The organism is Massilia aerilata (assembly GCF_042656905.1).
GTDB lineage: Bacteria > Pseudomonadota > Gammaproteobacteria > Burkholderiales > Burkholderiaceae_D > Telluria > Telluria aerilata.
Genome location: NZ_JBHSMZ010000024.1, coordinates 278213 through 372127 on the forward strand (window position 1 = coordinate 278213; position 93915 = coordinate 372127).

Here is a 93915-nt window from a genome sequence, read left to right on the forward strand (position 1 = left end):
GGCATGCGCATCCACCGTGCGCGCGTTCACGAACAGGAAGTTCTTGAAGTGCCCCGGGAACATGCGCAGCACCCACAGCAGCGCATGCAGGCCGCCGCCGCGCGAGGTGCCGACGATGAACACCGCCGTCTGCGCCTCCGGCGCCGGATCGACCGACTCCTTGACCGGGCCGAAGGACTGGTCCTCGAACACCTGGTCCACCGACTGGATGGCGCGCTTGGTCTCGCGGTAGTGGTTGCGGATAAAGATGCACAGGCCGGCAATCGCCGCGATGATCAGGGCGGTGGCCCAGCCCCCTTGCGTGAAGCGCTCGACCAGCAGGATCGCCAGGATGCCAGCGCAGATCACGAAGCCGATCAAGGAAAGCAGGAAGCGCCGCACCCAGCGCTCGTCCTTGCGGTGGCGCCACCAGTACAGGCACAGGCCGAACAGGGAGATGGCAAAGGTCAGGAACACCGAAATCGAATACAGCACCACCAGCAGCGTGACCTGGCCGCCGGTCCAGAACAGGATCGCCAGCGCGGCCACGCCCATCACCAGGATGCCGTTCTGCGTCACCAGGCGCGTCGACAGGTAGCGGAACTGGTGCGGCACCCAGGAATCGGACGCCATGTTCGACAGCACCGACGGACCGCCCAGGAAGCCGGTATTCGCGGCCACGAACAGCAGGCCGGCCTCGAAGGCCAGCACCACGGCCAGCAGCACCTGGTTCAGCACCTCGCCCTGGAATCCCATGCTGGCGATGATGCTGCGGAAGGTGGTGGCGTTCAGGGTCTCGCCGGCCACCGGCTGCGCATTCCACAGCAGGTACAGGAGGATGATGCCGCCGGCGGTGATCGCCAGCGACAGCGCCATGTAGAACATCGTCATCTTCCCGGTCCGCACGCGCGGCTCGGCCAGCAGGTTGACGTTGTTCGACACCGCCTCCAGGCCGGTATAGGTGCCTCCGCCCTGCGAATACGCCAGCAGCAGCATCCCGGCCACGCCGGTCCAGCCGATGTGCTGCGCCAGCTCTTTGGTTTCGGTGACGGTGCTCGGCACCAGTTCCGGCAGGTGCGAGGCATGGGCGACGATGCCGTACACGATCAGCACCAGGTGGGTGGCGACGAAGCCGAGGAAGATCGGCAGCAGGATCTGGATCGCCTCCTTCAGCCCGCGCAAATTCATCACGATCAGCAGCGCGATGAAGAAGGCCTCGGCCCCTAATTTATAGGGCTGGAAGCCGAGCGGCAGGAAGGACGCCAGCGCGTCGACCCCGGACGCGATCGAGATCGCGATGGTCAGCACGTAGTCGAGGATCAGGGCGCAGCCCGAGACCAGCCCCAGATAAGGCCCCACCAGCTGGGTGGCGACGCGGTAGCCCCCGCCCCCGGTCGGGAACAGCTCGATCACCTGGTTGTAGGCAAGCGCGATGATGAAGACGGTGACCGCGGTGGCGAGCGCCATGTACAGGCCGAGGTGGGTATGCGCGCCCAGCGCACGGAAGGTCTCTTCGGGGCCGTAGGCCGACGAGGACAGCCCGTCCGCGCCCAGCCCGACCCAGGCCAGGAATGCGACCAGCGCCATCGAATGGCGGGTCTCGTTCTGCATCGGATCGAGCGCTTTGCCCAGGATGATTTCGCGTATCTTCTTGTTCTTCATCGTGCACGCCGCCCTGCCGGCGGCCGGTTCTCGAGGTAGGCGAGATCATACGCTGGAACGGGGGCGCACACGCACTGGTCTTTTTGGCATCGCATGTGCTAAGATGCGCGCCTGCGCTTGCAGCCTCTGTGGCGGAATTGGTAGACGCACTTGACTCAAAATCAAGCGCCGAAAGGCGTGCCGGTTCGATTCCGGCCGGAGGCACCAACAGCTTGCAACGCACGGCATCACATATTCCCGCTTTCTAAGTAGAATCAAACACTTAGACTGCGCGGCAGGCCGAAAGGCTCTATACACTTTCCCGCTTTCTACCGCTTTATCTCGTCACTCATTCCCCACGTTTTACGCAATAATTACGCACGGGATTACTCAGCAGGAGTTTAGAGCGTGGCTTCATATGCAAAGCGGAAGAACGGCTGGCGCGCACAGATCGCGATTCAGGGCGTCCGAGAATCGAGAGTACTGTCAACCAAGGCCGAGGCGGTCGCTTGGGCGACAGCGCGCGAGGCTGAAATCCGAGCCGGCAAGGCAACCGGAGTTCAGGCCGGCCGCACAGTCGGCGACGCGTTCGATCGCTACGAAAAGGAGGTATCGATCACGAAGCGCGGGCATCGTTTCGAGGCACTCCGGCTCGCGGCGATCGGCAGCTGGGAGACTAATGGGAAGCCGTTCCGCGACATGAGGCTCGTCGACGCAACCTCCGAGGTGCTCGGGAAATGGCGCGACCACCGCCTCAACATCAACAAGATGAGTGGGTCGACCGTCAATCGCGAGCTGAACCTGCTGTCGAATGTCTTTGCGATCGCTGCCAAAGAATGGAAGTGGATCGCTGCCAGCCCGACTACCGACGTCCGGCGACCGAAGGAATCGGAGCCGCGTGATCGCCTGTACACGAACGACGAGATCGAGCGCATTTGCTTTGCGCTGGGCTTTGACCAAGGTAGCGAGGAACGCGCAGAAACGGTCAGCCAGCGGATCGCCGTGGCGTTCCTGTTCGCCATCGAGACCGCCATGCGCGCTGGCGAGATCTGCGGCTTGATGCCGCGCGATGTCGTCGGCCGGGTAGCCACGCTCACCGAAACAAAAAACGGCACGAAGCGCAGGGTACCACTGTCGACGCGAGCAGCGGCGCTGCTCGAGCTGCTGCCGGAGCCCGAGGATGGCGGAACCGTCTTCGGCGTAACAGCAAAGTCGCTCGACGCGCTGTTCCGCAAGGCCAGAACTAGGGCTGGCATCGACGATGCCACCTTCCACGACACCCGTCACCTTGCCATTACCAGGCTGGCGAAAAAGCTGGGCGTACTCGACCTGGCGCGCATGGTCGGTCACCGCGACCTCAAGCAGCTGCAGGTGTACTACAACGAGACCGCCGAGGCGATGGCAACGAAATTAGACTGATGATGCATGGGCGTATTCACCTAGGGAAGCCCTTGGCGAGCTAGAGAAGTTACGCCAAAAGTTACGCCTTATAAATTGTGTTTTGATAAACAAAAAGGCCAGCATGAGCTGGCCTTTTTGTTTTACCTGCAGTGTTACGCTGCAGCGCGCTCTTCCGTGATCTCGTTCAGCTTCGATCTGAACGCCAATGGCGCCGAGATATTGGGAATCGGCGCCTGCGGGCCGCCAGCACCCGAAACAACGATGCTGCCGAAATTCAGGATACGCCCCATGATCGACTGATCGACCTGGACACTCTCTACGCGGCTGTTCTTCAGCTCGACCGTTTTGCGACTGATGAGCCCGAACTTGGCGATCACGCGCTTGTTGGTGATTACAAGCTCAGTGGTCAGCACATTAATAACAGCGGCCGCCAGAAAAATCAGTCCAATCCCCATCAACATGATTGTTGCGATCCCAAGAAGGATCAGTAGCCATTGCGACGCCCAAGATACCTGGGCTTCGTACACGACCTGCTCATCGGCAGCCAAGTTGCGGTTCACATACGATCCCATTCCACCCCCTAATAGTTGTAATGAGGGAAATGATACAAGTATTCTCCTATGGCAACAATGGAAGAATGGGTTAAGTAGCGGTTGTATGAGCAGGGCTACCAAATCCTGCAGGTCGCCCTCATGTCTGGGCATCGCGATCGGAAGATGCTGGCCATGTTCACATAGATCCGTACAAAAGATCTGCATCGGAACAAGCCTACTCCAGCCGTGGGAACTCAAGGACGCACGGCTCGGTGGCCAGCAAGTACCGAAGTGACTCGAGCACTTGCCCTTGCGGACCGGGCAGCGAGGTTACAAGTCGCTGTAAGTGGTCTGCATGCAGCACAACACTGCGCAGCCGGGCGACCTCCCAAAGAAGTACCCTGACATCGGCAGCGTCTTTATTTCTGTTCTGAATTGCCTGCAGGTCGTCCTTAGTGAGCGGAAGCTTCCAACGCATATAAACCTTAAATTACTGTATATTTATACAGTACATTATAATAAGGTGAAGTTAATGATCAACACGTACGAATGGGATGAGTTGACGGCAGCGGACGAGGCAGCAAATTGTGCGGTGTCGCAAATTGTTATGCGCCACAGACATTTAGGTGTTTTGACCTGGGCACTACTACATCAAATCGAGGCCGAGGTTTTGGTCGAGCTTAGAGCGAGTGGAGAACACTCGACATCAACTCTCAACATGATCCGGGCGTCGCCGCTGCTCTGCTACCCGAAAGATGATAGCCCCGTCTCCTTTGGGAATGCCTCCATCGTGCCAGTTATCTTCGGGCAAATCGAAGAAGCGTGGAACCTCGTACATTGAGGCAAAAAAATGCCTTATGGGCGGATCGTGCAGACGTCCGCACGATCGGCCATCGAGTTAGAACAAGCCTGCAGGCTCGTTGGCTCGGTCCCAGCTATAAATGATGACCTCCGACCGATCAACCGATCGACCGCCTCCGCCGACGTTATAAGTGATGGGCACGGTGTCCATCTGGAAGCGGCCGAAGATTCGTCGGATCTCCGGATGGTCATTCAAGCTGACGATTGCTTTGCCCTTTAGCCGCCCGAGCAGCTCGGCCATCTTCTCGTACTCCTGCAGCGGGAAGTCCACACCATATCCCTCTGTCTCCCAATACGGTGGGTCCAGGTAGAACAGCGTATGCGGACGGTCGTAGCGCTCCATCAGCTTAAACCAGTCCATGTTCTCGATGAAGGCGCCCGACAGCCGCAGGTGCGCCGCCGACAGGTTCTCCTCGATGCGCAGCAGATTAACCGGCGGCGCCGTAGTCGCAGTGCCCCAGGTCTGCCCGTCAACCTTGCCGCCGAAAGCGTGCTGCTGCAGGTAGAAAAAGCGCACCGCGCGCTGGATGTCGGTTAGGGTCTTCGGCGGCGTCTCTTGGTGCCACTTGAACACCTCGCGGCTCGACAACGCATACTTGAAATGCCGCACGAACTCCTCGAGATGGTTCTGCACCACCCTATAAAGCCTCACCAGCTCGCCGTTGATGTCGTTGATCACCTCGACCTCCGCCGGCGGCCGCATGAAGTAGAGCGCGGCGCCGCCTGCGAACACCTCGACGTAGCATTTATGTCGGGGAAATTGCGGGATGATGTGGTCTGCCAGACGGCGCTTACCGCCGATCCAGGGAATGATTGGGCTTGCCATAAACCTATTTTTACCTTTTAGTAATTTATGCTAGACTCCGTCCGCCTACCGGTAGGTGGCAGAGCCTTCGCTCGGTTCACTGGCTCGATCAGTGGATTAAGGCCGGCATCGGTTGTTCGCGCAACTGGTGCCGGCGCTCTGTCTTATTTCTTCGAGGCCTCGAGCACGCCCGCGCGCTCAGCCCATACCCCCGCCTTCCCGTTGATCGCTACCTGCTGCCCAGCGTAGAACTGCCGCCAGCCGAAGACTTGCTTGCGCCAGGCGCGGCAGCTGGTGGCGTTGTCGACTTCATTCGCGGCGACGACGCTGGCCGGAACGTCGGCGGGTTCTCCGTCAGAATCGGTGGCGGATCCGACAAGCTGACCTGTCCAGCCGGCGTCGAGGATGCGCACGAAGCCAGCAGGCAAAGGCAGGCGCCGATCGACATCAGGCGTGACGATCTCGGGAATACTTTCTTCAATTTGCTTTCCTTCCTTGTAGATGATCTGGATGCGGTCGCGGTACTGGATCTCGACCTTGGTAACGACTTGGGCCTGCGCCTTCGCGATGCGCACTGTCTGCGTGGCCTGCTTCCCGACATAGTCGACCATCGCGTCAACACCGCGGCGAGCCTCCTGCAGGCGCCCTACCCCGTATGCCGCGGCGGCAAGCGCGGCGATGGCGAATACCTTGCTCCAGCCGGGTAGCACAACGCCCTGCAGGCGCGCCAGGACCGCGCTCATGCCAGCACCCGCTTGGCCATGTTGGCACCCATCAGGCGCGCGCTGAATCCGATGGCATCGCCGTACTTCGGCGTCGCGCGGCCCAGGTTGATCTTGTCCGAGATGCCGTCCACATCATCGCGGTCGGCCAGCTCGCTAAGGTTGTTCAGCTGCCAGAACCACGCAGCACCCAGGGCGGCGCCGGTCGGCGTGCACAACCAAGTTGCTACGGTCTCGCGCGGGATGTCAAAAAAATCGGCGCAGGCGTTCAGGTTGTCTGCCCCGGTCAACTGGATCCAGCCAGCGCCGCGGTTACGCCAGCCGTCGCCGCTGGCCACGTCGCCGTTGCCCATCCTGTTCGCGTAGGCGATGTTGGCGATCATCTCCTGGTTCGCCGAATGCGCTGGTGTGCGGCCGTACATCTCAGCCTGTTCAGACGTGAAGCGCTTGACCTTGACCGTGTTGAAGGTCTCGAGGATCGCGTATGGCCTGTAGTTGAAGTTCTCGCGCTTAGCAGTGAAGTCGCAGCTTTCGTGCGCCAACTGGCCCAGGAAGTGGGCGGCACGCAGCTTGGTAGTGATGCCAAAGCGCTCCATGGCCGGGTTGAGTGCCGCAACGATGGCGGCCGCATTGGCGCGCGCGCCTGGCGCGATGGCGCACAGGCTCGGGATGGTCAGGTTCATGGTAGAGACTCCGGAGTACAGCGGGGAAGATGTCCGGCCGGTCGAGCGAGCAGGCCAGTGTTTGCGCCCATGTGTGGACTAAACGGCGTCCTTGATGGCCTTGACGGCTTTGGCGCCATCGGCGACCAGTTCATCGATGCCGGCGTCCTTGCGCTTCTCGATATAGCGGAAGAGCGCGCGGATAATCAGCCACGCCGGCAGCCCGCAAGTGAGCATGACGCCGCCTTGCCCCATAAGGCCGATGATGTCCTTCGACCAGTGCTCGATGCCGAAGTACTTGATCGCCGCCGCGCCGCCGAGTAGTGAGCCGGCGATGGTACTGGCCATCGATACACGGAATTCCTTGTCGTCCTTCGGCTTCGTCATCGTCATTACGATGTACGACGCAAAGCCGGCACCGATGCCGGCAGCACCGGCCAGGCCGCCGAGTGCCTTCCAACCTACGGCAGCACCGGCAGCCGCGGCGCCTGAAATCGGTTCGCTCATTGATTCGTCTTTCATGGTCAGTAATCGCCAGACGGAACTCGTCTCTCTTACATCGGTAGGCGGGAGCGAACAGTGTCTCGCTGCGGCGGTCTCATTTCTAGGGAGAAATGAGACTATTTCCGCGCTTATGCCGCCTTCACGCTCATGAGTGCGGTCTTCGGGTAGTCGCACATCTGCAGGTCGATCGGCCGCACTCGCTTCATGGCGTCCGGATCAAACAGGCGCGTGCCGCCGGCCAGGACGATCGCGAAGACCAGCTCGGAACACCACCATCTGCTCGTGTCTGCCCAGTCTTCGGAATAGGTCAGCGGGATGCCGATGGCGCCGGCCCAGTCGTACCGTTTGGGCGCGGCCGGCGGATCCGGATCGCACTGCGCTTCGGCGAACTCGATGGCCGCGTCAAGGTCTGGCACCAGGACTTGCATGTCGCGGTAGATGACGACGCCTTCCATCAGCTCGGCCACCGTGCCGGCGCGGCATCCGTGCGTCATCGATGCCTCGTAGGCGCGGTTGCCGATGATGGCGATGGCGTGGCTGAACTGGCGAGAACCGGACAGCATCCCGACCGCCAGACTGATCGGGTTGAACGGCCAGCGGCTCGTCAGGCGAACGGTCACGTAACCAGGGCGGCGCATTTACACCCCCAGCGCCGCACGCACGCCGGCGATGAAATCGTTCCAGGCCTCGGCGGCCGCGGCCAGCGCCCCCGGCGTCTCGGCGGCGCGCATTGCAGCCTGACTGGCGAAGCGCTGGGCGCGCATCGCCTTTTGCGCAGACCGGAAGGCATCGGCCCGGGCAATGATCTGGTCAGCGGCCCACTGGTTCGTTTGCGCCTCGCCTGTCGGATTGTATTGCGCATAGCTCGAGACAACCACGTCGACCTCACCCTCGTAACCGGCCGCGGCAAAGACGCGCGCGGTTACCTCGGCGTCACGGTATTCTTCGACACGGTTTCCGACTGCTGCAGCGGTTACGGCATCTACATCGGAATAAGTCGAGCTTATGGCCTCGCTTTTCAGCGCGTCCAAGTCGACTATTGATACGGCCGCCGGCGCCAATTCGATCCCCTCGCGCGCTTCGTTGGCGCGGTAGTTGACCCAGGCCGGCGCCAGCTCCTCGTCGATGACGATCATGCGATCAACGTGTTCTTCCGGCGGCACTTGAAGATAGCAGCCGTCGAGGGTGCCGTCTTCGTTGTAGGTGACGTAGCGAGCCGCCTCATGCGGCTGCGGTTCAGTGAGATCTTCCATCAGGCTACCTTCCTAAATGCGAGTTCAGAGTACAGCTCGTTCTGGCCGTTGTTCAAGGCAATGCCACCGCTCGACCCGGTGCCGACGCAGGCCTGAACCAAGGAAAACTGCTTGTTCCCAGTTGCCCAGGTCAGGCGGAATCCGCGCACGGATGAGCGCCCATTGATTGACTCCGTCGTGCCGACCGCTATCGGAGTGCTGTCGGTAATGTTGCGCACGTACACGCGATGATTTGACGCGCCGCTCCACGCGTTTCCGTCGAAATCATACGTGCCGGCCGGCAGCGTAAGTACGCCGCCGCTAAGCGATGCGCCCGGAATGGTGTTGATTGCTACGGTGTTCAGTGCCCGAATTTGACCGTTCGTGTACGCGGGTGCGTTCGCGCCACTCGCGTATTCTTCGCGCACGTAGATCGTCGGTGCAATCAGGTCCCCAGCAGCACCCTTGTCGCCGGTGCGCTGGAAATGCAATATGACGGCATCGCCGTTGGCGAATGGGCTGGCCGAACTACTGTCGCGTGGCGTCAAGGTCAGTAACTTGTACCCATTCACGGCAGAGACGTTCGTGATGTCAAAAACCAACCACTTTGACGTGTCGCCAACCTTGGTCAAACGCAGCGAGCCTTTTACAGCGCTTGTCGAATCACCGAACCCATTCAGCAAGCCCGAGACGGCAGCACCAGAGGCGCTGGTCAGATTGATTGCCGCATAAACCGAAGCATTTTGAGCGGGGTTGCCGAGCCGCAGCTTGCCGGCGCCAGGGTCAGCCATTACGCTCGAACTGTCGAACGTGTACGGAATCGCATACGCTCCGCCAGCTGCGAGACTGTTCAAGCTAGCGATAAACGCATTCAGTTCGGTGACAAAATTGATCAGCCAGGCGATGAAAGCGTCGACCATTTTTGCAAAGGTCTTGCGGTCACCCCGCTGCGGCTTGCTAGGCGGTGGTGTTAGTGGCACTAATAACTCCTTTTACGTTGAAAGAAAGCTGGCAATCCTGGGGAAAGTCGTACGAGATCTCGAGGCTGCCCAAGCCGTAGCAGCGCAGCGCGAAATCTTCCGGGTTACTACTGGCGATCCAGACGGCCGGAACGTCGAGCAGACGCTGGCCGATTTGATTGACGTAACTTGCCTCAGACCGATCGAGCCAAGCAGTGCCGGCCAGATCGGTGCTCTTCTTGCGGGAGCGGATGGTCGTATTGCCGTACTCATCCTCACCGACATAGCTGTAACTCTTCGGCTTGACCTTGACCCCATATTGGGTGGCGCCGAGCTGCCACTGAGTACCCAAGACCAGCCCCGCGCACCCGACCTTGCCACTGGCCTTCGACAGGGTCACCGTCACAAAGCACTCGTAGTAGGGATCCAGCCCTGTGATTAGAAAGTCCGGCAAGGGCTTGAACGGGTCCCAGAAATACTCGTCCCAGTCGCTCGGCGCCGATGCCTCAAGCTCGATCGTGTTTTGATAGATGATGTTGCCGCCAGGGGCATCATGAACGCATACCTGGGCCAAATCGGCGTCGACCACGCCATAGATGGAGTCAATCGCAACTCCTGGCCGGAGCACGACCGTGAGTGTTTCATCGGCCTCGGACGAGGTACCGATCGAGCCGTCAAACATCGCCCAGCGATTGGTCGGACGCACTCTGGTCCATTTCGCGGCGCTGCCGTCCGAATTCTGCTCGGGAGTGTTGCCCAAGTTGTTTGCGACGGCGCTCTCGTACACCTGGTGCGTCTCGGCACGGCGCACACGGTCGCCGGCCGCGTAGGTTTTAGTCGCGATGTACAGCGGCGCGTCGTCATCGTCGTTCTCGCTCAAGGTCGAGAAGATCAGGCCGTAATCAGGAGCGATGCTGTCAGCAGCGCGAGTGACGGCCGCTGCGGCTGTCGGAATGTAGCTGGTGGCCTTGCGGCCTTGCTCAAGCTGCGCTCCCCAAAACAGATGACCCTCGCCGACAGCGTACGCAGGCGCAAGGATAAGCTGCCCTGTGGAGCTGCCCAGGCCGATCATGGTGACTGCGTTTCCCGCGGGGAGCGTGCCCGAAATTGCGATGCGAACGAGTCCGGCCGCTTCTTCGAGAAATTCACATGTAATTGTTCCGGCCGGTAAGGCAACGGCAAAATATTCACGGGTGTCGAGGTTGATGCACACCCTAAACCCGGTGGCGAGCTGCAAGAGCACGTAAGGCGATGCTGCAAGCTTGCCGACGAATACCGAGAGCGTCCAGTCGCCCGCAGTCAGCACTTGGGACTGGTATCGGTAGCCGCAAACCGTTGATGCGCCATTCAGCTGCGCGGCGATCAGGTTTGCCGACATTTGCCCATCCGGCGCCAGGGCAAAATTTTCCGTTGCGGAGCCGGCATTCGGGTCGGTCGACCACAAGGTCGCAAACCGCTCGCTGTACTTGAGCAGATTCGTTGCCGCCGGCTCTACCAGCGCATATGGTGCCTTCGTCAAATCACTCGGGTCATACGTCACCGCCAGGGTATCTACCGGCACCTGTACCAGCGTGCCGGTTCGGTCGTAGACGTATTTGGGCGACGCGCGCGTGATCGGCGTAGCCTCGCTCAGCGCGATCGGCTCAATATTGCTAAGTGTTTTCTCCGCGTTCACTGTGCCTGCTCCATAAACATCGCGTTACCACCAGCCGTCACCTGGTCGAACTGGTCGGCGAGTTGTTTCATGCTCGAGGCGATCCGGTCCAGCGCGTCCTGCTGGCGCGCGACGGTGCGGCGCAGCTCGCGGATCTCGGCCGCCTGGGCATCGTTGTTGTTCGAAGGGGTACGCAGCGCGTCGATGATCGACTGCGTGCTGTGAATCCTCGACGCACCAGTGGCCTCGATCTCTACGCCGACCTCGCCGACCGCGCGGATGCCGCCGCCGAAATCGCCGCCCTTGGCAAAGCCCGGGATCTTGTGCAGCTTCTTGTACTCGTCCGACTGCATCATCTGGTCGCGGATCGTGTCGATCGACGAGCCGGTATCGAGCCAGTAGTCCAGGCCGGCGGCATCGGCGGTGCGGCCGAGCAGGTCCTGGTACAGCTTACGAACCTGCGCCTCCGCCGAGTTGGCGATGCTCTCCTTGATCGCGTCCAGCGACGTGCCGCCGGCGGCGACTTCCTGCCAGTACTCCAGGCCCGCCGCATCCGGTGCGCGCCCCAGGTAGCCTTGGTAGGCTGAGTTAATTCCTTGCGTGGCCGCGACAATCGGGTTGGCCAGCGCCGACTGGATCTGCAGTTGGAAAGCACGTAGCGCATCGTCGATCGAGAGCAGCGTGGTCGACTGCCCTTTCAGCTCGTCCAGCTCGGCCTGGGCCTTGGTCAGGATGCCGTCCAGCTGGTCGGCCTGTCCCTGCAGCGCGGCGAGTGTCTGCTCTTCGGCCGACAGGGAGTCATCGGACAGCTTGGCCAGCTCCGAGATATCGCTCTGCGTCGACCTGGTCGCCAGGAGGTAATCCTCGTAGCTCGCATACTTCGTCGTGTCCTGGCTGACGATGCCCAGGGCGCGCTTCAGACTGTCCGTGTTCGAAACCTTGCCGCTCGCGCGCGCGATCGCCAACGATGCCTGGATCTCGGCCCTGGCTGCGGCAACGTCGGCGGCACCCTGGCCAGCCAGCTGCATGCTGTCGAGGGCGCCGTGCAGGCTACCCGAGAGCGCGCGTGCCGCGTCGACCAGCTTGTTCTCGGCATCGATGCGCACCTGCAGCGCGGCCTTCTCGCGTGCGACAACCTGCTGCAGGACCGAGTAAGCGCTGTCCACTCCGCCCAACAAGCTGCCGGCAGAATCCTTCATGGCCTGCAAAGCCGTCGCCGCGGCGTCGATGGATTCTGCCGCAGCGTCCGCTGCAGGGTACAGTTGCGCAAACGCTTCAGCATTGCCAAGCAACACAGCAACGGCCGCCGAGCCGGCCTCGCCCAGCGTCATCTGAGCCTCGACCTGGGCGCGGTACTCTGCGCGCGTCGCGGGCATCTGCAGCCCGACATTCTTCAGAGCCGCGGTGACCTGGTCGGTGACGGCTGCAGCTTTCTCGCCTTCGGTGTAGAACGCGTCGTAATACGCAGCGGCGCCACTGGCCAGCGCGTCGATCCCGCCCGACGCCTTCATCAACGCCGATACCGCCGCGTCGCTCAAGTCCGAAAAGCCGACGAGCCGCTCGCTCATCACCGTAAGCGCCTCCTGCGTTGAATTGATGGTGTCGGCGAATTCCACCGCCGCATCCGCTGCCGGATACAGTTGCGCGAATGCTTGAGCATTACCGAGCAACACCGCAACGGCGGCCGCGCCGGCCTCGCCGAGCTTCATCTCGGCTTCGACCTGGGCGCGGTACTCGGCGCGCGTCGCGGGCATCTGCAGGCCGACATTTTTCAGGGCCTCCGTGACCTGGTCGGTGACGGCCGCAGTCTTCTCGCCTTCGGTGTAGAACGCGTCGTAATAGGCGCTTGCGCCGCTGGCCAGGGCGTCGATCCCGCCCGACGTCTTCATCAATGCCGAAACTGCTGCGTCGCTCAAGTCGGAAAAGCCGACCAGCCGCTCGCCCATCACCGTCAGCGCCTGCTGGGTCGCATTGATGGTATCGACCGCCTTCGCCAGGTCTTCGAGCGCCGGCGCATCGCCGAGCCCGTCCAGCATGTCATTCGCCCAGCCAGGCAGGCCGATGTCGTCCAGGGCCGTGCGCACAGACCCTGTCAGCGCAGCCAGGTATTGGGCCTGGCCTTCAGCGCCGTCGCCGAATTCCTTGGGCGCCCAGCGGCTGGTGCGGGTGTCCTGCCAGTCGAGGATTTTTTCGCCGAGCCTGGAGATCACCAGTCCGCCCCATGCGCCGTCCTTGGACGAATCATCGGCAAAGGCGGTGGCGACCGCATAGCCGGCCTTCTGGCCGAACGACACCGCGGTGCTGTCCAGGATCCCGGCCACGCTCGCGGCGAGGCCGGAGACGAAGTCTTCGGTACCTGCCGAGGTTGCGGTTTTCTCGAAGTGCAAGGACTCGGCCCGGACGACCGTCGTGACACCGCCGGTGGAAGATGCCGCGCCGCCGGTATGAGGCGTTCCTGAATGGTCGAGGGACTTGGCCAGCGCGACAACTGCACCGACGCCGAGGGCGATGGGCCCGAGGGCGCCGGCGAGCATGCCGATGCCGGACATGGCGCCGGCCAGCGTGCCGGTACCAACCAGGGAAGCACCGGCCGCAAGCGAGCCGGTCAGCGTGGTCGCGCCCGTCAACCAGCCGGCGCCCGCCATCAACGAGCCAGCCATGCCGCCGGCACCGAACAGACTGCCGGCCATGCCGCCAACCATGCTACCGACACCGCTACCACCGCCAGTCGCGGCATTGGCCGGGCTGGCAGTACCAAGCAACCCTGAGATTGCGCCACTGAGGGGCGCCATTACGCCTTGGATGGTCGGCTTCAGGACCAGAGTGGCAAACATGTTTTTAACGGAATCGCGCAGGTTCTCGGCATAGCCCTTCCCTGCTTCGAAGCCACGCCACAGCGCATCGGTCAACGACTGCTCGATTACCTGGCTGGCGCGCTTGCTTTCCTCCTGCAGCGCCTTCGTGGCCTCGTCAATCGCATCGTGTGCCGCGGATACGACTTGGGCATCCTTGAGTCGTTTGAGCGCATTGATCTTCCGCTGAATATCCGCAACTCCCTGGTCAGTCAGCACGAGCGACTGCTTCGACGCCTCGAGCTCGGCGATCTGCGCCTCCGTGATCGCCTCTGGCAGCATGCCGTACGTGCGGACCTTCAGCTCCAGTGTCTCGACCTGCTTCAGGATCGCATCGATCTCGCCCTCTGTCGCAGCGCGCGCAGCGTCGTAGACCTTCTTTTCATCTTCGGCAGCTTTGATGGCGGCATCGCTGGCGGCCTTGATACCGGGCTGCTTGGCCAGCAGCGCAGCCTGCGCGGCGGTCAGCTGCTCGATCGACAGCGTGCCCTTCCCGTAAAGCTTGCTCAGCCTGTCCCAGTCCTGGGCGAAGGAGCCGGTCAGGCCAGACAATTCGGCCAGCAGCTTGGCCTGCTCCTGCTGTTCCTTGTTTGCCTTTTCGGTCGCGGCGGCAATCTCGGCGTTGCTCTTGCCGACCACCGTCCCATGCTTGGCGATCCCGGCCATGGCGTCGACGGCTGCGTTACTGCTGCCTTCCCAGGCGGCTGCGATCGAGCGCGCGGTGGCGGCCCAACTGTCACCGATGTCGGTCTTCCACTGGCGTCCGATGTCGCGGGCCAAGCTGAAGTCGCCGTGCAGCAGGGCGACGACCTGGGCGCCGGCGGCGCCGATGGTCTTGCCGACCGTCGAGAACACTTCCACGATGCCCACGCCAACCGTGTACAGAAGCTTGAGTCCAGAAGCCAGGAACTGTGCCGTGTTCTTGAGCCGGTCGCCGCTGGTCATCGTGGTAAGGAACTGGCCAGCCAAGTTGCTGAGCGTCGGCAGCAGCTCGGCCGCGATCCCGCGCGCCACGCCTTGCGTGCCCAGCGCCAGGAAGTCCAGCGTGTCGTTGAAGTCGCCCGCCTTCTCGACGGCATCTTCGCTCAGCGACAGTCCGAGCTTGTGCGCCATCTCGTCCATCTCGCGCAGGCCTTCCGATCCTTCGTTCAGCATCGGGATCATGTCGGCGCCGCTCTTGCCAAAGGCGGCGATGGCCAGCGCGGTCTTCTGCACGCCATCGGGCATACCCGCAAACTTGTCCGCCAGCTCGTACAGCACCTGCTTGTTGCTCTTGAAGCTGCCGTCCAGGTTTTTCGAGCTGACGTGGAGCCTTTCCAGCGTTTCATTACCGTCAGCCATCCCCTTCGACAGCTTGCTCATTGCACCGAGCAGCGCATCGCTCTCCATGCCGCCTTTCTGGAAGGCCAGCTCGAGGCCTGCGAGATCCTCGACGGCGACGCCGATCTTTTGCGACAGGTCGCTCGCTGCATCGGTGGCGTCGATCGCGCCCTTGATCCAGCCAGTGAAGGCGGCCACCGACAAGGTCACGCCAACGGCGCCGAGTACTTTGTTGATGACACCGCCAGCTTTCGATACGTGCTCTAGCGAACCCGTTGCCGCAGCACGGAAGCGCTCGAATTCGGCGATCGCCTTGATGGCATCGGCTGTGATGACTACCCGGGAAGTACCTGTCATTTCTTACGTTCTCTCCACGCAGCGAGGGTCGCGCGCTCCATTACCTGCAATTCCGAAAACAACCTTGACCAGTCCTTGCGGCGAATACCCCAGGCATCGCGAACCACCTCGACGCCCGGGTAGCTAAGGCCGATCGCGCCGCCCGGGCCGACTGTCCACTGGGTCGATACCGCCTGGAAGAAATTCCAGGACCGGACGTTTTCCGGCCACAGGTACAGTGGCTCGACCTTCTCTTCCTGGTAGACAGGCGCCAGGCCGAAGGCTGCGGCGGCCTCATCGACGGCGGTTCGGTCCTCCTGCAGCTGCTCCTCGCTGACGATCTGGCCGAGGGCAGCGCAGCGCGCGACCTGCGCTAGTTTTTTGCGTGTGCGCTCGTTTCCTTGGCGAAGGCGTTGAAGCAGACAAGGGCCATGCCGCCGATGTCCAGCAGCGCATCGAAGGCTTCCGGGCAGAACTCTGCCGGCTGGCCGGTCTCCTCGTCGTTGACCAGGCGCTGGCCCTTCCAGTCGGAGGTGACTTCCTTCAGCACCTCCTTCATGTCGAAGCCGCCGCCGTTGATGCGCTGCTTCAGGTCCTCGGCTTCGAGCCGCGAACAGGTCAGCGAGAACTTGAACGGGACGGGCTTGCCGTTGGCGTCCTTGATGGAGCCCTGGACGGGCACCAGGACGGTCGGGCTGATAACGGTGGTGAAACGCTTGCTCATGGTGTTCCTTGTATGGTTGCGGGGCCGGAGCCCCAAATGGTTTAGGCGAAGCTGGTCGCGATGCGGAATTCGTCGTTGCCGGTCACCGGCAGCGCACGCAGCTTGTAGCCGATCAGGCGCTCGCCGTTCAGCTCTTCCTTCGTTGGCTCCTTGAACTGGGCGGCCGACATGAACACCAGTACCTTGTCGTTGGCCACGGTACCGTGCGTCAGGCCGATACTCGACTTGGCGGCGCTCTTGACCATGGCCATGAACGCAACCTCCTGCGCCGCCGTCTGTTTCAGCTTGACCGCACCGGTAATCTCGCGGTCAGTGATCGCGATCGACTTCCCGCCCAGCAGCTTCTGGAACGTCGCTGCAATGCCCAGGTCGATGGTCAGGCCTTGGCTCGGGTAGTTGGTCCCGCCGACGAACGCCGGCGCAGTTGCCGTCGCATGGGTGGCGCCGATGACGATGTCGCCTGAATTGTCATCCGTGACGATTTGCGGCACCCGCCATGCGGTCAGCGTCGTGCTCGGATTGACGGCTTCCGCAATGCCGCCGTCGACGCCCATCAGCTTGTAGCTGATGACCGGCTTCTCGCCGACCGTCAGGTTCAGCGTGGCCGTACCGCGTACGCCCAGCAGTTTGTGCAGCACGCCGTCGTCGTAGTAGTAGACCGTCGACGATTCGAAGCTGCCCGAGATCGGGGTGTAATCGACCCGTACGCCCGCGGTGATCGTCTCGGCGAAGCCGATGGAGCGCATCAGCGTGCCCCACGCCGGCGCGGTGCCGGCGGTGCCGGAGCCGACCAGCTCGATGTCGAAGTCGCAGGTTACGTAGCTCGCGCCAGGCAGCTCTTCGGATGCGCCGAGGTAGTCGCGGATGATGCCGCGCTTGACGTACTCCGCATTCAGCGGATTGATCGACATGTTGCTGACCACCAGCGCATTGGCGGCGCCGGTCGGCAGCGAGTCGGTGCCGTAGATCGTCTCGAGCTTGGCCAGGATGACGGTCTTGCGAATCAGACGTTCAGTTTGTCCAGGCATGCTTACTCCTGCTCGGTTTGTTCTGGCACCGGTTCATGCTTCACCAGCGCACCGGTTTCGGGGATGCGGGTGTAGCTGCCACCCGTGGAGGGGTTCTGCTGCACCTCAGCGACGGGCTGTGCAGACGTCTGCACTTGGCCGCCCACGGTGGTCTCCGGCGAATCGCCGGTGTCGATCAGATCGTTCATAACTTCAGGGTTCTCCCATTGGTTTGGTGTTTCACTACGAAGCGCGCCGTCACGCAGGCAACGCTGTTGTCTAGTTGGTCGAAGTCCCAGGCCAGGGTGTCGCCGGCCAGCGGCTCGATGTCCATGACGCCGTAGCCGAGATCCGGCCCTGCAGCGAGCGCGTCGAAGACCTGCTCGAGTACTAGGTCGGCGACGGCGCCCGGCACATCGTTGGCGCCGTCGCGGCCGTAGCACTCGATGTCGATCAGCGTGCTCCAGCTGGTGCGCCCGCCGAGCATGCTGGCCTCCTGAGACGCTGCGCGTGCAAGGCGCACGACGACTGCGGAATCCTTATTGCTGCTGAGCGACCGTACCCGGTTCATGTCCACCCGGCCGCCGGCGATCGCCAAGGCCTTCAGGTGGTCGCCGAGGGCCATCGCAATGGCCATGTGCCGGGTAGTCATGCTTTCTCCAGGAAGACCATGCTGAGGCCCGAGGGCAGCTCACTGTCGGCCTGGCAGTCGGCAACCTTCCAGGCAGCACCGTTGACGGTGATCGTCATGTCGTCGAAGTCCGCCGGCATCCGTTCGTTGGCGATCACCATCTGCGGCGCTGCTGCACCCATGCCGACGCCAACCATGCCCGCCTTGTACTCGGCGTCGAAGATGACCGGCACGCCCTCGCCATCGATGACGGCGAGCGCGTTGGCCAGGCGCTCCATCGCCAGCCGGTTCAGTCGGGCCTCGAGCTGGTCGAACATGATCAGGCGTTGATCTTGATGCGGACGGTCGCGGCGCCGGCGCCGGCCGGTGCGGTTGCGTAGCCGGCCACGACGTTCGGTGCGGTCGCCGTGGTGGTCAGACGGAAGTCGTCCGCGTCCCAATACAGCACGTCGCCCTGTGCGACCACGTCGGTGGCCAGCTTGTTGACGGTCCACACGCCGGTGACCGCTACCGAGCCGGTGGTGAGGGCGGGGATATCGCCCAGGGCGATACCGACGCGCTTGCCCATCGCGACCATGGCGCCCGACAGGACAGCGACGCCGCCAGCGGTGTAATCGAGCACGTCGCCTTCTTGTACGTAGTTCCTTGCCATTACTGGCTCCTTTTGAATTCAGGGAGCGCCGCCCGCGCGGCGCTTTGGATGGATGGTCGGGCTTATGCGCCCACGTTCACTGCCAGGGTGCGGAAGTCCAGCGCCTTCACGCCGGCATCCATGCGCACCTTGAATTCGACGCCGTCGCGGGTCCAGCCGTCCTGCTGCTCGAGCGTCGGCGCCTGGTTGCCGTCCAGGTACTGGACCTCGACGGTGTCATGGACGTTCTGGTCGGCAGCGCCGTACCAGCCTTTGGCCGAGGCGGCATCCAGGCGGGCGTCGCTGATGACCTCGAAGGTGCCGCGCACGGAGTTCGGCACGGTATTGTTCTTGGCGCCGGCGCCGACTTCGAATTCGCTGTCCTTCACGACTTTGGCCGTGCCTTCCAGAGCTACCGGCACCAGCAGCTTCGCCAGGCGAATGTTCAATGCGGTAGCAGTGCCTTCGGTCTGCTTGGCCATTGCCACACGCATGGCATCGACGGATGCCGTATTGATGCCGGCGCCGGCCAGCAGATTGCCGCGGTCTGCATGGAACAGCTCGCCACCATCGGCCATCAACGGATTGCCAGTCAAGATCGCGTACACCAGGTCACCGATGGTGCGGATCGCGGCACGGCCCATCCGGCGCGGGATCTTGGTGAAGGCGTCCAGCTCGTCGTTGATGATGGTCTGGCGGGTCAGCGAGAACATCTTGCCGTAGGTGGCCAGCTGCACCGTCTCGCCGCGCTCGCCGATATCCGCGTAGCGGTACTCGCCACCGTCCTGGATCTTGTCCAGCGACGGGAAGGTGTTCAGGTCGAGGCGCTTGCCCGGCTTGAAGTCGCCCAGGGTGCCGATCGAGGTCCACAGCTGGAAGGTCTCGTCGGCTTCCTCATAGCCCTTCATCATTGCCTTGCCGGCGACGTTGGCCAGCAGCAGCGGGAAGTCCGAACTGGTATGCGTGAACGCGGCCGCAACCATGTCCATCTTGCCCATGCCGCGCGCGCTCACGCCGGCATGCGCCAGGCATTCGCGCGCCAGGTCCATCAGCGAGAAGCCGCGGTAATTGTTGGCGGCGTCGTCCTTGGCGATGCTGCCGCGAGCCAGCAGAGAGGCTTGGGCGCCGGTGCGGAACTTGTCGCGCTCGTCTTCCATCGTGACGATGTAATTGCCGGCGACGGGCTTGGCACCGCTGCCCAGGTGGGCCAGCAGCTTGGTGTTGGCCTGCTCGACGGTGCAGTCGTGATCGTCCGCGCAGGCAGCCTGCAGGGTCGGCACGCCTTCGACGCTGGTGAACTTGGCGAATGCAGCAGCGATACTTGCGCGGCGAGCCTTGTCGGCATCCAGTGCAGCTTTCGCGGCAGCCTGGGCAGCTGCCTTCTTCTCTTCTTCGGTCATTGTGTTGCTCTCTTTCGATTTTGGTTGAGGCGCGGCCGCTGCCGCCGGGGTGGTGATCGGCTGCGGGAACGATGCGTACCGCGCCTTGATCGAATCTTTCAGTTGCGCGCTGGCCGCTACGGGCAGGCCGGCAATGATGGCGTCGACCAGCTTGGCCTCGCGCGCCTGCTCGGCGGTGTACCAGTGGTCTTTGCCATCGATCAGCAGTGCGAGGAACACGGCCTTGTCGTCGCCGGTCTTGGATGCATAGGTGGTCGACATCGCGTCAGCCCAGCTGTCGAGCATGTCGGCGTAGTCGCGCATTGCCGCGCTGTTACCCTGCTGCCATCCCCAGGGTGCGTGCAGCATGAGCTGTGCGTTCTCGGCCATCTCGACGGTGTCGCCGGCCATCGCGATCAGGCTGGAGATCGAGGCGGCGATTCCGTCGACGACCGTGGTGACGTTGGCCTTGTGACGCTTGAGGGCGTTATGGATGGCGATGCCATCCGTCACCGATCCGCCGTAGCTGTTGATACGGACGGTCAGCTCCTCGACGTCCAGGGCGGCGATGTCACGGACGAAGTTCGCGGCGGTGATGGTGTCGCCATACCAGCTCTCGCCAATGTCACCATAGATCAGGATCTCGGCGCCCAAGGCCTGGGCGCCGCCGGCCGCCGCGCTCACGCGTGCGTGTGGCCGGATGGTGTACCACTTCGCCGGCTCGTTCTGGGTTGCTGTCGCCATCGTTGTTCCTTATGGATTGCTGGTCGTGTTCGAAGTCAACAGTTTGTTTCTGATGCAGTCTCATTTCTAGGGAGAAATGAGACTGTTTTTGCCGAGGTACGAACGAAAAAAAGGCCGCGCAATGGCGGCCGTTTGTGCGGAGCCAGGGACGCTCAATCGCCCTTGTCGTCCTGCTGCTGCATGGGTGCGGGCGGCGCAGCCTTGTCCTTGTTGGCGAAGTTCGAACCGAACACCAGCCCCTTCTCCGCGCACTCGTCGCGGTGCGCCTTGATCTGCTCGAGCACGTCGCGCGGGTTGACGCCGCGCTTGCGCATGACCTCAACCTCACTGGCAAAGCCGTCCTCGACCAGGGAATGCCAGGCCAGCGCCTCCTTGAGCGGATCGATCCAGGGCATCGACTGGCCGACGAACAGCGCGTCGTCGGCGCTTTCCGGATCTACGTCGCGTGGAATCGGTACCACGCCCGACAGATGCGCCGCCAGCACGAAGTCGTTCCAGACCGGCTGCACGAACTGGCCGACGAACTCGTCGCACAGCACGGCGTAGTGGATCCACTGCTCGACCAGCTCCTGACGCTGCGACGAGTAGGTGCCGCTGTAGTCGCGCGCGATGCTCGAGTAGCTGCCGCCCAAGCCTGCAGCTACGGCGCGCAGCTGGCCCTGGCGGAAGGTCACCAGGTTAGGATTCGGCCGGTTGGAATCGATCATGCCGATCTCTTCGCCGACGGCGAGGTTATCGATGATCATGCCGGGCGAAAAGTGCAGCTCGCGTGGCTGGCCGGCGCCGCCGCTCTCTCCGGTGCCTTGACCAAAGTCCTCGGGCGCGCCCTTCTTGACGTAGGCCGTCAGCGAGGCGGCGACCTTTGCCGCGACTCGCTCCGACTCCTCGTAGTCCTTGATGTCCTCGAGGCGCGTGATGACACTCGCGAACTCCGACACCCCGCGCATCTGGCCGATGCGGTCGACCGAGGCGATGTGATGCATGCGGCCGGCGTCGACGCGCTTGAGATCGTAGCTGCGCTTGGTCCAGCTTTCGCCGTCCGGGAATTCCTTGTAGGCCCAGTAGCCGGTGGGTTTTCCCCAGGCGTTTCGCTCGATGCCCTGCCGGATGCCGCGGGCCGGGTCGTGGTAATCGAACGGGATGAGGTCGGGCTCGATCAGCTCCAGGGAGTACGGCACCTTGGTGCCGTGGTCGAGCAGCGGCACGGCGCCGATCAGGCGCTGCGAGAAGCACTCGCCATCGCGCAGCCAGGTCTTGGCCACCAGGCGCTGGACCTTGCTCCAGTGATGCCGCTGGGTGACCTCCGGCGTCTGCTGCCAGTCGCGATAGGCCTTGCGCAGCGCGGCCGCGTACTCGTTGTGGATCGACCCGTCCTTGCGCCGCGGCTGCGGCTCGATGCCGATGCCGGCCGGCCCGACCACGTTGTTGACCAGCGTGCGCAGGGCGCCGCGGGCGATGTCGTGGTTTTCCTCGAGGTGCCGGGCGAGGCCGCGCAGGGCAACAGCGCCCCGTTGCGCGCTGGCGTTCGGCGAGCCGTTGGCCTTCCGACCCTTGCGCATGCGCGAAGGATTGGCTGCCTCGTACTGGCCCAGCACATTTCGTGCAGCCAGGCGCTTGAGACCAGCCGAGGGCCAGAGGTAGGCGATGACCTGGTCGACGGCGTTGAGCCGGACCTTGGGGCGCGGCATCATGTCAGCGGTCTCCGAAGCTGGCGACCGAGAAGGACATGCCACCGATCGACGGGCGGCCGGCCGTGTTGCGCAGCTCTTGGCCGACGCGCTGTTCCCACTCTTGACGGCCCTTGCGGATTTCTGCGAGATCCTCCATGCCCATCGATCGCCCTTGGAAGGTGATCGTCTTGCCGGCGAGGACGGCCTTTTCGGCATCGAGGTAAAGTTGAAGCATTGTTGCTGCTGGGGTCATTGGGCGCTCCTTGATCTGAGCGGCCAACACTACCGAATGCGCTGTCTCATTTCTAGGGAGAAATGAGACTTCATTGAATGGCAAAAAAAGCAATCTGAATCGCTTGAAATGGAACAGCTAAATCCCCATCTCCCTGCCATGTTGGCTATATACCAACTATTTATTATTTCATTACCATAGGGAACTGAATGAACACTCCGAGTCCAAGACTAAAGTTGGTGAATGTCCGCGATCCAGGCACCGAAAATGAACGCGTCATGATGCGTGCTGTCGATGATCTGGATCTGGGCAATTACATTGTCACTGATACTACATACAACCAAGACGGCACCGTATCGAACAAAGTTCGTCACGTCTACGAATTCGCACCGAAGAACATAAAAAAAGGGGATTACGTCGTACTCCGCAGTAAGGCGGGCAAATACAAACTGGGCACGCTGGATGACAACGTTACCCCCTTGCACTATTTATACTGGGGTTTGAACTACACGATTTGGAATGAAGATGGCGATAACGCTTGGCTTCTGTTCGCTCAGCGCAATTTGCGGCAGTCTGTTGCGGTTGCACCGTCGAAATAATGCCTCCCTCAGCTGGGGAGACGATCTGTAAGGGAGCGTCCAGGCTAATTCGTAGTCTCGCTGGTGGGACGTTATTTGAGCGATGACGTCCCATCAGTAAATCCTAGTCGCCCTTCAGGATCTTATAGAACTGCGCCCGGCTGATGTTGTACTCGACCATCAGCTCGCGGCGGTTGCGGCCGTTGTACTTCGCCCGGATCGCGACGGCCCGCGCCTCGACGTCGACGTCGCTCTTCTTGATGTAGACCTCCTGCCCACCCCACTGCGTGCGCAGCATGGTGTCGATCTCCCTCTGCTTCTCGGGCGTGAACACGGCTAGGCCGAGCGTGGCGCCGACCAGGTTCACGAAGCAACCGACGATATCAATGTGTTCGCTCTGCATTATTCAAATCCCCTGCTGGACCAATCATCGGACGCGAAGCGGTTGCTCGTTGTCCTGCTCTGTGCCGGCGCCGGCGGCGTGGCCGGTACCGCTTTTTTCGGTTGCTGCTGTGCTACCGGCGCGGCCGGCTTCGCCGGCTCGGGCGCGGGCGGCGGCGCGCTGAAGAGGTCACCAATCACCGGCTGCACTTCCGCTTCCAGCGCCTCCCACCACTTCGCCGGCTTCTTCGCCAGCTCGAGGTGCGTCTCGAGCCAGACCGCGTAGACCGTGCAGTCCCACGCTTCGACTCGCTTGCGCAACGCCGTCCAGCGCGATTCCTTTCCGCCGGCGGTAGCACGTTCCACTCGGGCTTCGCCAGCCATTTGTGCGAAATATTCATCGGTCGATTCCTTCGAAAAGTGCATGTAGCCAGGACCAGGCCTGGTGATCTGCAGCCGGCCGTAGATCAGGTCCTTGGCAAGGTTGGTACCGACCTGCCAGAGGATCAGGCCGCGCTTGCGGGTCTTGCCGCGCCAGTCGATGTCGACCTTCGACGCGCCGTCCTTGATGTGCTTCTCGCGCCCTGAGCGCCCCTTCACCGCGTAGATGCGCCGGCCCAGCGCAGCCTGCGTGTGGACGAAGCTGTAGACCGCTTGGGTGTGGTGGCCACCGGTATCAATCGCCGAGGCGAAGATCTTCAGCTGCTGGCCTCCGGCGTGCGGGAAGTCGGTCTCGAACAGGTACTCGGCGACGTCCTGCCATACCTGGTCCTCGTTCGGATTGCCGTAGAAGATCCGATGGTCGATCTTCCAGCTCTCGCACCCGCGGCCGTAGCCGCGCACAGTGACCTCGATGCGGTTGTCCTGGGTGTCGCAGCCGGCCAGCAGCCGCACGCATCCCATCGGCACGGTAGCGAGCTTGTAGGGCTCGGCGCGCTCCTTCAGCTGGTCGGCGTCACTCTTCTCCTGCTCCAGCGCCCAGGTCTCGCCGAGCGTGGTGTTGGTGAAGGTCTTGAGCTTGGTGATGTCGCCGGCCTGCGCCTTCTCGTACGCATCGAGGAATTCCTGGACGATCGTCGACCAGGTCACCAGTGGGCTGTACGCGGTCCAGACGTGGAACGCGATGTGCGCCAGCGGCGCAATCTCCTCGCCGGCCGCGTTGCGGAACACGCCGGCGGCGTCGATCGTGATGCTGCCATCGGCGTTCTGCCAACGTCCCTGGTCCGCGACGGCCAGGTACTGCGCCTGGGTGAACAGGCAGGTGCAGTGCGGGCACATGTGCCGCACGGTGTCCGGATCACGGTTTATCCACTTCAGGCCGTGGGCGTCATCCTTCTTGCCCCAGGTGAGCGAATGGAACTCGCCACATTCAGGGCACGGGATCGCGTACTTGAAACGCTCGTCGGCCGCGGTGTAGCGGTCATCGATGAGGGAGAAGCCCTGCAGCTTCGGCGTCGAGCCGGTGATCAGTTTCGGGAAGGTCGCGCCTTCCACCCGTTTCTTGGCCAGCGCGTCGGGCGAGCCCTCCTTCTCGATGTCGCGGTCGAATGCGTCCAGCTCGTCCAGCAGCGCGACGTCGACCGAGATCCGGCGATAAGCGCGCGCAGCGGTTCCGCCGCGGGTATGCAGCAGGCAACCGAGGAATTTCTTTTGCGCGAGCGTGTTGTCCTTGTGCCTGGACACATGGGCCGGCATCGCCTTGCGCATCACCTTCACATCGCGCAGCATCGTGTCGAGCTCGGTCTTCACGAACTCGTCGCTGTCGCCATCGGTCGGCTGCCACAGCGCCTGGTTACGGCGCTTGTGCTCGGCGAAGTAGCCGACCGCGGCCAGAAGGATCTTCGTATAGCCGACCCGGGCCGACTTCTTGAAGTCAATCTCGCGGATGTCGTCGTTACTGATACACGCCAGGATCGCGCGCTGGAATGGCCACGGCACCCAGCTTTGCTCGACGTACGAGGACTCCTTCGACAGATAGAAGTGTTCACGTGCCCACTCCTCCAGTGTCACCGGCGGCGGCACCCCGAAGGTGCCGAGGCCGCGCGTCACCGTCTTGGCCAGCTCAGGCGATTCCCAGTGCACGACCTCGTGCATGTTGCTCATAGGTCGAGCTCCTCGCCCTCGGCGGAAGAATCGTCGTCGTCCTCGTCCGGCTCGCGCAGGTCGTCCAGCGACATGCCGGCGACGATGTTGCGTACCCGTGCGATCTCGCCGGTGATCTGCTTGATGTCGTCGGCCGACAGGCTCGGCACGCGGCGCTTCACCCCGCCGGGGATCGCCTCGAGGATGCCGGCAATCTTGCCGCCGGCCTTGGACAGCACTTCTTCGATCAGCGCCACCGGCGCCAGCTCGCTGCGCGTGACCGCGTTCTGCATCTCGATCTTCTCGCGCTGCGCCTTGGCCAGGCCGGCGCGCTCGGTCGCCAGGTCCAGCTCACCATTCGCCGCGCGGCCGGCGGCCTGCTCGCGCAGGTGGGAGCAGTAGGCCTGCAGCAGCTGATGGCCCACCATGTTTTTGTCGAGGATGCCGCGGCCGACCAGGTTACCGATGGCCTGCTGGCTGACGCCGACGAGCGCGCCGAAAGCAGCCTGCGTCATCGGCTTGGATAGGTCAAAGTCGGACAATACAACCCCCTTAGAACGGGTATGTGACTAGAGAAATTGCGGGGTTCGAATTACCCTTGCGCGGCCCCTCGCGGGAGTACCTTGGAAATTCTTCCGGGTCAGCGCTGGGTCGCCCGCGCCTCGGCCAGCGCCCGCGTGAACTCGGCGCCGAATTCCTTGTCGACGGTCGACGTGGCCACGAATTCGAAGTCGAAGATGGCCTGGTAGGTAACGCTGCGCACGAAGATCATCACGGGCCGGATGGCCGTGCCGCGCGCGAAGTGCACACGCTGGTAGATACCCCACGGCAGCCGGTCGCCCGGCCTGCCGACGAAGTACGAGACGCCCTGCTTGGACTTGGAGCCGCGCTGCAGGGACGCGCGCTTCTTGTCGGTCATGTTGGCCTTGTAGCCGGCCTCCGGGAACGCGCGGAAGTACGCCAGGATCTGGACGATCTGGCCGCGGTTCATGTTGCCGTAGGCGTCCAGCTCGGCGCCGTCACCTGGTACGACGCGATAGCCAGGCGGCAGGGCGCCGATCGACCGCAGCGCCCGTTCGAATCGCTTCTCGCCGCGCATGCCGCCCTTGATCTGTGCTGCCAGGTATGTGGCCGCCGGCGAGCTGCTCTTCCCCGCGAAGTCCTTCAACTTCACTTCGGCGGTGAGGTTGCTGCTGGTGGCCGGGCGGACGAACAGGCCCGACATGGTGAATGGGGTCGGCCGGTCGAAGATGTCGCGCATCTCGCGCAGCTCGGCCGCCTCGGCCTTCTTTGCCACACGGGTCAGGGCGACACGCGTGGCGAACTGGACCTGCTTCTTCTCCACCAGGATGCCGGCGGTGAGCTGCGTGATCGCATCGCGCACGTCAACGGTCATCGAGTTCTCCTGGTAGTGCAGACGCCTGCACATGCTGAGGCTGAAATAAAAATCCCCACGCTGCATGCGGCCGGCGTGGGGAGAAAGCACTGTGTTCAGTGCAAGGGAGACACAGCGGTGAAGCTGCGATGCGGCGGGCGTAAACGCAAAAAAGCCCACCGAGGTGGGCTTCATGCACTCTGACTCCGAGCATGGCGAAAATATATCCTAACTGGAACATTCCCGCAATCAATGATTTCTTGCGACAAGCCCGTGTTGCGTAAAGTGTGGTTCGAGCCGGGCTAGCGCCTGGGCCTCGAGAGCGCGCAGGTGCTCCTTGATCTTCTTTGCAGCCCGAAGGTATTGCGTGTGATTGCCGCCGAACTGCTGGGCCAGGTCCCGGGAGCTGATGTCGATCCTGCTGTGGTTGGCGTACAGGCGACCGAGCATGCAGTCGAGCGCAAGCTGCGGGATCTTCGGCAGCAGCGGCGCGAGCCATTGCGACAGCCCTTGGATCGCGGCAATGCGTTCGGCCGAGAACGCGAAGCGGCGGGCGCCATCCGCATCCTCAAAGTCGGTATGCCCGTACCTGGCCTGCAGCACCCACTTCTCCGCATCCGGAAGCTTGGTGCGCACCGCCTGCGCGACCAGGGCACACTGCGCCCGAATGTCGAGCCTGCTCAGCCCTTCGAAGTTGACCTTCGCGTTACGCTCGCCGCGCAGCTGGTCGAGCCAGTGACGCTGCTCTTCCGACGCCAGCTGCACTTCCTCCATGACACGGAGCAGCGCCTTGCGCAGTGGTGCGCCCTGCGACGCTCCCTGCGCCATCACCACGTACGCCACATGCACGGCCTGGCTTACATCTCCGAACACCGCACCGCCCATTTCCATCGCTTCCATCTGCACTATTCCTTCCATTTTCGTTCTTAAGAGCAACCCGTTAACATCATTCACATACCCTTAACACTCCTATCCCTTTGTTTTTATTACCTTTGTTAAGGGTATGAAGGGTATTAAGGGTTATTTCCAACTTCTTGTTTCCGATACTTCTACTGCTTCATCCTTTTGCCGCCCTCACTTGCGCGTGCGCGCACATATAGGCGGACCCTTCATACCCTTCACATCGTTCACATCGCCTTTATCTACGGGCTTTCGTCGTGTGAAGGGTGCGGGAAATGTGAAGGCTTAACCGTTAACATCCGGCCCCGGATGGAGACCACCCCGGCTCCGGTAGGCCTGGTAGTGCTTCTCGAACAGGGCGCCCGAGGCCTCGGCCCAGTCGCTGAGCGTGCGGCCTGCCGGCAGTTCGCCGACCAGGAACACCATGCGCTGCTTCACTTCCTCTCCCAGCTCGTACTTGATGATCTTCTTGTTGAGCGTGCCGCCGGCATACCGCTCGATCTCTGGACTGAATTTCGTCAGCGAGGTATACATCGGCTCGCCCGAGCGCGCGCACCACACCTTGAATGCGTCGTACAGCTGGTTGACGGCGACCGTGATGAAGGGCAGCTGCAGGAACCCGCGCGACCACTCGCGGTAGAAGCGTTCGGACGGCGCCAGGCTCTTCTCGATCAGCTTGTCCTTGGCCTCGTTGTAGATCGGCTTGGTATGCTGGTCGAAGTCGCCCATGTCCAGCTCGTGCACCAGGTAGTGGTAGAACGCCTCAATGCCGCCCTGGCGGATCTCCTCGGCTACGCTCTGGTAGAACTCCTTGGTCAGCGCCGGCGGCGTCCACACGACCAGGTAGCGCCGGTCGGTCTTGTCCAGGGCGAGCGGCTGCAGCTCGTTCGACAGGAACACGAAGTTCATCTGGTTCTTCTCGACGTGCTCGGGCAGGCCCTTCGGGTTGACGATCACCGTGTCGCCCGAGATCAGGCCCTTGAGCTTGCCCTTCATCTGCTTGAGCTCGGCCCTGGTCACCACCTCGTCGGCGACCATGAACAGCTTCATGCTGGCCCAGTCGTTGAACTTGCTCTCCAGCTGGTCGTTGCCGATCACGTAGCCGTAGGCGCCATAGATCGGCTTGACCACACGCTCGAAGAAGAAGTTCTTACCCGAGCCTTCGTCGCCGTGCATGATGATGGAAGTCTCCATCTTCGCGCCCGGGTTGCGCAGCGGGTAGGCCAGCCAGCGCGCGATCCAGGTCTCCAGGTCCTCGTTGCCGTCGCACAAGTGCGAGAGCAGGGTCAGGATCTGGATGCACTTTCCCTTCTTGGGCGTCATCGGCCAGCCGTTGAACAGATTCACGGTCGCGGTCGGGCCGCTCTCGGCCGGCGACGGGGTGTCGGTCGGATCGAAGACGATGTTCTTCTTCAGTACCCACTTGCGGCCGGGCCCGCTCCAGAACTTCATCACGTCGCTGCTGCCGACGATCGTGCGCATCGCCGAGATCCGCATCAGCATGCGGTGCGTGCAATCCCATACCATGTCCTCGCCGTAAATCAGGATGAAGTTGTCGAGCACTTCCTCGACCTTGTCCCAGTGCTCCGGGCCGTAGACCTTCTTGGGCTTATCCTTCTTCGGTTTCTCGTCGCCGTCCGCTTCCCCCTCCCCCCGCGCAGGAGCGGAGCGGGGCGGCGGGAGCGGATACACCTTCCCCTGCCCACCGGAAGCGCCCTGCGGCCCTGCATCCGCGCCGAATCGGGCTTCAAAATCTACCGGCACCTCCTCGCCCGCCCCTTCTTCTGGCTGCTCCGCACCGAAGGGGGCGGGGGGAACGGCCTGTGCGCCGACCGCTTGCGCGGGTGGGATGTGGGGAGGAAGGGCCGCAGGCGCCTCACCGGACTCGGCCGCTTCCGCGCGGGGGGGAGGGGGAGAATCGATATTGCGCTGCTTCGCAGCGAAGGGGAGGACGTTCGCAGGCTGCGGCGCTGCCTCGGCCGCTTGCGCGGAGCTGGGGGCGGCGGCCTCGGTATTGCGCTGCTCCGCAGCGAGGGGGAGAGTGGCACCGGCTGGCGCCGGCGCCAGGATCTCGCGGTTACCGTTCGACAGCATCGCCGACACGACTCCGGCCTCTTCCATCTGCTCGAGCAAACGTGCGGCACGGTTGTAACCGATGCGCAGGTGCCGCTGCATCATGGATATGGATGCGCGGCGGTGCTGCAACACGACGGCAACAGCCTGGTCATACAGCGGATCGGCATCGCCGGCGCCGGCGGCCGCTTGCGCGGGAACGGCGGGAGAATCTGTATTGCGCTGCTCCGCAGCGAGGAGGGAAAGACCCAGTTGCGCCGCGACCTTGTCCAGCCCTTCCTCGATGTGGAGGTCGTTGAAGTCGGTGAGCTTTCGCCCTGCCCGGTCGACCGCAAACAGCGGCACCGCTACCGAAGCATTGCCGACGACGGCTGCCGCGGCGTGGCAGCTGGCCACGCCGGCGTTCGTGAACGTGGGCGTGCGAACGATACGGCCCTTGCGGATGTCGGCCTCGATGTACCGGATGCCCTGGGCGTCTTCGCGCCACCTGGCCATCACCTCGACCTGGTCGCCATCGTCAGCGGTGACCAGGTGCGTCGCGCCGTCGATCGGCACCTCGGCGGATACCTTGAACTCCTCCTGCAGGCGCTCGACATACCGCTCGACCAGCAGGTAGTCGTCATCGGCCAGGAACAGCAGGTGCGCGTTCGGGTAACGCTGGCGCAGGGCCTTGGCAACATGCATCAGGTTGCCGGCGTTGAGGGCGACCGCGACAGGCAAATCGTAGCCAGGGGAGAGGGACTTGCGGGCAGTGGCGCAGGTCGCGTAGCCCTCGCCAACCGCGATGATCGGGGCGCCGGCCAGGGTGCCGAGGACGTGCGCGACGCCGATCGCGTCCATGCCCTTGTTGAGCATCTTTTCGCCGGCAGCGTCGATCTTCTGCAGGCCGAGCAGCTGGCCGTTGCGCACCAGGGGAATGAGAAGCCGGCCGTCGAGACCGACGCGCAAGCCTTCGGCCGGCACCTGCTTGCGCTCCAGGTACGGATGCACGACGGGAATGCCCTCGGCCCGGCGCCATTGGTCGCGGGCGCGGCCTGCAGCCAGGCGGGCGGCCTCGGCGCGCTTTTCCTCCTCCGCCTTTTCGGCTGCGCGCTGCTTCTGCGCATACTCGGCGCGGTCCTCGTCGGTCATGCTCGAGGTGTCGATCTTCACCGGCACCGTGTTGCGGTTCTCCCCCTGGAAGTGTCCGAAGGCGCCGGTGACGATGGTACGGCCCGATTCCAGAGTCAGCTCGCGCAGGATGTACCAGCACTTCTTCTGCGGCCCGAAGCGCTGGAACTTGCCGTTCGTGAGCGGGTGATTCGCGGGAAGCGGCGGCAGGCCGTACTCCGCCATTTGAGCGACTACTTCTTCCTTACTGCTCATCGGTTGCTGTCCTCGTGCTGCACCTTGATACTGCTGTGGAAGGCGACCTGCCTACCCGCGTGCAGCGATGGGATGCCCTGGTAGTCGAATGCACCCGGGCGCAGGACGCGGGCACGCGGCCGGTTTTGGGGAGAAAGGGGCCGGCCTGGTGCGGCACAGGTAACGGCCGGTGCGGCCGGCGCCGGACTGGCGGACGGATCCAGGAACATCCCGCCGCGGCTGGTGAGCGTCACCACATCGTCGCGGCGAAACACCAGGCGTTGCCGCTCGAGCGGTCCGATGATGAGACGCTGGAACCGCCCCGGCTTCTCGCTCCACTGCAGCTGTATCATCAGCGCGGCCGGCGTGGCCTGCCCGCCCATGTTCTGCAGGTGCTGCAGGGTCTGATATGCGCCGCTGCCCTTGTTCGGGCCTTTCAGGGCGTTCATGCGCCCTCCTGGCGCGCCTGAGGCGTGTAGATCCGAAACATCAGGGCCAGCAGCTCGGCCAGCACCTTGTGCATGCGCGCGGCGTCGTCCTCGAGCTGCTCCTTCTCGCGCTGGTCGATCTTGTCGTCCGCCGTCGCCTCGGTGAAGTGCCGCGAGAATGTGCCGAGCTCGGCGTAGAGGTCGTTGAATTTCTTCATCAGGACTTCGTTCTCGCATTCCAAGTCATCAGGCAGCTTCACGAATACGCCGCCTGACGCGGTGGCAATCGCTTCGGCATAGAGAGTGGTGTTCGAGAGCGTCTGCAGGGCCAGGCAGTGCTCCTCGCTGAGCACTTGCCCCTTTACTTCATAGGCGCGATTGCGCAGCGCGACCGGCGAGTGCAGGCCAAGATAGGCAGCAGTGACCTCCCACGTTCCCGGCACCTTGCGGATCATCTCAAGCTTTGCGTCACGCAGTTCCATACATCTCCCAGCTTTATTTTGGTTTTGCCGACACGAAGTAGGCGTTACAGTTCAACAACAATTACAAAAACGAAACTTCCTATGTCCTCAACGAGATTCGTCCAGGCCGTCCAATCTATGCACTTGGTGCACTGGCTCGACCAAGGTTTCCTGCGCACGCTTGAGCCGCATTTGTTTGGCATGGTTTCCGGTGGCCGCGATGTACTGATCGCATACCAGGTAGCAGGTGGACCGCGAATTGATGAGCAGCCGTGCTGGAAAGTGATTGACGTGGCCGAGGCAGTGACTGTCGCGGATACGGAACACTTCGCCTGCAGCCGCGATGTGCCTGGCCACCTGCAGGAGCTGGTGCGCGCGATTTATGCATCGTCCGGCTCGCCAGTTGCACCGCCAGCTTGCTGGTCCTTGGCGGTACCGCGCAGGTAGGCCCAGTCAACGTCGGGCCGAAGATCTTCACACCGCACGGCGCCGCAGGATGCCTTGTCGATGTTGATGCAGAGATTCTCGCCCAGCCGTTGGTTGACGCTCACGGCCTTGCGGAGATAGCTCTCGGTGGTTTCGCAAGCGGCACAGAATTCGGCGCGCTCCGATTTATCGAGCTTGTTCAAGAATGCGAGTAGTTTGTCCATAGGCAAGCATATTACTAAACGGTAATGATGTCCGTCAACACCGTTTGGTGATTTACTCTTTAGTAATCGGCTAGGACAATCCCGGCTATGGAAATCCAAGACATCCGCCGCGCCCGCCTGGCGCAGCTCATACAGGAACGGTATGGCAACTCCCAGGCCAGGTTCGTCGACGAAACAGGCGAAAACCAGGGAGAGGTATCTGGCCTCTTGAGGGCCAAATCGTTTGGGGAGAGGAAGGCAAGGAAGCTCGAGGCTAAGTGCAACTTACCGGCAGGCTGGCTCGATGTCGATCCTAAGTCGGAGGCTGCTGAACAAGCTGCGCAAGCGCCGTCGCTGCGGCCACAGCCACCACTCTATGTCGTCGAGAAAGTCGAGCCACAGTGGATGGCCTTGGTCCACGTGACACAGCGAGAACTAGACTTGCTTACACGGTACCGGCGCTCGTCAGATATCGGCAGAAGCTTGATTGAAACGGCGGCCGAGTCAGCCGCCGGCGGCGTGTCAGGATCGGGTTCCGCCCACCAGTCGTAAAACAGGCTGCGCCTGCGCCGGGTGCTTGGCTGCCATGGCCTGGGCAAGTTTCAACATCTCTATACGTGCCTCAGGACTCATCGCCCTGAGCGCCTCTTTCATCTGCTGGAAATACTGTTCCACTCCTCACCCCGGCGTAACAACTCAGCTCTGTTGGCACACGACAACTTCTGAAGTTTAGAATACTACACCATTTATACTGTATGAATATACAGTAGATTTCAATTTTAGCAGCGCCGCCCAGGTCGCCTGCTCAAACCGCCTTCATTACATACATACAACAATCCTCGACCACGCCGGCGCTGTCCGGCATTTTTTTTACACTTTTCGCCGAAATATCCAGAATATTACCTTTTGGTGTTGACGGCCATCATTACCATTTAGTAATATCTCTCACATCTTTTGAGCCCGCTGAAAGGATGTGACCATGAGGTCGTTTCGAGTAACCGTACAGATGCCCGGTCAAGTGCATCGCTTCTACGCCATCGCCCGCTCGGCGGCCTCAGTATATGCGGCCGCTGCAGCGAACCAAGGTGACGCGGTCTTCGGCATCACGGTCCTGCCGTTATGAGCCGACAATTCACCGCCCGTACCCGGACCGCAGCACTTGGTAACGGCGAGCTTCACCAGGCGCTCGAGCATGCGCGCAACCGCGCTACCCTCAACCGCTTCTGCAGTGCACACGTCTGCACGCCTGCCGAGGTCTCGGAGGATGGCGTTCGCATGCACCTGCCGCATGTCCTGCAGCTGATGCGCAACCGCGGTTACCAAGTCGCCGACCCCATCCGTGCGCCCCATCAGCCAAAGCGCGGATTCACCGCCTGGATGGTCCACATCCGCATGCCTCGCGTCGAGTTCGACGTCAGCTTCTACACCCCTGATTCAGCCAAGTCCGGCCCTGCCCGGAAATCTCACCCATCCAGCCTGGAGCACGCATGACTCTTCCGCCGCCGCTTTCCGCGCACGACCTGGCCATCGTCGACGCGCAGGTACAACACACCTTTGATGATGGCCACTACGGCCACTTCGAAATCGCGAAACTGCGCGCCTCACCCGACAACCGCAAGCGCTTCAACGAACAGGCGCTGCAGGAGCTGGCCGAGAGCATCAAGACCATGGGCGTTGCACAGGCCATCCTGATCCGCCCGGTGACGCCGACGGAAGACGCCCCGCAGGAATTCGAGATCGTTGCCGGCGAGCGCCGCTTCCGCGCGTCAAAGATCGCCGGCAAAACCCACATCCCGGCCCTGTGCCGCAAGCTCAGCGACCTGGACGCGGCGAAGATCCGCATCCTCGAGAACCTGCAGCGCGAGGACCCGCACCCGATGGAAGAGGCCGAGGGTTACCAGCTGCTCATGCTGCAGCACGGTTTCACCGCCGACCAGGTGGCCTATGAAGTCAACAGGAGCCGGTCTTACATCTACGGCCGTCTGAAGCTGTGTGCGCTTGGCCTCGAAGTTCGCGAGCTCTTCCTGGACAACAAACTGTCGGCGTCGACGGCGCTCTTGGTCGCGCGCATCCCTTCCTGGCAGCTCCAGGCGAAAGCAGCGCAGGAGATTCTCAACCCGCCCTACAGCAGCGAGCCGATGTCGTATCGCCAGGCGGTGACTCACGTCCAGCAGCGATACATGCTGGACTTGGACACCGCCGTGTTTTCGCTAACCGATGCAAAGCTGCTGGCCGCTGCTGGCGCCTGCACGAAGTGTCCGAAGCGCGCCGGCAACCAGCCCGAGGTATTCGAGGGAGTCAATCCAGACGTCTGCACTGATCCCGATTGCTTTGCCGAGAAGAAGGCAGCGCACTACAACGCCACGATCACCGCTGCGAACAAGAAGGGTATACCGGTCCACGAGGCATCCGAAGCCCACGCGATGGCAAGCAAGGCATGGGATCGCAATTCCGAGCTCGTCCATGCCGATGTACACCTGAGCTATTTTGAACGTAACGCCCCATCGACGAAGAACGCCGGCTATGTCTGTGACCACCTGAACAGCGAGACACTGCCGCCCGTCGCTGCATACGTCAAGAAGGGCGACGGCCATCTCGCTGCTTACTATCGCCGCACCGACGTGCAACGCGCCCTCGAGGCCGTCGGCGCTTGCGAAACCGTCGAGGGCCACGCCGAGCGCATGTTCGCGATCGAGGCAGACCCGAGCCTTGCGCCTCCGAAGACGAAGGATCAGATCGCCAAAGAAGAGCGCGAGGCAAAGCACCAGGCCGCGCACGCCGTTGCCGACAAAGAACGCGCATACAGGCTCGCGCTGTACAAGCAGTTGCGCCAACGTGCGAGCACAGGTGCCCTCGGCCTCTCGTCCTTGCGCGAGTTCATCAAGGCAGCCTCCGATGAGTACGACCTCAATGCATGCCTGCACGACCTCTACGAATGCGATGTCAAGACCGACCTTGATACGTTTATTGATACCGCAGACGCCCATGCTCTGCAGGTTCTCCTCATTGACCTGATTCTCGGCCACAGGCTCGAGCTCCACTGGTACAACGTCGGCGACGCTGATCAGGATGCCGAGTTTGCACCTGTTGTCGCCATGGCTCGCCATGAAGGCATCGACGTCGAAGCCGTGCGCGCCGATATCTTCACCCCGGTGCCAGAAGCGACGGCAGCGGCAGAACAGCCTGATGCTGGCATTGGTTCGGCCACCGTCCGCTATCGCAATCCGAACGACCCGGCGCAGGCTTGGACCGGACGGGGACGCCAGCCGAAGTGGGTCAGCGAATGGGTCCAAAACGGAAAATCGCTGGACGCCCTGAAGGTTAGCACCGCGCCTCCAAACGGCCAGGCTAAACCTGCCGGCACGCGGCCCGTCCCTACCTCAAACAGCATGTTCAGCACCTCGCAGGCGGCGTGATGACGCTGAGCGAAACGACCATCAGCGCGATCGCCAGGGCGCTCTTGAATGATCGCAAGGCGCTTTCGAAGAGCCTTGTCTTCTGGAGTGCGCCCGGCCGGACAAAGCAACTCGCCGACCAGCACGTCGACGCGATCGACAGGGACCTGCAGGAAAACGCCAGTGCCCTGGTGGAGCTGGCGAATGGCGCGGCTCCCTGGCTGAAACAACGCCTCGACTGGCAAGACATCACCAATTACAAACCGCTCACCACGAAAGAACCAGCATGAAGACGATCACCCAACTCCTCCGCACCCGCTTTGCTGCCTTGCGCGCCCTGCTGGCCCGCATTCCAGCGCTGCTGCAGCCGACCGCACCGCTGCCGGTCGGCGCCCGCCCGGCCCATTGCGGCAATATTTTGACCCTGCTCGCGCACCTGTGCGACATGGACGAGGACGTGCGCCTGTGGGTCTTGCGCTGGCTGGCCTACCCGCTTCGCAACCCGGGCGCCAAGATGGCGACGGCGCTGATCTTCAATGGCGGCGAGGCCTCCGGCAAGACGCTGTTTTTCTCCCGAGTGGTGGCCCAGCTGTACGGCAGCAACGCGGCACGCATCCGCCCGAGTGACCTGTACAGCAAGTTCAATCCCTGGGTGGCCGGCGCCAACCTGGTCGTGGTCGACGGCGAATATGCACGCCGCCACATCGAGCGCCTGAAGGCCATGGTTACCGGCAGCCAGGTCATGCTCGACATCAGGGGCCAGGCGCCAAGGACGGTGGCCAACCGTCTGAATTTCATCTACATCTCGTCGCGCGACGACTTCCTGCCTATGGACACCGGCAACCGCCGCTTCGTCGTGGTCGAGGTTCCGCCCGCGCGGCCGCGGGCCTTCTATGAGGCCATCCACCACGAGATGGCGAACGGCGGCATCGACGCCTTCCGCGACTACCTGATGAACGGCCTGGACATGGGCGACTTCAACGAGAACACGCTGCCGCCGCCAGTGCTGTGGAACGATCGGAGGGCAGCATGACAGGGCCCATCGCCGCGAACCAGGACCAGCCGCTGAACCCGAGCACCTTCAAACACCAGGCCCTGCTGCTGAAGTCCATGCACTGCTGCCGCCCGGTGCTGCACAACGGCCTGAAGCATTACATCCAAGGCCTGACGAGCAACGTGTCCGGCTGCGATATCACGATGCTGGTGTACCTGACCGGCAAGCCGGACGGCATCGACAGTTCGCTCATCGAAATCATGACCACACCCCAGCAAGCGACAGAGGAGACGCACCATGCCTGACATCCAACAAGTCAAAGGCGAAGGTAGCCATACGGCTGGGGAAGGCCGTTTCACGTACACGATCACATCGCGCGCAGAGCACGTCGGTGGCGGCTGGCAGCTGAAGCTGCTAGACAACGGTGAAGAAGTTGGCGGTGGCGTTTTCCCGCTCACCGACGAGACGACTCATGGCGATGCCTATGGTGACGCATGGCTCGAAGGAGAAGGTTGGCTCGGTTCTCGTCCAGGCCTGGATGACGTCATGATCGACACCGAGACGGCCGGCACCACGCCCGGATCGGCAATCCTGAGCATCGGCGCCGTCATGTTCGGGCCGGCCGGCCTGGGGGCAAGCTTCTACGCGCCGATACTGCTGCAGTCCTGCACCCACGTCGGCCTGATCATCGACCCGAAAACAATCACCTGGTGGATGAACCAGAGCGACCAGGCTCGCGCTGCAGCCTTCCATCCTGATGCCGCACCGCTGCCCCAGATGCTGCTCGACTTCTCGAACTGGTTCGTCGCGCAGCGCGCGAAGCGGCCTTGGTGCCAAGGGGCGAACTTCGACATCCCGCTGCTGGATGCCGCCTATAAAGCCTGCGGCATGGTCCCTCCGTGGCAGTTCTGGAATGTGCGCGACACGCGCACGCTGTTCGAGCTGGCCGGCGTGAAGGTCGACCGGAGCAAGGGCACGTACCACAATGCGCTGGATGATGCACATGCGCAGGCCGAGGCCGCAGTGAAGGCGATGCGTGTGCTCAACGCAACCCTGGACAGCAGGCTGAAGGCCGACAACGAATGCCTGCTGGACGAGGTGGAGCAGCTTCGCCAGGTCATCGCAGGATTCTCGAAGGCGCGGATCGCTGACGATCATGCGGGGGACGAGCGGCCCATCTGGACGCGCCAGGACTTCGCAGAACATATCGTCCTGGCCGTCGCTGAGCAACCGGACCTAACCAGCCCCGACGAATACCCGGACTACATGCTGGTGAAGCCGAATAAGCTGCGCGACTTCATCGAGAATGCTTTTGAAGCTGCCGACGAGGACGGCGGACTGGAAGGCTGCGTCGCCACCCAGCCGCCCACCGCTGCTGTAGTGGCGGCATCGGATAAGCAAGTGCAGCCAGTTCTGCCGCCGTGGCCCGAGCCCGTTTCCGCCAGTGAGCATGAGAAAACGACCATTGCGCCGTGGCTGACGGACAAGCAGATCGTGGACGCGCTGCACTCGCTCGGCATCGACACGGAAATGAGCAAGTACGGGTTCCCCGAGATTCAGGTGCGCGGCACCAACGTCCCGAACATCCGGCGCTTGGTTGCAAAGCTTGCCGCGCTGGCTCCGCAACCTTTAGCGGTAGATGAGCGGGCGCGATTTGAGGCCGCTTGGCAGCCCATCAGCACTGCGCCGAAAGACGCCTACATAATCGGTTACTGGGAAGGGTATAAAAGGCCATGCGTGATGTGGTGGAATGTTGTCGATCAAGCATGGGAAAGTCACATGGATAGCCACGAGCAACCATCACGTTGGCTACCACTACCGCCGCACCCTACCGCCAAGGGGGCAGCAGGGCAGTCCGCCAGCAATCCTCTGCAGCCTGTAGCTATGGACGAGCAGGCGATTCGTGCCGCGCTGGACCGCGCTGCTGCCGACGATGGAGTTCAGCATGGCTGATCTGGCGTACAGCAAGCAGGATTACCTCGAGCTGGACCTCTTCACCGGTGAAGAGGCCAACATCACCTGCCGCACGGTCAAGCTTGTCAAGACGCGCAAGCCGCACGCCTGCTACTTCGGCCAGAACGGCGACGGGCACAGCACTGCGCCCGGCGACCTGGCGCGCCATGAGAAGGCACTGGTCGATGGCGACTACTGGGGAAGCTACTACCTGTGCATTCGTTGCATGGATCGGGAGCTGGCTGATCTGCGCGGAGACATAACCGCGCTGGAAGCGGCATCGAAATATCGTGATTTCTCACGCTAATTCCTTGCGGGATTAATGACCATGCAGACCATAGACGATGCAGTGAAGCCGGAGAACACCCCGCGAAAGCGGGGAAGGCCTTCGACCGGCAAGGCCCTGTCCGACGCCGATCGGCAGGCGCGCCGGCGGGAAAAACTGAAGACGGTGGGCAAGGCGCTGCTTCCACCGGCAGTGGTGTCGCAAGAAGTCGAGCAGGCCCTCGCAAAATTTATTCAGTTTAAGGACATGACGCTTGGCGATGCGCTGGACCGCATCGTCCGCGACAGGCTGCTGAGGAAGCGGTCAGGAAAGAGAAAGAGAAAGGAACAAACCCATGGCTGACGAAACCGATTTGATCAACCGCTTGGCTGCAGCCGTGGCTGACCGCATCCGGCCGCAGATCCCGTTCGACTACGAGATGTGGGACATCGCCACGATCGCAGCCTGCATGAAGCTCAGCGAGGCACAGGTCCGCGAGCGCCTGGCGCCCCAGCCGGACTTCCCAAAGGCGATTCGCCTGCCGACCACCAGTGGCGGCAGAGGGCATGCTCGGTACCGTGCGAAGGAGGTATGGGCGTGGATGATGAAGTACCAGGACAAGCACTGAGGTTCCCGCAACCGGAATCGAAAAAGCCACCGCGGGGTGGCTTTTCTTATGTTAGAAGGTGTCGAAACTCTTGCAGCAATGTTACGGGTCCTGGTGCTAACTCTGACGTCCCTTGCACGTCGCAATCCTTACGTGGACACGCAGCCAAAAATAGCGCCCCCTGAAGCCCGACCTGCACCATGCCAGTTCCATGAATCGGACACCGGCAGTCATTTAGACGCCGCTCGCGGTCAGCTAAAGTTTGCCTCGGGGGTGCCATGTTATTCCCTGTCTTAGAACGCCTAACAAAACCCTCTCGTTGCTCTGCAGGCAACGGGCGGGTACACTGAGCCGTGGCGACCGTCCGCAATCGGCCAGAAGCGGACTGTCGCAGGCTGAGTTGTAACGCCAATCCTCTTGCAAATATTGGGTATCGTCGATGCTCCACCTTGGGCTCTTCAACTTTCGAAATGACGACGTTTTGCTTATCGCCGGAGATACAGCGGCAATAGCAGCATTGGGAAATCGCTTACGAGCAGAATTTAGCTCTGGAAAGTCATGCGTCCCGATTCATAATCTCGCCTCGGTTTCAAGCCGCCATCCTGCATTGCTCTTTGCTGTGCGAGGAGATATTCGGCCCCAAGAGAAAGACGCTTTCGTATGGCCCTGTTCGGAAGCCGATGTTCAACGATTGATTGCTGCGGGGTCGCAGGCGACTGAGCTTTATTTTGACCTTACAAGAACGCCGCCCTCCTTGTACGTCAACTTCTCGGGTCACTACAACGAGGAATGGTGGGCAACTTATGGGTAAGCGTCCCTAAAATTTGAACGTCCGCTTCGGGTCGTTAGCGGACGTACACGGCCTCAGTCCGGGCACTAACATGGCGTCCGTGTTCTTAGACGGACTGATGCCATGGCCCGAGCACTTCTTCCCGAAGACCTGTGGTCGCTTATAGAAGCCCATCTGCCAAGCCATCACCGATCGCCAAAAGGCGGACGGCCACGTATTGATGATCGCGCGGCTATGACGGGAATTCTGTTTGTCCTCAAGACCGGAATACCGTGGGAGAACCTGCCGCGCGAACTCGGCTGCGGCAGTGGCATGACATGCTGGCGTCGCCTTCACGAATGGATGCGAGCCGGAGTTTGGCAGCGCGTCCACGAGGCGATTCTTCGACGGCTCCGAGAGCACGACCAGATCATGTGGGATCGAGCTTGCGTTGACGCTGCGAGCGTACCGGCACCTGCCGGGGGCGAGCACACAGGCCGTAACCCAACCGATCGCGGCAAACTCGGAAGCAAACACCATTTGCTGGTCGATGAGCGTGGGCTTCCACTGGTGGCTCAGATCTCGGGCGCCCAAGTACATGACTCGCGTTTCCTCATCCCGTTGGTAGAGTCAATCCCGGCAGTGAAAGGGCTGGCTGGCCGTGCGCGCAAACGTCCAGGTAAGTTGCATGCTGACCGAGCGTACGCTTCGAGAGCCCATCGGGCTTGGCTGCGCAGTCGGGGCATCGCCGCTCGTAGCGCGCGCTACGGTAAAGAGTCGCGCGAAAGGCTTGGACGGTGGCGTTGGGTCGTCGAGCGAACCTTGGGTTGGCTACACCGCTTCCGCAGATTGCGCATCCGGTACGAGCGGCGAGCAGACATCCATCAGGCATTCCTGTCGCTTGCCTGCTCGCTCATCTGTTGGCGGTATGTCGAGAGGTTTTGTTAGGCGTACTTAATCTATTATTCTAGGCCCAGGGCCTTCATTGATTCGGGCCGATGCTCTTCACGCAGTCTTGCCAATTCCTCGGCATCCTCAGCAGCCAGGATGAAGAGCAAATCCGTGGGGTCCTGCCCATGCGACCGCGCGTGCTTATCGAGCGCAGCAAAGGTCGCGACCTTCTGCAGCTCCTCAACAGTGCTCCCCAAGATGTCCGCATCGGCTTGAGTAATGGTGGCCAGCCTTATAGCCAACATAGGGTCTTCCGCAACGACGATGCTAGTAACTTTGGCCAGTTGCGCATCTGTTAATTTCGGCATGTGTAAACTCGACAGTAGAATCGCAGCAGTATAACCTTCCAAGCATTGGGCTTGGCAGTTTGCGTAAAGTCTGCTTACGGCAATTTTTTGATATCTCAACAGCAGTACGCACGAATTACCCACACCATTTGCAACCATTTGATTTATAAAGGTTTTGGATTCCGGCCGGAGGCACCACCTACTCATCCGTAGTAGTCCAGCGAAGTCCATGAAACCGCGTTTCTCCCTCTGGGGACGCGGTTTTTTTGTGCGCCGACGTTTGAGCTCGTCCATTACCAGCCCGCGTTTTTGGATCCATATTTTCGCTTATGGAGAAAAAACGCTTCACGTCATGGATCCAAAATGCCCAAGATCTGCACACCGCTGACGGACACCGCTATCCGCAACGCCAAGCCCAGGGAGAAAACCTACACCCTGGGTGACGGTGAAGGCATGTACCTTGAGGTCATGCCGAACGGGACAAAATTCTGGCGCATGGCCTATAGACAGCCGAACGGCAGGAAAAACCGACTGACCTTTGGTAAGTATCCCGTCGTGTCGCTCGCCGAAGCGCGCACCAGGCGGCTGGCAGCTCGCAGGCTGCTGGATCAAGGCATTGACCCCGGCAGGGCCAAACGCGAAGAAAAGGAGGCCCATGCGACGGCGGCGCAACATACCTTTGAAGCGGTCGCCCGCGCATGGCTCGCCAAGACTAGGGCAAGCCGCGCCATCAGCACGCAGGAGAAGAATACCGCTTGGCTTGAAGGGAACATCTTCCCGGTCATCGGCTCCCTACCCATCTCCACCATCAAACCCAAGGACGTGCTTTCCGCGCTTCGACGGATCGAGGCGCGGGGAGCGATCGAATCGGCGCACAAGATCAAGCAGCTATGCGGTCAGGTATTCCGATTTGCGGTCGCCAGCGGACTTGCCGACAGTGACGTCACCGTCGACCTGCGCGGCGCGCTGTCAGCGGTCCCGGAAACGCACTACCCTGCGATCACCGAGCCGACACAAGCTGCCAAACTTCTGCGCGCGATCGACGCTTACAGCGGGCATGCCTACGCCACTTTCGCGCTTAAGCTTGCGCCGCTGGTGTTTGTTCGCCCTGGAGAGCTGCGCACTGCCGAATGGTCCGAGATCGACCTTGATGCGGCCGAATGGCGCATCCCTGGCGCCAAGATGAAGATGGGGCAGGATCACATTGTGCCGCTAGCGACGCAGGCCGTCACGCTACTGCGTGAGCTTCATGCGATGACAGGACATGGCAAGTTCGTGTTCCCAAGCGTCCGCACCAGCACACGCTGCATGAGCGAGAACACGGTCAATGCAGCTTTGCGTGGTATGGGATACGGCAAGGACGTGATGACCGGCCACGGGTTCCGCGCGATGGCGCGCACGATCATGGACGAAGTGCTGGGCGAGCGGGTGGATTTGATTGAGCATCAGCTTGCGCATACTGTTAAGGACCCAAACGGACGTGCTTACAACCGTACAGCGCACTTACCTGCACGCCGATTGATGATGCAACGCTGGGCGGACTATCTTGATGCTATTAAACAGGGCGACTCAGGAGTTCTTGACAACTAAGAGTGACTTAAAAACGCTCGTACTTGTTCCCGTGGCAATAACCTCGTACACGGAGCTGAAGTGCGCTATCGGTCACGAGCAGACCTTACCGCTGAACCTTACGCGAGGTCTGGTGTATCGCTGTTCTTCCTTTCAAAAACGTGGTTGTTAAATATTCCGCAAGTCGAACCAGGAAAACAGGCTCTCGGTTGTGTTGAATGAGATATATCCGCGAGTGTACGCCCAGATAGTTGTTCGCTTTGTCACCCAAAGCAAAATGGTTCGTAAAGATCCCGTCTTGGTCGAGCGCGGCTTAAGCCGTATTGAGGAATTTTTATCGCAAGAGATGCTTGAGACCTCGTCCAGATCTTTCATCTACCTTCCTGTTCTGTATAGAGCCAGGAAGTAGCGTAAGCGAACGCACGAGACGACCAAACGTGGGCGCGCTCAATCCGCTCTATCAGGCAATTTGCGCCCTAGCGCAAATTTCGACTTATCGGGAATTTTGCGCTAATGTTGTTCAAGTTTCATGCTCTTGAAGAGCGATCCGGGCAAGTTGGGCAAAATCATTGACCAAGTTTGGATCGTCAAACGAGTTCAAGATATCCTGTATCGCACGGAGCCGCGCAGCATCACTATAGAATCGTCGTCTGCCTCGCTTTATTCGTGCAATTTGATCCTCTAGCGATGCAATTGTCTGCTGATCAGCTTCGCAGAGAGCGTACGGCCTTCGATGATTGGCGGACGCGGTTTGAATAGCGAGGTGCGCTGTACTTTGCGCCACGTATTCGTTTTTACGAAGCTTTTCGCTTTCCTGGTTAATGTAATCAGTTACCTTTGATGTAAGAACTCGTCGTGTGGCACTCAGGCTCCTTGCTGGCCGGCTGAGTGCTACTAAGTGATGAATAAATTCAACTGGAATTTCAACAAATGCACCCGCGAATTTTTCCGCGAGTGCGAGTGTTAAGGTACGTATCGCTGGATCGCCGGAGCGATTGGTTGGCGCAGTGACCAGCGTTGTCCACTGACCTAATGAATCAAGCCCTGCGCAAAACTCCTGGGTATTTGCCGGAGGTGGTAAATGCCTTAAGGCAGGTAACACGCTACGCAAGGAAGCCGCTTGCCCACGAACACTTAGTACAAGCGACGGTTTGATGACTTCGACTTCACCTTGTTCGCTTAGTTCTACATATGCACTAGCTGCGCTGTCGCACGCTGTCAAACGATGGAAGATGCTATCTCTCGTTCCTTTGAAGAACGATGCAGCTGCCGGCCCAGAGGTACAAAGCGAGAACCAAGTTGTTTGCACTTTGTCTTTGCGAGACGTGCCATTAAAAATATTGATGGTTTGCAAAATATCTTTCATCACGGCATTACTATTCGTGACGTCATGCAAGGCTAAAACAGTTTCCTCATCCATCATTATGTTCCGTGAGAATGTTTTACGAATTCTACAGCATCGGCTAAGGCTAATGCCAGCACGGAAGCCATGCGTGGCGCCTCAGACAGAACCGTCGCGCTGATAACAATGTACATAGTCTCAATTGAATAGTATTATTCCTAATCTCGCTAGCTGAACAGGTCATCAAAGGCCGACTTGCATAAATATGCTGCACCGGTCTAGTGATAGAAATCCATAATATTAAGTTCCCCCAGATAGATTTCACACTTTAATTTTAGCACTGGGCAATAAATTAAAAACCAAATCCTGCACATAAAGATGGCAAACCGAAAACATATTACTGAACTTGCATTAGGTTTTTACTCTGCCGGAATAATTCTTGTTCATGCAAAAGATATAAAAAAGGTCGGGCAACAATCACCTGATGAGGCCGAGTTAGCAGAAGACTGCCACATTTATTTAATATTGACTCGGCCAAGGCTCTGCTACGTACCAGGATCAATCGTCATTGGTGAGCGTGAAACCGTCGGCAAAATGCAATATACATCCAAAGGCGTTCCTCACCAATTTGAGTTTCGCCTTAACGGAAAACCGAATGCTGATGAAGTCAAGATCAGTGAATATCCCCATTCTGACCTTCTTCTCATTCGCGATGGCGAGATTTCTCTTAGAGCACCAGCACATCTTATTTCGATGATGTGCAATTACGTAGAAGAGCCATCTGTACGGGACTTTGAGGTTCAATACGTTGGCATGTCGTATGCCGACGGCAAGCGTTCGGCTAGGGATCGTTTACAGAGCCACTCTACACTGCAACAAGTTTTAGCTGATCTGAGCCATGATTCTCCAGAGTCCGAAGTGCTTTTGGCTCTCGTACAATATGAAGCGCCTCAAACGATAATGACGTTCGATGGGCGAGACAAGTCTCTGAAATTAGAAGACGACAGGGATGTAGTAAGTGCTCTGCGGCGTCAGGAAGAAAAAATAACTGAAGATCTGCAAATTTCCTTGATCGAAGCAGGGCTCATTAAATATTTTCAGCCACCTTACAACGATAAGTATAAAAACCGATTCCCTCATCCCACCCAAAAAATTCTCGAAGAAGTCTACGATATTGACTTTGGTGCACTTACAGTTGAGATCAACACTGAATCAATAAATGCTAGGTTGAGATCTGGTTCCCGAAGCGTGGGAGCCCATCATATTGCAAGTTACGACCTGCACGATGTTTCAACTCGGCGAAGTTTTTTCAATATCATGAACGTCGCATTCGGTTCCGATGCCTCAGATCACTCTGGCCCGATATTTTAGATATGATCTGTACAGAAAGGCTACTCACCTGTTTTAAAGCGATCAGTGTATCTACAAGAGCATCGTTACCTAAGGAATAGGTCGCTCGCGCACTTGCATAACGACAGCTCTGCCTTAAGTTGACCTACCTAGATGGTATGTTTCGATCTGATTCGTGATAGCAGCCTATAATATCAATACGCCGCGAGAAATAGGTCCCATGCGAAAATAACTGTTTTAGAGAAACGAGGTAGGCCATACGTGCAGAAATATGTACTTATGAAAATCAGCGCCTTGTTGAAACTGCCAGCTGCCAGAGATTTATGCATCCTTCTTTCATGACAAATTCTGTCTCCTCAGCCTCCGTCGGCAGCATATACAAAACATCGAGCGGCAGCTCGTTTGCTGCAACCCTCAATTCCGACTTCAGACGAGTTAAAGGTACGCCAGATGGGCCAACGATCAAGATATCATAATCACTGCCAACCGCAGATAGTGACGATCCAAACATGAAAGATTCGAACTCTGCGAGCGACCCACATGTTTGAAGAAGGTAGTAAGCTACCTCTCCTGCCGTCATCAACTGCTTTGCAAGAGCGTCTTCAGGTCCTCCCATTTCACCACCTTACATCCAAGTTGGCGACCTGCCTCGATCGCATTCTGAGTGGGATTTCCGCTAGGATTTATGTTCCACGCGATATCGACTGGGCCGCATCTGTACCAGAGCGTGCGAACTGCGTCGGCTGTCGGCTCATACTCCAGAATCATGCCTATCCTTAGAGTGCGTCCACTTGACAAACTTACATTAAGGACGCGATCAAACTCCCTGACAACATTCGTAATGCAGCGCAACTGTCGGATGAGCCGATAAGAAAAGACATACTCTTTATGCGCAGCAGTGTTTGCGTTGCCTACCGAAATAGCAGAGGAAAGTGTGCCAGCACTTCCCCAGCCTATAGTGTTGTCTTCTAAGTATCTAATCGCCCCACCTTCCCAGACACATTCTTTTCGATACCCGCACAGGAAATCCATATCAGGATATTCTTGGTGGTACTGCGTTGCCAATTCGGCGGTAATTGTATAGGCATTTGATATTACCGCAAGTACGTCAGGTTTATCATAGACGGTGATCTTGATAGCCTCACCGTGAACGTGCTCTGCCGATATAACTCCCCGAGCTTTTCGAACATTTAAAAGTGCATAGTTAACCTGCCAACTCATGCGAAGACCCGATCCATTTCTATGGGATAGCGAATTGCGCTGCCGACAACACCGCAAACGTGGCGTTCTGAAAGACCACGAACATGTTCTTGATAACGGGCGAACGTCTCCCGTTCTTGTTCCGTCATGTGATGTAGGTTCGCCTTCATGATGGCTTGGATACGAAAATGGTTGGGCAATATGACGCTTCGCATTCTTTGCGACCACGTCTTGGCCTTTTCAGATTCAGGATCGTACTCGAAGTTCGCCCCGTCCGAAGGAGCGAGTTCGTTCCAAACCGCTTTGTTTTCCGCCATAGCGGCCGCGATGGCCACTCTCACTTTGGCGCGCTCGTCATAAGAGAAAATCCCTTGCTTGTGCGCTAACGCCGCAAGATGATTGCTCTTCCATTCTAATAAGGTGCTCCGAGCATATCCGCCCGGATTCTTATCTACAATAGTATGGCATTTAGGGCACAACAAGATAAGGTTTTCAAATGAGTCAACCTCAAACTCTCCGGCGGGCCTTTCCTCGTGACGTGGCCCGGCTTGTCCATGTGGTACTACATGAGCCATTTCGGCTATATGCTTGTCTCCGCCCATTTCCGCAGGAAACAGGGATTGGAGGCAGTCGGGGCGTTGGCAATGCCCCGCAGCTTCTGAAAATAGACGCAGCTTCGTCTCTGTAGAAATATGTTTTCGCTCGGCCATAATTGTAAATTTGGTATTCGGTACAAATAATAATAGGTTATTAGGTACATCGAGCTGTCCTGCTGATCGGGGCCTAACCCATCTATCAAGGTTGGGCGCATCGCCCCCGAGTACAAATCACCTCTTGCGTCGCACCTTACAGTCGGGTTTCGTTTTGTGTCAATGTCCGTTTCGAGTCAGAAGCGACGCTAGAATACGTCCGTTTCAGCCTTCTTGAATGCATTTGACGGCTTGGCACATGATCGTATTTCCCTCGCAGAAAGTAAAAGGACTGGCTCGGCTCGAACGCCATGTTGCCGCAGTCCCGAAGGGAGGAGGACCAAAAGGTTGATCTCGAAGAGATTAACCTTTTAAGACGACAGTCTATCCTGCCTCCAAAACCAAACCCAAAAACTCTGCTTTCAACACGTAGAACCGATCCTAATGACGCTTGCATAAGTGCCAGCGCAATGCTGGGCTCGCTACCGACGGCACACTGCTATCTGCATCGCAGCCGAGCTAACTGAGCCGTGAAATCTCCTTCCCGGCAATGCGGCAACACCTGCGCGATACGGCCACACAGCTGCGATGCTTCTTTTCACGCTCACTATGGAGGCGTACATGGATCAGCAAACGGTCAATGTTGCGGTTGAACGCCGTGCGTCGAGCAATCGTGCGGACGTTCGGTTCCTCAGACTGAAGGAGGTGCTCGCCATCTGCGGCAAGTCGCGGAGTAGCGTCTACGACGCAATTAAGAAAGGGGACTTCCCGAAACCGGTGAAGCTCAGCGGTAGGTCGTCCGCCTGGATCAAAAGCGAAGTGGAACAGTGGGCAGTCGATTGCATTCGCGCCCGCCGACATGACTCAAGGCCTTGAGACACGAGTTATCGACCACAAACGGACGCGGTGCACGACGGGCAAGGCAAGCGCTATCGTATGTGCCACCAGCGGCTTAGCGACTGCAGGCTAGGCCGATCTCACTCATCAAGTGCAAGCAAACGTCGCAGCTTCACTATCACTTCATTCAGGCCCGGCGCCTCAAGCTTGCTTTTGGAGAGAAACGCGCGCCACTGCTGCTGCTTGATCGGACTCGCCACAAAAGTGCCGCTCAACCCCATCGGGACAACTGCAGGCACTTCGGAACGTCGGCGCGCGAACGTCGCCTGGACAGCTTGGCTTAGGACGGCGGCATCGATCTCGGCATAGGTCGCAAGAAACCACAGATCGAAGTAGTCCTTCATCCGCGTATTCGCCATACCGAGGCTGACGATCGCTTCATACTTCTCGGCGATCACGGTGTACACGGGATAAGCGCGCAACGAAGGTGCCGCGACATCGTCCAGAAGAGCCGGAAACTGCACGAGTTCCGGCGTCGGTGTGACGGCATCGCCATAGCCCACATCGATCTGCACCGAGCAGCGTGCATTATCCAGAGTCCCGACCAGAGTGACGCGCACGCCCTCGTAATTCGCCTCTTTGCGAATCGGCGCTGCCCGCACGCTTGCGTGATCGAAGAGGATGCCATCATCGGACGGCATCATGCAGACCTGCTGGAAGACCTCGATCAAGTGCTCGATATCCGAGGGACCAAACCCGAGGAGGTCGATGTCCCGGGTTGGACGATGCGGCTGGTCGAACCACAGGTCGAAGAGCAGCGCCCCCTTCAACAGGAACTGGTCGGCCCACGGCGACACGCTCAATCGGTACAGCAGGCGCTCGAGCGAATACCTCGTCAGCATCAGGTTGAAATCTGCCCTCTCCGCGCGTGCTCGGTTCAGCAGGCGTGCGCGGATGGATGCGGCGCGATTCGTCGCTTTCATGCTGCCCCTACCGCTTCCAGGTACGGACGCATGACATTCGCCACCCTGCAGATCTCGGCGTAGCGCCACAATTCATCCATCGTCGCGCGCTTGTCGTTCCAGGCTTCGCGCAGCGCTTCGAGGGCGACATCGAGACCGATCTTGTTTCGGTACTTGAAGCAGTCGGCAACCGTCTTCGCTACGCTAAACACGCGCACCTGCGTGCCAGTGACATCGACCGTCTCGACGCCTTCGGTCATCGACAACCCGGACATGCGGACGATACGCAACGGCGGATAGTCGAAGCGCGGCGCGTGGGCCTTGTGCGGGATGGCGAGCCACACGTCGGATGACTGCTGCGTGGTCAGGTCGTGGAAGCGCAGCGCCGACAGCAGGCATAGCACCCCATTTTCACTGCGCGCGGCCACTTCGGCGAAGCTGTCGTAGGTGGATGCTGCGCGATCAGGCAAAGAATACAAGCCGCGGCCAAGCTTAAGCAGCTTGCCTTCGTCGGTCAACGCCGCGAGCAGCGCCCGCGATGCGCCAGCGCTGTCCACGTCCCGTGTACGCAGCACGCCCTTGGATCGCGCCAGCTCAAGAATGATGTCGGCTTGGTGGTTCATTGCACCAGTCTATACAAAATCTAGGCAATTATCCATATTTGCCGATGTTTTGTTCCGAATCTGCACCGGCGTCATGCATTCTGGTCAGGAGTTCGTCATGACGAACGCTCGGGATTTCGTCGCGACGAAATTTATCCTTCTAATCCAGGTGCCACGCCACGCGCTAGATTTCGTCATGACGAAATTTTTGGTCCAATCAGCCGTAATGCCAGCCATCCCGTCATATCGAACAAAGCGAACCTGAACGGCCAGCGCGGGTCAAACCTGTGCCACGAGCTTCCGCAAACGAAAACCGCACCCATACCCTGAACGGCTGTGTATCCATGAATGTATCCATGTCACAGATGAGCTTGCCAAGAAAACCCAGCAGCGATACTGGTTCTAGCGGACTCGTCGATTCCGGCCGGAGGCACCAACAGCTTGTATCACCTTGTGTTATCGAATGCCGAAACCCGTTCTCCTCATAGAGGACACGGGTTTTTTGTTATGCCACGTAGTGCCGCCGAACCAACTCAAAAAATACTATTAAACGGTCAATATTGGCCATCTTGGATAGCGGCGTTCGATATTGTTTTCCACATCACTGAACACTCGGGTACGGGACCGGGAAATCTTCGAAAGAGAACGACGATTGTCTTTTTTATCTCTCGGCTGCATTGCTGTTGCCTGTGACGAGCAAATTTCAGCGCTTCCTCGAAATTCTCAGGATGCGTTGCATACCCAACCTTGTACTCGACCTCCCGCTTCGCCTCTAGTCTTAAACTGACCCGATAGCTGCAGTACGCGCCGCCCAACTCAAGTTGCGACATCGAGTTAAGCTCCGAGACTAAGTAAGGCTTGCAATCGAAGGCTCGGTCCGAGAAAGGTAGGTCTGCTTCCGAGGGTCCCTCATGGGCCTGAGCGATCTGAGCGCTTAGGGCGAGTATGACGAAGGTGACTACGGTTGCTTTCATTACTAGATCAGCCGCGGGCGACGATGCAGACATATACGTTGTCGCCATTGAAAAACTCTTTCTTCCATCTGCGCCACCCTTTGGTATCGGCATCCGAGCGTGTCGCTTCGCCAAGGAATAATATGCTGTGAAACTGGCAAAATACTATCTGACTGTCACTACCCCTTCCTTGAATAACAGAATTTGACTGTAGAACGCCCTAGTCAGCATCCTGGATTTCTGTGCCAACTTACGTGGAAACCTCACATTGGAAATCTGCCCGTGCCCGCTCTTGACGTGCAGTTGCCTGACTGTTGACCGCTACCAAATTTCTGCATTCCCAATTCTGCCACGATGCTCCGACACAAACAAAGGAGACACCATGGCGATCGACGTCTATCTGCAGATCGACGGCATCAAGGGCGAATCAGCCGACAGCCAGCATCCAGGCTGGATCGAATGCACTTCGGTCAACTGGAAGCTACATCAGCCAAGGAGCGCGACGTCGTCGACGGCCGGCGGGCACACAGCAGAACGTGCCGAACTCTCGGACGTAACTTTCACAAAGATGGCTGACATGGCCTCGCCAATCCTGGCCCAGCACTGCGCGATGGGCAGGACGATCCAGAAGGCAAAGTTCGAGTTTTTCCGGGCCGATGGCCAAGGTACCCGCGTCAAGTACTACGAAGTCGAGCTGGACAACGTCGTGGTGGGCGAAGTAGCCCAGTCGGTGTCGGGCGGGATCGGCATGGTGGACCACATCGGCCTCAAGTTCTCCAGGGTGAAATGGAAGTACACCCAGCAGAAGATCGCGGGCGGCGCCGGCGGCAACACTGCTGGCGGCTGGGATCTTGCCACCAACCGGGTCGCGTGACATGAGGGCCCTATCAATCGCGGGCCGCGCCCTCACCGCACTGGCCATGGTCCTCGCGGCTGCCTCGGTACCAGCATCGCAGGCTCAGGACGACGAACACCCCTTCATCATGCCCGGCACGCCGGCCAAGACTATTCCCGCCCCGTCGCCGTGGTTCACCGGCGCGCAGCTTCTACAGAAGCTTGAGCGGGGCAATGCCGCCACCGTCGAGTACCTCAAGGGCGTATTCGACGCCACCGAAAGCGGGCTGTGGTGCTACACGGATTACAAGCGCCGCCCAACGCCGAAGCAGTCGCCCGAGGCCATGCGAAAGGAGGCCGTCGAATTCCTGCGCGGACTACCGCGTGCACGCCTCAAGGGACGGGGCGCTGCGCTGGTAATCGAAATGTGGCAGATCAAGTGGCCCTGTCCGCCGGACGGCTGCTGCCCTGGAATGAGGGGGATGTAATGGTCCGACCGCCTTACATGGTGCTGCGCGCCCATTATCCCGATCCGTACAACGTCTCAGCGGAGGAACTTTGGCAGTGGATCGACCATCCGGAAAACGCGAAGAATCCTTATTGGGCTAACACCTGCGCCATACGCATGAGTCTTGCACTCGCCAGCGTCGGCGTATTCGTTCCGAACGCTTACCTGATAGTGGCAACCGGGAGGTACAAGGGTTGCCGCGTCGAGATCAAGCAGGAACTTCTGGCGAACCACCTGTGCGCGATATGGGGCGAGCCGGAGAAGTTTGGCGCAGCGCTGCGGAGAGAGCGGGTGGGCGACCGGCGCGGCGTGATCCGCTTCGTCGGCCTATGGGGACCGTACGACCCGCAGGGACACATCGATCTGGTTTGCCACGACGAGCATCATCGCCTTGCCTGCGAAGGTGGCCACGTCTATTGGCACGCGGTCGAATGCTGGTTCTGGGAATGCCCCTGATGTAGAGGCAGGTCGCTTAACCCTGCTGCTTTTCCCGCTCCACCAACGCAATACACACCCCGCTCGGATCGATGACCGAGAACTCGCGCGTGCCCCAGGGCTTCGAATCGAGAACCCCATTCGGATGCACGCAGCCGGCCTCGCCACAGCGCGCATACAGCGTATCGATACCGTCGACCTCGATCCGCAGGCTGGTCCAGTCGGCCAGGTGCTTGTCCTGGCTGGCGAACAGGTGCAGCTTGGCTTCTTCGCTGCCGACGATCGCGAACTGGGCCGGTTCGGCGTCGCGGTACAGCAGTTCGAAGCCGAAGGCACGCTGGTAGAAGGCGATGCCTTCTTCGACGTCGCGGGCGGGGATCATCGGAGACACAGCCAGGAAACGGGTCGACATCGGATCCTCATCGGGAAGCGCCGGACGAGATGCCGGCAGAGCGCCCACAATACCCGCGCGTTATCTGAAGGTCAACGCTTCGCTGGCACCCCATAATCGTCATACCGGTGCAAAATCCGCTGCAAGCTCCCATCGCGCTCCATGCTCTCCAGCGCCACGCCCATGCGCCCCGTCAGCTCGTCCGGCACGGCCTGGTTGCAAGCCAGGTAAACGCGGATATTGTTGAAAACCAGGACCGGCACGATCTTGCCCGCATAGCCCATGCGGTCGATCGTGGCGCTGCCGCGGCGGATGCTGGCGGCCCAGAGGTCGATGCGGTTCGCCATCAGCTTGCGCGGATTCAGCAGGTCGTTCGGCGCCGGATCGACGTCGAAGCCGCGCGCGCGTAGATACAGGTCGCGTGCATCGCCGTTGTAGGTGCCGATGCGGTAGCGGCGCGCATCGTCCAGGCTGTTCAGGCGCAGCTTGCGGTCGGCGCGCGCCATCAGGACCCAGTCCGCCTCGCCGATCGGGCCGACCCATTTGAACAGGGCTTCGCGTTCCGGCGTGCGGGTGGTGGAGAACACGCAGGTGTCCTGGCGCTCGAGCGCCGCGGTGTAGGCGCGCTTCCATGGCAGCAGCTCGATCGTGTGGGCGATGTGGGCGCGGACCATGATCTCGCGCACGGTGTCGGCGCCGATGCCGACCACGCGCTTCCCTTCCAGCATGCTGTGCGGCGCTGCGGCCTCGGTGGTGAGGTACAGGCGCGGCTCGGGCTGTGCCTGTGCCTGTGCCTGTGCAGCGGCGCAGCCGAGGGCAAGCATTGCGGCAACAATGATTGTGTTCATTCGCATAGCGCACCCAGTACCAAGGCTGCCAGACGGCAGCGACCTTGCATCCAGCATACCAGCAAGCTATAACGCGCGGCAATCCGTGCCATCTCGACAATTTTCGTCAAATTGGTGGCGCTCATGCGACAGCGTTTTGCATTCGGTCCAGCCAATCTGCTTGTGCGACAACATTTTCCTCTGGGAAAGTGACATACTTGCTTACCTGCCGACAAAAAACCGTCAATTCCATCAAATTTATGCTGTTTTCATTATTTAACGTGCCCGACGACCCATCCCTGCTCAGCTACGGGATGTATACGCCTGGCCTGGTGATCCTGTCGGTGCTGGTGGCGATCTTCGCCTCCTGGATGGCGCTGCTGATCGCCGGGCAGGCCGCCGTCAACCGCAGCCAGCGCTGGATCGTGCTCGGCAGCGGCAGCCTGGCGCTGGGCACGGGCGTGTGGGCCATGCACTTCATCGGCATGCTGGCCTTCGACCTCTGCACCGACGTCGACTACGACCCGGTCGCGACCATCATCTCGGGCGTGCCGAGCATCGCCGCCTCCTTCGTCGCGCTGTGGCTGATCGCGCGCGAGCGCCTGGGCGGCCGGGGCCTGCTGGCGGGCGGCGTGGTGGTCGGCGCCGGCATCGGCGTGATGCACTACGCCGGCATGGCGGGCATGCAGATGGGTCTCGAGCTGCACTACGACATCGCTACGTTCCTGCTGTCGATCGTGGTCGCGGTGGTGCTGGCGACGCTGGCGCTGTGGGTGCGCTTCGGCCTGAAGTCGCTGTCGCACCGCATGAGCGAAGGGCGCCGCATCTTCCTGGCGGCGATCGTGATGGGCTGCGCCATCGCCGGCATGCACTACACCGGCATGGAAGCGGCCCGTTTCGTCGGCAAGGCCGCCGTGCAGACGGCGCATAAGACACAATCGGACACCTTCCTGGCGCTGGCGATCACCCTGATCACGGTGGCCTTCGCCGTCTTCGTCCTCGGCGCCAACGGCCTGCTGCGCTACCGCCAGCTGTTCCAGGAACTGTCGCGCAGCGAAGCCTGGATGCGCGCCCTGCTGACCACCACCGTGGACGGCGTCATCACCGTGGCCGCCGACGGCACCATCCTCGAATTCAACGCCTCGGCCGAGCGCATCTACGGCTGGACGCGCGACGAGATCGTGGGCCGGCACATCCGCACCATCATCGGCGACCAGGAAGGCTCCACGCGCGCCGGCCTGCTGCGCGCCCTGGAAACCGGCGAGATCACGGCCGCCGCCAGGAGCGCCGACGTCAGCGGCCGCCGCAAGGACGGCAGCATCGTGCCGGTGCGCCGCGCGGTCGGCCATGCGCGCCTGGACGGCCAGGACCTGTTCGTCTGCTTCATCACCGACATCACCGAGCGCCGCGCGATGGAACAGGCGATGCGCGCCAGCGAGCAGCAGTTCCGTTCCCTGATCGGCAACATCCCCGGCATCTCCTACCGCAGCCTGCTGGAAGGCGACCGCCCGCTGGTCTTCATCAGCGACGCCGTCGAGCGCATCACCGGCTACCCGGGCAGCGACTTCGTGGCCCGCCAGCCCGGCGCCAAGGCGCGCCGTAGCTTCGACGGCCTGATTCACGCCGCCGACCGCGTGCAAGTCATGGAAGCCATCTCCGCGGCGCTGCGCGAAGACCGCCCCTACCTGGTCGAGTACCGCCTGCTGAACGCCGACGGCAGCGTGCGCTGGCTGTGGGAAAACGGCACCGGCGTGCGCAACGACGACGGCCAGCTGCAGTGGCTGGACGGCGTCATCCTCGACATCACCGAGCGCCGCGAGATGGAAGACGCGCTGCGCGAAGCGAAGGAAACCGCCGAGCAGGCCGCCGCCGCGCGCGCCAGCTTCGTGGCCAACATGAGCCACGAGATCCGCACGCCGATGAACTCGATCCTCGGCTTCACCGACGTGCTGCTGGACGGCGAGCTGGCGCCGGACCAGCGGCGCCACCTCGACACGATCCGCAGCGCCGGCCGCGCGCTGCTGCGCCTGCTGAACGAAATCCTCGACACCGCCAAGCTGGAAAAAGGCGCGGTCGAACTCGAACAGAACGACTACAACCTGCTGTCCCTGATCGACGAGCTGTCCTCGACCCTGGCGGCGAATGCGCGCGCCAAGGGCTTGCACGTCGACATCCACTACGACCCGGCGCTGCCAACCTGCCTGCGCGGCGACGAGCTGCGCGTGCGCCAGGTGCTGACCAACCTGCTCGACAACGCGATCAAGTTCACCGAAAAGGGCAGCGTCACCCTGCGCGCCGCGCTGCAGGGCGAGCAGCTGCATTTCGAGGTGAAGGACACCGGCATCGGCATCGCGCCGGCGCGCCTGCAGGCGATCTTCGATCCCTTCACCCAGGCCGACGCCTCGATGACGCGCCGCTTCGGCGGCACCGGCCTGGGCACCACGATCAGCAAGCAGCTGGTCGAGCTGATGGGCGGCCGCATCTGGGCCGAGAGCGAACCGGGCCAGGGCACGAGCTTCCACGTGGTGCTGCCGCTGGTGCTGGCGCGCTTTGCGCCGCAGCAGCCGCGGGTGCGCACCCCGGCCGCCCTGCCGCCGCTGCGCGTGCTGGTGGCGGACGACGTGCCGCAGAACCAGGAACTGCTGCAGCTGCTGCTGGCGCGCCGCGGCCACACCATGACCGCGGCCGTCGACGGCGCCCAGGTGGTCGAGCTGGCCGGACGCGAAGATTTCGACGTGATCCTGATGGACTTCCACATGCCGGTGATCGACGGCCTCTCCGCCTCGCGCCTGATCCGCCAGCAGGCGGAAAGCGCGGGCCGCAAGCGCGTGCCGATCATCGCAACCACCGCCAGCGTGCTGGCCGAGCACCGCCGCGCCAGCGTCGACGCCGGCATGGACGGCTTTGCCGGCAAGCCGGTCGACTGGTTCACGCTGTCGCACGAGATCGCGCGCGTGCTGGGCCTGGGCAGCCTTCATCCGGACCCGGACCTGCCGGCCCAGGAACGCATGGCGCTGAACCGCCAGGCCGGCGTGCGCCGCTGGAGCAGCAAGGAAAACGCCTGGCTGGAAGCGCTGGTGCATTTCGAGGCCCAGCACGCCAGCGTGGCGCAGGCATTGGCCGCGCAGGCCGCCCAGGCCGACTACCGTGCCATGCGCATGCTGGCCCATAAAGTGCGCGGCGTGGCCGCCAACCTCGGCCTGGAGCTGCTTGCCGATGCCCTCGGCAAGCTCGAAGGCCTGGTCGACGGCGACAGCGGCAAGCTCTATCCGGGCGCTGAAGGCACGCTGCTCGATACCCTGGCCCAGCTGCGCGTGCTGGTGGACGGCGCGCTGGCGGAGATCCGCGCGGCCCAGCCGGCCCCTGGCGCCAAGGCCGTGCAGGCCGTGCGCCCGGGCGTCGACCTGGAACGCGCCAAACGCGCCGGTGGCGTCCTGCGCGAAGCGCTGCGCCGCGGCGGCCTGGACGACGCCGCCTCGGCCGGCCTGGCGGCCGCGCTGACCGGCCATCCGCTGGCGGCGCGCGCGGCGCAAGTCCACGCGGCGATCGCCGATTTCGATTTTGACCTGGCCCTGCAACAGCTCGACGCCGTCCTGGCGGCCATCGACGACCTCGAACAAGAAACCACAGAATGAGCAATACGACCCTGCCGCTGATCCTCGCGGTCGACGACGAAGCAAGCAACCTGCAGCTGCTGCGCCAGATCCTGCAGGACCACTACCGCCTGCGTTTCGCCAAGGATGGCCCGCGCGCGCTCGAACTGGTGCGCGAGGAAGCGCCCGACCTGATCCTGCTGGACGTCATGATGCCGGGCATGAGCGGCTACGAAGTCTGCGCCGCGCTCAAGGCCGACCCGCGCACCGCCGGCATCCCGGTGATCTTCGTGACCGCCCTGACCGACACCGAGGACGAGCTGGAAGGCTTCGAGGCCGGCGCGGTCGACTACATCACCAAGCCGGTCAGTCCGCCCATCGTGCGTGCGCGCGTGCGCACCCACCTGTCGCTGGTGCGCATGGAAGCGCTGCGCGAATCGCGCCTGGAGATCGTCCAGCGCCTCGGCCTGGCGGCGGAATACAAGGACAACGAGACCGGCCTGCACGTGATCCGCATGAGCCATTTTTCGCGCATCCTCGGCCTGGCCGCCGGCATGACGGAAAGCGAAGCCGACGACCTGCTGCACGCGGCGCCGATGCACGACGTCGGCAAGATCGGCATCCCCGACCGCATCCTGCAGAAACCCGGGCCGCTCGATCCGGACGAATGGAAGATCATGCAGAGCCACGCCACCATCGGCGCCGAGATCATCGGCGACCACCCTGGCGGCATGCTGGCGCTGGCGCGCAACATCGCCCTCACCCACCACGAGAAGTGGGACGGCAGCGGCTACCCGAAAGGGCTGAAAGGGGAAGACATTCCGCTCGAAGGCCGGATCACCGCGATCGCGGACGTGTTCGACGCCCTGACCTCGGTGCGGCCATACAAGAAGGCGTGGACGGAAGAAGAAGCGCTGGAATTCCTGGTCAAGCAGAAAGGCCTGCATTTCGACCCGGCGCTGGTGGAGCTGTTCATTGCGCAGATGCCGGCGATCCGGGCGATCAGGGAGCGCTGGGCGGAGGATGCGCAGGAACTGAAAGCCGCATAAGGTCGTTCCCGCACCTCACAATCGTCATCCCCGCGAAGGCGGGGATCCAAGTTTGCAAGCGTTCACACAGCTCAAGCAGAACTTGGATTCCCGCCTTCGCGGGAATGACGTCAGCCCAAGCGCGTAGCCGGCGTCAACCCCACCTGCGCCCGCCGCGCCACCAGCTCCTGGTACAAGCCCGCATACCCATCCGCCATCTGCTCGGCCGTGAACAGCTGCCAGTAGCGCGCCTCGGCGCGGCGGCCCATTTCCCGGGCCATGGCCGGGTTGTCCCACAGGGTGCGCATCGCTTCACGTAAAGCTTCGTGGTCCGAGGGCGGCACCACCAGGCCGGTCTGGCGGTCGATGTTGATATAGGTGGTGCCGGTGCCGATCTCGCTCGAGATCATCGGCTTGCCGAACATCGCGCCTTCCAGCAGCGAGATGCCGAAGGCTTCCGAGCGCAGGTGCGAGGGGAAGGCCACCGCGTAGCACAGCTTGAGCAGCGCGACCTTGTCGAGCTCGTCCACCTTGCCGACGAACAGCACGTTCTTCAGGCCGAGGCGCTCGGCGTGGGCCTTCAGCTCCTGCTCGATCGGGCCGGCGCCGACGATCACCACCGGGTAGTCCGTGCCCGCCACCGCATCCAGCAGGATGTGCAGCCCCTTGTAATAACGCAGCACGCCCACGAACAGGAAGAACTTCGGCCCGACCTTTTGCCGCCACTGTTCCAGGCGCGCCTGGTCCGGTTCCGGATAGCTGGTTTTATCCAGGCCGAAGGTGATCACGCGGGTCTTGTCGCGGTAGCGGTCCAGCACCGTCGACGAGCCGAGGTAGTTGGGCGAAGTCGCGACGATCGCGTCGACGCTCTGCAGGAAGCGGTGCTGCAGCGGCTGGTAAAAGCGCAGCAGGGCCTTCTGGCGCACGATGTCCGAATGGTAGGTCACCACGCTGGGCTTGTTCACGCGCGCCATGAAGTGAGCCAGGTCCATGAAGGGCCAGGGGAAGTGGTAGTGCACGACGTCGGCATCGCGCGCCATGCGCGCCAGTGCCGAAATGGCCTGCACCGACACCGCGTTCGACGCCAGTTCGAAGTTCTGCGGCACCCGGTGCACCATGTGCCCCTCGAATTCGAAAGGCTGCAGGTCGGGCTTGCGCGACAGCGACAGGACCTGGTTGGTCACTCCCAGCCGCCCGGTCCCGACGCACATCTGGCGGATGACCTGTTCGATCCCGCCTACCGAGTCGGGATAATAGGTCTTGTAGAAGTGAAGGATACGCATGGCTTGATTAAATAAGTGAGCGGTAGACGGCAGCGGTCTGGCGCGCCGTCGCCTTCCAGGTCAGCTGGGCCGCGCGTGCGCGTCCGGCGGCGATGCAGCGGGCCCGCAGCGCCGGTTCGCGCACCAGCGCCAGCATGGCCGTTTGAATCGCCCCCACATCGAGCGGATCGACTTCCAGCGCCGCCCCGCCCGACACCTCGGGCAGCGAAGTCACATTCGAGGTCACCACCGGCACGCCCGAAGCAAAGGCCTCGAGCACGGGGATCCCGAAGCCTTCGTACAGCGAGGCGAACAGGAACACGCCGGCGCCGGCATACACGTGGCGCAGCTGGGCATGGTCCGTCAGGCGGTTCAGCCACAGCACGCCGGCGCCATCCTGGCTTGCCGCGGCGATGCGGCGCAGCAACGCTTCCGAGCGCGCGCCGGCATTGCCGACGATGACCAGCTGGCGTTCGTCGCGCACCGCCTGCGGCAGCGCCAGCCAGGCTTCCAGCATGCGCTCGACGTTCTTGCGCGGCTGCAGCGTGCCGACGAACAGGAAATAGCCCGGCCGCAATCCGTACGCCTCCATCGTCGCCGCGACCTCGCCCGGCGCCGGCGCTTCCAGCCATTCCTCGTCGACGCCGTTCGGCACCACCGAGATACGGCGCTCGTCGACGCCGAAACAGTCGACCAGTTCCTCGACCGCATACTGCGACACGGCGATCACGTGGTCGGCCTTCTGCGCCGCCTTGCGCTGCAGCCAGTTCTTCAGTCCGCGCAGGCGCGGGTTGCACCACTCGGGATGCTTGATCGGCAGCGCGTCGTGCAGGGTCGCCACCACCGGGCAGTCCATCCGCACCACGCGGTAATCGGTGGCGTGGAAGACCTCGGCCGGCATGTGGATGCGGTGCACGCCCGGCGTCAGCAAATCGACCAGGGTCGCGCGTCCGAAGGACTGCGGCAGCGCCGCGCCCTCGCTCGGCGGGGTCGCGCCATCCGGCCAGGACCAGGGCTGCACCTCGCAATCCGCTTGCGGCAGGTGGCGCAGCAGGGCCCGGGTATAGACCCCGATGCCGTCCAGCCGTCCGCCAGTGAAGCCCGGTTCGATCATGGTCGTTCCCAGGCCGACGCGCAATCCACTCACGCCGAATACATCCAGCGCAGCGTTTCCAGCAGCGGGGTCGGTTCGATCTTGCCGATGACCGCGGCCAGCCTGGCGTTGCTGCCGGTGAGCGTGAGCACTTCATTGGCGCGCACGAACGCCGGATTGACGTGCACTTCGATACGATAGCCGGCGATCTCGCTCATCATGTCGATCAGGCTTTCCAGCGTATGCGGCTGGCCCGAGCAGACGTTGAAGACCTGGCCGGCGGGCGCCTCGGCCAGCAGGCGGCGGTAGCTCTTCGCCACCATGCGCACGTCGGAAAAGTCGCGCGCGATCGCCAGGTTGCCCAGCTCGATGCGGCGCGCCTCCTTGCGGAAGTGCGACACGATCTTCGGCAGCAGGAAGTTCTCGGTCTGGCCGACGCCGGTGTAGTTGAATGGGCGCGCAATCGTGATCGGCAGCTTGTCCATCCACAGGCGCGCCATGGTCTCCATGGCCAGCTTGCTGACCGCGTAGTCGTTGGCCGGGTTCGGCGCCACGCTTTCGTCGATGACCGGCACGTCGGCATTGCCGTAGATATTGGCGGACGAGGCCAGCAGCACGCTGGACGGCTTGTGCGCGCTGGCCGCCAGCGCTTCCAGCAGGTTGCGGGTGCCGACCACGTTGACGCGGTACATCTGGTCGGCGTCGTTATGGGCCACGAAGGCGATCGCGGCCAGGTGCACGACCACGTCCGGCCGCACCTGTTCGATGGCGGCAGCGACCGCGGCGCGGTCGAGCAGGTCGACGGCGAAGATGTCGGGTCCGGTGGGCTCGCCCGGCAGCACGGTGCCGTGGACGTGGTAGCCGGCCTCGCTCAGCTCGCGCGCCATGTAGTAGCCGGTGAAGCCGCGCAGCCCGGTGATCAGGGCGCGCTTCCCTTCGCCTTCGCGCGGCTCGGTCAGGCGAACGATCTCTTCCGTGGCCATGCGGTTCATGTCAGAACGAGAATCCCAGTTCGTTGCGACGCAGGTCGGCGTCGACCATCATCTGGCACAACTGTTCGAGCGTGGTGTGGCATTGCCAGCCGAGTTCGCGCTGGGCCTTGGTCGGGTCGCCGATCAGCAGGTCGACCTCGGCCGGACGGTAGAACTTTGACGACACGCGCACCAGTTCCTTGCCGGTGCGGCCGCAGTGGCCGGTCTCGGCCTCGCCCTTGCCCTTCCACTCGATATCGATGTTGGCGCCCTTGAAGGCCATGGTCACGAAGTCGCGCACGGTTTCGGTGCGGTTGGTGGCCAGGACGAAGGTATCCGGCTGCTCGGCCTGCAGCATGCGCCACATGCCTTCGACGTATTCGCGCGCATAGCCCCAGTCGCGCTTGGCGTCCAGGTTGCCCAGTTCGAGCACCTCGAGCTTGTTCAGCACGATCTTGGCCACCGAATCGGTGATCTTGCGGGTCACGAATTCACGGCCGCGCAGCGGCGACTCGTGGTTGAACAGGATGCCGGAGCTGCCGAAGATGCCGTAGGACTCGCGGTAGTTGACGGTCATCCAGTGCGCGTACAACTTGGCCACGCCGTAAGGGCTGCGCGGATAGAACGGCGTGCTCTCGATTTGCGGCACTTCCTGCACCTTGCCGAACATTTCCGAGGTCGAGGCCTGGTAGAAGCGCGCCTTCGGATGCACGATGCGGATGGCTTCCAGCAGGTTGACGGCGCCCAGGCCGGTGATCGACGCGGTGGTGACCGGCTGCTCGAAGGAGACGCCGACGAAGCTCTGCGCCGCCAGATTGTAGACTTCGTCCGGACGCGAGGCTTCCATCAGGCGGATGCTGGATGACAGGTCGGTCAGGTCGTATTCCACCAGCGACAGATTCGGGTGGTTTTCGATGCCCAGTTCCGCGATGCGCCAGAAGTTGACCGAACTGGACCGGCGGAAGGTACCGGTCACGTGATACCCTTTTTCCAGGAGCAGCTGCGCAAGATAAGCGCCATCCTGGCCCGTGATGCCGGTAATAAGGGCTCGTTTTATTGTTTGCATGTTCTAGGTAGTTCCAGGTGCTGGTCGAGGATGCCGCTGCGGCAGGCAGCAGGCCTTAGGGAGAGTCCGGACCAGATAATTCCGACAAACCCCGCATTGTAACAGAGCCAATGCCTGAAGCTTTGCGCAGGAAAGGTCGTGCAAAAGATACAACAGATGCTTGACTATTATCACCTGAAACAAATGAATAACGTCGCGTGATTACGCATTGTTACGTCTGCCTCAAGGATTAATACAAGTTCTTCAAATGTAGGGAACTTCTACATTTTTGCGACACCCATAGAGCGAGAACCCATGAAAAAAGAGACCGCAAGCGGCCTCTTTTGATCGGTCAATTGTTAAATATTAACGCGCCGACACCGCGTCCACCACGCACAGCGCCGTCATGTTGACGATCCGGCGCACCGTGGCCGACGGCGTCAGGATATGCACCGGACGCGCGCAGCCCAGCAGCACCGGGCCGACGGCGATGCCGTTGCCGGCCGCGGTCTTGAGCAGGTTGTAGGCGATGTTGGCGGCGTCGATGTTCGGCATGACCACCAGGTTGGCGTCGCCCTTCAGCGTCGACTGCGGCATGATCTTCGCGCGCAGCTTCGAATCGAGGGCGGCGTCGCCGTGCATCTCGCCGTCGACTTCCAGGTTCGGCGCCTTCTGCTGCACCAGCGCCAGCGCGGCGCGCATCTTCTGCGCCGATTCGCTGTTCGAGGTGCCGAAGTTCGAGTGCGACAGCAGCGCCGCGCGCGGGGTGATGCCGAAGCGCTCCAGCTCCTCGGCCGCCATGATGGTGATCTCGGCCAGTTCTTCCGCGGTCGGGTTCTCGTTGACGTGGGTGTCGACCATCGCCAGCTGGCGTTCCTCGGTGATCACGAAGTTCATCGCCGCATACACGTTGGCGCCCGGGCGCAGGCCCAGCACCTTGTCGATGAATTCGAGGTGGGCGTGGGTGGTGCCGTAGGTGCCGCAGATCATGCCGTCGGCGTCGCCCTTGTGCACCATCATGGCGCCGATCAGGGTATGGCGGCGGCGCATCGCCAGCTTGGCCATGTCCACGGTCACGCCCTTGCGCATCACCATCTGGTGGTAGGTCTGCCAGTAGTCGCGGTAGCGCTCGTCGAAGTCCGGGTTGATGACGTCGAAGTGCTGGCCGGCCTTCAGGCGCAGGCCAAACTTCTCGATGCGCTTTTCCAGCACCGCCGGGCGGCCGACCAGGATCGGGCGCGCCAGCTTCTCGTCGACCACCACCTGCACCGCGCGCAGCACGCGCTCGTCCTCGCCCTCGGCGTAGACGATGCGCTTGAGCTCGGGCGGCGTGCTCTTGGCGACCTGGAACAGCGGCTTCATGAAGGAACCGCTGCGGTACACGAACTGCTCCAGGCTCTCGGCGTAGGCTGCCAGGTCCGCGATCGGGCGGGTGGCGACGCCGCCGTCCATCGCGGCCTTCGCCACCGCCGGCGCGATATGGGTCAGCAGGCGCGGGTCGAAGGGCATCGGAATCAGGTATTCCGGCCCGAAGGACAGATTGGCGATGCCATAGGCCGAGGCCACGATGTCCGACTGCTCGGCGTGGGCCAGGTCGGCGATCGCGTGCACCACCGCGATTTCCATCTCGCGCGTGATGGTGCTCGCGCCGCAGTCCAGCGCGCCGCGGAACATGTAGGGGAAGCACAGGACGTTGTTGACCTGATTCGGGTAGTCCGAGCGGCCGGTGGCGATGATCACGTCGCTGCGCACGGCCTTGGCGTCTTCCGGCAGGATTTCCGGATTCGGGTTGGCCAGCGCCAGGATCAGCGGGTTCGGCGCCATGGCCGCGACCATCTCCGGCTTCAGCACGCCGCCGGCGGACAGGCCGAGGAAGATGTCGGCGCCCGGGATCACCTCGGACAGCGAGCGGTGCGGCGTGTCCTGGGCAAAGCGTTCCTTGTCCGGGTCCATCAGCTCGGTGCGGCCCTTGTAGACCACGCCGGCCAGGTCGGTGACGTAAATATTCTCGATCGGGAAGCCGAGGTCGACCAGCAGGTCGAGGCAGGCCAGCGCCGCGGCGCCCGCGCCGGACACCACCAGCTTGCACTGCTTCAGATCCTTGCCGACCACCTTCAGGCCGTTCAGGATGGCGGCGCCGACGATGATCGCGGTGCCGTGCTGGTCGTCGTGGAAGACCGGGATCTTCATCCGCTCGCGCAGCTTGCGCTCGATGTAGAAGCACTCCGGCGCCTTGATGTCCTCGAGGTTGACGCCGCCGAAGGTCGGTTCCAGCGCGGCGATCACGTCGATCAGCTTGTCCGGGTCGTTCTCGTTGATCTCGATGTCGAAGACGTCGATGCCGGCGAACTTCTTGAACAGCACGCCCTTGCCTTCCATCACCGGCTTCGAGGCCAGCGGGCCGATATTGCCCAGGCCGAGGACGGCGGTGCCGTTCGAGATGACGGCGACCAGGTTGCCGCGCGCCGTGTATTTATAGGAATTGGCCGGGTCCTTGACGATCTCTTCGCAAGGCGCCGCCACGCCCGGCGAATACGCCAGCGCCAGGTCGCGCTGGTTCAGCAGCTGCTTGGTCGCGGTGACGGAAATCTTGCCGGGGCGGGGAATCTGGTGGTATTCGAGCGCTGCAGCACGCAGTTGTTGGCGTAGTTCTTCTTTTTTGTCGATTGACGAATCCATGCTATGCAGGCCTTCCTGTACTGAACTGACTGGGGGCTTACGATTTTATCAGAGTGAATCCTCTAATCGTGTACGTATTTTTACCAACGGCAGTACTTAACGGTAGGAACACCGGTGAACAATGCTGCTGAAAAAGCCACTTTCAAAATAAATTGATTCTACTCAAGTCCAGATCATCAACCCGCGATTAACTTCGTCGCTGCGCAACTTTCCTTTTGCGCTAGTGCAATTTGCATGATGAAGGAGTTGCTTGTGAAGAGTAGTCAAACAATCGCAGCCGACGCTGCGCTGTCGGCGTTCAGTCTCGATGCGCAGCATGACCGCCTGCTGCGCCTGGAATTCCCCCGCAACGACGGTCCGGAACGCATTCTCCTGCCCAACCGCTTGAAAGCGCACGAGGAAGTCTCGCGCTGCTTCCGCTTCGAGGTCGAACTAATGTCGGACGACGCGCAGATTCCCCTGAAGGCGATGATGGCCCGGATGGTCACGATCTCCCTCGTTCGCGAAGATGGCTCGCTGCGCTACTTCAACGGCTACGTTACCGAATTCCGCTTTCTGCGCGCCGATGGCGGCTTCGCGTTCTACCACATGGTCCTCGAACCCTGGCTGGCCTTCGCCAGGCTGCGCAAGGACAACCGTTCATTCCTCGGCAAGAGCGTCATCGAAATCACCGAACTCACCTTTGCCCAGTACCGCCAAAAAGACTGGCATCCGGTCATCGTCGGCGAGTATCCGCGCCTGACCTGTGCAAACCAGTACGACGAGACCGACTACAACCACCTGCACCGGCGCTGGGAGGAGTTCGGGCTGCACTACTACTTCGAGCACCGGGCCGACGGGCACACGCTCTTTCTCAGAGACAGGAGCACGCTGGCGCAACCCATCGACCCGACCGGGATCGACGACTCCGGCGAAATCCCGTTCCGCGACAAGGCCGGTTCGCTCGAAGACGACGGCATCCGCGAATGGATCCCCATGCGTCGCCTCGGCTCCGGCCAGACGACCCTGGCCAGCTTCGACTACAAGAACCCGGTGGCGCAACGGGCGAGCGCCGAGTCCCTGAACAACCAGGGCGACGTCTATCCATACGAAATCTACGAAGACACGGGCTCGTACGGTTTCCGTACCCATGACGACGGCGAACGCCTTGCGCAGCAGCGCATGGGCGAGGCTGATGCGAACATGCAAACCTTCGAAGCCCGCGGCAACGATCGCACCGCCCAGCCGGGCCGATGCTTCAAGCTCGCCGGCCACTTCAGCGCCGAGCTGATAGTTCCCAAGCGCGGCGAGCCGGCCAAGCCCAGCATTCGCGACCGCGACTACTTGATCCTCTCCGTCGACCACGAAGCCCGCAACAATTACCAGGCCGCCCCGGGTGCGCCATCGCACTACGAGAACACCTTCCGCTGCGTGCGCCGGGACATCCAGTGGCGTCCGGGACGGCACTACAACAGCCAGCCCTGCACCTGTCACGACATCCAGACCGCCATCGTGGTCGGGCCGGCCGGCGCCGAGATCCATACCGATGGCTACGGGCGGGTCAAGATCCAGTTTCACTGGGACCGGCTGGGCAAGCGCGACGAGAACAGCTCGGCCTGGGTCCGCGTGATGTCGCCCGGGGCCGGGGTCGAATTCGGGAACATCCGCCTGCCGCGGGTGGGCGAGGAAGTGGGCGTGGTCTTCGTTAACGGGAACATCGACCATCCGCTGATTCTTGGTGTGCTGTACAACTTCACGCACATGCCGCCGTGGCAGCTGCCGGAACAGCAGGCTTTGAGCGGTCTGCGCAGCCGGGAGCTGCAGGCGGGTGCAGCGAGCGGGCGCGGTAATCACTTGGTGCTGGACGATACCCCGGGGAAGATCCAGGCGCAGCTGAAGAGCGATCATCAGTGCAGTCAGCTGTCGCTTGGGCATATTACCCGCGTCGAGGACACGTCCGGCCGAACGGATCCTCGCGGCGAAGGATGGGAGCTGGCCACCAATGCCTGGGGCGTGGCGCGCGCCGACCAGGGCATGCTCATTACCACGGAAGTGCGGCCGAACGCTGCCGCACATATCAAGGACATGGGCGAGACCATCCAGCGGCTGTCGGCTGCCGCGGACGTGCAGGAGCAGTTGACCGGGATGGCGCAGCACTATGGCGCCCAGGAGAAGCAGGAACCTCAGCAAGGGGATGCTGTCGAGGATCTCAAATCCCAAAACCAAGGCATTCGGGGTGGCGGCAAGGGCGAGTTTCCGGAATTGGCGGAGCCGCACCTGGTCGTCACCAGCCCGGCCGGCATCGAGATGAGCTCGGGACAGTCCACGCACATCGCCAGCGGTCGCCATACCGCCATCACCAGCGGCAAAAGCCTGTCGATCGCCAGCGTCGACGGCCTGTTTGCGAGCGTTGGCAAGACATTCCGGCTATTCGTGCACAAGGCCGGCATGAAGCTGATTGCCGCCGGTGGCAAGGTGTCCGTGCAGGCGCAAGAGGACGACGTCGAGATCATCGCCAACAAGGTTCTTGCGCTCTTGAGCGAGTCGGACTGGGTGACGATCAGAGGCAAGAAAGGAGTAAGGCTGCAGGGCGCTAATCACATGGTTGAGATTAGCGAGCAAACGCAGTTCTTCACTTCGTCGCCTGTGCTCTTTCACGGTAATTTAGAAACCCTGCCGCCCAAGAGCGTTTCGCAAGCTTTTAACGAGAAACCCACCGGCTATCGCTTCGACCAGGAAGTGAACTTCCTGCAAGAGAATGGCAAGCCAGCTCCGAACATTGCCTTTGATTTGGTAAGACATGACGGCACAGGGACCGGAACGACAGCGGCAAACGGAACAACGGGAATGCAAAAAGGAGAAGGGATGGAGAGCTATAAGATCCGATGGAAAGGCGAACTCCCATGAACGAAGACAAGGGTCTGAACGAGCGCGGTAATTATCTAGGAGAATTCAACCAGGGCGTTGGCGGCTGGGCGGAATACACGGTGCACATGACCGAGACCAGCGATACGATCCGGCACGACGTGACGGTCCCGCCTGGCAAAGTCATCCCTGTCATCTTTCTGCCGGGTGTCATGGGCAGTAACCTGCGCATGAGCAAAAAGCGCCAGGATGAATTGGAACGCGCCGACAACCGCGCCTGGCGTCCTGACGATCTCGTGTCCAGTCCTTTGTCGGTTGGGGCCAAGGTGGGACTGGGCGGCTGGTTCCGAAAGGCCTCGCCGGCGCAGCGGCAACTCGTATTCGACCCGAACGAGACCGAGGTCGAGTACTACCACTATACGGAAGACAAAGGGCGCTTCGACCCGGAGGGCAAGGAAACCCTGGCAGCCGACGCTCGCCACCGGAACGTCCCTGACAGTCTGGCCCCGATTCCGCCCCTGATCAGGGCGCAGATTCCGCCACCGGGCCGACCCGACTTCGGCAAGCTGGAAAGCGCGGCCCAAGTGGCGCGCTGGCGCGGATGGAGTGAAGTGCTGTTCGCCGGCGCGTACGGGGAAATGCTGAAAACGGCGGAGCGCTATCTCAACAACATCTCACGCAACGGCCAGCTCGATCCCTATGGATGCTGGAAATCGGGTTCCTATGGCTCGCTGTTCGGACCATCGTCCGGCCTGGAGGTCAACATGGGCGAACTGAAAAAAATCGCTGCCTGCTGGTACCCGGTACACGCGATGGGCTATAACTACCTCAAGAGCAACGGCGATTCGGCCAAGGCCATTGCCGAGCGGATCAAGGGACTGGTGCGCGGCTACCAGCAGCGCGGCTTCAAATGCAGCGAGGTGATCGTCGTCACGCACAGCATGGGCGGCTTGGTAGGCCGAGCGCTACTCCATCCGAAGTACGGAAAACTGTTGAACGATCCAGCGGTGAAAGTGCTGGGGATGTATCACAGCGCCATGCCGACCTTGGGTGCCGCCGCCGCTTACCGGCGCATGCGCTTCGGCTTTCAGGAAAAGGAAGGGATCAAGGCGGAAGTCTTCGCCGAGATCATCGGGATTGACGGCCAGCACGCCACGGCCATCCTTGCGAATGCGCCTGCGCCGCTGGAATTATTGCCGGCTACTGGATATGACAAGGACTGGCTGAAGGTCGTGGATGGATGCGGCAGGACGATCCGTAGCTGGCCTCAGGAGAATGAAAACGCGCTCGACAGCATTTATCTGCAGCCGCAGAACAACTGGTGGCGCCTTATTAATCCGAATTGGGTCAATCCCGGTAACCTGAAAAAGCAGAATGGTGGAGGGTTGGCCAAGGTGCAAGAACGCCTGATCAGCGCAAACGGTTTCGTCAACGGCATCGAAACCACGTTTCACCCGACTCATTGTTATGCCAGCTATTGCGCATCGGATGAGCACAAGAGCTATGGCAATCTGACTTTCAAGGTCATGAACCCTGAAGTCTGGACACCCGCCATATTTCGCTGCCGCCAGCCGATACCTGGAAACTCTTAACGGACGATAAAAAAGGCACGTTGACAGTACAGGCCGGAACGCGGGTGCTGACGCTTAAATTACAGCCGGGAGACGCGGCCGGCGACGAGACAGTGCCGGCCGAACGATCGGCCCGTAAGATCGCCGGCACCTTGTTCCCGCATGGGCAAGCCAAGGGCAGCGGCTATGAACACCAGGACAGCTATGCACATCCGCATGTGCTGGCGTCGATGCTGCATTCCATCGTCAAGATCGCCGGCACGGCGCAATGGGAGTGACCATGCGTGCAAACAAGCGGAGCGTGTTGGCTGGATGCGTTGCCTTATTGATGGCGGCATCGCTGATGACTTGCTCAAAGACCTATGCCTATAAGGAGAAAGCTGTGCCTGAACCTGTCGCCTTAAGCCCTCGGTTGAAAAACCTGTTCAAGGAAACCAAGCTTGTCTGCTTTGGGCGATATGCGCTCACGGTTCCCAAGGAAGCGCAGGTGACGTGGGGCACTGTGTCCTTCCCATCCAAAATTTACCTTTTCAAAGGCGATCAGAACGCAATCAAGATTCTCGTCGATAAAAACATCGCGAAACTAAAATTCGCCGATGACGACGCTGACATCACCTACAACGGCCGCGGGCCGATCGAAGGCAGCTGGCAAATGCGGTATTACGAGAGCAAAGCCGCCAAGAAACTTAACCTTCACTTTTTTAATACCTATGTCAACAAGGGCGACCTGATCTTTCTTCTTGGGGGTGAAATAGAAGACGGGCAGTCCGAGGAGCAAGCTCTAGCTTTGGCAAACAACCGGGCGAAAAGTCTGCGCTTGCGAACCGAAGACGAAGTCCCCTCCGACGAGGGTTACTGCATCGAGCAAGGCTTCATGGCCAGCTCCTCCTATGGCGACCAAGAAATGGTCAACGTCGGCATCCATCTTCCCAGCATCCCTGACGTAAGCTTTTCGATCAGCTCGAACAAGGATGCGTATGCTGACTATTCCAAGGAAGAATTCGCGCGCATGAAAGTGGAAGAACTGTCCCTGCTGGCGCGCATCCATGGGGCGCAGAAAGAACAGGGGCTCTCATACCCGTTGCGTACCCTCCTGCGCGAAGGAAAGCGGAACGTGCAACACTGGCACGGCGAAGAATCCCTGATCAGGCGGACGGACGGCGTGCACGATTTCGAGTGGGGATTCGTCGGCACACCAAAGGATGTCGCCAACCCGTCCGAATTCCTCGTCAACATGTACACCAAAGTCGAGCACAACACGGTTGGGGCCGCAAAAGCTGCATCGCTAAGCGACGACGAGGCCGTTGCGTTGTGGGACAAACTCCTCTCGGGCCTGAAGTTCAGAGTCAAAGTACCTAGCGCACCTGAAGGCTCATACTTCATCCCCCCAGGTAAAGCCGATACTGCAGCTGCAAGCCAGTAACGCTCAAGTCGCGATCTCTACTAATGAATGAACAGGACTGACAATGAAGCACCAAGGACGCGACGTAATTCGGCTCAACGACAAGACCGATCACGGTGGCCAGGTGATCAGTGCATCCTCAGGCACAAAAGTAATGGGCATGGTGGCAGCACTTCAAGACGATATGACGCAGTGCCCGAAGTGCAAAGGTAACTTTGCGATCAAGCCTGATGGCGCGGGTGCGCGACACGAAGGCAAGCCGTATGCCTACGATGGAGATGTGACCGAATGCGGCGCGAAATTGATAGCGTCACTATAAATTGTGCGCTAAAAGCGTCGCCCCTCAATCATCCAAAACGCGTAAAGGGCCGATAACGCACTATTCCATTTTTTGACCGATCGGTTTCTTGAGCACCGGCGCTTGCCCTACTGCCTGATCGAGCAAGTTAGAATTCAAAAATGCTCTCCGAATTCGACCTCATCAAACAATACTTCACCCGCCCCAAGCGCCGCGATGCGTCCGGCCGCACCGTGCTCGGCGTCGGCGACGACTGCGCCCTGCTGGCGCCCACGCCCGGCCTGCAGCTGGCCGTCTCGTCGGACATGCTGGTCGAGGGCCGGCACTTCCTGGCCGGCGCCGACCCCTACGCTCTCGGCCATAAATCTCTGGCCGTCAACCTGTCGGACCTGGCGGCCATGGGCGCCGCGCCGCTCGGCTTCACCCTGGCGCTGGCCCTGCCCGCCGCCGATGCGGCCTGGCTGGACGGCTTTTCGCGCGGCCTGTTCGCGCTGGCCGATGCGCACGGCTGCGAACTGGTGGGCGGCGACACCACCAAGGGCCCGCTGAATATCTGCATCACCATCTTCGGCGAGCTGGCGCCCGGGACTGCGCTGCGGCGCGATGCGGCGCAGCCCGGCGACGATATCTGGATTTCCGGGACGCTGGGCGATGCGCGCCTGGCGCTGGCCGCCTGCCTGAACGAATGCGCGCTCGACCCGGACGATGCAGCGCTGGCGGCGCCGCGCCTGCATGCGCCGGCGCCGCGCGTGGCCCTGGGCCGGCTGCTGGCCGCGGGACGGCTGGCGCACGCGGCGCTGGATATCTCGGATGGCCTGGTGGGTGACCTGGGGCATATCCTGGCGGCGTCGAAGGTGGGCGCGGTGCTGGACGTCGATGCGCTGCCGGCCGGGCCGGCGCTGGCGCGCCAGTCCCTCGAACTGCGGCGGCGCTTCACGGCGGCGGGTGGGGACGATTATGAGTTGTGCTTTACGGCGTCGGCGGCTAACCGGGAGGCGATTCTGGCGGCTGGGGAGCAGTCGGGGACGGCCGTGACGCGGGTGGGGCGGATCGAGGCAGAGTTGGGATTGCGGCTGGTCGATGCAACCGGGGCAGCGCTGGCACTGCACCTGCAAGGCTGGGACCATTTCGCCTGATCGTCATGCCGGGCATTGCCCGACCTGACTTCCCGCGCAGGCGGGAATCCAAGTTTCCGGCAGCACCGAAGAACTTGGGTCCCCGCCTGCGCGGGGACGACGGCGTTCTTTCACGCCGCCCTCTCATCCCGCGGCTTCTTCCGGTCATCGAAGGGCCCATGCGTCAGCCAGTACTGCCGGAACGCCAGCCGCACATTGTCGCGCAGCTCGTTGTCGTTCCAGGGCTTGGTATAGAAGCGGTAGATGGCGCCGCGGTTGATCGAATCGAGCACTGATTCCACGCCCGTATAGCCGGACAGGATGATGCGGATGGTGTCCGGGTACATCTCCTTCACCTTGCTCAGGAACTCGATGCCGCTCATGACCGGCATGCGCTGGTCGCACAGGATCACCTGCACGTGGTACAGCGCCAGCAGCTCGAAGCCCTCGGCCGGCGTGGCCGCCGTCAGCACCCGGTAGTTATCGCGCCGGAACAGGCGGTGCAGGGCCGCCAGCACGTCGACGTCGTCGTCCACCACCAGCATGGTTTGCACGTTGCGGTCGTCGGCCGCCGGGCGGGCCGGCTGCGAGCGGTTGTCCAGCACGAAGGCGCCCAGCTCCGCGGGCGGCAGCGCGCGCGAGACGTGGAAGCCCTGGATCTCGTCGCAGAAGTGGCGGCGCAGCAGGGCCATCTGGGCGCGCGACTCGACGCCCTCGGCAATCACCTGCATGTGCAGGCTGTGCGCCATGCTGATGATGGCCAGCGCGATCGCGGCATCGTCCGGGTTGGTGGTGATGTCGCGCACGAAGGCGATGTCGATCTTCAGCTTGTCGATCGGGAAGCGCTTGAGGTAGGCCAGGCTCGAATAGCCGGTGCCGAAGTCGTCGATCGCGATGCGGATGCCGAGCGCCTTCAGGCTTTCCAGCACCTCGACCGTGTGCTCGAAGTTCGACATCAGCGCGCTCTCGGTCAGCTCCAGTTCCAGCAGGCCCGGCTCGACATGGTGCTTGTCCAGCGCGCTGCGGATGTCGCCTTCGAGGTCGCCCTCGACGAACTGGCGGCTGGAGACGTTCACCGCGATCCGCACGTCGCGCACGCCCTGCTTGTTCCAGGCGGCGATCTGGCGGCAGGCCTCGTCGATGATCCAGGAACCGGCCCGCACCACCATGCCGTTTTCCTCCATGACCGGCACGAACTCGGCCGGGTAGACCAGGCCGAAGCCGGGACGGCGCCAGCGCAGCAGGGCCTCGACCCCGCTGACGCGCCCCGTGTTCAGGTCCAGCTTGGGCTGGTAGTGCAGCTCGAACTGGTTGCCGTCGATGGCGCCGCGCAGCGCCAGCTCGAGGTCCAGGCGCGCCAGCACCTGCACGTTCATGCCCTGGGTGAAGAAGCGGTAGCCGTCACGCCCGGCCTCGCGGGCGCGCACCATCGCCACGTCGGCGTACTTGACCAGGGTGCCCGGATCGACGGCGTCGTCCGGGTACATGGCGATGCCGATGCTGGCCGTCAGCGCGGCCTGTTGTCCATTCAAGTCGAACGGCGCGCGCAGCGCCTCGCGCACCTCGTTGGCGACACTCGCCGCCTCCTCTTCCTTGTCCTCGGGCTTGGTGGTGAGGATCAGCGCGAACTCGTCGCCGCCCAGGCGTCCGAGGCTGTCGCGGTGGTGCAGCGAGCGCACCAGGCGCGTGCTGAACTGGCGCAGCAGCTCGTCGCCCAGCGCCGGGCCGAGCGAATCGTTGATGACCTTGAAGCGGTCGAGGGTGATGAACAGCACCGCGATGCGCCAGTTCTTGTCCTGGACCAGCTCGATGGTGTCGCGCAGGGTCTGGAAGAACAGGGTGCGGTTCGGCAGGCCGGTCAGGCTGTCGTAATTCGAGATGTGCTTCAGGCGCTGGGCCGCGTGAATGCGCTCGCTGATGTCGCGCGCCACCGCGATCAGCATGCGCATCTGGTCCAGCTGCTGCAGCTGCCAGCTGATCTCGACCGGCACCGAACCCTGCCCGTCGGCGCGCAGCAGCTCGGTCTCGACGATGTCGTGCTCGCGCGGCTGGGACGCATCGTCGGCGTAGCGCTCCAACTGGCCCCGCTCGGCCAGGCCCAGCGCCACCGGGTCGATGCGCAGCAGCGCCTCGCGCGAAAAACCCAGCATGCGGCAGGCGCCGTCGCTGACGTCGAGCATCGCCATGTTGCGCGCGTCGACCAGGAAGATGGCGTCGGCGGTGGCGTCCATCGCGCCGCGGAAGCGCTGCAGCTCGGCGGTGCGCTCCCTCACCTTGCGTTCCATGCGCGCGCCGTAGTCGCGCGACTCCTGGTGGAACAGGCGGACTTCCAGCAGGTTGCGGATGCGGGTCAGCACCTCGACGGTATCGAATGGCTTGCCGATGAAGTCGCGCGCCCCCGCCTCGAGGGCGGCCAGTTTCTTGTCCGGTTCGGCCGTCACGACCAGCACCGGCAGCCAGGACTCGAGCTCCATCGGCTTCAGGGCCTCCATCACCTGGAAGCCGTCCATGTGCGGCATCTGCAGGTCGAGGATGATCAGGTCGTAGCGGTGCTGCAGGTGCATGGACGGCACCTGGCGCGGGTCGGTGGTACTCGAGACGTTTTCGTAGCCGGTGGTCTTGAGCAGGAATTCGAGCAGCTGCACGTTCACCGGTTCGTCGTCGACGACCAGGATGCGCGCACGCCGGATATCCGAGGGCGAAATCATATGACTGACCTCATGGGGCTGTCCTTTCTTCCGCGGCGCGCTGGGCCAGCACGCCGTCGATGGCCTCATTGAATTGTTCGATGTCGATGGGTTTGGTGAGATAGCGGTTGAAGCCTGCCGACAGCCCGCGCTCGATATCGCCCGGCATGGCGTTGGCGGTCAGGGCGAGCACCGGGATGTGCGCCGTGTTCGGGTCGCGCCGCAGCTGGGCCAGCACCTCGAAACCGCTCATGCCGGGCAGGTTCAGGTCCAGCAGGATGATGGCCGGACGCTCCATGTGCGCCAGCGCCAGCCCGGCATGGCCGTCCGGCGCGCTCAGGAGGCGCAGGTCGGCGCGGAAGGACAGGATCTCCTGTACCAGCCGCAGGTTGGCCGGGTTGTCCTCGATGTACAGGATGGTGCGCGGGGCGTCGCCGCTGGGGGCGTTGGCCAGCGGGCCGCCATCGCTTGCCGCCGGCGCCGCCAGCTGCACCAGCGGCGCGGCGGCCGACAGCTCGATCCAGAAGGTGCTGCCCACGCCCGGGGTGCTGGTCACGCCGATCTCGCCCTTCATCATCTCGACCAGGCGCCGGGTGAAGACCAGGCCGATGCCGGTGCCCTCCTGGGCGCCGTTTTCCTGGCCGAGCCGGTTGAAAGGCTGGAACAGCGCGGCCACCTGGTCCGGGCGCAGGCCCATGCCGGAGTCAACCACCGCCAGGCGCAGCCGGTCCAGCCCGCAGGCGGTGCACTCGACCGCGACTTCCCCGCCCTCGCGGTTGTACTTGACCGCGTTCGACAAGAGATTCAGCAGCACCTGTTTCAGACGCGTGCGGTCGGCCTGGACCAGGGCCGCGGCGTTGTCGGGGAAGCGCACGCGGATGCCGCGCGCGGCCGCCTGCGGCGCGATCATGGTCTGGCATTCCGCCAGCACCTCGGCCAGGCCGACCGGCTCCATCGACAGGGTCAGCGCCCCCGCCTCGACCTTGGCCAGGTCGAGGATCTCGTTGATGAGCGTGAGCAGGTGGCGCCCCGACTTCAGGATGTGGCCGGAGAACTCCTTCTTCTGTTCCGGCGTGGTGGGCAGGTTGTCGGCGGCCAGGATCTGGGCGAAGCCGAGGATGGCGTTCAGCGGCGTGCGCAGCTCGTGGCTCATCGAGGACAGGAAGGCCGACTTGGCCTGGTTGGCGTTGCGCGCCTCCTCGATCGCCAGCTCCAGTTCGGAGTTCGCCAGCTCGAGCTGCATGGTGCGCTCGTGCACGCGCTCCTCGAGCTCGGAATTCAGGCGCATCACTTCCTGCTGCGCGAGGGCGCGCTCGAGGGCTTCGCGCGCGATTTCGCGGTTCGAGCCTTCCAGCGCCAGGGTGCGCTGCTCGATCTCGGTCAGCATCGCATTGAAGGAATCGACCAGGGCCGCCGCTTCGTCTTCGCTGATGCGCGGCGCGCGGCGCGAATAGTCGCGCTTCGCCACCACCTCGCGCGCGATGGTGGTGATGGCGTCGATCGGCGTCGTGATCGTGTGGCCCAGGCGGCGCACCAGCAGCCAGGCGACCAGCAATGCCAGCAGGGTGGTGCCGATGCAGATCAGGAGGTAGTCGCGCACCCGGCCCATGAGCTGGTTGGTGGAGCGCAGGTAGACGGTGCCCAGCTTGTCTTCGTTCTCGACGATGGCTTTATAGAGCACCAGTTCGTCGCCGTCCTTGAGATGCCCGACTTTGCCGGGATGCGCCGGGAAAGCGCTGTCCTCGCCCGGCGCCAGGTAGGACGCGAACAGGGCGCCGTTGGCGTCGTAGATGGCGGCCGCGCGCACGCTCGGGCGCGAGCGCAGCATCGCCAGGTTTTCGCGCGCCAGGCGCGGGTCATCGAACGACAGCGCGGCCGAGGTCATGTGGCCGACCAGCTCGGCCTGGGTCGAGAGGTCGTTCAGCAATGCACGCTGGTAGCCGCGCAGGTCGTAGGCAACCACGGTGCCGACCGACACCGCCAGTGCCGCCAGCGTGGTCGACATCACGATCGTGACCAGCTTGGTGCGGATCGAGCGCTGGCCGATCATGCCGCCTCGGCCATGCGCGAACATTCGAACGGCATGGTATTCCTACATCGGTAAAAAGAAGACTTCCGGGGAGCGGCCCGGCAGGCGTGCAGAATAGCAGCAGGTTTTCGGATGATGTCGCACGGCACGACATCGGTATTTACATCATGTTCATGGCGTGTTTTTTGGTTAAGGTTTTTAGCGCGCACCGGACCGAGGCGCGCTAGAATGGTCCGGCGCAGCATCAACATAAGGGAGTGGAGCGATGGAGAACGATATTCTTGAACTTGCGGCCAAGGTCGGCAAGCTGCTCGAAGCGAAAAACCTGCTGCTGGCCACCGCCGAGTCCTGCACCGGCGGCGGCGTGTCCCAGGCCATCACCGAGATCCCCGGCTCGACCGGCTGGTTCGAGTGCGGCTTCGTCACCTATTCGAACGCTTCCAAGACCGAGATGCTGGACGTGCCGGCCGCGCTGATCGCGCAATGCGGCTCCGTCAGCGTGGAAGTGGCCGGCGCCATGGCCGAGGGCGCGGTCGCCAACAGCAATGCCGACGTCGCCGTGTCCACCACCGGCATCGCCGGCCCGACCGGCGCGGTGCCGGGCAAGCCGGTCGGCACCGTCTGCTTCGCCTGGTCCAGGGGCAGCACCACCTATACCGAGCGCCTGGTGTTCCAGGGCGACCGCCGCGCCGTGCGCGAGCAGACGGTGGCGCATGCGCTGACCGGGCTGCTGCGCTTCCTCGAGTAAGGAGGATGCCGGCGCTTGCGACACGCCTGGCCGTGGCGGCCGGCGGCCTGCTGCTGGCCGCATCCGCCTTCGCCGGCGCCGGTCATGGCATTACCGTCTACGCGGCCGGCGACATCGCCCGCTGCGCCTACAGCGACCCGGCGTATTCCGGCGCGGCCGAGACCGCGCGCACCGTCGCCGCCGGCCTCGCCCTTGACCCGGACGCGGTGGTCCTGATGCTGGGCGACGCCACCTACCCGCACGGCAGGGCGAAGGAATTCACCGACTGCTACGGCCCGACCTGGGGCAGGTTCAAGGACCGCACCTGGCCGGCGCCCGGCAACCACGAGTACTACACCCCGAAAGCCGCGCCCTACTTCGCCTGGTTTGGCGAACGCGCCGGGCGCGGCTACTACAGCCTCGACCTGGGTGGCTGGCACCTTGTCTCCCTCGACAGCAACCTGGCCCCGATCGAGCACGCCGCCCAGATTGAATGGCTGCGCGCCGACCTGGCGGCGCACCCGGCGCGCTGCACGCTGGCCTTCTGGCATCACCCGCTGTACAGCTCCGGCGGGCATGGCAGCGTCCCCAAGATGCGTGACGCCTGGCGCCTGCTGCAGGACGCCGGCGCCGAGCTGGTACTGTCCGGCCACGACCACGATTACGAGCGCTTCGCGCCGCAGGACGCCGACAATCGTCTCGATCAAGCGCGCGGCATGCGCCAGTTCGTGGTCGGCACCGGCGGCGCCTATCCGACGCCCTTCCTGCTCACGGTGCGCAACAGCGAGATGCGCGACAGCGGCCGCACCGGCGTGCTGAAACTGCGCCTGCTGGACGGCCGCTACGAATGGGAATTCCTGGAGTCCGCCCGCCTCACGCCGCTCGGCCTGCCCGAGCCCGACCGCGGCGCCGATACCTGTCACTGAATGCTTCATACGGAGTCCACATGAATGTCCGTCCGCCCTTGTCGACTTCCCTGATGCTGGCGCTGGCGCTCGCCGCCGGTTCCGCGCCCGCCCAGAACCCGGCGCCGGCGCCCGCCCTGCCCCAGGTCGCGTTCGAAAAGACCACGCTGCCCAACGGCCTGGAACTGATCCTGATCGAGGACCACCGCCTGCCCGTCGTCGCGGTGAACATCTGGTACCACGTCGGCCCGGCCAACGAGGCGCCCGGGCTCACCGGCTTCGCCCACCTGTTCGAGCACATGATGTTCGCCGCGACCCGGCACGTACCGCGCGGCCTGGCCGACCGCCTGCTGGAAGGCGCGGGCGCCACCGACAGCAACGGCAGCACCGACTACGACCGCACCAATTACTACGACACCGTGCCCACCAACCAGCTGGAGCTGGCGCTGTGGGTGCATGCCGACCGCATGGGCTACCTGCTCGACGTGCTGGACCAGACCGCGCTGGCGAACCAGCAGGACGTGGTGCGCAACGAGCGCCGCCAGAGCGTCGAGAACCGCCCCTACGGCATCGTCGAAGAGGCCATGAACCACGCGCTGTTCCCGAAGACCCATCCGTATTACGCCTCGGTGATCGGCTCGCATGCGGATATCCAGAATGCGAAACTGGCCGACGTGCGCGACTTCTTCACCCGCTACTACGGCCCGAACAACGCCAGCATCGTGATCGCCGGCGACATCGACAAGGCGAAAACACGCGCCCTGGTGGCGAAATACTTCGGTAGCTTCAAACGCAGCGCGCCGGTCGCGAAGCCCAACGTGGCGACGCCGCCGATCGTGCGCGAGCGCCGCCTGACGGTGGCCGACCGCATCGAACTGCCGCGCGTCTACATGGCCTGGCTGACGCCGCCCGCCTACCAGCCGGGCGACGCCGAGCTGGCGGTGACGGCCCAGATCCTCGCCGGCGGCAAGGCCGGACGCCTGTATAAATCGCTGGTCTACGAGCGCCAGATCGCCCAGGACACGGCGGCGGCGCAGAACTCGAACGCCCTGACGTCCACCTTCATGATCGACGTCACCGCGCGCCCCGGCGTCGATGCCGCCACGCTGGAAAGTGCCGTCGACGCCGAGCTGAAGGCGCTGCGCGACAGCGGCCCGCTTGAAGCGGAAGTCGAACGCGCCCGCAACACCATCGAGACCGCGATGCTGACCTCGATCGAGAAGCTGGGCGGCGCCGGCCTGGCCAACCAGGTCAACCAGTACAACCAGTACACCGGCGACCCCGGCTTCCTCCCGAAGGACATCGCGCGCCTGCGCCGCGTGAGCGCCGCCGACGTGCAGCGCGTGGCGCGCAGCTGGCTGCAGCCGAATGCGCGCGTGGTGGTGGCGGCCGTGCCGGGCAAGCCGGAGCTGGGCCCGGATCCGAAGGCGCAGCCGGTGAAAGCCGTCAGGACGGCTGCCGCCGCCGGCATCAACCGCGATGAAGCCTGGCGCCGCCAGCCGCCGAAAGCCGGACCGGCGCCGAAGTTCACGCTGCCGCAAGGCGAGAGCTTCACGCTGCCGAACGGCCTGCGCGTGATCCACCACTACAACCCGGCGCTGCCGCTGGTGGCGGCCGAATTAGTTGTAAAGAGCGGCTCCGACGCCAACCCCGACGATGCGCCCGGCCTGTCCGGCTTCACCGCCCAGATGCTGCAGGAAGGGACGGCCACCCGCAGCGCGCCGCAAATCGCCGACGAGATCGCGCAGCTGGGCGCCTTCCTCGGCAGCGGCAGCAGCACGGACGCGTCCACGGTGTCGCTGCTGTCGCTGAAGTCGACCTTCGCGCAAGCGCTGGAGGTGCTGGCCGACGTGGTCCAGCACCCGGCCTTCCCCACCGCCGAAGTCGAACGCCAGCGTGCCGCGCGTATCGGTGCGCTGGCCCAGCAGCGCGACAACCCGGAGCAGGTGGCGGCCGTCGCCAGCGCCGGCGCCTTGTATGGACCGAAGCACCCCTACGGCTACGGCCAGCTCGGCACCGAGCAGGCGATCCGCGCCGTCATCCGCGACGACCTGTACCAGTTCTGGCGCCGCCACTACGTGCCGGCCAACGCGGCGCTGATCGTCTCCGGCGACATCACGCTGGATGATTTACGCGCGCTCGCCACGGCCCGCTTCGGCGGCTGGCCGCGGGTGCTGCCGTCGCCGGTGCTGGTGGGCGACGCCGAAGGCACGAAAGCGCGCCTGGTCATGGTCGACAAACCGGGCGCCCCGCAGACCGCGCTGCGCGTGACCCAGCTGGCGGCGAACCGCAAGACCCCGGATTACCCGGCGCTGCAGGTGATGAACGCGGCGCTCGGCGGCCTGTTCTCCAGCCGCATCAATCTCAACCTGCGCGAGGACAAGGGCTACAGCTACGGCGTGTTCTCGGGCTTCCGCTACGACCGCACGCCGGGGCCCTTCGTCATCGCCGGCAGCGTGCGCACCGATGTGACCGGCGCCTCGGTTGCCGAAATTTTTAAAGAGATACGCGGGGTGCGTTCGACGCCGCTGCCGGCCGCCGAACTGGCCGGTGCGCGGGATTCGCAGGTATATTCGCTGCCGGGGCAATTCGAGACCAATTCCACCATCGTTGCGAGTCTGGCCGAACCGTATCTGTTCGACCTGCCTGCGGACTATTGGCAGACCCTGCCCGAGCAGTTCCGGCGCGTGAGTGCGGCGCAGGTGCAGGCGGTGGCGAACAAGTATCTGGCGCCGGAACGGATGAAGGTGATTGCGGTGGGAGATAAGGGACAGGTGCTGCCGCAGTTGAAGAATCTGGGGCTGGGGACGGCGGAGTTGCGGGATACCGATGGGCAGCTGCCTTAAGCTGCGGGCATGATGACGCGCGCAATGCTCGAGGATTTTTTTGCGGAGTCCCGGCGTACCTACGCGTCCGGGCGCGCCAACTGGAACATCGACGACGAGTGCCGATGGTCCTACTTCTTCGTCGACCGCGATCGTGAGAAGCTGCTGCCGATTGCGGCGCATCTGGCGCCGTCGGCTTATGAATTTGTCGGCACGCTCGGTCCGGATGAAGCCAGCGACAACCCGGTTTTTTATTTGCGCCTGGATCGTGTCGAAACCCATACGCCGGCCTCCCTGGACGAGTGCAATCAGCTGCTCTACGCCATTGCGGCGCGGTTTGGCGTCGCGAGCTATGACGGTTTCGACGTCGGCGCGGTTGACGGACCTTGATGCTGAACGATGGGATAAACATGTCGAAAACGCTTGCCCGCGCCACCTTCAAAGTCATTTTGCCCGGTCTGGCCGCAGGCGGGCTATGCGGCGCGGCCGCCGGCGCCGGCCTGGTCGATCGCGGCTGGGCCGTGGCGGCTGCCATCGGCGTCGCACTCTTTGTCGGGCTGTCCGTGCTGCGCATCCGGCGTCGATTCAAGGCAGGCATGGCTGCCGCGCCGGCGCCTGGCGACACCTGAGCATCCAGGCAGGCACGACACAAGAACTTGCGCCGCCCGGCGCTTTGCGCTTAACATGTGAACAGTTCTTCACATGTTAGGCATGAGCACCCCACACGACTTCGACTACCTGGTCGACGAACTCGCCGACCTCTTCCACCTGCTGGGCGACCCGACCCGGCTGCGCATCGTGCTGGCCTGCCTGGCGCAGCCGATCGCGGTGGGCGACATCGCCGCCAGCCTGGAGCTGTCCAGCTCCCTGGTCAGCCACCACCTGCGCCTGCTGCGCGCGGCGCGCATCGTCAAGGCCGAGCGCCAGGGCAAGCAGGTGTTCTACACCGCCGCCGACGCCCACATCAGCGGGCTGCTCGCCAACATGTTCGAACACATCTCGGAACCCACGACAGGATTGGACGCATGAGCCTTCACCACAATCACGACCATGGCCACGGCGGCCACGGTCACCACCACCCGGCCCCGGCCGACGCCGGCCGCGCCTTCATGCTGGCCATCGGCCTGAACATCGCCTTCGTCGCCATCGAGTTCTTCTACGGCTTCATCGCCAATTCCACCGCGCTGATGGCCGACGCCGGCCACAACCTGTCCGACGTGCTCGGCCTGGCGCTGGCCTGGGGTGCGGCGCTGCTGGCCAAGCGCGCGCCGACCCGCAGCTTTACTTACGGCCTGCGCGGCACCTCGATCCTGGCGGCGCTGGGCAATGCCCTGCTGCTGATGGTGGCCTGCGGCGCCATCGCCTGGGAAGCGGTGCTGCGCTTCGCCCATCCGCAGCCGGTCGCCGGCATCACGGTGTCGATCGTGGCCGGTATCGGTGTGCTGATCAACGGCTTCTCGGCCTGGCTGTTCATGGCCGGCAGCAAGGACGACATCAACGTGCGCGGCGCCTACCTGCACATGGCGGCCGACGCCGCATTGTCATTGGGCGTGGTGGTGGCGGGCCTGGTCGTGATGTATACCGGCTGGACCTGGCTCGACCCGGCGGTCAGCCTGGTGATCGTGGTGATCATCGTGGCCGGCACCTGGTCCTTGATGAAGGAATCGCTGCAGATGGTGCTGGCGGGCGTGCCGGCCAGCGTCGATGCGACCCAGGTCACGGCCTTCCTGGCCGCGCAGACCGGCGTCACCGAGGTGCACGACGTCCACATCTGGGCGATGAGCACCACCGAGACCGCGCTCACCGCGCACCTGGTGATGCCGGGCGGGTATCCGGGCGATGCCGTCCTCGACGACATCGTCGGGCACCTGCGCGAGGATTTTGCGATCCACCATTGCACGCTGCAGGTGGAGCAAGGGACGACGAAGCACAGCAGCTGTGCGCTGCACGGCGTGCATGAGCACAGCCACGACGACCATCACGGCCACGATCATGGCCATGGCCACACCGAGCCGAAACACGCGCACTGAACGTCGACGCGTGGGCACGGGGTGCCCACCCTACGGCCAATGTAGGGTGGGCTCCCCGAGCCCACGTTCACGTCACCCCGCCAAGTTGGCGTAAAGAGCAGTACTCAGGTAACGCTCCCCAAACGAAGGAATGATCGTCACGATCATCTTCCCCGCATTCTCCGGCCGCCTGGCCACCTGCAGCGCGGCCCACAGCGCCGCCCCCGACGAGATCCCGACCAGCAGCCCCTCCTCGCGCGCGGCCGCGCGTGCGACCTCGAAGGCATCCTCGTTCTTCACGGTGATGACCTCGTCGTAGCTATGCGTATTCAGCACTGCCGGGATGAAACCGGCGCCGATGCCCTGGATCGGGTGCGGGCCCTTGGTGCCCTTCGACAGCATCGGCGAGGCTTCCGGCTCGACGGCGATCGCCTGGAAGCCGGGCTTGCGTGCCTTGATGACTTCGGCCACGCCGGTGATGGTGCCGCCGGTGCCGACGCCGGCCACCAGGATGTCGACCTTGCCGTCGGTGTCGCGCCAGATTTCCTCGGCCGTGGTGCGGCGGTGGACTTCCGGGTTGGCGGGATTGTTGAACTGCTGCGGCATGAAGCAGCTCGGGTCCGAGGCGACGATTTCCTCGGCGCGGCGGATCGCGCCCAGCATGCCTTCCGGGCCGGGCGTCAGAACCAGCTCGGCGCCGTAGGCGCGCAGCAGCATGCGGCGCTCGTTGCTCATGGTCTCGGGCATGACGAGGCGGCAGCGGTAGCCGCGCGCCGCGCAGACCATCGCCAGCGCGATGCCGGTGTTGCCGCTGGTGGGTTCGACGATGATGGTGTCGGGGCCGATCTTGCCGGCCTGCTCGGCGGCCTCGATCATGGCCCAGCCGATCCGGTCCTTGACGCTGTGGGCCGGGTTGTAGAACTCGAGCTTGGCGAGGATGTCCGCGCCGGCGCCCTGTGACAGGCGCCGGATGCGCACCAGTGGAGTATTACCGATCAGTTCAGTAACGTCGTTCGCGATGCGCATCTGGAAAACCTCCTGCGTCAGGTTGTCATTTGACTTACTTTACGTCCAGCAGTTCCACGTCGAAGATGAGATCGGAATCCGGCGGGATGCCGCCCGGCGAGCCGCGCTTGCCGTAGGCCAGTTCGCTGGGGATGATCAGGGTGCGCTTGCCGCCCACCTTCATGCCGACCACGCCCTGCTCCCAGCCCTTGATCACCATGCCGGCGCCGAGGCGGAAATCGAGCGGGCTGCGGCCGGCGTCCAGCGAGGAATCGAACTTGCGGCCGCGTTGCTTTTTGGCCATGGGTTTGTAGAACCAGCCGGTGTAGTTGACGAAGACGGTGCTGCCGACCGTGGCTTCCTTGCCCTTGCCGACGACGCCGTCGATGACCTGGATCTTCGGTACGGTGGACTGGACCGCCGGCTGGGCCGGCTGCTCGGTGGTCTGCTGGACGCTGTCCGGGGTAGCGGCCGCGGTCTGGGCCTGGGTCTGGGTGGAGTCCTGCGCGCCGGCGGTGGTGGCCGCCAGCAGCAGGCTCAGGAAAGCGATGCGACGAATCATTGGGCCTCTTTCATGGATCAGTAATAACTGAACCTATGATAACAAGGCCACCTCTGCTTGCACAGCATCGTTGGCGGCGGGCGCCGCGATATGCACGGGCGCCACGGCCGGCGCCGCGACGGCATTCGCCGCCTCCGCCATCTTGCGCAGCATATGCCCCGCGGCGACCATGCCGAAGGTGGCGGTCACCACCATGCTCGAGCCGAAGCCCGCGCAATTCAGGCCGGTGATGCTGTTGGCATCGATCTCGCAGGCGTCGCCCGCTTCCGGATAGCGCAGCGGCTCCATCGAGAACACGGCGTCGACGTGGTACTTGTTCTTTTCGCCCTTGGCAAAACCGTACTGGGCGCGCAGGATCTTGCGCACCTTCTTCAGCAACGGCTCCTGCTCGGTGCGGGCGAGGTCGCGCACCTCGATTTTCGTCGGATCCAGCTGGCCGCCGGCGCCGCCGATCACGATCAGCGGAATCGCATGGTCGCGGCAATGGGCGATCAGGGCCGCCTTGGCCTTGACGCTGTCGATGGCGTCGAACACGTAATCGTATTTGCCGGGCGCGACCATCTGCGGGATGTTGTCCGGGTCGATGAAGTCCTCGACCAGTTCCACTTCGCAGTAGGGGTTGATCAGCGCGATGCGCTGCCTCAAAGCCTCGATCTTGGGCATGCCGATGGTCGTCGACAGCGCCTGGATCTGGCGGTTGATGTTCGATTCGGCCACGTTGTCGAGGTCGATCAGCGTGAGTTTGCCGATCGCGCTGCGGGCCAGGGCCTCGACGATCCAGGAGCCGACGCCGCCCACGCCGATGACGCAAACGTGCGCCTTGCGGAAGCGTTCCAGTGCACGCTCGCCGTAGAGGCGGGCGATGCCGCCGAAGCGGCGCTCGAAGTCGACTTCGTCGTCGAAGTCCGCGCCGGCCGGCGCAAGCAAGGAAGAAGGAAGTGTCGTCATGATTCCGCCATTTTACCGGACGGAATCCCCGTCCTTGCTCTAAAATAACTTTCAGTCAATCAAATTTTTCGGCCGTTACACGCGTCCGCAACAGCCACCATGAACGAGCTTCTTCCCGATACCGCCCCTGATTTCGACCAGCCGGTCGCCGTGCTCAAGCATTGCCACGGCCGCATCCGCAAGCAGCTTGCGACTTTGGAAAAACTGCTGGCCCATCTGCCGCTGCATCGAGCTGAAGACGGCGGCGCCGACCAGCAGGCGCGCCAGGCCGCCTCCGCCGTGCTGCGCTACTTCGAAAAAGCCGCCCACCTGCACCACGACGACGAGGAGCAGGACCTGATCCCGATGCTGCGCGCGGTGGCCCGGGGCGAGGACGCCGCCACCCTGCAGGCGCTGGCGCCGGTGATCCTGCAGGACCACAAGGACATGGACGCGATGTGGCAAGACCTGCACGAGCAGCTGGCGGCCATCGCCGATGGCAGCGGCGCGCAGCTCTCCGGCAGCACCGTGCAGCGCTTCAGCCAGCGTTACCTCAACCATATGGAACGCGAAGAAAGCACGATGGCCCCGATGGCGCTGCGCCTGTTTGATGCACAGCAGATGAAGCAGCTGGGCGAGGCCATGCGGCGCCGCCGCGGCATCGGCCCGGCGGCTTCGGTGGGCGTCGCGGTCGGCGAGCGCGTGGCCGACCTGCGCAAGGATTACGGCCAGGCCAGCCTGGACGAGAAGGACGTCGCCGACGACCCGGTCCAGCAGTTCACCCGCTGGTTCGAGGAAGCCCTGAAGGCCGAGGTCAACGAGCCGAATGCGATGGGCGTATCGACCGTCGACGAGCGCGGCCGGCCGAGTTCGCGCATCGTGCTGATCAAGCAGTTCGACGAGCGCGGTTTCACCTGGTACACGAACTACGATAGCCAGAAGGGCAAACAATTGAACGGCAATGCATTTGCATCTCTGCTATTCTTTTGGAGTGAACTTGAACGGCAAGTACGCATCGAAGGAAAGGTCGAGCGTACCTCAGCCGAGGAAAGCGATAAATACTTCAACAGCCGGCCTTTGAAGAGCCGGCTGTCGGCGATTGCGTCTCAACAGAGCGCGCCGATCGCCAGCCGCGCAGATCTCGAACACAACTACGAGGACGTTGCGCGACAGTGTGGAGAAACGCCCCGGCGGCCAGACAACTGGGGCGGGTTTCGACTGGTGCCGGAACGGATCGAGTTCTGGCAGGGGCGGCGTTCACGCTTCCACGACCGTGTTGTATACACGCGTCAGGAAGACGGCAGCTGGACGCGGCAGCGTTTGCAACCGTAAGGGGCTTCACAGCCGCGAAGGTCGGCGATGCCCCGTCAGCCGGAGGGGTATCGCGTGTTCGACCAGATCAAGTTATCCGCCTGGACCGCAGGCATTCGTGACAAATACAAGCTGCCGCTGCGCGTGGAACTATGGAACGGCGAGCAGGTCGACCTCTCATCCGAACAGCCGCGCGTAACGATCCGCGTGCCGGGCCCCGGCAGCCTGCACTACCTGCTGTCGCCGACCCTCGGCAACCTGGGCGAAGCCTATGTCGAAGGCGCGCTCGAGATCGAGGGTAGCGCGGCCGACATGATCCAGATCGGCAACTCCCTGGCCGAATCGACCGGCAAGCCGGCCCGCCACAGCCGGGTGGCCAGCGCCCTGCGCATGGTCTCGCCGCACACGCGCGAAAAAGACGCCGAGGCGATCCGCTACCACTACGACGTCTCCAATGAGTTCTATCAGGAATTCCTCGATCCGGCCATGGTGTATTCCTGCGCCTACTTCGAGACCGGCGACGAAGACCTGGCCACCGCGCAGACCAAAAAGATCGACCACATCCTCACCAAGATCGGCGTGCAGCCGGGGCATACCCTGCTCGACATCGGCTGCGGCTGGGGCGCGCTGGTGCTGCGGGCGGCGCAGAAATTCGGCGCCCGTTGCGTCGGCGTGACGCTGTCGCAGAACCAGTTCGAGCTGGCGCGCGAACGGGTGGCGCGGGCCGGGCTGCAGGACCGCATCGAGATCCGCTTGCAGGATTACCGCGACGTCGCCGGCGAATTCGATCGCATCACCAGCGTCGGCATGTTCGAGCACGTGGGCGTGCAGCACCTGTCCGAGTACTTCGGCCGCATCGACCGGCTGCTGGCGCCGGGCGGCGTGGTGATGAACCACGGCATCACGACCACCGACGTCGAACAGCGCGCCAGTCCCTGGGGCGGCGGCGAGTTCATCGACCGCTACGTGTTCCCGCATGGCGAGCTGGCCCATTTGTCGACCGTGATCCGCACCATGCAGGAAGGCGGGCTGGAAGTGCGCGACGTCGAAAACCTGCGCCGGCACTATGCGCGCACCTGCGCGATCTGGACCGAGAACTTCGAGGCCAAGGCCGCGCACATCCGCAAGCTGGCCGACCCCAAGACCTTCCGCATCTGGCACGTCTACCTGGCCGGCTGCGCCTATGCCTTCGCGCACGACTGGATCAGCCTGTACCAGATCGTGTGCGGGAAGGCGGGGCGGGATCCGGCGCAGATGCCGTGGTCGCGGCGGTACATGTATGACGGCAGCGGCGCAGTCGATTTGTTATCGACCAGGCACTGACTGTACGCGGGCACGGGGTGCCCGCCCTACGTAGGGTGGGCACCCCGTGCCCGCGTTATTTCATGCGCTCGGCAAACGTCTTGCGAAACTTCGCCACCTTGGGCGCCACCACGAGAGCGCAGTAGCCCTGCAGCGGATGCTGCGCGAAATAGTTCTGGTGGTAGTCCTCGGCCTTGTGCCAGGTTTCTTCCGGCAGCACCTCGGTGACGATGGGCGCGTCCCAGACGGCCGCCATCTCCGCGATCACCTTGCGCGCCATCGCCTCCTGTTCCGGCGAGGTGGTGAAGATGACGGAGCGGTACTGGGTGCCGACGTCGTTGCCCTGGCGGTTCAGGGTGGTCGGGTCGTGGATGGTGAAGAAGATCTCGAGGAGGTCGCGGTAGGAAATGACATTCGGATCGAACTCCAGGCGCACGACTTCCGCGTGACCGGTGGCGCCGGCGCACACTTGTTCATAAGTTGGGTTGGCGGCGGCGCCACCCATGTAGCCGGATTCGACACGGGTCACGCCGCGCGCTTCCAGGTACACCGCTTCCAGGCACCAGAAACAGCCGCCGCCCAGGATTGCCACGTCGCTTGCCGATTGCGGGCTCATACGATGTCCTCGGGAGGGTCGTTGTCGATTCCTTCACTGTAACCCAAAGTGCACGCCCATGCATTTCCCAGGTGAAGCGGTTCCGGGCAGCCGGGCCGTTGGTGGCATAATGGCGTAGATGAACACCAGCTCTCCCCGCTCCTCCGCGCGCGGTTTCGATTCCGCGCATTTCCGCCAGGCTCTGTCCCAATTTGCGACGGGCGTCACCGTCATTACCACCCGCCTGGCCGACGGCAGTTTCCGCGGGCTGACCGCCAGTTCCTTCAACTCCGTGTCGCTGGAACCGCCGCTGGTGCTGTGGAGTCTCTCCGACAAGGCCAACAGCCTGCCCATCTTCACCGGCAACTCGCACTACGTGATCAACGTGCTGTCCGCCGGCCAGGAAGAACTGGCGCGCCGCTTCTCCCGCCGCGGCGCCGATCCCTTCGCCAGCACCGACTACGAACTCTCGCGCACCGGCCAGCCCATCCTGAAGGGCGTCACCGCCTGGTTCGAATGCCACAACCGCAGCCGCTACCCGGAAGGCGACCACGTGATCTTCGTCGGCGAAGTCGAAGAATGCGCCGTGCATCCGCAGCCGGCCCTGATCTTCCACGGCGGCCAGTTCGGGTCCACCTAAGGAGGGGTCAGACCCCGGTTTTGCCTGCCTGGGGTCTGACCCCGGTGGTCAGTGGCGGCTTGTACCTCTGAGCACCGGGGTCAGACCCCACCCGCGTGAACCGGGCTCTGACCCCTGTGACGAAAATGAAAATCCCTGTCGCCATTTCAAAAGCCGCAAGCTAGCCGGATTCCTATAATGCCTAGACTCGGGCGGCGCCAGACCGCCCCACGTCCAACAAGATTCTTCTGAGACAGGAGTCCCGTGCATGAGCCGTTCCGATTCGCCCCGCAAAGCCCAATTTCACTGGGATGACCCGCTTCTGCTGAACCAGCAGCTGACTGATGAAGAGCGCATGGTGCGCGACGCCGCCGCCGCGTATTGCCAGGACAAGCTCAAGCCGCGCGTCCTCGAAGCCTTCCGCAACGAAACCATGGACGTGTCCATCTTCCGCGAAATGGGCGAACTCGGCCTGCTGGGCCCGACCATTCCGGAACAGTACGGCGGTCCGGGCATGAGCTACGTCAGCTACGGCCTGATCGCGCGCGAAGTCGAGCGTGTCGACTCCGGCTACCGCTCGATGATGAGCGTGCAGTCCTCGCTGGTGATGGTGCCGATCTACGAGTTCGGCAATGAAGAAACCAAACAGAAATACCTGCCGAAACTGGCCACCGGCGAATGGATCGGCTGCTTCGGCCTGACCGAGCCGAACCACGGCTCCGACCCGGCCTCGATGGTCACCCGCGCGCGCAAGGTCGACGGCGGTTACTCGCTGAGCGGTTCGAAGATGTGGATCACCAACTCGCCGGTCGCCGACGTGTTCGTGGTCTGGGCCAAGGACGACGAAGGCGCGATCCGCGGCTTCGTGCTCGAAAAGGGCTGGAAAGGTTTGAGCGCGCCGGCGATCCACGGCAAGTTCGGCCTGCGCGCTTCGGTCACCGGCGAAATCGTCATGGACGAAGTGTTCTGCCCGGAAGAGAACGCCTTCCCCGAGGTGCGCGGCCTGAAGGGCCCGTTCACCTGCCTGAATTCGGCCCGCTACGGCATCGCCTGGGGCGCGCTGGGCGCGGCGGAAGACTGCTGGCACACCGCGCGCCAGTACGTGCTGGACCGCAAGCAGTTCGGCAAGCCGCTCGCCGCGAACCAGCTGGTGCAGAAGAAACTGGCCGACATGCAGACCGAGATCACGCTGGGCCTGCAAGGCTGCCTGCGCCTGGGCCGCATGAAGGACGAAGGCACGGCCGCGGTCGAGATCACCTCGATCATGAAGCGCAATTCCTGCGGCAAGTCGCTGGACATCGCCCGCACTGCGCGCGATATGCTCGGCGGTAACGGCATCTCGGACGAGTTCGGCATCATCCGCCACATGGTCAACCTCGAAGTGGTCAACACCTACGAAGGCACGCACGACATCCATGCCCTGATCCTGGGCCGTGCGCAGACCGGCATCGCGGCCTTCTAAGCGACGCCGCGCCCCACGAAAACCCGCCGCCGTGCGGGTTTTAACAGTTCGTGGGAACCTACTTATTCCTGCACCGTCTCATGCAGTATGAGCGAGTTCGCTCCCATCAGCTGCCAGGCCAAGGAGGTCGAAGTCGTGATTATCAACCACGGCGACACCACATTCGAGGAAGACCTGGCCAGCGACGCGCTTGAGATCATCACCGTTTTTTCGGCCAGACTATACGGAAGCCGCAGCCACAAGAACCAGAAGCTGCTCGACGGCGTGCGCCGGGCTGTGCAGGAGGCTACGTGCTGATTGCCCACCGGATCGCCCTCGACCCCAACAACGTGCAGGCCACCTACCTGGCGCGCGCCGCCGGTGTGGCCCGCTTCGCCTACAACTGGGCGCTGGCCGAATGGAACCGCCAGTACGCCGCGCGCCAGGCCGACGCGGCTTGGCCACAGCCTTCGCAACTGTCTCTGCGGCGCCAATTGAACGCCATCAAGCGCGCGCAGTTCCCCTGGATGCTGGAAGTGACGAAGTGCGCGCCCCAGATCGCGATCATCCAGTTGGGCCAGGCATTCAACAACTTCTTCGCCGGCCGCGCGCGCCACCCGAAGTTCCGCCGCAAGGGCAAGCACGACCGTTTCAGCATCAGCAACGACCAGTTCCGCGTCGCCGGCAAGCGCCTCCGGATCCCAATCCTGGGCTGGCTGCGCATGCGGGAGGCGCTACGCTTTACCGGCCACCTGGTCTCGGCCACGATCTCTCGACAGGCCGGCCGCTGGTACGCCAGCATCACGGTCGATACCCCTGACGTCTCCCTGCCTCCGGCCGAAAACCAAGGCGCGGTCGGGGTGGACCTTGGGGTGTCGACGCTGGCGACCCTGTCGACCGGCGAGACTTTCACAGGGCCGAAGCCACTGCGCACGCTGTTGGACCGGCTGCGTTGCCTTTCACGAGCGCTGTCACGCAAGGTGAAGGGATCGAACAACCGGGCCAGGGCGAAAGCGAAGCTGGCGAAACTTCACGCCCGGATCGGCAACCTGCGCCGCGACGCCCTGCACCAGCTGACGTCAGACCTGACCCGGCGTTATCACACGATCGGCATCGAGGACCTCAACGTCAGAGGCATGCTGGGCAACCGGCGCCTGTCGCGCGCCATTGCCGACATGGGCTTTTACGAACTGCGCCGGCAGCTCGAATACAAGGCGGCCTGGCGCGGTGGCCAGGTGGTCGTGGCCGATCGATGGTACCCCAGCAGCAAGACCTGTTCGGCATGCGGGCACGTGCTCGAGACCCTGGCGCTGGGGCAGCGCAGTTGGTCCTGTCCAGGCTGTGCCACGGAACACGACCGCGATGTGAACGCGGCAATGAACCTGAGGAATCTGGCGGTCAGTTCGACCGTCACTGCCTGTGGAGGGGAAGGCTCTGGCCCGGTGCCATGCACTGGGCGAAACCGGCCCCGGCGAAGCAGGAATCCAACGGCGAGGCAGCTTTAAGCAATAACGGCTAGCTTTGCGTAAGTTTGGTAGAACGGTTTTTTTATGGTTCATCGCGGGTTTCCGGGATGAACCTGTTGTAAACGCAAGAGAGCAGTAAGGAAGAGTTATTGTG

At 62.5% G+C, this 93915-nt stretch carries 89 protein-coding genes, 1 tRNA gene and 1 pseudogene (1 of these 91 running past the window's edge); 42 read left to right on the forward strand and 49 right to left on the reverse strand.

The window, feature by feature from the left end; genetic code table 11:
• Positions 1 to 1641 carry the 5' portion of an APC family permease gene (locus ACFPO9_RS24755; RefSeq protein WP_379776311.1) on the reverse strand. 318 nt of this gene lie to the left of the window's left edge, so 1641 of the gene's 1959 nt are visible here — the first part of the coding sequence; the start codon lies at positions 1639 to 1641; its stop codon lies beyond the left edge, outside the window.
• A gap of 122 nt (positions 1642 to 1763) precedes the next feature.
• On the opposite strand from ACFPO9_RS24755, the gene ACFPO9_RS24760 reads away from it, so the two are divergent.
• Positions 1764 to 1848: transfer RNA gene (locus ACFPO9_RS24760), tRNA-Leu, on the forward strand.
• A gap of 180 nt (positions 1849 to 2028) precedes the next feature.
• Positions 2029 to 3039 carry a tyrosine-type recombinase/integrase gene (locus ACFPO9_RS24765; RefSeq protein WP_379776314.1) on the forward strand — a complete coding sequence of 337 codons (1011 nt, stop codon included), beginning with the start codon at positions 2029 to 2031 and terminating at the stop codon, positions 3037 to 3039.
• 134 nt (positions 3040 to 3173) lie between these two features.
• Here the strand turns inward: ACFPO9_RS24765 and ACFPO9_RS24770 are convergent, their stop codons facing one another.
• Complete coding sequence (locus tag ACFPO9_RS24770; RefSeq protein WP_379776317.1) at positions 3174 to 3581, reverse strand: PH domain-containing protein; 408 nt, start codon at positions 3579 to 3581, stop codon at positions 3174 to 3176.
• 328 nt (positions 3582 to 3909) lie between these two features.
• Here ACFPO9_RS24770 and ACFPO9_RS24775 point away from each other — a divergent pair, with 328 nt between their 5' ends.
• Entirely contained in the window at positions 3910 to 4395 is a 486-nt protein-coding gene (locus ACFPO9_RS24775) for a DUF2471 family protein (RefSeq protein WP_379776320.1), read from the forward strand.
• 57 nt (positions 4396 to 4452) lie between these two features.
• On the opposite strand, the gene ACFPO9_RS24780 is transcribed toward ACFPO9_RS24775, so the two are convergent.
• From ACFPO9_RS24780 to ACFPO9_RS24870, 19 genes are all read right to left on the reverse strand, one after another.
• Positions 4453 to 5241 (reverse strand): DNA adenine methylase, encoded by a 789-nt coding sequence (locus ACFPO9_RS24780; RefSeq protein ID WP_379776322.1) that lies wholly within the window; start codon positions 5239 to 5241, stop codon positions 4453 to 4455.
• A gap of 143 nt (positions 5242 to 5384) precedes the next feature.
• Positions 5385 to 5963: a hypothetical protein gene (locus tag ACFPO9_RS24785; protein WP_379776325.1), complete on the reverse strand. Its 579-nt coding sequence runs from the start codon at positions 5961 to 5963 to the stop codon at positions 5385 to 5387.
• Positions 5960 to 6625, reverse strand: a complete 666-nt coding sequence (locus tag ACFPO9_RS24790; RefSeq protein ID WP_379776328.1) for a glycoside hydrolase family 19 protein — start codon at positions 6623 to 6625, stop codon at positions 5960 to 5962. Before ACFPO9_RS24790 ends, ACFPO9_RS24785 begins: the two co-directional genes overlap by 4 nt.
• Positions 6626 to 6703: 78 nt before the next feature.
• On the reverse strand, positions 6704 to 7111 hold the full coding sequence (locus ACFPO9_RS24795; RefSeq protein WP_379776331.1) for a hypothetical protein: 408 nt from the start codon (positions 7109 to 7111) through the stop codon (positions 6704 to 6706).
• A gap of 125 nt (positions 7112 to 7236) precedes the next feature.
• Positions 7237 to 7671 carry a hypothetical protein gene (locus ACFPO9_RS24800; protein ID WP_379776334.1) on the reverse strand — a complete coding sequence of 145 codons (435 nt, stop codon included), beginning with the start codon at positions 7669 to 7671 and terminating at the stop codon, positions 7237 to 7239.
• A 75-nt stretch (positions 7672 to 7746) separates the two neighbouring features.
• Positions 7747 to 8361: a hypothetical protein gene (locus ACFPO9_RS24805; protein WP_379776337.1), complete on the reverse strand. Its 615-nt coding sequence runs from the start codon at positions 8359 to 8361 to the stop codon at positions 7747 to 7749.
• Positions 8361 to 9320 (reverse strand): hypothetical protein, encoded by a 960-nt coding sequence (locus tag ACFPO9_RS24810; RefSeq protein WP_379776339.1) that lies wholly within the window; start codon positions 9318 to 9320, stop codon positions 8361 to 8363. Before ACFPO9_RS24810 ends, ACFPO9_RS24805 begins: the two co-directional genes overlap by 1 nt.
• Positions 9298 to 10974, reverse strand: coding sequence for a phage head spike fiber domain-containing protein (locus ACFPO9_RS24815; protein ID WP_379776341.1), 1677 nt, complete (start codon positions 10972 to 10974; stop codon positions 9298 to 9300). The genes ACFPO9_RS24810 and ACFPO9_RS24815 overlap by 23 nt, the downstream gene beginning before the upstream one ends.
• Positions 10971 to 15482 carry a DUF4214 domain-containing protein gene (locus tag ACFPO9_RS24820; protein WP_379776343.1) on the reverse strand — a complete coding sequence of 1504 codons (4512 nt, stop codon included), beginning with the start codon at positions 15480 to 15482 and terminating at the stop codon, positions 10971 to 10973. The genes ACFPO9_RS24815 and ACFPO9_RS24820 overlap by 4 nt, the downstream gene beginning before the upstream one ends.
• Positions 15479 to 15934 (reverse strand): DUF1799 domain-containing protein, encoded by a 456-nt coding sequence (locus tag ACFPO9_RS24825; RefSeq protein ID WP_379776567.1) that lies wholly within the window; start codon positions 15932 to 15934, stop codon positions 15479 to 15481. Before ACFPO9_RS24825 ends, ACFPO9_RS24820 begins: the two co-directional genes overlap by 4 nt.
• Positions 15835 to 16185 (reverse strand): hypothetical protein, encoded by a 351-nt coding sequence (locus ACFPO9_RS24830; protein ID WP_379776345.1) that lies wholly within the window; start codon positions 16183 to 16185, stop codon positions 15835 to 15837. Before ACFPO9_RS24830 ends, ACFPO9_RS24825 begins: the two co-directional genes overlap by 100 nt.
• 41 nt (positions 16186 to 16226) lie before the next feature.
• Positions 16227 to 17213 (reverse strand): phage tail tube protein, encoded by a 987-nt coding sequence (locus tag ACFPO9_RS24835; protein ID WP_379776347.1) that lies wholly within the window; start codon positions 17211 to 17213, stop codon positions 16227 to 16229.
• 2 nt (positions 17214 to 17215) lie between these two features.
• Positions 17216 to 17401: a hypothetical protein gene (locus ACFPO9_RS24840; RefSeq protein ID WP_379776349.1), complete on the reverse strand. Its 186-nt coding sequence runs from the start codon at positions 17399 to 17401 to the stop codon at positions 17216 to 17218.
• A complete protein-coding gene (locus tag ACFPO9_RS24845; RefSeq protein WP_379776351.1) occupies positions 17398 to 17844 on the reverse strand; it encodes a hypothetical protein in 447 nt (148 codons plus the stop codon). Before ACFPO9_RS24845 ends, ACFPO9_RS24840 begins: the two co-directional genes overlap by 4 nt.
• The gene (locus ACFPO9_RS24850; RefSeq protein ID WP_379776354.1) at positions 17841 to 18140 is read right to left on the reverse strand and encodes a head-tail joining protein; all 300 of its coding nucleotides are present in this window, start codon (positions 18138 to 18140) and stop codon (positions 17841 to 17843) included. The genes ACFPO9_RS24845 and ACFPO9_RS24850 overlap by 4 nt, the downstream gene beginning before the upstream one ends.
• Before the next feature lie 2 nt (positions 18141 to 18142).
• Entirely contained in the window at positions 18143 to 18475 is a 333-nt protein-coding gene (locus tag ACFPO9_RS24855; protein WP_379776357.1) for a DUF2190 family protein, read from the reverse strand.
• Between the two features lie 62 nt (positions 18476 to 18537).
• A complete protein-coding gene (locus ACFPO9_RS24860) occupies positions 18538 to 20577 on the reverse strand; it encodes a ClpP-like prohead protease/major capsid protein fusion protein (RefSeq protein ID WP_379776359.1) in 2040 nt (679 codons plus the stop codon).
• 152 nt (positions 20578 to 20729) lie between these two features.
• Positions 20730 to 22268, reverse strand: coding sequence for a phage portal protein (locus ACFPO9_RS24865; RefSeq protein ID WP_379776362.1), 1539 nt, complete (start codon positions 22266 to 22268; stop codon positions 20730 to 20732).
• Between the two features lies 1 nt (position 22269).
• Positions 22270 to 22500 carry a hypothetical protein gene (locus ACFPO9_RS24870; protein ID WP_379776365.1) on the reverse strand — a complete coding sequence of 77 codons (231 nt, stop codon included), beginning with the start codon at positions 22498 to 22500 and terminating at the stop codon, positions 22270 to 22272.
• 188 nt (positions 22501 to 22688) lie between these two features.
• Here ACFPO9_RS24870 and ACFPO9_RS24875 point away from each other — a divergent pair, with 188 nt between their 5' ends.
• Entirely contained in the window at positions 22689 to 23078 is a 390-nt protein-coding gene (locus ACFPO9_RS24875) for a hypothetical protein (RefSeq protein WP_379776367.1), read from the forward strand.
• A gap of 103 nt (positions 23079 to 23181) precedes the next feature.
• Here the strand turns inward: ACFPO9_RS24875 and ACFPO9_RS24880 are convergent, their stop codons facing one another.
• The 9 genes from ACFPO9_RS24880 to ACFPO9_RS24920 form a co-directional block, all read right to left on the reverse strand.
• Positions 23182 to 23460 (reverse strand): Mor transcription activator family protein, encoded by a 279-nt coding sequence (locus ACFPO9_RS24880; RefSeq protein WP_379776369.1) that lies wholly within the window; start codon positions 23458 to 23460, stop codon positions 23182 to 23184.
• On the reverse strand, positions 23460 to 25541 hold the full coding sequence (locus tag ACFPO9_RS24885; RefSeq protein WP_379776371.1) for a phage terminase large subunit family protein: 2082 nt from the start codon (positions 25539 to 25541) through the stop codon (positions 23460 to 23462). Before ACFPO9_RS24885 ends, ACFPO9_RS24880 begins: the two co-directional genes overlap by 1 nt.
• A complete protein-coding gene (locus ACFPO9_RS24890) occupies positions 25538 to 26062 on the reverse strand; it encodes a terminase small subunit (RefSeq protein ID WP_379776373.1) in 525 nt (174 codons plus the stop codon). The genes ACFPO9_RS24885 and ACFPO9_RS24890 overlap by 4 nt, the downstream gene beginning before the upstream one ends.
• 98 nt (positions 26063 to 26160) lie before the next feature.
• Positions 26161 to 26916: a hypothetical protein gene (locus tag ACFPO9_RS24895; protein WP_379776376.1), complete on the reverse strand. Its 756-nt coding sequence runs from the start codon at positions 26914 to 26916 to the stop codon at positions 26161 to 26163.
• A 228-nt stretch (positions 26917 to 27144) separates the two neighbouring features.
• A complete protein-coding gene (locus tag ACFPO9_RS24900; protein ID WP_379776378.1) occupies positions 27145 to 27795 on the reverse strand; it encodes a hypothetical protein in 651 nt (216 codons plus the stop codon).
• 285 nt (positions 27796 to 28080) lie between these two features.
• Positions 28081 to 31233 (reverse strand): DNA translocase FtsK, encoded by a 3153-nt coding sequence (locus ACFPO9_RS24905; RefSeq protein WP_379776380.1) that lies wholly within the window; start codon positions 31231 to 31233, stop codon positions 28081 to 28083.
• Positions 31230 to 31661, reverse strand: a complete 432-nt coding sequence (locus tag ACFPO9_RS24910; protein ID WP_379776383.1) for a hypothetical protein — start codon at positions 31659 to 31661, stop codon at positions 31230 to 31232. The genes ACFPO9_RS24905 and ACFPO9_RS24910 overlap by 4 nt, the downstream gene beginning before the upstream one ends.
• Complete coding sequence (locus ACFPO9_RS24915) at positions 31658 to 32122, reverse strand: YmfL family putative regulatory protein (protein ID WP_379776385.1); 465 nt, start codon at positions 32120 to 32122, stop codon at positions 31658 to 31660. Before ACFPO9_RS24915 ends, ACFPO9_RS24910 begins: the two co-directional genes overlap by 4 nt.
• 359 nt (positions 32123 to 32481) lie before the next feature.
• On the reverse strand, positions 32482 to 32751 hold the full coding sequence (locus tag ACFPO9_RS24920) for a YdaS family helix-turn-helix protein (RefSeq protein ID WP_379776387.1): 270 nt from the start codon (positions 32749 to 32751) through the stop codon (positions 32482 to 32484).
• Between the two features lie 87 nt (positions 32752 to 32838).
• Between ACFPO9_RS24920 and ACFPO9_RS24925 the strand changes: the two genes are divergently transcribed.
• The 11 genes from ACFPO9_RS24925 (at position 32839) to ACFPO9_RS24975 (ending at position 41661) form a co-directional block, all read left to right on the forward strand.
• Positions 32839 to 33282, forward strand: a complete 444-nt coding sequence (locus ACFPO9_RS24925; RefSeq protein WP_379776390.1) for a hypothetical protein — start codon at positions 32839 to 32841, stop codon at positions 33280 to 33282.
• A gap of 567 nt (positions 33283 to 33849) precedes the next feature.
• The gene (locus ACFPO9_RS24930; RefSeq protein ID WP_379776393.1) at positions 33850 to 34221 is read left to right on the forward strand and encodes a hypothetical protein; all 372 of its coding nucleotides are present in this window, start codon (positions 33850 to 33852) and stop codon (positions 34219 to 34221) included.
• Positions 34218 to 36146: a ParB/RepB/Spo0J family partition protein gene (locus tag ACFPO9_RS24935; RefSeq protein WP_379776395.1), complete on the forward strand. Its 1929-nt coding sequence runs from the start codon at positions 34218 to 34220 to the stop codon at positions 36144 to 36146. The genes ACFPO9_RS24930 and ACFPO9_RS24935 overlap by 4 nt, the downstream gene beginning before the upstream one ends.
• Positions 36146 to 36415 (forward strand): hypothetical protein, encoded by a 270-nt coding sequence (locus ACFPO9_RS24940; protein ID WP_379776398.1) that lies wholly within the window; start codon positions 36146 to 36148, stop codon positions 36413 to 36415. The genes ACFPO9_RS24935 and ACFPO9_RS24940 overlap by 1 nt, the downstream gene beginning before the upstream one ends.
• Positions 36412 to 37158 (forward strand): primase-helicase family protein, encoded by a 747-nt coding sequence (locus tag ACFPO9_RS24945; RefSeq protein WP_379776401.1) that lies wholly within the window; start codon positions 36412 to 36414, stop codon positions 37156 to 37158. Before ACFPO9_RS24940 ends, ACFPO9_RS24945 begins: the two co-directional genes overlap by 4 nt.
• A complete protein-coding gene (locus ACFPO9_RS24950) occupies positions 37155 to 37424 on the forward strand; it encodes a hypothetical protein (RefSeq protein WP_379776404.1) in 270 nt (89 codons plus the stop codon). The genes ACFPO9_RS24945 and ACFPO9_RS24950 overlap by 4 nt, the downstream gene beginning before the upstream one ends.
• The gene (locus ACFPO9_RS24955) at positions 37417 to 39072 is read left to right on the forward strand and encodes a 3'-5' exonuclease (RefSeq protein WP_379776406.1); all 1656 of its coding nucleotides are present in this window, start codon (positions 37417 to 37419) and stop codon (positions 39070 to 39072) included. Before ACFPO9_RS24950 ends, ACFPO9_RS24955 begins: the two co-directional genes overlap by 8 nt.
• A complete protein-coding gene (locus ACFPO9_RS24960; RefSeq protein WP_379776409.1) occupies positions 39065 to 39379 on the forward strand; it encodes a hypothetical protein in 315 nt (104 codons plus the stop codon). The genes ACFPO9_RS24955 and ACFPO9_RS24960 overlap by 8 nt, the downstream gene beginning before the upstream one ends.
• A 15-nt stretch (positions 39380 to 39394) precedes the next feature.
• A complete protein-coding gene (locus ACFPO9_RS24965; protein ID WP_379776412.1) occupies positions 39395 to 39700 on the forward strand; it encodes a hypothetical protein in 306 nt (101 codons plus the stop codon).
• Positions 39693 to 39965 carry a hypothetical protein gene (locus ACFPO9_RS24970; protein WP_379776415.1) on the forward strand — a complete coding sequence of 91 codons (273 nt, stop codon included), beginning with the start codon at positions 39693 to 39695 and terminating at the stop codon, positions 39963 to 39965. Before ACFPO9_RS24965 ends, ACFPO9_RS24970 begins: the two co-directional genes overlap by 8 nt.
• Positions 39966 to 40857: 892 nt before the next feature.
• Positions 40858 to 41661, forward strand: a complete 804-nt coding sequence (locus ACFPO9_RS24975) for an IS5 family transposase (protein WP_379776417.1) — start codon at positions 40858 to 40860, stop codon at positions 41659 to 41661.
• Positions 41662 to 41675: 14 nt separating this feature from the next.
• Here the strand turns inward: ACFPO9_RS24975 and ACFPO9_RS24980 are convergent, their stop codons facing one another.
• A complete protein-coding gene (locus ACFPO9_RS24980; RefSeq protein WP_379776419.1) occupies positions 41676 to 41972 on the reverse strand; it encodes a DUF6388 family protein in 297 nt (98 codons plus the stop codon).
• A 342-nt stretch (positions 41973 to 42314) separates the two neighbouring features.
• Here ACFPO9_RS24980 and ACFPO9_RS24985 point away from each other — a divergent pair, with 342 nt between their 5' ends.
• Positions 42315 to 43541, forward strand: a complete 1227-nt coding sequence (locus tag ACFPO9_RS24985) for a tyrosine-type recombinase/integrase (protein ID WP_379776422.1) — start codon at positions 42315 to 42317, stop codon at positions 43539 to 43541.
• 499 nt (positions 43542 to 44040) lie between these two features.
• Here ACFPO9_RS24985 and ACFPO9_RS24990 read toward each other — a convergent pair whose 3' ends face one another.
• Positions 44041 to 44940, reverse strand: coding sequence for a hypothetical protein (locus tag ACFPO9_RS24990; RefSeq protein WP_379776424.1), 900 nt, complete (start codon positions 44938 to 44940; stop codon positions 44041 to 44043).
• 300 nt (positions 44941 to 45240) lie between these two features.
• Here ACFPO9_RS24990 and ACFPO9_RS24995 point away from each other — a divergent pair, with 300 nt between their 5' ends.
• Positions 45241 to 46233 carry a hypothetical protein gene (locus tag ACFPO9_RS24995; RefSeq protein WP_379776427.1) on the forward strand — a complete coding sequence of 331 codons (993 nt, stop codon included), beginning with the start codon at positions 45241 to 45243 and terminating at the stop codon, positions 46231 to 46233.
• 558 nt (positions 46234 to 46791) lie between these two features.
• Here ACFPO9_RS24995 and ACFPO9_RS25000 read toward each other — a convergent pair.
• Both ACFPO9_RS25000 and ACFPO9_RS25005 read right to left on the reverse strand, forming a co-directional pair.
• Positions 46792 to 47433 (reverse strand): hypothetical protein, encoded by a 642-nt coding sequence (locus ACFPO9_RS25000; RefSeq protein ID WP_379776430.1) that lies wholly within the window; start codon positions 47431 to 47433, stop codon positions 46792 to 46794.
• A complete protein-coding gene (locus ACFPO9_RS25005; RefSeq protein ID WP_379776433.1) occupies positions 47430 to 48122 on the reverse strand; it encodes an HNH endonuclease in 693 nt (230 codons plus the stop codon). Before ACFPO9_RS25005 ends, ACFPO9_RS25000 begins: the two co-directional genes overlap by 4 nt.
• A gap of 600 nt (positions 48123 to 48722) precedes the next feature.
• Between ACFPO9_RS25005 and ACFPO9_RS25010 the strand changes: the two genes are divergently transcribed.
• Entirely contained in the window at positions 48723 to 48977 is a 255-nt protein-coding gene (locus ACFPO9_RS25010) for a helix-turn-helix transcriptional regulator (RefSeq protein WP_379776436.1), read from the forward strand.
• 101 nt (positions 48978 to 49078) lie between these two features.
• On the opposite strand, the gene ACFPO9_RS25015 is transcribed toward ACFPO9_RS25010, so the two are convergent.
• Together ACFPO9_RS25015 and ACFPO9_RS25020 are read right to left on the reverse strand one after the other, a co-directional pair.
• Positions 49079 to 49921, reverse strand: a complete 843-nt coding sequence (locus tag ACFPO9_RS25015; protein ID WP_379776439.1) for a nucleotidyl transferase AbiEii/AbiGii toxin family protein — start codon at positions 49919 to 49921, stop codon at positions 49079 to 49081.
• Positions 49918 to 50523 carry a type IV toxin-antitoxin system AbiEi family antitoxin domain-containing protein gene (locus ACFPO9_RS25020; RefSeq protein WP_379776441.1) on the reverse strand — a complete coding sequence of 202 codons (606 nt, stop codon included), beginning with the start codon at positions 50521 to 50523 and terminating at the stop codon, positions 49918 to 49920. Before ACFPO9_RS25020 ends, ACFPO9_RS25015 begins: the two co-directional genes overlap by 4 nt.
• A 1314-nt stretch (positions 50524 to 51837) precedes the next feature.
• Between ACFPO9_RS25020 and ACFPO9_RS25025 the strand changes: the two genes are divergently transcribed.
• From ACFPO9_RS25025 to ACFPO9_RS25035, 3 genes are read left to right on the forward strand one after another with little or no spacing between them, the layout of a single operon-like run.
• Positions 51838 to 52329: an Hcp family type VI secretion system effector gene (locus tag ACFPO9_RS25025; RefSeq protein ID WP_379776444.1), complete on the forward strand. Its 492-nt coding sequence runs from the start codon at positions 51838 to 51840 to the stop codon at positions 52327 to 52329.
• Positions 52330 to 52375: 46 nt separating this feature from the next.
• Positions 52376 to 52777 (forward strand): Rap1a/Tai family immunity protein, encoded by a 402-nt coding sequence (locus tag ACFPO9_RS25030; protein ID WP_379776447.1) that lies wholly within the window; start codon positions 52376 to 52378, stop codon positions 52775 to 52777.
• Positions 52778 to 52794: 17 nt separating this feature from the next.
• Positions 52795 to 53253, forward strand: coding sequence for a T6SS effector amidase Tae4 family protein (locus tag ACFPO9_RS25035; protein WP_379776450.1), 459 nt, complete (start codon positions 52795 to 52797; stop codon positions 53251 to 53253).
• A gap of 16 nt (positions 53254 to 53269) precedes the next feature.
• Here the strand turns inward: ACFPO9_RS25035 and ACFPO9_RS25040 are convergent, their stop codons facing one another.
• Together ACFPO9_RS25040 and ACFPO9_RS25045 are read right to left on the reverse strand one after the other, a co-directional pair.
• On the reverse strand, positions 53270 to 53644 hold the full coding sequence (locus ACFPO9_RS25040) for a VOC family protein (RefSeq protein ID WP_379776453.1): 375 nt from the start codon (positions 53642 to 53644) through the stop codon (positions 53270 to 53272).
• A 71-nt stretch (positions 53645 to 53715) separates the two neighbouring features.
• On the reverse strand, positions 53716 to 54471 hold the full coding sequence (locus ACFPO9_RS25045) for a substrate-binding periplasmic protein (protein ID WP_379776456.1): 756 nt from the start codon (positions 54469 to 54471) through the stop codon (positions 53716 to 53718).
• A 239-nt stretch (positions 54472 to 54710) separates the two neighbouring features.
• Between ACFPO9_RS25045 and ACFPO9_RS25050 the strand changes: the two genes are divergently transcribed.
• Positions 54711 to 58085: an MHYT domain-containing protein gene (locus ACFPO9_RS25050; protein ID WP_379776458.1), complete on the forward strand. Its 3375-nt coding sequence runs from the start codon at positions 54711 to 54713 to the stop codon at positions 58083 to 58085.
• Positions 58082 to 59092 (forward strand): response regulator, encoded by a 1011-nt coding sequence (locus ACFPO9_RS25055; protein WP_379776460.1) that lies wholly within the window; start codon positions 58082 to 58084, stop codon positions 59090 to 59092. Before ACFPO9_RS25050 ends, ACFPO9_RS25055 begins: the two co-directional genes overlap by 4 nt.
• Before the next feature lie 110 nt (positions 59093 to 59202).
• On the opposite strand, the gene ACFPO9_RS25060 is transcribed toward ACFPO9_RS25055, so the two are convergent.
• The 5 genes from ACFPO9_RS25060 to ACFPO9_RS25080 form a co-directional block, all read right to left on the reverse strand.
• Positions 59203 to 60354, reverse strand: a complete 1152-nt coding sequence (locus tag ACFPO9_RS25060) for a glycosyltransferase family 4 protein (RefSeq protein ID WP_379776462.1) — start codon at positions 60352 to 60354, stop codon at positions 59203 to 59205.
• Between the two features lie 7 nt (positions 60355 to 60361).
• Positions 60362 to 61480, reverse strand: coding sequence for a glycosyltransferase family 4 protein (locus ACFPO9_RS25065; protein WP_379776465.1), 1119 nt, complete (start codon positions 61478 to 61480; stop codon positions 60362 to 60364).
• Complete coding sequence (locus ACFPO9_RS25070; RefSeq protein WP_379776469.1) at positions 61477 to 62418, reverse strand: GDP-mannose 4,6-dehydratase; 942 nt, start codon at positions 62416 to 62418, stop codon at positions 61477 to 61479. Before ACFPO9_RS25070 ends, ACFPO9_RS25065 begins: the two co-directional genes overlap by 4 nt.
• Position 62419: 1 nt before the next feature.
• Positions 62420 to 63463, reverse strand: coding sequence for a GDP-mannose 4,6-dehydratase (gene gmd / locus ACFPO9_RS25075; protein ID WP_379776472.1), 1044 nt, complete (start codon positions 63461 to 63463; stop codon positions 62420 to 62422).
• 345 nt (positions 63464 to 63808) lie between these two features.
• Entirely contained in the window at positions 63809 to 66121 is a 2313-nt protein-coding gene (locus ACFPO9_RS25080) for an NADP-dependent malic enzyme (protein WP_379776475.1), read from the reverse strand.
• 234 nt (positions 66122 to 66355) lie between these two features.
• Between ACFPO9_RS25080 and ACFPO9_RS25085 the strand changes: the two genes are divergently transcribed.
• The 6 genes from ACFPO9_RS25085 to thiL all read left to right on the forward strand — a co-directional run bounded on the left by ACFPO9_RS25085 (position 66356) and on the right by thiL (position 73372).
• On the forward strand, positions 66356 to 69007 hold the full coding sequence (locus tag ACFPO9_RS25085; protein ID WP_379776478.1) for a type VI secretion system Vgr family protein: 2652 nt from the start codon (positions 66356 to 66358) through the stop codon (positions 69005 to 69007).
• Entirely contained in the window at positions 69004 to 70557 is a 1554-nt protein-coding gene (locus ACFPO9_RS25090; protein ID WP_379776481.1) for an esterase/lipase family protein, read from the forward strand. The genes ACFPO9_RS25085 and ACFPO9_RS25090 overlap by 4 nt, the downstream gene beginning before the upstream one ends.
• A gap of 44 nt (positions 70558 to 70601) precedes the next feature.
• The gene (locus ACFPO9_RS25095; protein WP_379776484.1) at positions 70602 to 70814 is read left to right on the forward strand and encodes a hypothetical protein; all 213 of its coding nucleotides are present in this window, start codon (positions 70602 to 70604) and stop codon (positions 70812 to 70814) included.
• A 2-nt stretch (positions 70815 to 70816) separates the two neighbouring features.
• Entirely contained in the window at positions 70817 to 71959 is a 1143-nt protein-coding gene (locus tag ACFPO9_RS25100; RefSeq protein ID WP_379776487.1) for a T6SS immunity protein Tli4 family protein, read from the forward strand.
• A 43-nt stretch (positions 71960 to 72002) separates the two neighbouring features.
• Positions 72003 to 72257: a PAAR domain-containing protein gene (locus ACFPO9_RS25105; RefSeq protein WP_379776490.1), complete on the forward strand. Its 255-nt coding sequence runs from the start codon at positions 72003 to 72005 to the stop codon at positions 72255 to 72257.
• A gap of 140 nt (positions 72258 to 72397) precedes the next feature.
• Positions 72398 to 73372 carry a thiamine-phosphate kinase gene (thiL, locus tag ACFPO9_RS25110; protein WP_379776493.1) on the forward strand — a complete coding sequence of 325 codons (975 nt, stop codon included), beginning with the start codon at positions 72398 to 72400 and terminating at the stop codon, positions 73370 to 73372.
• Positions 73373 to 73482: 110 nt separating this feature from the next.
• Here the strand turns inward: thiL and ACFPO9_RS25115 are convergent, their stop codons facing one another.
• Positions 73483 to 76059: an EAL domain-containing protein gene (locus ACFPO9_RS25115; RefSeq protein WP_379776495.1), complete on the reverse strand. Its 2577-nt coding sequence runs from the start codon at positions 76057 to 76059 to the stop codon at positions 73483 to 73485.
• A 10-nt stretch (positions 76060 to 76069) separates the two neighbouring features.
• Positions 76070 to 78088 (reverse strand): sensor histidine kinase, YfiR-like protein-associated, encoded by a 2019-nt coding sequence (locus tag ACFPO9_RS25120; RefSeq protein ID WP_379776498.1) that lies wholly within the window; start codon positions 78086 to 78088, stop codon positions 76070 to 76072.
• 244 nt (positions 78089 to 78332) lie between these two features.
• Between ACFPO9_RS25120 and ACFPO9_RS25125 the strand changes: the two genes are divergently transcribed.
• From ACFPO9_RS25125 to ACFPO9_RS25155, 7 genes are all read left to right on the forward strand, one after another.
• Positions 78333 to 78815 (forward strand): CinA family protein, encoded by a 483-nt coding sequence (locus ACFPO9_RS25125; RefSeq protein WP_379776502.1) that lies wholly within the window; start codon positions 78333 to 78335, stop codon positions 78813 to 78815.
• A 5-nt stretch (positions 78816 to 78820) separates the two neighbouring features.
• The gene (locus ACFPO9_RS25130; protein ID WP_379776505.1) at positions 78821 to 79720 is read left to right on the forward strand and encodes a metallophosphoesterase family protein; all 900 of its coding nucleotides are present in this window, start codon (positions 78821 to 78823) and stop codon (positions 79718 to 79720) included.
• A 20-nt stretch (positions 79721 to 79740) separates the two neighbouring features.
• Positions 79741 to 82545 carry a M16 family metallopeptidase gene (locus ACFPO9_RS25135; protein WP_379776508.1) on the forward strand — a complete coding sequence of 935 codons (2805 nt, stop codon included), beginning with the start codon at positions 79741 to 79743 and terminating at the stop codon, positions 82543 to 82545.
• Between the two features lie 9 nt (positions 82546 to 82554).
• A complete protein-coding gene (locus ACFPO9_RS25140) occupies positions 82555 to 82914 on the forward strand; it encodes a ribonuclease E inhibitor RraB (protein ID WP_379776511.1) in 360 nt (119 codons plus the stop codon).
• Positions 82911 to 83153 (forward strand): hypothetical protein, encoded by a 243-nt coding sequence (locus tag ACFPO9_RS25145; RefSeq protein WP_379776514.1) that lies wholly within the window; start codon positions 82911 to 82913, stop codon positions 83151 to 83153. The genes ACFPO9_RS25140 and ACFPO9_RS25145 overlap by 4 nt, the downstream gene beginning before the upstream one ends.
• An 82-nt stretch (positions 83154 to 83235) precedes the next feature.
• On the forward strand, positions 83236 to 83553 hold the full coding sequence (locus tag ACFPO9_RS25150; RefSeq protein ID WP_379776517.1) for an ArsR/SmtB family transcription factor: 318 nt from the start codon (positions 83236 to 83238) through the stop codon (positions 83551 to 83553).
• A complete protein-coding gene (locus ACFPO9_RS25155) occupies positions 83550 to 84554 on the forward strand; it encodes a cation diffusion facilitator family transporter (protein WP_379776520.1) in 1005 nt (334 codons plus the stop codon). The genes ACFPO9_RS25150 and ACFPO9_RS25155 overlap by 4 nt, the downstream gene beginning before the upstream one ends.
• 72 nt (positions 84555 to 84626) lie before the next feature.
• Here ACFPO9_RS25155 and cysK read toward each other — a convergent pair whose 3' ends face one another.
• Genes cysK through tcdA form a run of 3 tightly spaced genes read right to left on the reverse strand, consistent with a single transcriptional unit; the run spans position 84627 to position 87048 of the window.
• Positions 84627 to 85559, reverse strand: a complete 933-nt coding sequence (cysK, locus tag ACFPO9_RS25160; protein WP_379776522.1) for a cysteine synthase A — start codon at positions 85557 to 85559, stop codon at positions 84627 to 84629.
• A gap of 34 nt (positions 85560 to 85593) precedes the next feature.
• Complete coding sequence (locus ACFPO9_RS25165; protein ID WP_379776525.1) at positions 85594 to 86100, reverse strand: FKBP-type peptidyl-prolyl cis-trans isomerase; 507 nt, start codon at positions 86098 to 86100, stop codon at positions 85594 to 85596.
• A gap of 33 nt (positions 86101 to 86133) precedes the next feature.
• On the reverse strand, positions 86134 to 87048 hold the full coding sequence (gene tcdA, locus ACFPO9_RS25170; protein ID WP_379776528.1) for a tRNA cyclic N6-threonylcarbamoyladenosine(37) synthase TcdA: 915 nt from the start codon (positions 87046 to 87048) through the stop codon (positions 86134 to 86136).
• A gap of 99 nt (positions 87049 to 87147) precedes the next feature.
• Between tcdA and pdxH the strand changes: the two genes are divergently transcribed.
• Together pdxH and ACFPO9_RS25180 are read left to right on the forward strand one after the other, a co-directional pair.
• Positions 87148 to 88359 (forward strand): pyridoxamine 5'-phosphate oxidase, encoded by a 1212-nt coding sequence (gene pdxH / locus ACFPO9_RS25175; RefSeq protein WP_379776531.1) that lies wholly within the window; start codon positions 87148 to 87150, stop codon positions 88357 to 88359.
• Between the two features lie 54 nt (positions 88360 to 88413).
• On the forward strand, positions 88414 to 89661 hold the full coding sequence (locus ACFPO9_RS25180) for a class I SAM-dependent methyltransferase (RefSeq protein WP_465263317.1): 1248 nt from the start codon (positions 88414 to 88416) through the stop codon (positions 89659 to 89661).
• Positions 89662 to 89716: 55 nt separating this feature from the next.
• Here ACFPO9_RS25180 and msrA read toward each other — a convergent pair whose 3' ends face one another.
• The gene (msrA, locus tag ACFPO9_RS25185) at positions 89717 to 90256 is read right to left on the reverse strand and encodes a peptide-methionine (S)-S-oxide reductase MsrA (protein WP_379776537.1); all 540 of its coding nucleotides are present in this window, start codon (positions 90254 to 90256) and stop codon (positions 89717 to 89719) included.
• A gap of 118 nt (positions 90257 to 90374) precedes the next feature.
• On the opposite strand from msrA, the gene ACFPO9_RS25190 reads away from it, so the two are divergent.
• From ACFPO9_RS25190 to ACFPO9_RS25205, 4 genes and pseudogenes are all read left to right on the forward strand, one after another.
• Complete coding sequence (locus ACFPO9_RS25190) at positions 90375 to 90875, forward strand: flavin reductase family protein (protein WP_379776538.1); 501 nt, start codon at positions 90375 to 90377, stop codon at positions 90873 to 90875.
• 247 nt (positions 90876 to 91122) lie between these two features.
• Positions 91123 to 92316, forward strand: a complete 1194-nt coding sequence (locus tag ACFPO9_RS25195; protein ID WP_379776541.1) for an acyl-CoA dehydrogenase — start codon at positions 91123 to 91125, stop codon at positions 92314 to 92316.
• Positions 92317 to 92427: 111 nt separating this feature from the next.
• A pseudogene (locus tag ACFPO9_RS25200) lies at positions 92428 to 92613 on the forward strand (recombinase family protein); the annotation flags it as partial.
• Complete coding sequence (locus tag ACFPO9_RS25205; protein ID WP_379776543.1) at positions 92607 to 93800, forward strand: RNA-guided endonuclease InsQ/TnpB family protein; 1194 nt, start codon at positions 92607 to 92609, stop codon at positions 93798 to 93800. The pseudogene ACFPO9_RS25200 and the gene ACFPO9_RS25205, both read left to right, overlap by 7 nt.
• Positions 93801 to 93915: the final 115 nt, after the last annotated feature.

Bases quoted from the DNA above. Each gene is read 5' to 3' on its own strand.
- ACFPO9_RS24775 (WP_379776320.1), top strand. From the start codon at position 3,910: ATGCAGCACAACACTGCGCAGCCGGGCGACCTCCCAAAGAAGTACCCT.
- ACFPO9_RS24780 (WP_379776322.1), bottom strand. From the start codon at position 5,241: ATGGCAAGCCCAATCATTCCCTGGATCGGCGGTAAGCGCCGTCTGGCA.
- ACFPO9_RS24785 (WP_379776325.1), bottom strand. From the start codon at position 5,963: ATGAGCGCGGTCCTGGCGCGCCTGCAGGGCGTTGTGCTACCCGGCTGG.
- ACFPO9_RS24790 (WP_379776328.1), bottom strand. From the start codon at position 6,625: ATGAACCTGACCATCCCGAGCCTGTGCGCCATCGCGCCAGGCGCGCGC.
- ACFPO9_RS24795 (WP_379776331.1), bottom strand. From the start codon at position 7,111: ATGAGCGAACCGATTTCAGGCGCCGCGGCTGCCGGTGCTGCCGTAGGT.
- ACFPO9_RS24800 (WP_379776334.1), bottom strand. From the start codon at position 7,671: ATGCTGTCCGGTTCTCGCCAGTTCAGCCACGCCATCGCCATCATCGGC.
- ACFPO9_RS24805 (WP_379776337.1), bottom strand. From the start codon at position 8,361: ATGGAAGATCTCACTGAACCGCAGCCGCATGAGGCGGCTCGCTACGTC.
- ACFPO9_RS24820 (WP_379776343.1), bottom strand. From the start codon at position 15,482: ATGACAGGTACTTCCCGGGTAGTCATCACAGCCGATGCCATCAAGGCG.
- ACFPO9_RS24830 (WP_379776345.1), bottom strand. From the start codon at position 16,185: ATGAGCAAGCGTTTCACCACCGTTATCAGCCCGACCGTCCTGGTGCCC.
- ACFPO9_RS24835 (WP_379776347.1), bottom strand. From the start codon at position 17,213: ATGCCTGGACAAACTGAACGTCTGATTCGCAAGACCGTCATCCTGGCC.
- ACFPO9_RS24840 (WP_379776349.1), bottom strand. From the start codon at position 17,401: ATGAACGATCTGATCGACACCGGCGATTCGCCGGAGACCACCGTGGGC.
- ACFPO9_RS24845 (WP_379776351.1), bottom strand. From the start codon at position 17,844: ATGACTACCCGGCACATGGCCATTGCGATGGCCCTCGGCGACCACCTG.
- ACFPO9_RS24850 (WP_379776354.1), bottom strand. From the start codon at position 18,140: ATGTTCGACCAGCTCGAGGCCCGACTGAACCGGCTGGCGATGGAGCGC.
- ACFPO9_RS24855 (WP_379776357.1), bottom strand. From the start codon at position 18,475: ATGGCAAGGAACTACGTACAAGAAGGCGACGTGCTCGATTACACCGCT.
- ACFPO9_RS24860 (WP_379776359.1), bottom strand. From the start codon at position 20,577: ATGGCGACAGCAACCCAGAACGAGCCGGCGAAGTGGTACACCATCCGG.
- ACFPO9_RS24865 (WP_379776362.1), bottom strand. From the start codon at position 22,268: ATGATGCCGCGCCCCAAGGTCCGGCTCAACGCCGTCGACCAGGTCATC.
- ACFPO9_RS24870 (WP_379776365.1), bottom strand. From the start codon at position 22,500: ATGACCCCAGCAGCAACAATGCTTCAACTTTACCTCGATGCCGAAAAG.
- ACFPO9_RS24875 (WP_379776367.1), top strand. From the start codon at position 22,689: ATGAACACTCCGAGTCCAAGACTAAAGTTGGTGAATGTCCGCGATCCA.
- ACFPO9_RS24880 (WP_379776369.1), bottom strand. From the start codon at position 23,460: ATGCAGAGCGAACACATTGATATCGTCGGTTGCTTCGTGAACCTGGTC.
- ACFPO9_RS24885 (WP_379776371.1), bottom strand. From the start codon at position 25,541: ATGAGCAACATGCACGAGGTCGTGCACTGGGAATCGCCTGAGCTGGCC.
- ACFPO9_RS24895 (WP_379776376.1), bottom strand. From the start codon at position 26,916: ATGACCGTTGACGTGCGCGATGCGATCACGCAGCTCACCGCCGGCATC.
- ACFPO9_RS24900 (WP_379776378.1), bottom strand. From the start codon at position 27,795: ATGGAAGCGATGGAAATGGGCGGTGCGGTGTTCGGAGATGTAAGCCAG.
- ACFPO9_RS24905 (WP_379776380.1), bottom strand. From the start codon at position 31,233: ATGAGCAGTAAGGAAGAAGTAGTCGCTCAAATGGCGGAGTACGGCCTG.
- ACFPO9_RS24910 (WP_379776383.1), bottom strand. From the start codon at position 31,661: ATGAACGCCCTGAAAGGCCCGAACAAGGGCAGCGGCGCATATCAGACC.
- ACFPO9_RS24915 (WP_379776385.1), bottom strand. From the start codon at position 32,122: ATGGAACTGCGTGACGCAAAGCTTGAGATGATCCGCAAGGTGCCGGGA.
- ACFPO9_RS24920 (WP_379776387.1), bottom strand. From the start codon at position 32,751: ATGGACAAACTACTCGCATTCTTGAACAAGCTCGATAAATCGGAGCGC.
- ACFPO9_RS24925 (WP_379776390.1), top strand. From the start codon at position 32,839: ATGGAAATCCAAGACATCCGCCGCGCCCGCCTGGCGCAGCTCATACAG.
- ACFPO9_RS24930 (WP_379776393.1), top strand. From the start codon at position 33,850: ATGAGCCGACAATTCACCGCCCGTACCCGGACCGCAGCACTTGGTAAC.
- ACFPO9_RS24935 (WP_379776395.1), top strand. From the start codon at position 34,218: ATGACTCTTCCGCCGCCGCTTTCCGCGCACGACCTGGCCATCGTCGAC.
- ACFPO9_RS24940 (WP_379776398.1), top strand. From the start codon at position 36,146: ATGACGCTGAGCGAAACGACCATCAGCGCGATCGCCAGGGCGCTCTTG.
- ACFPO9_RS24945 (WP_379776401.1), top strand. From the start codon at position 36,412: ATGAAGACGATCACCCAACTCCTCCGCACCCGCTTTGCTGCCTTGCGC.
- ACFPO9_RS24950 (WP_379776404.1), top strand. From the start codon at position 37,155: ATGACAGGGCCCATCGCCGCGAACCAGGACCAGCCGCTGAACCCGAGC.
- ACFPO9_RS24955 (WP_379776406.1), top strand. From the start codon at position 37,417: ATGCCTGACATCCAACAAGTCAAAGGCGAAGGTAGCCATACGGCTGGG.
- ACFPO9_RS24960 (WP_379776409.1), top strand. From the start codon at position 39,065: ATGGCTGATCTGGCGTACAGCAAGCAGGATTACCTCGAGCTGGACCTC.
- ACFPO9_RS24965 (WP_379776412.1), top strand. From the start codon at position 39,395: ATGACCATGCAGACCATAGACGATGCAGTGAAGCCGGAGAACACCCCG.
- ACFPO9_RS24970 (WP_379776415.1), top strand. From the start codon at position 39,693: ATGGCTGACGAAACCGATTTGATCAACCGCTTGGCTGCAGCCGTGGCT.
- ACFPO9_RS24975 (WP_379776417.1), top strand. From the start codon at position 40,858: ATGGCCCGAGCACTTCTTCCCGAAGACCTGTGGTCGCTTATAGAAGCC.
- ACFPO9_RS24980 (WP_379776419.1), bottom strand. From the start codon at position 41,972: ATGCCGAAATTAACAGATGCGCAACTGGCCAAAGTTACTAGCATCGTC.
- ACFPO9_RS24985 (WP_379776422.1), top strand. From the start codon at position 42,315: ATGCCCAAGATCTGCACACCGCTGACGGACACCGCTATCCGCAACGCC.
- ACFPO9_RS24990 (WP_379776424.1), bottom strand. From the start codon at position 44,940: ATGGATGAGGAAACTGTTTTAGCCTTGCATGACGTCACGAATAGTAAT.
- ACFPO9_RS24995 (WP_379776427.1), top strand. From the start codon at position 45,241: ATGGCAAACCGAAAACATATTACTGAACTTGCATTAGGTTTTTACTCT.
- ACFPO9_RS25000 (WP_379776430.1), bottom strand. From the start codon at position 47,433: ATGAGTTGGCAGGTTAACTATGCACTTTTAAATGTTCGAAAAGCTCGG.
- ACFPO9_RS25005 (WP_379776433.1), bottom strand. From the start codon at position 48,122: ATGGCCGAGCGAAAACATATTTCTACAGAGACGAAGCTGCGTCTATTT.
- ACFPO9_RS25010 (WP_379776436.1), top strand. From the start codon at position 48,723: ATGGATCAGCAAACGGTCAATGTTGCGGTTGAACGCCGTGCGTCGAGC.
- ACFPO9_RS25015 (WP_379776439.1), bottom strand. From the start codon at position 49,921: ATGAAAGCGACGAATCGCGCCGCATCCATCCGCGCACGCCTGCTGAAC.
- ACFPO9_RS25020 (WP_379776441.1), bottom strand. From the start codon at position 50,523: ATGAACCACCAAGCCGACATCATTCTTGAGCTGGCGCGATCCAAGGGC.
- ACFPO9_RS25025 (WP_379776444.1), top strand. From the start codon at position 51,838: ATGGCGATCGACGTCTATCTGCAGATCGACGGCATCAAGGGCGAATCA.
- ACFPO9_RS25030 (WP_379776447.1), top strand. From the start codon at position 52,376: ATGGTCCTCGCGGCTGCCTCGGTACCAGCATCGCAGGCTCAGGACGAC.
- ACFPO9_RS25035 (WP_379776450.1), top strand. From the start codon at position 52,795: ATGGTGCTGCGCGCCCATTATCCCGATCCGTACAACGTCTCAGCGGAG.
- ACFPO9_RS25040 (WP_379776453.1), bottom strand. From the start codon at position 53,644: ATGTCGACCCGTTTCCTGGCTGTGTCTCCGATGATCCCCGCCCGCGAC.
- ACFPO9_RS25045 (WP_379776456.1), bottom strand. From the start codon at position 54,471: ATGAACACAATCATTGTTGCCGCAATGCTTGCCCTCGGCTGCGCCGCT.
- ACFPO9_RS25050 (WP_379776458.1), top strand. From the start codon at position 54,711: ATGCTGTTTTCATTATTTAACGTGCCCGACGACCCATCCCTGCTCAGC.
- ACFPO9_RS25055 (WP_379776460.1), top strand. From the start codon at position 58,082: ATGAGCAATACGACCCTGCCGCTGATCCTCGCGGTCGACGACGAAGCA.
- ACFPO9_RS25060 (WP_379776462.1), bottom strand. From the start codon at position 60,354: ATGCGTATCCTTCACTTCTACAAGACCTATTATCCCGACTCGGTAGGC.
- ACFPO9_RS25070 (WP_379776469.1), bottom strand. From the start codon at position 62,418: ATGAACCGCATGGCCACGGAAGAGATCGTTCGCCTGACCGAGCCGCGC.
- gmd (WP_379776472.1), bottom strand. From the start codon at position 63,463: ATGCAAACAATAAAACGAGCCCTTATTACCGGCATCACGGGCCAGGAT.
- ACFPO9_RS25080 (WP_379776475.1), bottom strand. From the start codon at position 66,121: ATGGATTCGTCAATCGACAAAAAAGAAGAACTACGCCAACAACTGCGT.
- ACFPO9_RS25085 (WP_379776478.1), top strand. From the start codon at position 66,356: ATGATGAAGGAGTTGCTTGTGAAGAGTAGTCAAACAATCGCAGCCGAC.
- ACFPO9_RS25090 (WP_379776481.1), top strand. From the start codon at position 69,004: ATGAACGAAGACAAGGGTCTGAACGAGCGCGGTAATTATCTAGGAGAA.
- ACFPO9_RS25100 (WP_379776487.1), top strand. From the start codon at position 70,817: ATGCGTGCAAACAAGCGGAGCGTGTTGGCTGGATGCGTTGCCTTATTG.
- ACFPO9_RS25105 (WP_379776490.1), top strand. From the start codon at position 72,003: ATGAAGCACCAAGGACGCGACGTAATTCGGCTCAACGACAAGACCGAT.
- thiL (WP_379776493.1), top strand. From the start codon at position 72,398: ATGCTCTCCGAATTCGACCTCATCAAACAATACTTCACCCGCCCCAAG.
- ACFPO9_RS25115 (WP_379776495.1), bottom strand. From the start codon at position 76,059: ATGATTTCGCCCTCGGATATCCGGCGTGCGCGCATCCTGGTCGTCGAC.
- ACFPO9_RS25120 (WP_379776498.1), bottom strand. From the start codon at position 78,088: ATGATCGGCCAGCGCTCGATCCGCACCAAGCTGGTCACGATCGTGATG.
- ACFPO9_RS25125 (WP_379776502.1), top strand. From the start codon at position 78,333: ATGGAGAACGATATTCTTGAACTTGCGGCCAAGGTCGGCAAGCTGCTC.
- ACFPO9_RS25130 (WP_379776505.1), top strand. From the start codon at position 78,821: ATGCCGGCGCTTGCGACACGCCTGGCCGTGGCGGCCGGCGGCCTGCTG.
- ACFPO9_RS25135 (WP_379776508.1), top strand. From the start codon at position 79,741: ATGAATGTCCGTCCGCCCTTGTCGACTTCCCTGATGCTGGCGCTGGCG.
- ACFPO9_RS25140 (WP_379776511.1), top strand. From the start codon at position 82,555: ATGATGACGCGCGCAATGCTCGAGGATTTTTTTGCGGAGTCCCGGCGT.
- ACFPO9_RS25150 (WP_379776517.1), top strand. From the start codon at position 83,236: ATGAGCACCCCACACGACTTCGACTACCTGGTCGACGAACTCGCCGAC.
- ACFPO9_RS25155 (WP_379776520.1), top strand. From the start codon at position 83,550: ATGAGCCTTCACCACAATCACGACCATGGCCACGGCGGCCACGGTCAC.
- cysK (WP_379776522.1), bottom strand. From the start codon at position 85,559: ATGCGCATCGCGAACGACGTTACTGAACTGATCGGTAATACTCCACTG.
- ACFPO9_RS25165 (WP_379776525.1), bottom strand. From the start codon at position 86,100: ATGATTCGTCGCATCGCTTTCCTGAGCCTGCTGCTGGCGGCCACCACC.
- tcdA (WP_379776528.1), bottom strand. From the start codon at position 87,048: ATGACGACACTTCCTTCTTCCTTGCTTGCGCCGGCCGGCGCGGACTTC.
- pdxH (WP_379776531.1), top strand. From the start codon at position 87,148: ATGAACGAGCTTCTTCCCGATACCGCCCCTGATTTCGACCAGCCGGTC.
- msrA (WP_379776537.1), bottom strand. From the start codon at position 90,256: ATGAGCCCGCAATCGGCAAGCGACGTGGCAATCCTGGGCGGCGGCTGT.
- ACFPO9_RS25190 (WP_379776538.1), top strand. From the start codon at position 90,375: ATGAACACCAGCTCTCCCCGCTCCTCCGCGCGCGGTTTCGATTCCGCG.
- ACFPO9_RS25195 (WP_379776541.1), top strand. From the start codon at position 91,123: ATGAGCCGTTCCGATTCGCCCCGCAAAGCCCAATTTCACTGGGATGAC.